Consider the following 115343-nt stretch of genomic DNA (forward strand, 5'->3'; position numbering starts at 1 on the left):
GCCGCTAAGTTTATCAGGAGCAAGCTCCCGATAAACTCCGCTCGACTTGCATGTATTAGGCACGCCGCCAGCGTTCGTCCTGAGCCAGGATCAAACTCTCCAATAAAGTAGTGTTTGACTTGCTCATTTCAAAACTGACGATTCATATCGTCTAATTAAAAATTGACGTGTTCCATTTGTTCAGTTTTCAAAGAACTTGCTTACTGTCCCAATCACCAATCACAAGAATCAGTTTTTGTCGAACAGTTATTTATTATACTCATTTGATCGAATCATGTCAACTTCTTTTTTCGACAGCTCATAATGATTTTCTACAGCATGTCGTTCGAAGCGACAAGTAATAATTTATCACGTTGGCAACCTTTTTGCAATATGAATTTTATCCCATCTGTTATCAGGCAATTCTCATCAACAATCCTATATCATTCGTACAATCAATAATAGAAGAGAAACCTCTTTTTGCAAGGTCTCCCCTCTGCAGAAATCTGTGAATTTAACTGACGAATTGCTTTAAATGCTCGAATCACTCTCCCCAAAGGATTTGGTCGTTCCTGCGGCGCTCGTTTCAGTTTTTGCGGAATCACTCGTTCCACTTTTCTCGGCCTCTTCCTTCAATAACATATCGAGAACAACCTGACTTTCCTTCTGGACCGTTTGCAAAGCTTCCTCGATCGACTTCTTATTCGCTTGGACAAGCTGCAGCTCCCGGTTAAGAATCGGTTGGTATTGGGGATAAAAACTTTTAGGGATCATATCCCAGACTCGACGAGTTTCCCGATCAAGCTTCGGCTTAAGTTTGTAGAACGGCTCCATATCGATTCCTTTATACTCCTCGGAATACCCCATACGGCTCAGCAAACTTCGACTTATCGATTTAGACTTAACTTTTGCGCATTCCTCTCCATTAACATACTTAATGAAATCCCAAGCTGCATCTGCATTTGGGGAATTGGCCCGGATAGCGAAGATGTCATTGAAGAAGATCCCCCGCGATGACTCGGGATCAGCAGGATCCACCGGTCCTGCCGCAACACCGAGCTGAAACGGTTTATAGTCTTCGAGCGAGTCCTGCGCTTGCTTCAGATTACGAAGCGTACTGAAATTCTCAACAGTCATCGCGACACGCCCCTTCACAAAGGGCTGGTTCTGATAATACTCTCGCACTGTTCCAAAACTGTCCCCTTCGGAATCTCGCTTGTAGATAGCGTTGGAATCCAATGCATCCTTTGCCAGCTTATAAGCTTGCACCCATGAATCAGAATTTAACGTCAATTTCATCGTGCTTGGAGACAACATCTGCAGCCCTTGATACCCAGCGATCTCAGTGGCTAAGCTTTCCAATGAATCGCCGTATAACATTCCAAAACCGTAGACACGTGTATCTTTATCACCTTCTGTTGGAAACCGACGCGCTAGATCAAGAATCTCCTTCCAGGTCATTCCATCGTGCGGCACCTCAATACCATATTTCGCAAACAAATCCGCATTGTAGAGAACAGCACTTGGCGAAAAAGTCGGAGATAACCCGTATAACTTGCCGTCCCCTTCCTCCTTGAGAACATCGAGCATACCAGAATAGAACGTATCAAGATCATATTTATCCCGTTGGATTAGACTGTCCAACTCCAACAATTTTCCGTCTTCGACGAACTTTTGGTAATCCCCATTCGATGAACTTAGAAGCACAATATCAGGCATTTCCTTGTCAACGAAATCTGAGAAAGCCTTCGCGTGATCAAAATTTTCAGTATCGGAATAATTAATAAGACTATTCATACTAACCACTTCGATTTCGACATCAGGATGCGAAATGGCATACAAATCCCCATACTCCTGATAAAAATAGCTTTCATCAGAAAACATGATTTTGAACCTAGACTTTTGTCCCTGCTCCTGCGCAGTTCCGCTTGTACAGCCCGCCATAAGTGCGCAACCCAATAATACTAGCAGCCCTTTATGTAACCAGTTTCTCCTCATCACTACCTCCAAAATATATATTTTAATTATCTATGCGAAACAGACGTTCAAGAAAAGGAGATAGTTTCAAGTTTTGGCAAAAGGACCGAAAATTTGTTGAGAGAATTTTTTTATTTTCGTTACAACGAGAACTCGCATCTTAAAAAGGTTGTTATGTTAGGAATAAATGTAACGCAAGTAATGTAACCCTAATAGGTAGTAGATCCCCGCCCCCTCCGCCGTCGATTCCCCCAAACTCCCAGGATGCTGCAAGACACCAGTAAGAAGCCTGCAGCCAAGCGAAGCGCAAGATCATAATCCCCCGTAAATGCACTGAGACCTGAAGATCCTCCTACAACTCCTATGGAGAAGAAAGCATAGAACATTCCAAATGCTTTGCCCTTATGTACAGGATCGACGTTGTTGACGAGCAGTGAATTGAGAGTTGGGAACAGCAGAGCAAATCCTAATCCGTAAAACCCCATGATGGCAAACATACCAAGTTGATGATCTGTCATCGACAGTACACACAACGATACGAGAACCGTCGCTCCGCCCGCCACACTTAATCGGAGTGGAGAAACTGTATCAAACCACCGATTACTCGGCAACACAAAGAAGCTGATGGCCACAACCCCAAATACACTAAGCATCATACCGGCGGCCTGATCAGGCAGACCAAGCGCCTCCGCTTTTAAAGGAAGGCTAAACGTCAACGCTCCCATGGCAAACATTAATGCAAATGCGCCGTAATAAGCGGTTGCAACCGATTCATTGCGCAAGGATGCTCCAAATGCGTTCCAAACATTGTCGTTCGATGCATCCTTATCGCGCGCTTCGGTTCCTCCAGCATGAAGCCTAACCATCAGAACAAGAACCCCTCCCAGCAGCAATATCACCGATGTAGCCATAAATAAACGATTCACTCCAACACTAGCCTTCATCATTCCTGCAAAGGCCGGCCCAAGAATGGCGGCAATCCCAACAGCCGCTCCAGAATGAGCCATGGAACGACCTTGATCTCGGTCAGAAGAGACATAAGAAACTAAAGTGAATGCGCTAGGCACCAGCAGCCCGCCGGCAAGACCATGCAGCATGCGAACCGTCAAAAGCGCTGAAGGCTGTCGAACCGTGGTGTACAGCAACAGAATTCCGGCTGTCGTAACCAAACCCGCGAGCAGCACTTTTTTGCCTCCGTATCGGTCGATCCAGAACCCTGCCAGCATATTCCCGATCATATTGGTCAGGGAGTACATGCCCACGGCAAGCCCGATTTGAAACGAACTCGCTCCAAGGCTCAGCGCCAGCGGTCCCATAACCGGAAGCTGGATAAACAAATCCATAAAGCTGATGAAAACCAGAAAATTTATGATCCATTTCGTTTTTGGCATATTTAGCATAGTTGGCTTATTTGGCATGACGTTCTCCTCAACCGGTTTCTTTTTTGAAAATTATACGATATAACGCTGGCGCAAACCCCTAAGGAATCGACCGGAATGATGGCAATCTTTTGAAAGTTCGGGTTACACAAAAAAGAGGGTTGCTCCCTGCTTCCGCAAGGAACCCCCCCTCAAAGATGGATTGGGTCACCCATCAATTATTGCCCCGAGTCCTCGAACATCTCCACTGCATCCGTAGTTACACCGGACGCACCGGATTCCGCGTTGCCTTCAGAGCCCTTCTTGGCCGCTTCATCCTTCAACGCCTTGTCCAACAACGCTTGAGCCTCATCCTGCACTGTTTGCAAAGCTTCATCAATCGATTTCTTCTTCTCCTGAGCTAGCTTCATCTCTCGCTCCAGAATCGGCTGGTATTGCATATAGAAATCGTCTGGTATTTTCGCGTAGTCGCGGCTAGAACTCGAATCAAACTTCGGTTTCAGTTTATAGAAGGATTCCAGGTTGACCCCGTTAAATTCAGTAGAAATCCCCATCCGGGACAGCAATCCGTTGTTGAGCGATCGCGATTTAACTTTAGCGAATTCTTCACCATTGATAAACTTGATAAACTCCCATGCTGCATCCGCATTTGGCGAATTTGCCCGGATCGCGAAGATATCGTTAAAGTACACGGACCGTGTCGTTTGAGGATCGGCAGGATCCACCGGCCCAGCAGCAACTCCCAGCTGGAAAGGCTTGTAATCTGTGATCACCTCTTGAGCTTGCTTCAGGTCTTGCAACATGTAGGTGCTTTCCACAGACATGGCCACCCTCCCCATCAAGAAAGGCCGGCTCTTATAGTACTCTTCCATCGTCCCGCCTTGGAAGCCATTTTCGTCGGGAATATAAATCGCTTTGGAGTCGATTGCATCCATCGCCAGCTTATAAGTTTGTTTCCAGGAATCCGTATTGATCGTGATCTTCATCGTGTCCGGATTCAAGAACTGCAATCCCTGAGCGGAGGCGATGTACGAAGCTAAATTCTCCATGGACATGCCGTACTGCACTCCAAACCCATAGACGCGAGTATCCTTATCCCCTTCGGTTGGGAAGCGACGCGCCAAGTCGAGAATTTCCTGCCAGGTCATCCCGTCATGTGGAAGTTCGACGCCATATTTCGCAAACAAATCGGCATTATAAAAAATCGCGTTGCCGCTAAAGGTCGGGGCCAATCCGTATAATTTGCCGCCGCCCTGCTCCTTCAGCATTTCGATGAGCGCCGGATAGATGCTCTCCGTATCATATTTATCCCGCGCGATGAACGTATCTAATTCCATGAGCTTCCCGTCGTTCACGAACTTCTCGTAGTTGCTGGAATCCAAGAGGATGACATCCGGTTGTTCCTTATCGACGAAATCCGAGAAAGCTTTCTCATAATCGATCGGCTCGCCATTTGAACTGTTGTAGATGCTGTTCGTGTTGACCACTTCGATATTCACGTTTGGGTGTTTAATTGCAAACAAATCACCATACTGCTGAAAAAAGTACTGCTCATCCCAATACATGATTTTAAAGCTGGACGTCTGCTCCTTCTCCTGTGCAGGGCGGCTGGTACAACCTGCGAACAGCATGCAGGCCAATACAATCAGCAGTCCCTTCATGAACTTCTCCCTCTTCATTACGACCTCCAAATGAATGTTTTTTAATGATGACTCTACCATAATAACGTATGCAAGTATCGATAGTTTCATATTCTGGTAAAAAAACCGATTCTCTTAGCAGTTTTTGCTTAGAGAATCGGTCTATTGATGAGCAAGATATGATTAGCTCAGGTTCCCCGGAACGGATTTGGAGAGTCGTCCGGTTTTAATGTGTGCGGGCTGAGCCGCGGAACGGATGATCTTCATGCCTATCACCTCCTTGCTAGGGTGTACAGGAACTCTAGTAAAACTAGGCTTCAGAAGCAGAAGCCATCACTTCCCGCTGCGCCTGCAGCCAGATTGTGCGCAAGGTCTTCTTGATCTGACGCTTCTCATAAGAGCAGGGGCGGTTCCCCGTCCGCATCCGATACAACGGACAATGGTTCCCTTGGCAAGCCGGCCGGAAGAAGCAAGCCTGGCATTTCTCATCCGTCTCCTCGCCGGATGTTGTCCACAGCGCCAGCTTGTCATAATCGAGATCCAGCGTACCGTCCTCGTGAATCCGGCCCAGGCGGTTATTATCCTGCTCCAGTGCAACCGAGCATTTATACAACATGCCGTCCGAACCAACGATTAGAGAGTTGGGCTTCGCTGCATAACAAACCGCCCCCGTCGGCAGCAAAATATCCGAGATAAACGAACTGACCGTAAGCCCTTCAGCGATCGCTTGCTCGTTGAAAGCCCAAATGCTGCGATCTTTCGTCCGCTCGTCGCATACCGGCAAATTAAGGTCGTTCTCCCCGCCCATACAACCCACGGGACGGAAATAAACTTTAAATCGCGGGTCATCCCCAAATAAATCGCGCAGCACCGGAATGAATCGAGAAACTTCCTCTAAATTGCTGTTATCGAAGTTCACACGCAAATTGATTTCAAACGGACGGTCCACTTTTTTTAATGACATTAAATTATTGACGATGGTTTGATAGGTATCCCCGCCTCCGTTTAAGCCGCGGCGGGCATTGTGCGTCTCCCCTTCACCATCCAAGGTCACCATAAACCGCTCGACATGCAGATCCAGCATCTGCTCAAATCGATCACGCGTCAAATAATATCCATTGGTCGACATTTCCGCGCCATATCTCGCCCCGCTCACCTCACAGGCGGCCATGAACGAACGGGATAATCGTTCAATGACATGCGGGACCAACAGCGGCTCTCCGCCGTGCCAGCTGATCGTCAGCTGCTTCAGCGTACGGGCGCGCACCCCCATGTAGGCCTCCAGCCCCCGGATCACCTCCTCGCGCATCGTCGCCCGAGGAAACGATTCATAACAATACGTGCAACGGAAATTGCACGCCTCCGTCACCAGTAATACCAGATGCATCGCATCCTGCGCATGCATGGATTGATGCAGGAACAAGGCGCGCCGCATTTCGTCCGTATCGCCGGGGACAAGGAACCCCTGTTCAATCAGCGATTCGTACAGCGGAGGCGCAGGTTCAGGAACGGGCGCGGCCGGGGTCAGCCACTCCAGAACCTGATTCCGTTCGGCAGGCGAACAGGCGGCAATCGCCCCGGTGTAGCTGTTGTACAGCATCAGTCCGCCGTCATCGGTTTCGCTGTGCGCATTAAAGCGCGAAGGCTTCCACTGTAACGCATCGTGATTCATGTGTTCTCCATCCTTTTTATGATGATATTTAACTATCGAACCCTCCGGTCCACCGCCCTATGATGAAGAAAACGCCGCTGGTTTGCCATGATTCTCGTCACTTTTGTGATCGCTGGCCGCAAAAAAATCCCCGAACCCACCCGCGGATGTCCGCAGATGTGCTCAGGGATAGGAAAAGGAATTGGTGTAAGCTCTCTATGCGTTCTGATTTCTATTCGCTTTCGTTTAACAGCCGGATCAACTCGTTCTCGTCTTCGATGACCGGGATGCCCAGCTCCTGGGCTTTCGCCAGCTTGCTGCCGGCCTTCTCGCCGGCGATGACCAGATCGGTCTTCTTCGATACACTGCCGGTCACCTTGGCGCCCAGCGCCTCAAGCCGTTCGGACGCTTCGTCCCGGCTCATCTGATGCAGCGTACCCGTCAGCACGACCGTTTTCCCGGAGAAGAAGGAGTCCGTCACCGGCGCGGCGGCTTTGACCGGGGCCTTCGGCGATACTCCCAGCTCCAGCATTTTGCGGATGCCCGCCTGATAGAACGGATCGGCGAAGAAGTTCACAATGCTGTCTGCAACGATCCCGCCGATGTCCGGCAGCGCCGTCAGCTCTTCTGTAGTAGCGGACATCACCGCTTCCAGGCTGCCAAAATGATCGGCCAGCACCTTGGTCGTCGATTTGCCGGTGTTCGGAATACCCAGCGCGAACAAGAAGGAAGCCAAATCGCGCCCTTTGCTCACTTCGATCGCCTGGAGGAGTTTGTTGGCTTTCTTTTCGCCAAAACGCTCCAGCTTGATTAAATCATCAAACGTCAACGTATACAGATCAGCCGGCTCGCGGAGGTTCAGCTCATCGTGCAGCTGCTCGGCTGTTTTCTCGCTGAACGTCTCGATATCCATGGCGTCGCGGGAAGCAAAATGCGTAATTCGCGCCACAATTTGCGGTTTGCAGCCCAAGCGGTTGTTGCAGAACAAATGCGCACCCCGCTGCTCCAGCGGCGTACCGCAGGCCGGGCAAACCTCAGGGTAGATGATCTCCCCGCCTTCCGGTTCATCCGGCACTTTGCCGAGTATTTCCGGAATGACATCGTTGGACCGACGGATGAATACGCGGGTGCCCAGAGCATACTTCAAGTTTTTGCGTTCGATATCGCCGATGTTGTTGAGCGTACAGTTTTGAACGGTGACGCCGGCCAGTTCCACGGGTTCAACCTTCGCCAGCGGTGTGATTTTCCCGGTACGCCCAACGTTCCAGGACACAGACTCCAGAATCGTTGTCGTCTCTTCCGCCTCAAATTTGAAAGCCACCGCCCAGCGCGGGAATTTGTCCGTATATCCCAGCACTTCGCGCGTGCGCATATCGGTGATTTTGATGACGGCTCCGTCGATGAGGTAATCGAGGGTTGGGCGCTTTTCCACGATTTCATGAAGCGCTTCGATCACTTTGTCAAAGCTGTCATGGTAGGTGACATAAGGGTTCACCTTAAATCGGTTGTCTTTAAGGAAAGCCATCATTTCCCGATGATCCTGGAAGTTCAGGTTGTCTGAATACCCCACATTGTAGAAAAACGCGTTGAGCTTCCGCTCCGCCGTCGTCCGCGGGTTCAGGTTGCGCAAGGCACCGGCAGCGGCATTCCGGGCGTTCTTCAGCGGCTCCGCTGCCGTCTCGTTATATTTGGCGAGCACCGACAGATTCATGATGCCCTCGCCTTGCACCTCGATCGTCCCTTCGCGGTAAGGAATCGTCAGCGGCACGGATTTGATCGTTTTGACTTGGGGCAAGATCCCCTCGCCCACAACACCGTTCCCCCGGGTCGCCGCCTGAACAAGCCGTCCATCCGTATAGGTGAGATTGAGCGTCAACCCGTCAAATTTCAGCTCGACCACGTAAGTCGGGTCCGGCAATGGCGTGGTTGGGTTTTTACCATTGTAGTCGGCGATCAGCTTGAGAACCCGGTTGTTCCAGTTCAGAAGCTGCTCTTCGTTTTGCGCTTTGTCCAAGCTCCACAGCGGAGCCAGATGACGGTGCGGCTTGAAGCCCTCCAGCAGTTCGCCGCCTACGCGCCCCGTCGGCGAATCAGGCAGGGTGATCCCCGTCTCCGCCTCCAGCGCGGTCAGTTCATCATACAACTGGTCGTATTCTTTGTCGCTGATGATCGGCTCGTCCAAGGTGTAGTAATGATAGTTGTAGCGGTTCAGCTGCTCAACGAGCTGCTCCATCCTTTGCATCGCATCCATGCAGGGACAACCCTCCTTCAGTCAGGTATGTTTATGTATCAACACGGAGGAACCCGGTTGGGTTCGCTCCGTAAGTGAGTCAATGGATTGAGGCGATGACATGATCACCTGAGCGGGCATAAGGGTAATTTTTACCGCTATTTACCGGAAAGGCGCTAGTCCGCGGGAAATAAGGGAAAAATATGGCGCTATCTCCATCCAATTCTAGCAAATGTGGGCCATCAGGGCAAAATAAGAACCTAAAATGGCCCTATTTCTTGGGGAAGGCCAGGCTCGATAATGATAAGGCCATTCTTTACCCTTATTTTCTGCGAATGGCGCCAGCCTTCCCCGGACTGAGGCAAATCTATACACGGTAATTTGCCATCGGTCACTCGCCGTCGGTCACCTTCGTGATCGGAGCGAATCCGGCCAGCAGCCGCTTGACCCCCACTGGTGCGGGGAAAGCGATCTGCAGCTCCGTGTCGTTGCCGGTGCCTTTGATGGCAACGACCGTGCCCACGCCCCACTTGGCGTGGGCGACCTTGTCCCCGGCGCTGAAATCGCCGGGGGCGGTCTTGGCGGCGCCACTGGACGCGCCGCCGCCGGTCACGGTCACGCCGCTCCGCATGGGAGCGGCGGTGCCGCGCCCGGCCGGTCCGCTAGGCGCAGCCGTGGACCGGCCCCATGAGCCGCCGGCCGCGGCCGTGGCCGGGCGGCCGAAGTTGCCGCCGCCGGCGCTGCTGAAGCCGCGGCCGCTGTAGGCGCCGCCCACGCCGGCGCCTCGGCCGTAGCGGTCGCGCGGCACGCGACCGCCGTCCTCCTTCAGTTCCTCGGGGATTTCATCGAGGAACCGGGACGGCGGATTCGCCGTCGTGCGGCCGAACAGCGTGCGCATCTGCGCGCACGAGAGGAACAGCTTCTCCTCGGCACGGGTGATGCCCACGTACGCCAGACGCCGCTCTTCCTCCAGTTCCTCGTCGTCGAGGAACGCCCGGCTATGCGGGAAGACGCCTTCCTCCATGCCGATGATGAACACGACCGGGAACTCCAAGCCCTTCGCACTGTGCATCGTCATCAGCACCACCGCGTCGTCGTTAGGTTTCTCCGCATCGTTGTTATCGTTCATGCTGTCGATATCGGCGATCAGCGCCAGATCGGTCAGGAAGGAAACCAGGGACTTGTCTTCATTATTGTTCTCGAATTCCATCGTCACGGACAGGAACTCGTCGATATTCTCCAGCCGTGAGCGGGCTTCGAGCGTATTTTCATTTTGCAGCTCCAGCCGGTATTGGGTGACTTCCAGCAGCTTCTCCGTCAGCTCCGTAACCGACAGGTAAGGAACCATCTGGTGCAACCCATGAATCATGTCAAAAAACTCAACCAACGCATTCCGCGTCCGCCCGGCAAAGCCCAGATCGTCCACCACTTCCAGCACGCGGTAGATCGAAGTTCCTCGCTGCGCTGCAGCATCTGCCAGCTTCGCTACGGTTGTGTCGCCAATGCCCCGTTTAGGTACATTGATGATCCGCGTCAAGCTAATGTCATCATCCGGATTAGACAGCACGCGCAGGTAGGCAAGCAAGTCCTTAATCTCTTTGCGATCATAGAACTTAATGCCGCCCACGATCTGATACGGGATATCCGATTTGATCAGAATTTCCTCGATCACCCGGGACTGCGCGTTCGTCCGGTACAAAATCGCATGATCGCGGTAGTTCCGCCCGCTTTTGACGCTGTTATGAATTTCCGTTGTAACAAAATACCCCTCGTCATGCTCCGAATCCGCGCGGTAAACCTTGATTTTGTCGCCGTCGCCCTTGTCGGTCCACAGCTTCTTTGGCTTGCGCCCGGTGTTATTTCCAATGACTTCGTTGGCCGCATTCAGAATCGTTGAGGTGGAACGATAGTTCTGCTCCAGCAGAATCGTCTTGGCTTCAGGATAATCCTTCTCGAAGTTCAGGATATTGCTGATATCCGCCCCGCGCCAACGATAGATCGATTGGTCGCTGTCGCCGACGACGCAGATGCGGTGATGCTTGTCTGCCAGCATCCGGCACAGCATATACTGCGCACGGTTCGTATCCTGGTATTCGTCGACGTGGATGTATTGGAATTTTTTCTGATAAAAATCAAGCACATCCGGAGCCGCTTTAAACAGTTCGATGGTCTTCATAATGAGGTCGTCGAAGTCCAGCGAGTTGTTTTGGCGCAGCTGCTTCTGGTATTGGGTATAGATCTTCGCTACAATACCTTCAAAATAATCGCCGATCTTCTGCTCATACTGCTGCGGCGTGATCAGTTCGTTCTTCGCTGCGCTGATGGCCGCTTGAACCGCCTTCGGCTCAAATTTCTTCGTGTCGATGTTCTGTTCTTTCATGCAGTTACGAATCACCGACAGTTGGTCCGTAGAATCCAGGATGGAGAAGTTGGAGGTGAACCCGATCCGCTCAATATCCCGCCGCAAAATGCGCACGCACATCGAGTGGAACGTCGACACCCAAATGTCCCGTCCCTCCGGACCGCCTACCAACCGAGATACCCGATCCTGCATTTCACGGGCCGCTTTGTTCGTAAACGTAATCGCAAGAATCGCCCATGGCGGCGCTTTGCGCGTTGCGATCAGGTAGGCGATGCGGTGCGTCAGCACACGCGTCTTGCCGCTGCCCGCGCCGGCCATAATCAGCAGCGGCCCTTCGGTCGCCTCGACGGCTTGTCTTTGCTGCGGATTCAGGCGGCTTACCGCCTCTTGTATGTTCACAGGTTGCATCAAACTTGCTCCTTCCATAGAAAACATCTTCTTATCTTCATTGTGCACCACTATTTGCTAACGGTATCCTTTACCGCCGCTACCGTTTCCAGCGCCCGCTCCAGATTATCGTACACCGCGTTGCCGACAACCACCGTATCGCTCACGGCAGCTGCGCGGCACGCCGTTTCCGCATCCACGATCCCGCCGCCATAGAATAGATGGGCTTGATCCAGTGTCCGCCTTACGTCCGCTACTAACTCAAAATCTCCGATCTGCCCGCTATATTCCAAATAGACAATCGGAAGCTGAAGCAAACGATCCGCCACTTGGGCGTATGACCGGACTGACACCGGCTCCAATAGGGCTTGCGCCTTCGTTACCTTAGCGACCGTCGCCTCTGGATTGAGCACGAGATAGCCTTCCGGCACGAGCATTTCCCAAGGAATCAGGTGCCCGTACTGCTCGATTGCCTTGGCATGATGCCCGATGATCCAATCTTGATGTCCTGCATTCAGCACGATCGGAATCATATAAAGGTCGAATCCAGGTACGACCGCCTCAAGATTGGAAATCTCCAACACGCAAGGAACCTCAAAACGACGCACGCGAGACAGCAGGTCCACCGTATTGTCATAGGTCACCCCGCTCGATCCGCCGATCATCACAGCATCTGTCCCCGACAGACACACCGCTTCCAGTGACCGATCGTCCAGCTGACGGTCCGGATCCAGCTTAAACACATGCCGCCAGCCAGATATCATCTGCTTCAATTTCCATTCCTCCAACGATAAATTCAGCAGAAGGACCGCGAAAAACGGGGCTTTTCGCTCCGCCCCGCTCTCTCATCCATCTGATATATGACTACTGTTCATGACTAGATTTCCAGTTCTGTTTCTAGTCTATGTTACCGGGGATACCCTGTCAATGTTCGCGTCCGATGCGAACACAAAAAAATGCCGCAGTTCTTGCGGCTCTTAGATCTATGATGGCCCTTATCACTTTCTGGCATCTCTTTGCGGGATTATCCCTTTTGTTCAGGGAGGGGTCATTGGATCGTTGGTGTGATCTTCGAGGAATTCTAGTCGATGAGGCTCCTTCTCCACTCCCTGATGTAAAGGGATAATCGCGAGAATGAGAGCCGGACGACCTGCAACCTCTATGAGATCCCCTTCATGATACGTTTTTTACCACGCAAATCCGTTTACTAAGGACAGCATTCCCGTGTTTTTTGCCAAATCTGCCTCCGTCAAAAAGTCAGTGTAGAACCCGTAAGCCCCCATCCTTTTGAACTTGGCCATGGTCTTCAGGTCGTTAATCGTATGGATGTAAGAAGGCACGCCAATCCGGTTGAGCTCCTCGATCAGCTGTGCGTTCGCCCTCGTATCCGACATGGTGACGGCTGCGAGATGCTTGTCCTTCGCAAAAGCCACTACTTCCTCGTCAGTATCATGCGTTTGATATAACGTAAAAATCACCGAAGCAAACGGATAAATCGCCTGAACCGGTTCCCACATTTCGCGGTTATAGATTTGCGGCACCACCCGCTTCAAGAGCTCTGGGTCCTTCGCCTTGGCCTGATCAACGATCTGGGTAAAAATCTGTTGAATTTCTTCCGGGCTGGACTGCTTGGTATCCGTGATGATATACACATCCGGGTACTGCTCCATCAATTCCAGCACATCGTCCCAATCCAAGGGCTCGTAGACGCCTTGAATTTTTGCCGCCTTAAACTCGGCGTGGCTCATTACCTTACTTTGTTGGTCCTCCGTCAGCTCATCCTGTTCTCCCAATGATTGAGTAAACTTCTGGCTCCACTCATGGCGCCCCACCAGCTTCCCGTCGCTGCTAAGCAGGAGGTCGACTTCAAACACGCGGAACCCTTGATCATAGTTTGTGAGAAAAGCATCAGAAGTGTTCGTATACGTCAAACCTTCAATCCCACCCATGGCGTGGGCCACCATCCGATGGGCTCGAAAGTCGCCCTTCCCTGTCTTCGGTGTCTCCGGGAGCCAACTGAGCACCAACAGCACAATACCCAAGATCAGAAGGAGGTTGTTGAGAAGTTTGTTTTTCATGAGAATGTGATCCTATCTACGTTTCTAGTTTATGGACATTATAGCATATCTCACAATCTCTCAAGTGATAGAGTTCCCGGTAGATTCAGGAATACGGTTGACGAATGCACACATTTTCTTTATGGTCGTTCTATGTCAAACCCCAATGGAGGACATTATGGAGAGAAAAGCAAAACTGGAGGAGATTGAAGCCCTTCGCGGGATTGCCTTCCTGGCGGTCGTGCTGCAGCATGCTATCGCCGGATTGTTCGTTCAACCCGACATATCGCCGTTATCCGTCAGCTTGGGGACAACCTTTCTGGGATTGATTCGGTTCGCTGTCCCGCTCTTTGTGTTTATCACCGGCGTAGTGTTGTTTTATAATTACGACCGATCCTTTCAATTTGGACGCTTCTTAAAAAGAAGAGGGCAACAGGTCGTCCTCCCTTATCTGTTTTGGACGTTCTTCTACTATATCTGGGTGAGTCTTCGCAGCGGAGATGCTATTTTCAGCAGCTGGAAGGATCTCCTGCATATGCTGGAGCTGGCTCTGACGGGAAAAGCCTCGTATCACTTGTGGTTCATGGTCATGATTATCCCGTTTTATCTGCTGTTTCCTATTTTCCGCCTGCTCTTGTCAGGCAAACGACCAGCTAAGGTAAATTTGTTTGTCACTCTAGCGTTTCTGACTGCCAACTTGCTTTTGCTGGAAGCACTGAGGAAGGGTGTCTTTCAATCGGATCAACCTATCTTGCACACGCTCTATCGCTATCTAGACCGTAATTTTCTATTCTGGACGTTTTATTTTGTACTGGGTGGATTGGTCGGCTTGTATTATGAACGCTGGAAAAAGGCCGTACGCTCCCTCTGGGGCATCAGCTTGGTGCTTACTGTACTTTTCCTGATCGATATCGGCACCAAAATAGCCGCCATCAACCAAGGCGCGGCAGCTGGCGACTATTTGACTAGCGCCAACGTTACAGGGCCGCTGAAGCCGCTGATGCTGTGGGCCACGCTTGCAATGCTTCCGTTTCTTTTTTATGGGGTACAACGCCTGCTCACCCGGCCCACCAAGGTGGGACTTGTATTAAACCTCATTGGCAAATATTCCTTTGGCGCCTATCTGGTGCATGCCTTTATTTTGCGATATACAAATCTACTAGCTTTGAATTATCTCGGCGGCCTTGGCGTATACGCCCAAACTCTGATTTCATTTATCCTGTGCGCCTGTGTCAGCATAAGCTTGTGCATCGGTTACCGCAAAATGAGGGGGCGTTGGCGGAAGGCTCCTGTTGGCACGGATCGAGGAATGGCAGGGTGAGGAGATGGAAGGATCTAAAAGCAAAACGGCCTCTTCGAAATGAAGAGACCGTTTCTTTGTGATGGGATAGCCCGTTAGTATGCGTTTTTGTTGACGAAACCATTTACGACGGTTTTCAGTACGATTTTGATATCTAATAAAATTGACCAGTTCTCAATATAGAAAATATCGTACTTAATCCGTTCCTCAATCGACGTGTCTCCGCGAAGCCCATGGGTTTGCGCCCAACCGGTGATCCCCGGCCTCACATGGTGCTTCACCATGTATTTGGGGATTTCCTCTTTAAACTGATCCACGTAATAAGGTCGTTCCGGACGCGGTCCCACCACGCTCATATGCCCCGCCAATACATTAAAGAACTGCGGCAGCTCATCAAGGCTCGTCTTCCGAATAAACGCCCCGAACTTGGTGCGACGCGGATCGTTTTGGGTCGTCCAGCCCGTGTCCTCAATTCCTTCGGGCAATACCCGCATGGAACGGAACTTGTACATTTGGAACGTCCGACGATTCAGCCCTACCCGCTCCTGCTTAAAGATGATCGGGCCTTTGGAGGTCAGCTTGACCCCAATCGCAACCATCAACATGATCGGTGAAGTGATGATGATCGCCAGCAGCGAGAAGACGATATCAAATATCCGCTTGGCGACGCGGTTACCGGCCAAATCCAGCGGAATATCTCGAACGTTAATCATCGGCATGCCCGCAAAATTGTCAAAGTAAGGCCGGGCCGGCAAATAATCAAAGTAGTCCGGGATGATTAACGTTCTTACGCCGGCTTTTTCACATACGGCTATGATCTGAGCATATCGATGATGTGCCTCCAGCGGGAGTGCCAGAACCACTTCGTCAATCAACTTCTGTTCCAGGACACGCTCCAACTCATCAATTTTTCCAAGGATCGGCTTATAGCGAGCTGCCTCGCCTCTCTCCCAAACCTTCTGATCATCCAAAAATCCAACGATCTCATAGCCAAGTTCAGGATATTGCCGCAAATTATCATGGAAGCGTTGGCCCAACGATCCCGCTCCAAGAATCAGGACAAACTGTTTGTTGTAACCCTTCCTCCGCAGCTGCTTGAGGGCGTTTTTCAAAAAATACCGATAGAACATAATCAAGAGCAAATTGAACGTCACGTATAACGCCAAATAGTGACGGGAGATGTCCACTTGCCGGAAGAAGAACATCAAGCTCAGCAACAGGAACAGGCTTGCAACATGAACCTGCAGGATCTTCCAGGCTTCATCGGCGAAGCGCTTTTTGCGTTTTGGAGTGTACAAGGAAATTAAGATCCCCACAAACACCGCAATCGCACCATAGACAACGCTCCAGAAGGCGTAAATTTCTACGGGAAGCGGCCGCTCGTACTGAATCCAACCGCTTTCGAACTTCACCCACCAAGCAAGCAGGAAGGCAATTTGGATAAAAACAAAATCCGTGAGAATATACAATTGAGTTAAGAACCGTTGGTTCTTACGGATCATGATTTCACCTCCGCTTTGACTTCCGCCAACTCCGGCTGGCTTGCCCCTGATGGAGATTTCATGCCTACCGGGAGTAGTTTGTTTTTTGCTAGAGATAAGAGGAACTTTAATGCGATCCCACAATACACAGCTGCATTCGTTACCCAAGAATAGTTGCGAACGTAGTGCTTCCTATGAAAAACCCACATCGCGCGGTGAAATTCATAGATAATCTTAAAAGGCTTACGCCGGCTGCTAGCTCCTTTATAGTGAACAATGTATGTGGCGGGATGGTAATGTATCCCATAGCCCGCTTGCTTGATGCGATAGCACCAATCCACATCTTCTCCGTACATAAAAAAGGTTTCGTCTAAACCGCCAACCTGGCGAATCGTTTCCTGTCTCACGAGCATAAAGGCACCAACCAGACAGTCGACCGGATATGTCTCATTCGGATCCAAAAAACCGAGCTGATACTGATTAAACCGCGGATGGTTTGGAAAGAGCTTCGAGAGTCCGAAAGCATAGTAAAAGGACGCGGACGGTGTAGGAAATCCTCTTCTACACGCTTTATCCAGCGAGCCGTCCGGCAGGATAACTTTGCATCCTGATGCCCCGAGCTCTGGGTGTTCATCCATATAGGAAACCATAATTTGAAAAGTATCGGGCTGCACTACGGTGTCTGAATTCAAGAGAAGAACATAGCGTCCCTTGGCGATCGCCATCCCTTGATTGTTCGCTTTGGCAAATCCCGTGTTTTCCTGGTTCGCAATCAGCACCACTTCCGGATACTCAGCTCGAATTGCCTCCACCGAACCATCCCTTGAAGCATTGTCCACGACAATGACTTCATACGAATAGACCGTCTCGGAGTCGTATACCGACCGCAGACAGTCCAACGTCAGCTGGCGTGTATTATAATTGACGATCAATATACTTAAATCCATGATATGTGCGCTCCGAATCTACAAATAAATTAATCTATCGACATTATAGCACATCATGGCATGAGGGAGGTGAAAGAGGGAGAAAGCGGAAGAAAAGGTGAACATTGCAGCTATTCCATTAATCTTCTGCGCTGGATCTCCCGCCGTTTCTTCTTCAATTCTGGCATTTTATCAAAAAAGTCCTTCCAGGCCCCTAGCACCTTAGGTTCTCTTAATAGCATATATCCATTGCTCGCCAGCTCATAAGCCAGCAGCTTCGGCAAATGCTTCATCCATCGTGCTCCCGATAGATTCTTATAAATCATTTTATATCGGTTGATGTAAGAATACCGGCGAATGAACAAAGGCTGCGTATGACGGCTCCCCTTCTTCCACCCTCTCTCATGAGTGGCTACGGCTTCCGCACAATAATAGGCTTTCCAGCCAAGCAAGTTAGCTCGCCAAGCGACATCAACATCCTCTTTGTAAGCAAAAAAATCCGCATCAAAAAACTCGCCATCCACCGATAGCTCATCGATCATCTTGCGTCTGTACATGGCCGCGGCGCCCGATACGCCAAATACTCCGCCGGATGCGCTCCATCGACTCGCCGGTTCCCCTGCCCCACGATCAAAAGCACGCCATATCCCATTCATCAGCAAACCGGTACTGTCCACGATATCCGGGGACGACTTTAGGATGAGCAACCCCGTGGCACTTCCCACCTCCGGACGTTGTTCCATCACCCTCACAAGCCGCTCAACATATTCAGTTCCAAGCTGTACGTCCGGATTCAACACCAACACATAATCGCTTTGCGTCATGCGAATCCCCTGATTGTGGGCTGGAGCAAAGCCGGTGTTTGTTGAATTAGCTACCAAGTGGATGTTGTTCGCATGGGTCTGCTCAACATAGGCTCGTACCCGCTCCACCGTACCATCTGTGGACGCATTATCGATAACGATAATCTCCTGAATTGGATAGGTTTGTTGTCGAACGGCGTTCAGGCATTCCTCGATGTCCTTCGCGCTGTTATAGGTAACGATTTGGATGCTGACGGTTGGATTCATGGGGTGAGGTTCCTTTGCTATGGTTTCTTGTAGGTATTATATCAAACCCTCTATGTATCGTGGTAATTCAGAAGTTAAAAGCAAAAGCTAACCAGAATTTATATCTCCTGGTTAGCTTTTAGTTCAATCAGAAATGCTTTAAGCGCCTCTCTCCATGGCCGTATATCCTGAAAGCCATTTGTGCGAATGGATAGATGATCCATAACCGAGTTTCGAGGCCTTGGAGCTGGGCGCGGAAAATCTTCGGTTGTACATGGCTCTACACGTACCGAATAACCTTGCCCAAACACGCTAGATGCTTCTTCAAAAATGGCCTGTGCAAATTCAAACCATGTGCATTCCCCAGTATTTGAAGCATGATAGATCCCATATTTCTCGGTCTGAATCAATTCCAGCAGAAATGCAGCCAGATCTACCGTGTAAGTAGGGGAACCCTTTTGATCGTTTACAACATTAAGTAATGGCTTTTCCTGACCAAGCTTCAGCATCGTCTTCACGAAATTTTGTCCATGCAAACCAAATACCCAGGATGTCCGAACAATAAAAAACGCGGAAGACAGGCTTTGAACCAATGTTTCCCCAGCTCGCTTCGACTTCCCATATACACTCTGGGGATTGGTATTATCGTATTCCTGATAAGGTGAAACAGCAGTTCCATCGAAAACATAATCCGTACTGATGTAGCAGAACTTCGCCTTCACTCGCTCTGCCGCTAACACCATGTTACGCGTTCCTACAGCATTCACGGCATATGCGGCATCAACATCGGTTTCCGCCTGATCGACCGCCGTATATGCTGCACAATGGATAATCGCATCCGGCTTAAACTGTTGTACACTTTCGAGACACATCGTCTCATCAGTGATGTCCAACGAGTCCCGATCACATCCCAGCACAAGATGCCCTGCACTCCCAAAAAGCTCCACAACATCATGGCCCAGCTGACCATTCGCTCCGGTTACAAGCACTCTCATGATGGATCACCCAAACGATGACCGTACTGTTTGGCATAATACTCTTGATAGGCCCCCGTTTGAATCCGGGTCCACCATTCCTTATTGTCCAAATACCAACGAATGGTTTCCTTTATCCCCGTTTCAAACGTGTGCTTTGGTTTCCAGCCAAGCTCCTTCATGATTTTAGTAGGATCAATTCCATAGCGGCGATCATGCCCTGGACGATCCTGCACATGCTTGATCAACGATTCCGGCTTACCCAGATGTTCAAGAATCGTACGTACAATATGCAAATTGGTCCGCTCGTTATTTCCACCGATATTGTAAACTTCGCCATCACGTCCTTGATGAATGACGAGGTCAATCGCACTGCAATGATCCTCTACATAAAGCCAGTCGCGAATATTGAGACCATCCCCATACACAGGCAACGCTTCATCCCCAAGGGCTCTGGATATCATTAATGGGATTAACTTCTCCGGGAATTGATAAGGGCCGTAGTTATTGGAACAGCGCGTGATATTTACAGGAAGTCCGAAGGTCTCATGATAAGCACGAACGAGCAAATCCCCGCCAGCTTTACTTGCCGAATAAGGACTGTTCGGAGCAAGCGGCGTCTCTTCCGTGAATAATCCCGTTTCTCCCAACGTTCCATAAACCTCATCGGTAGAGACTTGAACGAACTTTTTGACCCCGTGCTTTTTCGCCGCATCAAGCAAAACTTGCGTCCCCAGTACATTCGTTTTCACAAAAATATCCGGTTCCAAGATACTGCGATCCACGTGCGACTCTGCCGCAAAATTAACGACAACATCAACGTCTTGGCTAATTAACCCATCCATTGCTTTAGCGTCCGTTATATCCGCCTTCACAAACGTATGATTAGGATTACCTTCCACCGACTTCAAATTCTCGAGGTTCCCGGCATAAGTCAGTGCATCTACATTTATAATTTGGTAATTGGGATGCTGTTTCAGCATATATAAAACAAAGTTGCTGCCGATAAATCCAGCACCGCCTGTAACGAGAAGTTTCATGAAAGGAATCCTCCTAATCAAAATTCATTTCCGCTTCCGCAAATGTCGGATGCCTCCGGTCTTTGTCCGAAAGCAACGGCTCACTAACAGGCCAATCGATGTTCAAAGCCGGATCATTCCATAATATGCCGCGATCATGTTCCGGCGAGTAGTATTCGTCCACTTTATAGAAAACTTGGGTATTTGGCACCAAGGTGCAGAACCCGTGCGCAAAGCCTTTCGGTACTAAAAGTTGACGCTTATTGTGCTCACTCAAAATAACGCCAACCCATTGACCATAAGTCGGTGAGCTCCGACGAATATCCAAGATGACATCATAGATCGCCCCTGTTAATACCCGGATCAATTTCGTCTGAGCTTTGGGATTCAACTGATAGTGCAAACCACGGAGGACTCCCGGTTCAGCTGACAGAGATTGATTGTCTTGAATAAAGTCAAAATTCACGCCAAGTTCACGAATAACGGAATCATTGTAACTTTCCATAAAAAAACCCCGGTGATCTCCATGCACCACCGGTTCTAGCAAGGCCGCGCCTTCCAACTTAAGCGAGGTGAGCTTCATCGTTTAAAAACCTTCCTTTCTATTGCTTAAGTTTCCCAAACTCTTCCCCAAACTCTAGATCTTTGGCAAGTTCATTAGCTCGTGCTAATGAGGCATGCGTTCCAGCATCTGTCCACCAACCCTGCAGCACATCGAAGGTTAGTTCTCCACGTTCAATATATGCATTATTCACATCGGTGATTTCCAATTCACCACGGGCAGACGGTTTTAGCGTCTTAATTATCTCAAAGACTTTATGGTCATACATATAAATGCCTGTCACTGCATAATTCGACTTAGGGTTCTGCGGTTTTTCTTCAATCGATACAATCCGATCACCTTGTATTTCAGGAACCCCAAATCGTTTTGGATCATGTACCTCTTGAATTAAGATTTTTGCGCCTGTTTTCTGCTTTTTGAAGTTGTCCACAAATTGAAAGATGTCATCGGCAAAAACATTGTCTCCGAGAATCACGACCATCTGATCATCACCGACAAAGTGCTCAGCTAAGCCTAAAGCCTGGGCGATTCCCCCAGCCTCGTCTTGAACCTTATAAGTGAAGGATACGCCAATTTCGCTCCCGCTACCAAGAAGACTTACAACATCTCCCATATGCTCCTTACCAGTTACTACAAGAATATCAGTAATATTGGCTTGCTTCAGTTTTCTGACGGCGTGAAAAACCATTGGATATTTGCCAACAGGTAGTAAGTGTTTGTTTGTGACCTTCGTTAGTGGATACAATCGTGATCCTGTACCACCTGCTAATATAATTCCCTTCATCGTTCCTCCTTAAATAATCTTCGATAATTTTATTTGTCATTCATTTTGATGGACAAATTCAATCAATAAGCTGATTAAAGCTGTAGATCAGCTCTTTTTCTACATCTCAACAATTCAAATTTCTCAGTCTGTAATAGATTATATTTAATGCATACAAGAATAGGATAGAAAATCTAATACTTTTCTATCCTAATAAAAAACTATCCAATGAATATTTTTTTGCTATATTGCTATGCTCTTATCTCTAATGAATGCAAAACGTACTCTCCAGGAGTGTTACCAATATCTAATCTCAAACTTTTAATAATAGCATCTGCTTCAATAGCCAAATAGATCTCATTTTTACCTTCGTAAATAATGTTAGAAACTTTTCGTGATTCACTGTACGGATATTGTGACTCCCCATTTTCCTCTTCATAAAAAATCTCGAGTACAGTATTTGCTGGTGCAGTTAATTGAATTTTTACATAAACCTTCGTTTTATCATAATTCACAAAATTAGGGAGAATAACCATTGGATCTGTACCGACAACTTTGATATGAAGTCCATCAATCTCAAGTGTATATCGATCCACACAAGGTCCCTGATTTAAAGCAGCAATGTTTTCTAATGGACATCTATACAGTATCTGACTTGTAGCAAAAACTTCTGATATATAAGAATCCATAATTGATAATGATTTTATGCTTTCAGTTGTTAATTGAGCTTCATTTTGCAAATCACTATTGATAATTAGTTCATCAATATCTAAAACTCCGTTATTTTTTAAAAACTCCAAAAAGCTCTTAAATTTAGTCGGATATTCCAAGTTAAATTTACTATAATCCATCTCATTATAAAGCCGTTCCAAATTAAGATCTCCAACTAAATTGTTGGCAGTAATATAAGGAATGTTACAAAATTCAGCAAGTTCTTTTGTTCTTGAGTCATGTGTCACCAGTAATGATGGAATACTATTTTGAACGGCTATCATGTTACCATGGAATCTTGTGCCAAATACAAAATTGTACTTTTTTATCTGCTGAATCCACTGATCAATATCATAATATTGATCAAAATGGTTCCTCATAAACTCTTTAACTTCGTTAATGTCCCTCTTTAGTATTTTAGTATATAGTTTTTCTTTATCTTTAGTCTTTTTGCATAATTTTTCATCTGAAAAATTATATGGAAGACTTCTTTTCCAATACTCCTCTACATATTCAGTTTGTCCAATAATATCAATATCGTTTTCATAAGCAAACTTCAATATCTTTTCGTCACATCTTTGTGAGATATTTGTATAATTTAAAGCTATCTTGAGTTCATTAAAGTTACGTTCGCTTTTATAAATTTTATAATTTATATTTTTGTTAATATAATAAGTTGGACATCCAATAATCTGAAAATTTCTAATCCCCATTTTTTCCAACAGTTCAGCTGTATATTCTCCCCTAACTCCAATTAAATTGGAATATTCACTAATACTATTTAGAAAACGCTCTGTTCCTTTAGTTAGAGGGATCTTTTTTATTGTTTCATTTGGAGCCTGAGCGCCAATTCCAAGAACTATTATTGGTAATTTCAATTTATTTAAATTATCAGCAGGTACCCCAAAGTCTGTACTACTATTAATAAAATTAGAAGCACCCATAACAATGATATCAAAGTTGCTTTTGATCTCATTTACTTCTTGTTCCGTTAGAGGAGCCCATAAATTAAACATTTTACGTGTATTGAACAAAGTGTGTACTGCATAACCAATATATAGATTGCCGGTATTTAAACCCGTTGAAACATAATTCTCATATGGATCACGAGACGGAGAAATCCTATATTCCGCTCCGCATTGGATATATCTCAGCTTAGCCATCTTAACTCCTCCAAAGTTTTAATACTTTCTATAATAATATCATTTTACCGGCATTAAATTCCTTTATGACTTCTGCTATAAGACTTTCCCACTTTGGAATGATATACTGAGGAGAATACTCGTTATAAAACTGAATAACTTGTTCTTTGGAAAAAAAACGCTTTCCTTCAATCAATTCTCGGAGAGTCATTTCTAACGATAACGGAGTCATTTCATCAACACGAACCATAATGTCATTAACTCCAAAAGTTTCTCCGTAAGGTGTGCAATCCTTAAAAACAACAACAGGCTTACCAAAAGACGATGCTTCAATCGGAGCTAGACTAAAACCTTCAAATTTTGATGATAATACGAACATCTCGCAATTCTTGTAATAGTCTCCAATATTATCAACTTGACCTATTAAAATGACTCTATTGGACAAACCATATTTTTTAATCTTCGATTCAAGTTTTGTACGAAGATGCCCCTCTCCAGCAATAACCAAATCCCAATCTTTATAATCGGAAGCTAGATTAGCAAATGCATCAATCAATAGTTCTTGTTGTTTTTGCTCAACAAGCCTTCCCGCATTAAAAATATACTTACGGTTCGGGATCCCATTAAACTTTCCATCGACTTCAGGTTGACATACAAAGTTTGGTATAACTTCGATTTTAGTACGAATTCCCTTATTAACATAATGTTCTTTAAAAGAAGGCAATAATGTAACGACAGCATCCGAAAGTTCCAAAGCTTTAGTATGCTCTTTCAAACCAGGCGATTTATCAAAAAATGCGGGCTGGTTATGCATTGAGAGAATAGTTGGAACCCCAACTTCATGACACTTTTGAATTATTTGCGAATCTGGGTGTCCTATGGAGAAAATAATAATAACATTAGGTTTATCATTGTATAAATGATTAATTATATCCGTATCCTTGTTAATTTTAATAACTTCAATGTTACTATTAAGTTTGTAAGGAAGCGGATTATCAACGGTTGTCTTGTTATATATTCTTACCTCGTACCCTTTAGAAAATAAGAAGTTTGCCTTTTCAATTAGAATTTTTTCAGCTCCACCCTTACCGAAATTTAAACCGTGCTGATATAATGCAACTTTAATTTTGAATGGAGCATTAATGATGTCATTAAAATTATACAATTCATTCAATGGGGTTGTAATACTTCCTCTTTCAAAATATATGTTGTACTCTTTTTGCACAAAATTAATCATAGAATTTCGGATTTTCATGGATGTAGGAAATACATTGACGAAATGCTTGTGAATCTCAAAAATTTCAACAATTCCCTTTTTGTCACCTTCTTTTGACGTAACCGTTCCATCATGCCTTCTATGATAATTCAGGGCTTGTGCACAATAAGAAACCTTACCTTGCATTACAACATGTGCATAGAATATCCAGTCACCGGCTTTTTTATATTTAAACGAATACTGCAACGCTGTTTCAGCGACATTTTTCCTAAAAACAACACCCGAGACATTCGGTATTGTACACTTGATAGCTAAAGCCTCTTGGAATTCCTTATAGCCGCTTATAACATAATCACTTTTCCATTTATTTTCATTCAAATCAGTCAGCCAAGCTGCATTGTCATAGGTGTTATAATGTTGACCTTTTGAACCAATAATATTTGAATTTGAGTACGACAAAACAACTTCTGGATCATTAAAAGCACATAAAACATTCTCTAAAAAATCATTCTCACAATAATCATCACTTTCTGCTATCCAAACTAGCTCACCGTTTGATGCACTAATACCATTCATCCATTGAGTAAACACATTACCTGAGTTTTTGCTGTTGTATAATTTAGTTGTGATCTCTGAATATTTATTCGCATAATCATCTAAAATAGCTCTGCTATCGTCAGAACTAACATCGTCCATTAAAATTACTTCAATATCTTGGAAACTTTGATTATATATACTCTGCAATCTCTCATGAAGATACTGTGCATGATTGTAGTTTGGCACAATAATAGAAACAAGAGGTTGCATACCTAGTTTTTTATCAATAATTTTTTTTATTTTCTGAACAGAGTTACTTATCGTGTGTCTAGCTAGCACCTTTTCTCGGGCATTCTTTCCAAGTAATTTTTGTGAATTGTCATCTTCTATAAGTGTAATTGCCGCTTGTGCCATGGCATTGTAATCTTTATAAGGCACTACTACACCAGCATCCTTTTCAACAAACAACGGCATTCCGCCAGCCTCATCAAAACATAAGATCGGTAGCCCACATTCAGCTGCCTCAAGACAAGCCAAAGGAAAAGGATCCTCAATGGAAGTTAACATAAATATATCCCCAGCAGAGAAATAATCACGTGGGTTATCTACAGGACCAATAAACTTAATATCCTTTTCTAATTTCTTTTTGATAACAATACTTTTACAATCAGATAGCTCCTCACCTTCACCAATCCATATAAATTCACACTTGTGCTCAGTGTTTTTTATAATCTTTTCTGCCACATCAATAAAACCCTTAGGGTTTTTTCTCCAGTAGACACTGCCACAACCAAATACTATTTTTTTATTAATAGGTAGATTAAGCGTCGTTCTTTTATCTATTTTATACTTTTCATCTAAATTAAGGTGCTGTGGATTAATAAAGGCAAATACTGTGGTAACCTCTTCACTATTAAAGCCGTGATTTTTCACCAAATTATCTGTAACAGCACTGGAGGCAGAAATGATAGTCTGCACGTTTTGTTTGAGGGCGATAGTTTCATCTGGAAATAATCTTAAAGTTTTTTCTAACTCATGTATAAATGCAACTTTCGGATACTTGTCAGCATTAATAAAATCAAATATACGGGCTGATGCTACAGTGTTTAAAAAAAGCATGCAATTCTCAGTATTAATAAACTGATCGATTTGATTTTTAATATCGTTTTTATTTTTTAGATTATTTAACACCAATGTTTCGGCAACATCTTTATATCGATCTATTAACTTTCCACCACGTAATAGAATGACCTTGACTTTATAAGAAGTATGGCGATCAAACCATTCTATTACATCCAAAAGAATTATTGGGGCACCAGTCGCTTCTGCCTCATGTCCTATAAAAACGATAGTCTGGTCCCTCTTGACCAATTGGTTTACTCTGGAAAATTTAAATCCCGATTCATTTCCACAAAGAATATAATGATAAAGCGGATTTACTACTTCACCGTATAATTCAGACATTTTTTTTAAATAATTTTTTGTATTAAATGAACTATTTGGATTCCTTTCTTCTTTCCATCCATACTTACAGAAATGTTCGATAGGATCAATCTGAGCATTTCTAACGTCAATGTTCATCGTCAGATAATAATCCTCATCAAACAACCCACTTTCTTTAATAATTCTAATTTGGTCACTTAACAGGTGTGAATTCCCTTCAAAATCACCCCAAATAGATTTTGCCTTTCTTCCCTCATCAATTCCATAAGTAATATAATGGAGAAATGGATTTATATTCTCTGATGCAACATCGTGGTTATTTTCTACATAATATCTCGTATCGAAAGAGACAGATGGGTTTCTACCTTCATACACACCATGCCAAACGTAATGGCGTATAGGATGATTAACAGCCTTGCCTATTAGTCTAAAGATTTTTATTTTGCTTATTGATAAACGATAAAAAAATCCGCTAGTCAATTCTTGAGAAACATCAGGATAGGCTCTCAAATAATAATTTGCATCAAAAAAGCCACTTTTAAAAATCAGATATGACTCTTTCCATTTTTTTATATAACTAACCATCCCTGTTTTTTTGCGATGCGCCTTCCATTCTTCGTACAAGATTACTAACTCCTTTTCGTAAAATATGACAATCAACATTAAACGCTACTAATTTCATTCATATATTCAATATAGTCACAACAAACTTTTTCAGGAGTACCTATTTGCTTTATTTTTCCTTCATGTAACCACAAGACCCTATCACATAAGGTTTTTACTTGTCCAATACCATGGGAAACCATAATGACAGTTTTCCCATCATTAATCATTTCGAGCATTTTAGACGTACTTTTTTTTCTGAATGCTTGATCACCTACACCTAATACTTCATCCAGTATCAAGATATCAGGGTTTATACTTGTAGCAATTGAAAATCCCAACTTTGCTCTCATACCAGACGAATAGTTTCTTATCGGAACGTTAATAAACTCGCCTAAGTTAGCAAATTCTATGATGTCATTATACGCAGAATCAATTTCCTCTTTGCTTTTTCCTAGCAAAGCTCCATTTAAATAGATATTTTCATGTCCAGTAAAATCACCATCGAAGCCAGTTCCCAACTCCAGTAATGGTGCAATGCTACCAATTCTAGTCACTTTACCTGTAGTTGGTTTCATAACCCCCGCAATAATTTTTAAAAGTGTACTTTTCCCAGCACCATTATGGCCAATAATCCCTAATCGTTCACCTTTAAAAACTTCAAAGTTAATAGATTCTAGTGCAGTAAATTCAGAATATTGAAGCCCGCCCTTTAAAATATTAATACAATATTCTTTCAAACTATCAGTTTTATTTCTATTCATTCTAAATTTCATTGTCACTTGCTCAACCCTAATTACAGGAGTTCTCATAGTCACTTCACCTTATTAAATATACAAGATAAATTTATCTTGATTTTTCTCAAATACAAGAACGCCTATGAACAAACTTATAATTGCTAACAAAAAGCATATTAACAAGTTCATCAAATCAGGCGGAGCTCCTAAATATACAGCTTGCCTAAATCCACTAATATAATGAAATACAGGGTTTATCAATAAAATAAATTGAAACTTTTCTGGAATAATCGAAGACGGATAAAAAATAGCCGATGTATAAACCAAAATATGAGTAATTACTTGATATATATATACTAAATCACGAAAAAAGATAGTTATTGTTGATAAAACTAAACTAAGCCCACACACAAACACAAATAAAAGCAATAAAAATACAGGCGCATATAATATATAAAAATTTACTTCAGCACCAGTAGCAATCATTACAAACATTAAAGCGATTAGCGATATTAGAAACGTAATAAAGTTTGATGTAACACCAGATAGAGTCATAAGATATTTTGGTACGTAAACCTTCTTTAGCAAAGATGATGAATTTATAATTGATTTTAGTGACGCGGAAGTAGCCCCTTCAAAAAAACTATAGAGCAACCTACCACTTAGCAGATAAACTGGAAAATTATCGATACTATTCTTAAATATAGTAGAAAAAACTATCGTTAACACAATCATATTCAACAAAGGGTTAATCAAACTCCAAAGTATCCCCAATACTGAACCTTTGTATTTTTTCTTGATATCTCTATTAACAAGAATAGTAAATAAATAATAAAATTTTTTAAAAGTCATGAAATGTATAAGATACTTATTCATAGCAACACTCCTACAAATTAACACATCTTCACTATCCTTGTTTTGATTACATAAGCTTTATATTATATTTTATGCTAAAATAATACCCGTATCTATTCGCAAAGGAGATAAACACGTGTCGAAACCAGTATACGGGAAAATGGCCGCAGCGTCGAGAAATCGGGAAAAGTTACCTGCGGCGTTGTTGGTGTTGATGATTGGGTTGATTTTGTTCCTGGTTTGGGCGCCGTTCCAAGCAGGGTTATTTAACGGGCTTGTCCTAGACTTCGAGAAACCCATCTATTGGGCGGTGCTTGTTGGAAGTCTACTCATGCTAGGGTGGGTTGCCACCTTTTTTAAAAGCCTTAAGCTGGAAGACCAGCGGGATTGGACGGCATTGCTCGTTCTGCTTATTCCCATAACTTACATTATCGCACTTATTTCGGCAGCAAGCCAGTACTTTGCTTCCAATATGGTGCTGATTCAGTCGCTTTATGCCTTTATGTTTGTCATTTCATTGTATTTGCTGCAAAACCGCAAGTCGAACCTTGTCATGGAGACGACGGTAATTACCGTTGGATATATCATTGTGCTTTTCGGCCTGTTCAACTGGTTGGGACAAGGAAAAACTGTGTCCGCCATCGTTGGCTGGTTTACAGGTACGGTAGTTAACGGGCAATATACCCAAGCGATTTGGGTGGATGCGAACGGTCCGCGACTTGCCTCGGTGTTCCAGTATCCAAATACGTATGCAGCGTTTTTGATGGCGTTTTTCTTTGTAGCGGTCTTTGCCATTACACGATCAAAAAAATGGTATAGCCAAGCTATCCATGCATTCATGCTTGTCCCGATGGCCCTCTCGATTCTATTAACATTATCCCGTGGCGGCTTGGTGTTCTTACCGATCGTTTTTATCATCTTATTGTTGTTCCTGAAGCCGGCCAAACAAATCCTCTGGATCATCTACTGCTTGATCGCCGGAATCGGTACGCTGGTCATTGCTAAGCCTGTCACAGAGCTGGGCCAGCAATTCCATCTGGGACAGATCAGTGATCCAGCCAAGGGCTGGCTTTACGTACTAGCAGCTTCAATCGTGTTGGCCGTCATCGCTTGTCTGATTCAACGCTTTGTCGCTCCTCGATTGGAGAACGGAACTAACAAATGGGCAAGCAAGAAGCTTGCCAGCTTGTGGTTGCCTTTGGTTTCGGTTCTTGCGGTAGCTGTGGTAGCTGCCTTGTTCCTCGGAACGAACCTGAAGCATATTTTGCCTGGGAACATCGGGGAACGTTTGGAGAACCTTAACCTGCAACAACACAGTTTCTTGGAACGGATGACTTTTTATAAGGATGCAGCGAAAGTTGTCAAAGATTATCCGATTATTGGAGCTGGCGGCGGCGCTTGGGCATCTATTTATGAGAAATACCAGAATAACCCATATACTAGCCGTCAAGCGCACAGCTTTGTGATGCAGTATCTGGTTGAGGTAGGTCTCTTAGGTTTCCTTGTACTGATTGCATTTTTGGCTTTTATTTTCTATAAGTATATTCGCGGATATATTCAAGCAGATGAGCAGAAACAAGAATCCTATTTCGTCTACTTTATCATTGTCCTCTCGATCCTGATGCATAGCTTGATGGACTTTAACATGAGTTATGTTTTCCTGGGCATCTTAGTTTTCCTTGGACTTGCTGGGATGGCAACAGCGATGGACAACCAACCGGTCAAAAAATTCACCGTTAACCCGGGAACAATGCGCGGGTTATACAGCACGATTATGGTGGTTGCTTCCCTGATTTTGATCTTTGTATCGATCCGGAATATTCAAGCCGTCAGCGCGGCAGCCAAGGGCAAAGAATTGATCACAACCAGTCAGGATTTCCAGGAGATCAAGGCTCCTTTGGATCAAGCGCTTAAGAAACGTGCTGGTCAACCTGATGCAGTGCTGTACTTAAGTTCTCTGCTGCAGGCTGGATTTGATCAAACGAAAGACGACGCATTCTACAACCAGGAGCAAACTCTCCTTGTGAATGCGCTGAAAAAAGAGCCTTTCAACAAGGACATGTACAAACAATTGATTAAGCTGTACCAATCCAAAGGCGAATACGAAAAGGCTTATGAGGTATACCGCGATAATGCGGACCGTTATGCATATGATATGGACTGGTATGAAAACCTGATCGTTCAATCCTATGAGCTCGGATATCAAAAGCTGGGTGAGCAGGATGTCGCTCAGAAGGAGCAATATTTCCAAACCGGATTAGCCGCCTATCAACATGTTGTGGATGGGGTAGAGCACCTGAAGACATTGCCTAAGGGGCAAATGCAGGGGAATCCATTTGAGATTACGCAGCCGATGGTCCTAAATGCTGGTAAAATGCAATTTATGATGAATGAACCGGCGAAGGCAGCTGAAATCTTCAAAGTTGGAATTAAGGATGATTTGTCCGATAGTACAAACCGCGAAATTGCCCGTTGGTATCTCGCCGCATTGCAGAAGACTGGGGCAACCGACCAGGCAGTATACGACCGATTGATGCAGGTTGATCCATCCGAGAAGGCATCGATTGAGCAGTTAGCAAGTTTAACATTCTAAATATGTACAGTAAAAAAAACGGTCTCTCCCTTGGAACTGACCCCATAGTGTGAGACAAATTAAAAACACCTTCAAGAGAATGCAACCATGTCGTATGATATGGGAGACAACCTTGGAGGTGTTTTTTCGTTGGCAACCCGAGTAAGCTACCCAAAAGAGATTAAGATGAAGGCTATTGAAATGAGAATGGCTGGTATCCCAGTGAAAGAAGTTATGGAGCAATTGAACATACGACATGATTCTCAAGTGAGAACATGGATGCGATGGTATCGTAACGGAGAAATACATCGGTTTGAGCAGCCTGTAGGTAAACAATATAGCTACGGCAAAGGACCGGAATATACGTCAGAATTAGAGAAAGTAAAGGCAGAGAATAGGTTTTTGAAACAGCAGCTAGATCTCCTAAAAAAGTACAACGAGATGGAAAGGGGGTATCCTCAAAGATTGTAGTGGAATGGATCAAATCGATCCAAGGAGAAGTTAGCGTGGCACAAGCCTGTGCCTGGGCGGGACTCTCTCGTGCTACCTACTATCGCTGGAAGGATAAGTATGGAAGCAGGGATGCCGATCCTGTGGTAGAGAAAATCCGCGAACTCTGTTTGCAGCATAAATTTCGTTATGGATACCGTAAAATCACCGCTCTACTTCGGAAAGAACAAGCGATTAACCATAAACGAGTGCAACGGATTATGCAGCGTGAAGAGCTGCAATGCCGTGTCAAAGTCAAGAAACGCAAACCTACAGGGCAGCCAGCCTATATAGCAGAACACTTGCTAAAACGCCAATTTGAGGCCGATCAACCTATGCAAAAACTCGTTACGGATATTACGTATTTACCGTTTGGAGGAAGAATGTTGTATCTATCAAGTATCCTAGACTTGTTTAACGGAGAAGTTGTGGCATACAGTATAGCTGACAAGCAGGACACTGCGTTCGTACTGGACACACTCCGTCAGCTGCCCAATCTACCAGGTACGATACTTCACAGCGATCAGGGGAGTGTCTACACTTCCCAGGCGTATCAGGAAGCTGTAAAGGAAAAGGGCATTACCATGAGCATGTCCCGCAAGGGAACGCCCGCTGATAATGCCCCCATCGAATCGTTTCATTCCACGCTAAAGTCTGAAACGTTCTATCTCGAAGGTTTAACGAGTACAACGACAGCAATCGTTGAACAGGTCGTTCGAGACTACATTACTTACTATAACTCAATTCGCATTCAAACAAAACTAAACAACCAGTCACCGATTGATTATCGACAACTGGCTGCTTAACTTGCAAGGTGTTTTTGATCCCTGTCTCACAAACGGGGGTCAGTTCCCTTAAGGAGAGGCCGTTTTTTAAATTAATATAAGCTGTCCAACACAAGCTCTGACATATATTTAATCAATTCATCGCGAAGCTCCGGATTTTCGAGAGCATAGTGGATCGAAGTCTTGATGAAGCCGAGCTTCTCACCGACATCGTGGCGGGTGCCCTCAAAGTGATAGGCCAGTACCTGTTCGGTTTCTCTGAGCCGTGAAATAGCGTCGGTTAATTGAATTTCTCCATTGACGCCTACCCTTTGTTCTTCAAGGATACTAAAAATTGCTGGTGTTAAAATGTATCTTCCCATAATTGCCAGGTTAGAGGGGGCATTTTGGGGTTTTGGCTTTTCTACCAGTTGGTTCGCAAGATATACTCTGTCTTTTATCCTTGTAGGATCTACAATCCCATAACGTGAAACTTCTTCCCAATCGACAGGCTGGACTCCTACAATGGACGCTTTATGTTCATTATATACATCGATCATTTGCTTTAGGCAAGGCACTTCCGACTCCACAATATCATCGCCGAGCAATACCGCAAACGGCTCATCACCAACGAATTTTCTTGCACACCAAATGGCATGGCCTAGACCTTTAGGTTCCTTCTGACGAATGTAATGAATATCGGCCATCTCCGATGATTTGCGGACTTCTTCAAGTAATTGGTACTTGCCCTTCTCATTCAGGTTATACTCTAGTTCAAATGAAGCATCAAAGTGGTCCTCAATTGCCCGTTTCCCTTTACCAGTTACAATAATAATGTCCTCAATCCCCGAAGCCACGGCTTCCTCCACGATATATTGAATCGTCGGCTTGTCGACGATTGGCAGCATTTCTTTGGGCATGGCTTTCGTGGCAGGTAAGAATCGCGTTCCCAGCCCGGCTGCGGGAATGATGGCTTTGCGGATTTTCATAAAATGATGGCTCCCTCGTACATAAATGATTTAACTAGTGTCATTATACCATATCCCAAATAGACCGTTAGCAAAAAGGACCCAGGGATTCCCCCGAGTCCAACTTAAGTTATACGAATATTGATTGTTGCAGATTTTAGTATGGAATTATTGGATCCAAAATTTCCGCCATGTGAAGCGCTGAGGAAGTTGTTCCTCGTTGCGGATGCGATTGCCCGGCTCCGGGGTGTGCAGGAGACGTTCGGTGCCGAACTCGATTTTGCGGTATTCGTGTTCGCCGTCGATTTCCAATTGTCCGTGTACACGAGTCACGACAGACTGCATCTCGAGGAAACCTTCAAACATCACTTTCACCCTCCTAAAAGTTTGTGAGCGAAGATTGGAAAACGAGGTGCTGCGCAGTTCCTTAACCTCTATCAACCCCGTGCTGCACCTCATTTGTTCACGCTTTCATTATAGCATATCAGCGATTTTTTGATCATTGATAAAGATCGGTTATCACCCCTTTGGCGGGCGAGTTCACAAACCTTCCACAAGTTGTATTTGATAGGAAAACAGGTGTCTTTGCAGGGTGTTTTTCTTCAATATTCTGGAATTTTCTGTTTGACTTTTAGGGGTGCAAAAAGTAGTATTAATTTGTGGAGTACGGAAAGTGAGGTGAGCATTCTGAGTCCACGAACAGGACGGCCAAAGAAGGACAATCCCAAGAATGTCAGTATCAAGGTGCGCTTTGAGGAAGACATGAACAACGCTTTGATTGCATATTGCGACAAGCATAATGTCACTAAAGCAGAAGCAATTCGGCGGGGATTGAAACTGCTTTTGTCCGAACAAAAGTAAAAGGAAGCGGCGCCCATCCCACAAAGAACGACGCCACTTCCCCCCAGAGGCAACCCTCCAAAGGAAGGCCGCATAAATATGCTACCATGTGCTGCCCTCCCTTTCAAGGCGCTGCCTCTCTATCAATAAGGAGGATGCGTATGAGTAGTCTGATTGAAGAGCTTTATACCGGGCATATTTTGCCGGACGAAATGATTGTCTCCCGAGATCCGAAGTATCGTCCTCTATGCCGGCAAATCTCGGAGCTTACGGAATCATGGCGTAAGAAGCTGACCGAAGAAGAATTTAGCGAACTGGAATACCTGATGGATCTGCAGGCACAAGCTAACGACATGCATTCGATGGCAGTGTTTAAATACGGTTTCAGGCTTGGCGCCTCCCTCCTCACGGAAGTACTCACCGGTACAGATGAGCTTGTCCGGCATCCTTCCACCCCTTAAATCTCGCAAACCTTGGAAGATAGGAGCGAATCGGATGAGTACGAGTAATGTTGGGCTCCTCTGCAAAAAAGTTCGCAAACGTGTATATTTTGTATCGATTGTGATACAATGAAAGTAATTATTTAGGAGCCGTGCTTACAGGGCACGGCTCCGGGCAATAGCCGCTTTTAAGGGCGGCAGGCTGTGTAGGATCTCAGTACAAATAGACCGATTCCTTTGCCGAGGGCGGTCTATTTGTGTTTATGGAAGGAAAGTATCAGGACCATTAATGTCGCGAATGAGATCATTAGCGTTAATGCTTGATAAACTTCCATTTGGCATCCCTCCCTTCCTAGAGAATGAGAGGTAGCCGACCGCCCTTGCAAGCCTATTCTATTGCTTATCTAATATTATACCATACTTGTTAAGTAATGGTATTTTCTCGTGTTACAGCAAAAAGGGAGCCCCCCACGGTATAACTACCGCGAACTACGGGGACTCCCTTCGTTTTTTATTTTACCAACTGTCCGCGCGTGACACCAAGCTGGTTGGTCGCTTTGAGGGTTTTCCATACCTGGGTGCCGCTGATTTCTCCACGCAACGCTTTGTTGTAGAGGTCGATGACCTCATGCACCTGCTCCGGCGTTTCTTCGAGGAACTCCACGCGGTATTTGGACACGCCCAGCTCAAGGAAATGGTTCAGATACTCTGCGCCCGACTGTTCGATGGCGTTGTACACCGTGTTGCGGCAGCCTTCGTCCACGCGGACAGGGTGGGACATGCCGATCCGGTCCTGCAGGGAAGCGCGGTGCTTTTCACACGGGCGCCCGCAGTTGGTGTAGTCCGTACCTTCGCTGAGGAAGGTACAGTACACGCAGTGCTCCGTATGGAACATCGGCAGATGCTGATGGATCACGATCTCCATGTCGGCCGTCGGGCTGACCCGGAGCAGGTCGACCATCTGCTGGATGTTCAGGTCGTAGGACGGCGTGACCACGTCGCAGCCGACCTCCAGGAACAGCTCGGCCGTCAGGTGGTTGGCGATGTTCAGCGAAAAATCGCCGATCAACCGCGGATGCACGGCCGACGGGTTCTCTTGCCGGTGGCGCAGGTAGTAATACAGCGCCCCGGTGTTGCGCACCAACACCGCGTCGGGTTGGAGACGCAGGATGTTGTTGTGGTAGCCGTTTTCGCCCGGCATGTGGATGCGCGGCGTCGCCAGCGCAATCTGAGCGCCGGCTGCGCGAACGGCTTCAACGGCTGCCGGGAATTGCTTGATAAACTCGAAGTCGGCGTAGATAAATGATACGCCGGCTTCCAAGGCAGCCTGCACCTGCGGCAGGCTGCGACACAGCGCGGCGAGCTGCGCTTCGCCGTGCTTCACCGGCGCCGCGGGCCCGCGGCCCTGCGCCTGCTGCGGTTGCCCCGCAACCGCAGCGGCTGCCGCCGCCGGCGCCAGCGGCGCCATCGACGCCCCGCCCACATCTGGGGCGTCCAACACCCCCGCCGCCCGTGTGCGCGTCCACACGGGCGGCTTCGGCCGCTCGGCGGCGAGCAGCTCCACCGCCCGCCGGCGGATGCTGTTCAGCTCTCGGATCGGCAGGATGACGTCGCCATACAGCTCCGCATCCAGCTTCTCGAGCTGAAACACCGTGCCGCCGAGACGCCCGAACTGCTCTTCGAGCAGGGCGGCGTCCATCGGCCGTTTTTGCGCGACCTCGAGCTCCAGCTCCGAGTCGACTTGCACCGTCGTTCCCTTCTGGACATCCGTCCAGAAGGTGTTCAGCAGCCCGCCGGCGTGGCCCACGGCCCGCACATGCACCGGGAAGACGCGGTACGGCTTCTCGGTCTCGTACGTCTGGCGCAGCCGCTTGTCGAGCGCCGGGTCGTTCGTCTTCCAGATGCGATCCCCGACGTGCACGCGGCGCAAATCCACGTCATTACGTCCCGGCACGATATCGACGATCCAGCCTTCCCCGGCTTCGCCTTCCTGCTTCACACCTTGACGGCGCAGGTCGTAGACGCGGCCGCCTTCTTCTTTTTGCGTCGGATCTCCGGCATCAAACACAATGCCGTCCCCGCGTTTCAGCGGCGCTTCCAGCTTGCAGACAACGCCGTCGCGCAGCACTTTCTCTACGCGGCCGAGGTACACGCCCCGACTTTTCGGGAACGTCCCGTCGACCAGCTTCTTATTGTTCGTCCCCTCCAGGAAGCCATGCGTAAAGCCGCGCGAAAAGCTCTGCTGCAGCTCACGAATCTCCTCCTTCGACGGACGTGTATCATCCCCGTCAAAATAACGGTCAATCGCCTTCCGATACTTGCTGACCACGTTGGCAACGTACTCTGGACTTTTCAGCCGCCCTTCAATTTTAAAAGACGTCACACCTGCCTCAATCAACTCCGGCATGATGTCGATCGCCGCCAAATCCTTTGGCGACAAGAGGTAAGCCACATCGCCCATCGGCTTCTGTTCCCCGTCGACGATCAGGTCGTACGGCAGCCGGCACGCTTGCGCGCATTCGCCGCGATTCGCCGAGCGTCCGCCCCACATTTCCGACGTCAAGCATTGACCGGAGTAGGACACGCACAGCGCCCCGTGCACGAATACCTCCATCGGCAGCTTGGCTTGCTCCCCGATGACTTTGATTTGCTTGAGGTTGTTTTCCCGGCCCAGCACCACGCGCTCCAGATTCCACGGCTTCACGAACTCCACCGCTTCCGGCGACGTAATCGTCATCTGCGTCGAGCCATGAATCGGGAAATCCGGTGACAACTCGCGGATCAGCTTCACCAACCCGAGGTCCTGCACGATAACCGCATCCACCCCCGCGTTGATGCACGCCTCAACCAACTCCTGCGCATCCCGCAGCTCATCCTCGAACACAAGAATATTGAAGGTCAGGAAGCCCTTCACCCCATAGCTATGCAAAAAAGCCATAATCTCCGGCAGCTCGTCCATCCGGAAATTGTTCGCCCGCGCCCGGGCATTAAACTTCTCCACGCCAAAAAAGATCGCGTCCGCCCCGTTCGCCACCGCCGCCCGCATGCAATCCCAATCGCCGGCCGGCGCCAGCAGCTCTACATCCTGCCGCGTTAACGTCGTCTTGCTCATATATGTCCTCCCAATCCGGCCGCAGCCGGCCTCTATTCTACTTGATTGCAGAAATTCAAAATTTAAGCGAATTATCAACTTATATATTCTAGCAGACATTGCCCGCGCACTCTAGCTTTTCCATCCATTCGCAAGGAAAAACCTGGTGCCCACCTCAGTACCCTTATGCCCCTTCTTAGGCCCCTTTTACGCCATTATCCCTTTCGTTCAGAAAGAGGGATATCAGGAGAGGGAGCAACTTGAGGAGCCTGATACGTAAGCTATTCCTTTATCGCAAGCATTCTCTGTCCCCAAGCTCTGACGCAACGGGATAATCATCAAAAAGCCCCCCAAACGCACCTCTCCTGTCCGAAGCCAAGCCCACCCTTGTCTCATCAAAAAAAAGAAGCCAACTGAAGCCTTAGCTCCCATTGACCTCTTGCTATATTTAACCGTTTCGCTTCGCCCGCGACGCATGAATGATTTCTGCCGCTTGGCGGATAATTTCGTCCAACGACGCTTCATCTGTGGCATCGTACTCATCGATATTCAGCCGCAGCACCGGGCAGGCATCAAACTCCTCGATCCACTTCGCATACCGTTCATGCATATGCTCCCAGTAGGAGACGTCTGTCTGAATCTCCATTTCTCGGCCCCGCAACTGGATCCGCTTCAGAATGGAGGACAGATTCCCTTCCAGATAAATGAGCACGTCCGGATGCGGAAAATATGGCGTCATCACCATCGCCTCAAACAAGCTGGTGTACGTTTCGTAATCCGTTTTAGACATGGTGCCTTGATCAGCATGCATTTTGGCAAAAATCCCGGTGTCCTCGTAAATCGAACGGTCCTGAACGAACCCGCCGCCCGCTTCAACGATCGCCTTCTGCTCTTTAAACCGCTCCGCTAGAAAATAAATTTGCAAATGAAAGCTCCATCGCTCGAAATCTTGATAGAACTTCTCCAGATACGGGTTATTATCAACCTTCTCCATCGAAGTGCGAAAGCCAAGCCGTGCAGCCAACGCAGTCGTCAACGTGGATTTGCCAACGCCAACGGTACCCGCTACCGTGATTAAGGCGTCTTTGGGGATGTACAATTCATGACTCATTTTTTATAAGTGCTCCTTTATCTTCGCAACGATCTGCTCAAAATGCTCCGGATGCTCCACAAAATCCAGCGTATTGCCATCAATCGTAATCACGACCGTCTCCGGTTCACGCGCTTTAATCTGCGCAATCGCCGTTTCATAATCCTCGATCAGCCGCTCCAGGTAGCCGGGATCGATGTCCTGCTCAAAGCTGCGGCCGCGTTTTTCGATTCTTTTTAACAAGGTCGCCAGTTCCGCTCGGATATACACAATCACATTCGGTTTCGGCAGATCGTCGGTCAGCAGATGATAAATCTGCCGGTACTTCTCCCGTTTGTCCCCTTGCAGCGTCCGCTGGGCAAAAATCCAGTTTTTATAAATATGATAGTCCGACACGACCGGCATCCCTCGGGACACGTAGTTTTTTACCGTATCCTCCAATTGCTTGTACCGGTTGCACAAAAAGAACATTTCCAGCTGAAACGCCCATTCCTCGATATTTTGATAAAACTTGTCCAGGAACGGATTCTCCTCCACGATCTCCTTCAACAGCGGAAAGTCAAACCGCTCAGCGAGCATCGTGGCCAGCGTGGTTTTTCCGGCTCCGATGGCGCCTTCCACGGCGATAAACGGGCATGGCTTCTTCACTTGATGGTCCTCCCACATCTCACTTGCCTCAAAAATAGACTAGAATATTGTATCATAGATTGCACAAAATCGTGGGCAGAACTTGACGAAAAAAAGGGAACCGTGAAGCTCTGCATCGAAAAACCCGTTCGATCCCAGAGCAACCCGGCTCCCTAACTCATTATCCCTTCAGCTAATGCGTCACCAATGGTCTGAAATCATCCCGACTCGACAGGTCCGCATGGTAAAACGCCACATCCCCATCCTTCAACGTGAAGCGCCGACCGTAAGGGTCTACCACACTCCGCGCAAAACCTTCCATGCCAGTCCACTGGTTCATCAGCGGCGCTTGGATGTATTGAAGATACGGCTTCCCCAGCTCCCCGTTTCGCACCGTCTCGATGTTGAAGTTCACCACGATGTAGCCTTTTTTCAAAAAGATCTCCGATCGATCCGTCAACCCGCTATGCGTCCGTCCATACTCCGCTACGTTCGTCCCCGCCGGGACCGCGTACAACTCGGCTGGCAGGCTGTACTCGCCGTACCATCGTTGTACTGCGGCATTCACCCGAGCAGGGTCAACGCCTGCAGGAATTCCTGACTTCGGGCCGATCAGCGTGCGAACGCCTTCCGGTAACCGCAGCAGGCTCAGGCTGCCGACAGGAGTTTTTTGCATCGATTGCTTCTGGATGAACCGCTGCACGAACTGGCTTCGTCCGATGCCGGCCACCTGATCAAAGGTGTAGTCGTGATCGTATTTATAGAGCGCGGTATCCGTGAGCTCCTCGATCGGCACATTCCGCAGGCGTTCGTTAAGAATCACATAGCGCTGCACCTGGTCCAAGGGGGATCCGATCCGAACATAACTCCGGTTGCCGGTATGGTAATACAGATCGACGGGCTGGCGCTTTCCGCTTTCGGCATCGATGAAATCAAACGTGGGGGTGATCACGATTTGATCTAAGGGCCCAAACATATTCCCTTTGGTTTTTAGATCAAATTTGAAGTGATAACCTGTTTTGATGACTGCGTTTTTGTAAAGCGGATGACTGCCAGGTCGGATGGGCAGCGTATACTGTGGCGTATTGCCTCTTGGGGCTCCATCAATCCCGTTGAGTCCAACCCAGTAAGCAGCCCCGGTGGGCACCGGGCTTCCCGGAGCCGTCCGAAACACACCTTCCCAGTTGTAATCGGCAATATCCGTCACTTTGAAATCGAACACCCGCCCAATCACATCAACCGGCACGGTGCCGTAAGCGATATGATGCGTGAGGTTCAAGTTGGCATTCGTCTGCTCCGTCGCTCCGGCTGGCGCATTATGTGCAATGGTGCGGAACTCCACGGTATAAAACCCTTCATCCACCCAAACAGGCAGATAGAAGTCAAACTGCTCCCGGGTCTTGTCCACTTCGATCCAGGTATTTTTCGGATAAAATCTCGCTTTGGCTCCCTCATAAACATCAAACGGGAAGCGAACTTGCTTGCTGCCGACATACTTCAAATAGTCCCTGTTTCCATATCCCAAGTAGTTGGTATGTTGGCCACTGTTAGGCATGGTGACGGTAAACGGCCGATCCAAAATCACCGCCGACCGCCCCGCCGCCGGCGTCGTCTTCTGATTATGCGCCTTATCGTCGGAGACACCGGGGTATATCACTACGGGCGTATGTACAGTTACACTGTTGATCCCGTTAATAGGGAAGCTTTTGTCCGCGCCGCCATTGATGTTGCCGCTCATCAGCCCGTAATAGATCGTGCCGGTACTAGGCTGGTTCGCCTTATTCGTCTTGCTAGTCGGGATCACATGACCTGGACTATACAGCACATTTTCGTTGATTTGCGGTGCTGAGGGAATCTGGCCGGGCCGCGCCCCCGATCGACTCGTTTCAGCGCCATTCATAATGGTACTTCCGTTAAAGATCAAGGTATCATTCTTGACCTTCACTTCTTCCACGGCACTCTCAGCAAAAGACTTCAAGTCCTCCCCGCTCACATCCGGTCTTTCCGTTCCCCCAGATTTACTTCCGGGAGACGCTTCTACCGGATTCTCTGGATTCGGCGGCGCGAACCCGTGCGTTAAACTCGTCGAGTAGGACGGGGGAGTATACCCTGTAGGCTGTATTCGAATGCCATTGCCTTCAAACGCGTAATTCTGCAAAGCTGCCTCATTAATTTTGTACACCTCGAGGTTATCAATAACCCAATAGGAATATTGGCGTTCGATGGTGTATGTTTTCGTCAGGGTTTCCGTATCCGTTTGGGGATCCGGCTCCTTATGAGTTGTGCCATCCGGCCCTTCCACCTCTTTGCCAGGGTCCCACGTTAACGTATACTCCCGGTTTACCGTAATCTCAAAAGTACACTTCCCGGCCATCTCCACGAATCGATTCTTTGACAAGTAGCTTTTGGCTATAACGTTCCCGTACAGGCTTTCCGAAGTCGGAATCCCATTCAGCACGTTAAACCGTTCTGCCCCACGGCTATCCGCCTTAATGACCGCACTCACGGCAGGGTCATTCAAGGGAACATCGATGACATTGCCGCTGGGGGCGGGTTGTGTGCATTGAGGTGGTGTCGGGTCTGTGGGAATGCCCGGACCTCCCCCGCCGGTTCCTACAGTTATGGTAGCTGACCCGTATAACCAGTATGGTCCCTTTTTCCATTGGGCAGTGATAATGGCGGTTCCTTGTGATTTCGCTGTCACTTTTCCGTTCCCATCAACTGTTACCACACTAGTGTTACTAGAAGACCAAGAGGTCTCGCTAGCTGAAGTAACATCAAACCATTTATCGCCCCAGTCGGACATGTTGTACTCTAAGGTATTAACTTGAGCCTTCAAGTCCTTGGTTTGGCCTACCTGCAATGTGGCATTTTCTAAAACTCTCATCCGTTTCTTTTCCACTACATATCCCTTGTAATTCACAAGCATGGGGATGTAGTACTCCGCCATAAATTTATCTGCCCCATCTGCTCGAGTTGCGTATTTATATTTGTTAGAATATTCTAATGGGTATCCTGTAGAAACTTTAATTGTAGCGGTCGTACTTCCAGCATGGAAAATAGGTTTAGAGTCGACCGGTTCGTAACTTAGCTCCCTTAACCACACCATATTAGCGATTTCCAACTCTTTCACATAACTCTTTGAGAACGAGTTTCCAAGAGTATCTTTCATAGTATCAGGAGCGTAATTGCTCATATCCAACTCAAAATCAATTCGCTTTTTTAAAGGTACTGCACTTGCTCCCTGACCATGTGTGCCTGTTTCTACATTGAATTTATCAAATGAAGCTACCCAAACATCTGTATCACTCTGGACCCAAATTATTTTTGGTCTAGCTGTATCTTGGCCTTCAACCTGAACTTTTACTGATTGCATTTGAGCAGGTCCACTTGGGGTAACTTCAATACCTGTTGAAGGATAACCATTCGAAAACGATGCATTGGCATAGGATGGATCAATTACAACAATCAAGAGAGTTAATGCTAGAATTACGGCTAAGTTTTTTTTCAAATATAGCCACTCCCACTACTTGTTACTGATAGAAGCGAACGACCCATCATCCGTTGTGATTTGTGAACCAACTGTATTAGAATCTAAAAAAACCTGAAGCCACATTGTAATCCCATTAGGGTTGTTGTGCTCTTTAAAATATTTCTTTGACTCGATATGAGGTAAAGTTTGATACCCGTATTTATCCATAATACTTTGATTAAGAATTCTGCTCCCAGCGACAATACCATCTCGAACACCGTTCATGTAATGCCCCACGCTAAAATCTTGGGCTTTCGGATAAATAGTGATATGAATGAAAGCTCGGTATACACCTGGTTCGTCTAGTCTACTATTATAATCCGATTCATCCACAAACATAGGCGCATAAATACTGTCAATGTTCTTGAAGTCTTCCGTATCAACAACGATATAATGATGCAGTTTCAAACTACCCGCATTATTTCGAAATGTGAGCGTTTTTTCTACAACATCGTTTAACGAAGTATTGCCGGTTGTGAAGGGGCTAATCGTCTCCAGATTGGTATGTTCTGTACCTACTTGTCTCAATTCCTGCAGCCCCAAAAAACTCCCCGCTTCTCTACTACTCACCTGCTCATAATTCTGCAGAATGATGGCGGTCTCCGCGCGGGTTGCTTTCTTATCCAATCCAAAGGTACCGTCCGGATACCCGCTCATCAGCTTTGTCCCTAAGGCAACGGCAACATAGGAAGACTTCGACTCAGGGATCCCCGGTTTAAAATATTCTCTTACCGGGATTACCGTTGTTTTAGTGTCCTCCAACGCCTGTTTAAAGTCATCGCTGTTGGCTGCCAGGCCTGATGTCATCCACTTGGCCATTTCAAAGCGGGTGATCGGCGTATTCGGCTGAAACCCATTTGGATAGTCGCTAGGCTGAATAAAACCAAGGGCTACTGCACGTTCGACCTCAGGTTCGCTCCAATGCCCCGCTAAATCTGAAAACGAGTGCCCTGACGCCTCTGATTCCTCCGATTCCTTTGCTTTAGCTACCCGTGCTAATAAGGCAGCAAACTCAGCTCGAGTTACGGTTCCATTTGGTTTAAAGGTTCCATCTGCATAGCCTTTAAAATAACCTTTAGCTACAGCCGACTCAATCGCCGCTTTAGCCCAGTGCCCTTCCTTAACATCTGGGAACCCTCCGGAAGCGGCATGAAGATGAGGCTTACCCGGAATCAAGCTGACCAACATCAATCCAACCAGCCCTATCACCAGCATCTTTTTCACATTCATCACTCCCACACCTAGTCTTCAACTTTCCCTCAAAGGAAAAATATGTATCTTCACATATTCGCTTCCACTCCCCAAAAACCTCCTTTCTTCTTGCTTTTCTGATAAATTCATCCATTTGTTGCAAATAAAAAACACACCTCGCCATCCAAAAGATGTCAAGGTGTGCTTCACCTGGCTCTTATTATAATCCAGATCCTGTAAATTGAAAAGACACCTTATTCCTTTATCAAGAATAAAGTGCCTTGGCTTATTTCACATAAGGAAATATGTATCGCTTGCTTTGCTTAACTAAACCAGGTCTTAATCATAATTGCATCCGATGCCAAAAAGACCAGCAAGCTAATGATCCCGAAAGCGATCGCGAACAGGTTCTTCTTCGGACGCTCTCTCAACAGACGGATCACGCCAATAAAAATCACGATCGTAAACAAAATCATAAAAATATCGAACCCGTTAAAATTCGTTGTTTTTGCTGTTTCTTCCGCTGCTTGGAGCAACATCGCGAAACCTCCTCTTGAAATCCACGAAATCACAACTCTTCTTCTATGTTATCTTCCCTCCGGTTCGGATGCAAGAGGAAAGACAAGATTTTGTCAAAGTTTTCGCTGAATTTACGTGTTTGCTGCCAGATTTAAGCCTTATTTTATGCAGGATATCATTGACAAATACATTATCACCAGATCTTTAGTTGTTCATAAGGAAGTCTTATGCCAAAAAATCCCTTTCTTTGTTTACGCTCTTAGGCTTCTATGGTACCATGAAAAATAACCTTATTCAGAGTTTTATTGTCGGAATTAATAAACGGGATCCATTGAGGATTCTTTACCCAAACGTAACATAGGGAGGTTATCGCATGGCTTATGAACCGATATGGACCAAAGAGCCGGAGAAATTAAACAAATTCGAGTTCGTTAAACTGGAAAAAGACGGGCTGGACGTCATCCGCACGATTATTGAGGAATACGCGGTGAAAGGCTACGACTCGATTCCTGCTGACGATATGGATCGCTTCAAATGGGCCGGCGTATATCAACAAAAGCCAAAAGACGGTCACTTCATGATGCGCGTGCGCATCAACACCGGGATCATGACCACGAAGCAAGCACGTGCGCTGGCGGAAATTTCTCGCTTGTATGGCCGTGACCTGGTGGACGTAACTACACGGCAAGCCATCCAGTTCCATTGGCTGCGGGTGGAGAACTTGCCGGATATTTTCGAGCGTCTAGATCAGGTGGGGCTGTATTCGTTCGAAGCCTGCGGTGACTGCCCGCGTACCATTGTAGGGAATCCGCTGGCCGGAATCGACAAGGACGAATTAATCGATACGACGGAGATCGTGGAGGAAGTGAACCGATTCTTCCTGCTGAACCGTGACTTCTCCAACCTGCCGCGAAAATATAAAATGTCGATCTCCGCAAACATTTACAATAATGCGCAAGCGGAAATCAATGACTTGGCCTTTACCCCCGCGGTCAAGGTGATTGACGGAAAAGAGACCATCGGGTTTCATGTCATGGTCGGCGGTGGTTTATCCGCAAAGCCACATTTGGCGAAGCCGCTCGACATTTTCGTTAGACCTGAGGAAGTGCTGAAAGTGGCCATTGGGGTCACCACGATATTCCGTGATTATGGCTATCGGGAGAAACGCCACCACGCTCGCTTGAAATTTCTTGTCGCAGACTGGGGGCCGGAGAAATTTAAAGAGAAATTAATCGAGCTGGTAGGTGAGCTGGAGTCGCGCGGGGAAGACAAGACCGTCGGCTGGCAAGCCGCCTATTTCGACGGAGTGCATCCGCAAAAGCAAGAAGGGCTGAACTATATTGGCCTTAACGTACCCGTGGGTCGTTTGAACGCCGATGAGCTGGAACAGCTGGCCGATGTGGCTGACCAATACGGCGAGGGCAAAATCCGTACTACGATGTCGCAAAATATTTTGATCAGCGGAATTCCGGACGACAAAGTGGAAGAAGCGCTCCAAGCGCCGGTTCTTCAGCGGTTAACGCCGTTTCCGAAGCATTTTATGAGCCGGACCGTTTCCTGCACAGGCAATGAATTTTGCAACTTGGCCATCGTCGAAACCAAACGGCGCGCAGCTGAAGTTGCAGAATATCTGGATGAACATGTTGAACTGGACGAAAAGGTTCGCATCCACTTTATCGGCTGCCCGAATGCTTGCGGCCAAAAACATATCGCCGATATCGGCTTGCAGGGTTCGCTGATCAAGACGCCGGAAGGTATGGTTGACGCATTTGATATTGCTGTAGGCGGGACATTAGGCGGTGGAGCTAACGGGCCGCAAGCCCAGTTTAACCAAGCGCTTAAAGGTCGCGTCAAAGGCGACCAGGTCGCCTATGTCCTAGAGCAGTTGCTATTATTCTACAAAACGAATCGCAATGCTTCCGAATCGTTCCATGATTTCGTTCGACGCGTCGGAGTTCCGGCGTTCCAAGAACAGCTGAACCAAATTCTAGCTGCGGGAATCGCCTCGTAAGCGGAGGGACATTAACAGCTTCATTCGATATCATTGAAAAAAAATGCCGGTCCCCTATGGGGCCGGCCTTCTTTTTATCTTTGTGGCCTCTTTTCCACAATTATCCCTTTCGTTCAGAGATCGTTCCCATCTGATGCAACGGGATAATCCTCAAAAAGAGGGGCAAAAAGAGGCTCCGGCCGCACCAAAAAAAAAGAGCAACCTCTCAATAGAGGCTGCTCTTTTCTCTACTATACGACTTCCCGATCTTTCTCTTCGACTTGATTAAGTTCCGCGGTGCGTTTCGTATCCCGCTTGAGGATCGGCGCCAGGTATCGGCCGGTATAGGATTTATCCACCTTCACGATGTCCTCCGGCGTGCCGGTGGCGATCACTGTACCTCCCCCGCTGCCGCCTTCCGGCCCCAAGTCGATCAAATAGTCGGCCGTCTTGATGACGTCCAGGTTGTGCTCAATTACAAGCACCGTCTCGCCGGAATCAACCAGGCGATGGAGCACCTTAAGCAACCGGTCGATATCGTCGACGTGTAAGCCCGTGGTAGGTTCGTCGAGAATGTAAATCGTTTTGCCGGTGCTGCGGCGATACAATTCCGATGCCAACTTCACGCGTTGGGCTTCCCCGCCGGACAACGTCGTTGCCGGTTGCCCCAGGGTCACATACCCCAATCCCACATCCATCAACGTTTGCAGCTTGCGATGAATTTTCGGAATGTTTTGGAAGAACTCCGTAGCATTCTCGATCGTCATCTCCAGCACATCGGCAATGCTCTTGTTTTTATATTTGACTTCCAGCGTCTCGCGGTTGTATCGTTTGCCTTTGCAAACTTCGCAAGGAACATAAACATCCGGCAGGAAGTGCATTTCAATTTTGATGATCCCGTCACCTTTGCAGGCTTCGCAGCGACCGCCTTTAATGTTGAAGCTGAAACGGCCTTTCTTGTAGCCGCGTACCTTCGCTTCGTTCGTCTGCGAGAACAGATCACGAATATCGTCAAACACTCCGGTGTACGTTGCCGGATTGGACCGCGGTGTGCGGCCGATTGGAGACTGGTCGATATCAACGACTTTCTCCACGTGCTCGAGGCCTTTGATCTCCTTGTATTGGCCTGGACGCACTCTCGCTCGGTTCAAGTCGCGAGCTAACGTTTTATACAAAATCTCGTTGACTAGGGTCGACTTACCGGAGCCGGATACTCCCGTCACCGCCGTAAATACCCCGATCGGGACTTTAACGTTGATGTTCTTCAGGTTGTTTTCCTTGGCCCCTTTGATCTCCAACCAGCGACCATCCGGCTTCCGTCGAGACAAAGGTACCGGGATAAACTTCTTCCCGCTCAAATATTGCCCCGTTAGGGAGCGCGGATCGTTCATGATTTCCTGAGGAGTCCCTTGTGAGATCACTTGCCCCCCGTGAATCCCTGCCCCAGGCCCGATATCGATGATATGGTCTGCAGCAAGCATCGTATCCTCGTCATGCTCCACGACGATTAACGTATTGCCAAGATCGCGCATGTGAGTCAACGCTGAAATCAGCTTATCGTTATCCCGTTGATGCAGCCCGATACTAGGCTCGTCCAGGATGTACAGGACGCCCATCAGGCTCGAACCGATTTGTGTCGCCAGCCGAATGCGCTGCGCCTCGCCGCCAGACAAGGTACCAGCCGCACGACTAAGCGTCAGATAATCCAAGCCGACGTTCACCAGGAACCCAAGTCGGTTATTGATCTCTTTCAGAATCAGGTTGGCAATGGATTTTTCCTTATCCGTCAGCTCCAGGCTCCCAAAGAATTCTTGGGCTTCGCCGATCGACAAAGACGTCACATGGGCGATGTTCTGATCATTTACCGTTACGGCCAGAACCTCTTTCTTCAAACGGTGACCATGACAGGTACCACAAGGCTTGGATCCCATAAACTGCTCGATGAACTCGCGGATCCCCTCCGAAGCCGTTTCCCGGTAACGCCGTTCCAAGTTAGGGATAATCCCTTCAAACGTGACATAGGCATCCCGGGTCATGCCAAAATCGTTCTCATAGCGGAACCTTACCTTCACATCACCTGTGCCATAGAGCAACTTGTCCATCTGATCTTCCGTTAATTCGGAAACCGGTACATTTTGCGGGATATTAAAATGCTCACATACCGATCTCAAAAACTGTGGATAGTAGTTGGAGGTGCCGCCCGCCCAAGCCTCAAATGCGCCTTCCTCAATCGATTTGGAAGGATCCGTGATGAGCAAGTCCTTGTCGATGATCATTTTCACGCCAAGTCCGTCGCACTCTGGGCAAGCCCCGTACGGACTGTTAAAAGAGAACATCCGCGGCGACAGCTCTTCGATGCTGAATCCGCAAATTGGACAAGCATAGTTCGAGCTAAAGCGAAGCTCCTCTTGGCCAATAATATCCACGAGGATTTGCCCGCCGGACATTTTCAGCGCTGTTTCGATGGAATCGGCCAGCCGGCTGCGCGCATCTTCCTTCACCACGATCCGGTCGACAATCACTTCGATAGTGTGCTTCTTGTTCTTCTCCAGTTCAATATTTTCCGACAAATCGCGCTGCTCTCCATCCACCCGAACCCGGACGAAGCCTTGCTTGGCGATTTCACTGAGCAAGCTTTTGTGCTCGCCTTTTTTGCCGGAAATGACAGGAGCTAAGATCTGCAATCTCGTCCGCTCCGGATACTGCATAATGCGGTCCACCATCTGCTCAACGGTCTGAGACGTGATCTCAATGCCGTGATCCGGACAATGCGGATGCCCGATCCGGGCGTATAGCAGACGAAGATAGTCATAGATTTCCGTAACGGTCCCTACCGTCGAACGCGGGTTGCGGCTCGTCGTCTTCTGGTCGATGGAGATGGCTGGGGACAATCCTTCGATCGAATCCACATCCGGCTTATCCATTTGCCCCAAAAACTGCCGGGCATACGCAGACAACGACTCCACGTAACGGCGTTGCCCTTCGGCATAAATCGTATCGAAGGCAAGCGATGACTTGCCGGAGCCGCTTAACCCCGTAAGCACGACAAACTTGTCGCGCGGTATCGTGACATCTATGTTTTTCAGATTGTGCGCTCTGGCGCCTTTGATGACAATGTTCTCGCGACCCAACAACTTCATCTCCCTTATTTATAGGTTGTTTAAAAATCGGCTTCCCATCACGATGCTATTCACTGGAGTATTTCGACATCGAATCTTGAATTCAGTCGGTCGCTCCGTTGCTCACGTAGCCCCACCTACGCTCCGCTACTCACTCCCTCCTTCATCCAACCTTCTCGGTGCTGAAAACCCGATTTTTAAACTTGATTTAACTTTTCTTCTCCAAAAATCAGCTTCCCATCACGATGCTATGAAGCCTCCACTCCCAGGGCTCCTGGATTCTAACGGAACACAGCGACGTTATTCGTCGATTTCCCGGATATTTCCCGTCCTAACGGAACCCAGAGACCTTAATCCCCAGAAATCACGACGCTAAGTGCAAAATCCGGCCAAATAGCGTCTCCTCGTTCCGTTAGAACGAGAACCCCTGCTCCACGGAGCAAATAAGGTCTCCCCGTTCCGTTACAGCAACTTACAACCTAAGAGTCCCATATGAGCCGCCCCAAACCAGGGCCATAGGTCAGCAATCTTGTTTGACTAACCTATGGCTGGCTCATATTGCTAAACGGCGCCAGCTCGCCTACGCTTATGCCTCCGCCCGCAGTTCGAGGATCGCATCACGCAGCTCGGCCGCACGCTCGAATTGCAGGTTCTTGGCCGCTTCTTTCATCTCGGCCTCGAGACGAGCGATCATCGCTTCGCGGTCGCGCTTGGACATCTTGCCTTTGGCATCGGCCAGATAATCCGCTTTGCTCTCTGCGACCTTGGTTGCCTCGATCACATCGCGGACTTTCTTGCGAATCGTCTGCGGCGTGATGCCGTGCTTCTCGTTGTACGCGATCTGGATGCTGCGCCGCCGCTCGGTTTCCTTGATCGCCTTATCCATCGACTCCGTGATCGTGTCAGCGTACATCAGCACGCGGCCATCCGCATTCCGCGCAGCCCGGCCAATCGTCTGAATCAGCGAGCGCTCTGAACGGAGGAAGCCTTCCTTGTCGGCATCCAAAATCGCCACCAGCGAAACCTCTGGCAAATCCAGACCTTCCCGCAGCAGGTTGATCCCGATCAGAACATGGAACGTTCCCAACCGCAGGTCGCGCAATATACTCATCCGCTCCAGCGTTTTAATATCGGAGTGAAGATACCTTACCTTGATACCAACTTCCTTGAGGTAATCGGTCAAGTCCTCGGCCATCTTCTTCGTTAACGTCGTTACCAGCACGCGTTCGTCTTTAGCGATGCGGTCACGGATTTCTCCGATCAGATCATCGATTTGCCCCTGAGTTGGCCGCACCTCGATGACCGGATCCAGCAGGCCTGTCGGACGAATAATCTGCTCGACCATCGTATCGCAGTGCTCCAACTCGTAAGGGCCTGGCGTCGCCGAGACATAAATCAGCTGCGTCGCTTTCTCCTCGAACTCCTCGAATCTTAGCGGCCGGTTATCCAGCGCCGACGGCAAGCGGAATCCGTGTTCAACCAGCACATTTTTACGCGCTTGGTCACCATTGTACATTGCCCGGATCTGCGGCAGTGTGACGTGAGACTCATCGATGACAATCAACATATCGTCCGGAAAATAATCCAGCAACGTATACGGCGTCGCCCCCCGCTCACGGAATGTTAACGGACCGGAGTAGTTCTCGATCCCGGAGCAGAAGCCGACCTCTCTCATCATCTCGATGTCGTACCGCGTCCGCTGCTCCAGCCGCTGCGCCTCCAGCAACTTGCCTTGCGCGCGGAGTTCCGCCAACCGCTCTTCCAGCTCACGTTCGATGTTCTGGAGGGCAATCTTCATCGTTTCCTCCTGGGTCACGAAGTGAGACGCCGGGAAAATCGCCACATGCTCCCGCTCCCCAACCAATTCGCCGGTCAGCACGTCGATCTCCGTAATCCGCTCAATCTCATCGCCAAAAAACTCCACGCGGATCGCCTTCTCCCCATGGGAAGCCGGGAAGATCTCGAGCACATCGCCGCGCACCCGAAACGTACCGCGTACGAAATTGATATCGTTCCGTTGATATTGGATATCCACCAGCCGGCTTAAAATTTGATTACGCGGCTTCTCCATCCCTACCCGCAGAGACAGTACCAAATTACGGTACTCCATCGGCGAACCGAGACCGTAAATACACGACACACTCGCCACAATGATGACATCCCGCCGCTCGAACAGCGCGCTGGTCGCCGAGTGCCGCAGTTTATCGATTTCTTCATTAATACTGGAATCTTTCTCAATGTAGGTGTCGGAGGAAGGAATGTAGGCTTCCGGTTGGTAGTAGTCGTAGTAACTGACGAAGTAATCAACAGAGTTTTTGGGGAAAAATTCACGAAATTCGCTGGCCAGCTGCGCTGCCAACGTCTTGTTGTGCGCAATGACGAGGGTGGGTCGTCCGAGCTTCGCTATCGTATTCGCGATCGTAAACGTTTTACCCGTCCCCGTGGCCCCGAGCAGTGTTTGGTGCTTTTTCCCAGCCAGCACGCCTTCCACCAATTGACGCACCGCCTCCGGCTGGTCGCCTTGCAGCGTATATTCGGAGATCAGCTCGAATTTATTGTCGCTAACCACGATTTCACTCATTGTCCAACATCACCCTATCGTCTAAAATGGAATACTAGAGGCGTCATTTGACATTTTTTTATCTATGACATGAGTTTGGTTACTCAAGAAGTTTGTTTCTACATATAAACTAGGATCGTCATCCTTCCGATGAATAAACCAAGCTTAACGCCTGCGCCCTTCCTAAATTTATCAAAATAGGAATAGGTGTTCCCATGTATTATACCTTTTTCATCCTATAGATGCAAACGGTAAGTTGAAGATAGGAGTTGTTCATATTTCATGGATATTGCAACGTTGGTAGGCATCATTGTTGGTCTCGCCGCCCTTGTTGGCGGATTTACGCTCGAAGGCGGTCAGCTAGGCGGTCTGTTGCAGGTTACAGCCGCTTTAATTGTGTTTGGCGGCACCTTTGCTGCCGTGTTGATCAGCTTCCCGGTTGCCAAGCTGCGAACGGTGCCGAAGGCACTGGCACTGGCGTTCATGAGCAAATCCCCGGCACAGGACGACGTGATCGAGGATATCGTGGACATGTCCTCCACTTCCCGCCGCGAAGGCGTATTGGCTTTGGAGAAGAAGGCGGCGGAGCATCGGGATCCTTTTTTGCGCGAGGGGATTCAACTGGTGGTGGATGGAACAGATCGGTCAATGGTACGGCAAATCATGGAGCTGGAAATCGATGCGGTATCAAAAAAATATGACGGCTACGCCAAAATCTTCGAATCGGCCGGCGGATACGCCCCAACAATGGGGATCATCGGTACGGTGATGGGGCTTATCCACGTCCTTGGCAGCTTATCCGAACCAACCGCATTGGGGCCTTCGATTGCGCTTGCTTTTACGGCAACGTTGTATGGGGTAGCTAGTGCCAACCTGATCTTTCTACCGATCGCCTCCAAAATTAAAGCGCGCGGCGATGACGAAATCGACCGGATGGAAATGATGCTGGAAGGAATCTTGTCGATCCAAAACGGCGACCATCCACTGCTTGTCCGGCGGAAGCTGGAATCCTATACTGCGGAAACCGCGCGTCTTCTGTCGGATGACGGTCCGGCAGAGAAATCGGCTAGCTTCGGAAGCAGCTCTCGCATTCAAGCCTCCGAGGAGAATGAATTATGAGATTTTCCAGTAAATCGGAAAAAATGAACGAGCCGGACGTTTCGACGCGTGAATCTCGCCGACGTGCACGCCGCTCAGTGCGGAGCGATGCGAAGGACCGCTGGATGATCACCTATGCGGATTTGATTACGCTGTTGTTGATTTTTTTCGTGATGATGTACGCCATGAGCCGGTTAGACGTGGAAAAATATGAGGTCGTGACCTCCTCCCTCCAGCACACGTTCAAAGGCGGTGATTCCATTTTGGAGTTAGGCAGTGGAATTACAGGGACGGCCGACCGGTACACTCACAAAAATCCGCCAGCTTCGGCCGTTAACGGCAGCAAGCAAGGAGAAGGACAAGCGGACAGCAGCGGACAGGCTCCGTTGACGGAACGGGAGCTTGCTTTTCGCAAGCAGGAGGAAGATCTCGCCAATTTGATGATGCTCATTGAGAGTTACATCAAAGACAATTCGCTGGAGGATCAAATCCATGTGGCTGACCTGCCCCAAGGCATCTCGATCACATTAAACGACCGGTTTCTGTTCGACACCGGTAAGGCTGATCTCAAAAGCGGCTCCACCAAAACACTCGCCAAGCTCGCCAGCTTGTTCCGACAGCTTGACACGGTCATCAGCATTGAAGGCCATACGGACAATCTCCCGATTGTGTACGCCTCGAAGTACAAGGACAACTGGGAGCTGTCAGGAGCCAGAGCGCTGTCGGTGCTGAGGTTTTTCGTGGACAAAGAGAAGTTAGATCCGCAGCATTTCCAATACGCCGGTTACGCCGACACCCGCCCCGCCGCCGACAACGACACACCCGAAGGCCGCTCAAAAAATCGCCGGGTGGAAATCACAGTATTGCGGCAGTTGCAGGAGTAGAGTGTCTCTTGTTGTACGCTGGCTCTAACGGACCACCAAGACGCTATTTGCTATTTCCCGGACGATTTCCCGGGCTAACGGACCACAGAGCCCTTATTGGTTGGTTTCTCATCGGTTATGTCCGATTTTGCATCAAATAACGTCACTTGTGTCCGTTAAAATTTATCGAGTAAGACTATGGATGAAGTAAGGTCCTCTCGGTCCGTTAGAAGGATCATGCGCCAGAGACCTCATAGAGAAACCATTGCTTGAATGTGATTAACACGATAAACTATTCTCAAATCGGACGTGAAGCACACGCCGTCTTGATACCTCGACCCGAATTGGGCAGGGAGGTATCGGGACGGCGTTTTTATTTTTCATTAAATGGAGGAAGGGGTAATTGGGATGAAATTTGACCAAGCGTTTGATGCGTGGATGACACAACAAATGGAGGAAGAGAAGAATCCTAGACGATTGGAGCTCCTCAAAAAGGGGTTAGGGCACGGCACTATGGAGTTTTTGAGGTTCGTTTGGTTCCCGGCCATTGGGCAATTTGATCATTTGTATCCGGAATGGGAGGTGCGTGACTTTAACAACGGTTATCGATACTTGGACCTCGCTTATCTTCCAGGGGCAGGCATAGCTAAGGGGGCGATTGAGATCCAAGGATACGGCCCTCATGCCAGAGATTTAGACGTCCGGCGTTTTAAGGATTTGTGTTGGCGTCACAGTTTATTGGCCTTGGATGGCTGGACGTTACTCCCTGTCGCTTACTTGTCAATCGTAGAGGAACCCAAGCAATGCCAACAGCTGGTCCTGTCTTTTGTCGGCAAATTCATAACCCTAGCGGTACAACCAAATTTAGATTGGCTGGAGGCAGAAACAGTACGTTTTGCGAGACGACTGTTGCGACCCTTTAGTCCAATGGAACTGTCAGAGCATTTGCGGATCTCAGACCGACACGCTAGACGTGTTTTGCACAAATTAGTTCAAAAACAGCATCTATTGGTTGCCAGTGGAAGGGAACGTTATCGGACCTACTGTCTAGTGCGTTGAAAAAAGCGGAGTTGGGACAACTACCAGCAGCTGGTTTGCCCTGTGATGGCTCGAACCCTGCGTATAAAAGGCGTGCCCTGCTGCCCCGCTCCCTACTCCGTACACTGTGCACCGTGCTCCCTGCTCTGCTCCTTTCCGCAGAGTTCTAACGGACCCAAAAGACCTTATTCTCGATTTCCCGCGTCATTTCCCGTTCTAACGGACTGAAAAGCCCTTATTTGATGTTAAGGAGGATTGTTCTCTCAACTTTCCATCAAATAAGAGCATCTGAGTCCGTTACATTCACATGACTGCTGATCACACGCAAATAGCGGCATCTAGGTCCGTTAGCGGACGCAAAAAAACGCCTGAGGGAAGCCTTGCCTCCCCCAGGCGGGTTCGTCGTCGCACCGCGCGGGCAACTTGCCTCGCGGTGCAGCCCTTGCCGCCGGCAGCGCACGCATCCGCGCTGCCGGCAAGAACATGGCGCCGCGGCGCCCCGGGTGCACAGCACCCCGCGGCCCGCGCGCCGCCTACGCCTCGGCGGCCGGCCCATCGGCCGCCGCCGGCGTGCCGCCGCCCGCCCGCGCTTCGCGCTGCGGTGCGGGCGTGGCGCCCCGAGCGCCCCGCGCCGCGCGGGCGCTCGCGCGCGGGCGCAGCAGCTGCAGCAGCGAGAGCGGCTGCAGCCTTACCGCCGCCGGCGCCAGTTCGTCCGGCGCGAGAATCGCGCCGAGCTGATGGTGGTCGCCGGCGTAGATGGCGCGCTGGAGGAATTTACTCTCGCCCGCGAGATTCCGTACCTCCAGCTTGCAGAAAGCCGGGTTGATCCGCAGCGCCGCATGCAGATCTTCCTTCGTGGGCACCGGCACGCCGTTGACCTTCACGATCGACTCGCCGGCCCGGATGCCCAGCTCTTCCGCCGGACTGCCCGGCAGCACCGCGAGCACCTTCAGTCCCCCTTGCGGATGGACAAACATCGGGCTGCGTTGCTGCTCCTCATAACGGCTCAGCCAAATCAACGCTTCGTGCAGCCCAAACGCCGCGAGGGCGGCCACCAGCATCAGCGGACTCCACCACGCCGCGAGCAACGCCAGCACGGTGATCACCGCGCCATACCCCAGCAGGCGGCTGGACGAAACGCGCGCTTTATCCTGAGGCAGCATCCCCAGCGTCATCTCCGAGAATCCAAGCACGATCGGCAGCCCGATCAAGCTGAAGCCGTCTTGCCAAGCATCTCCGCCAAACAACGGCGTCCACGGCAGAACCCCGCCTAACGTCTGCGCCGGGACGAGCAAGAACAGCGGCACCGGCCACAAGCTTTGCATTTGATACCCGCCGATCAGCTTGCCTCTTTTTCCTTCAAAAAACAACGGCCCCGCAAACGAAGCCCCCTGCCAACGAACCAACAATCCTTCGGCCAAATGCAGCAAGCCGACCAGACAAAGCAATGCCGGAATATCCAACTCCCGGACGACACGAACAACATCGCTTAGAACCGGGGCCTCTGCAGGATCCGGGATCCAATGGAATACAAATTGGAGGACCCCCAGCACACCCACAGCGTAAGCGAGACATAAATAGCGGATGCGGAACAGCATCAGCACCAGCGTAACCACCCAAAGGCAGAGCATTCCCTCCATCGTCAGATTCATTCCAAGGAAGACGAAGACGACGGAAACCACCAGCCCCGCCAACAGCCCGCCAAGAGCGGTTCGCCAAGTCTGCAAGCCCCAGCTGTGCAGGCGGACATGAAACAGACGGCGTTCCAGCACAACCTGTCTGCGATAGAGCAGCAGGATGACGATAATCGAGATATAGTAGAACGGCTGCAGCAACAGCTGCGCCCCCGCTTCTGCCAGACTCCACAATCCTTCCAGAATGAGATCCAAGAGGTATTCACGCTCCTTTTTTGGTGTTCAAGTTCAAGCTTGTCCTCTATCTTTAGGAGTAATGATCAGTTCACCGATGTACTCCAACGAAAATCAGAAAAAAAGAGGGCCGCATTTCAGCCCTCTTAGGGATTCGACATTCACTTCGCAATTTCCTTCCGCATAATCTCGAGTGCACGATTTAACTGCAAGTCGTTTTTCGGATCGCGGATTTGTTGGATGATGCTAGCTTCCAAAGCCCCTGCGGTTTTCTCGTCCAGCACACCGTTTGCCGTAAGCTTCTGGTCCGCCTGGAACTTTTTCAGCGCCTTCTCGGTGTTTTTATCGAAATATCCGTCTTTCCGAACCGGATTGTAGCCGAGTCCGTCCAGCATCGTTTGAGCGCTTTTGATATCCTCACCGAGCATATCGTATTTGTACGTTTTTTCCTTATTGATGGGTGCTACCATAAAATAATCCGGCTGGGACACCTCAACATCCGGCTTGATCCCTTTCTTATGAATCCATTCGCCGTTTGGTGTCAGCCACTTGGCGATCGTAATCTTCAGCAAGCTGCCGTCGCCCATTTCCTGACTGTAGCTGGATTGCACCGTTCCTTTGCCGTAAGTTGTCTCACCGACCAGCTTCGCTCCTGCAGATTCCTGAAGCGCCCCGGCCAGAATTTCCGAGGCGCTCGCGCTGCCCTTGTTGGTCAACACGGCGACCGGGTAGGACTTCCCGCTTCCTTTGGAAACCGATTGCTGCCGGCGTTTATATTTATCCTCGATTTGGACGATGGCTTTCCCAGCCGGCACGAACTGTTCGGACATCGCCTCGACGACGTCCAGCACCCCGCCCGGGTTGTTGCGCACATCGATGATCAGGCCTTTCATGCCTTGTTTCTCGAGGTTTTCCAGCTCCTTCTTGAAACGATCCGCCGTATTCAGCGAAAACTCGGTCACCGTAATAACCCCGATTTTGCCATCCTTCATCTCGGCATAGACCGTTTCCAGCGCAATGTCATCGCGGACAATCTCAAATTCCAGCGTATTGGCGACGCCAGCGCGTTTGACCTTCACCTTCGCAACGGTGCCTTTCGGGCCGCGAATTTTGGCCACTGCCTCATTTAAGCTTAGCCCCTCGAACGACTCTCCGTTCACCGACAACAGGATATCCTTCGGTTGAATGCCAGCTTTTTCAGCAGGAGAGCCCTTGATCGGGGAAACGACCACGACATTGCCGTTCTCCATGGACACCTCTGCTCCAATTCCGGTAAAAGAACCCTCAATCTGCTCCGAGAATTGCTGCGCCGTATCCGGGGCCATGTAGGAGGAGAAAGGATCCTCCAGCGCATTCATCATTCCGTCGATCGCACCATCAATTAACTTGTTCGTATCCACGTCCTCGACGTAGTTTTTTTGGACGAGCTGCAGCGCCGTCTCGATTTTTTTGATATTTTGCTTCGAGCCGGTGCCGGCCGTGTCGGCATAACTTCCGCTGCGCAGCGGTCCCGTTCCGGCAAAGCTCCATTCCCCCGTCAGCGTTAACGTCAACAAGCTGCTGACCAGCATGGCTGCGACAACGAGCAGGGCTACCGTACGACCTTTAAACATCCTTGATCACCGCCTCCGAAAAATGAACATCACCGGGCGGCGTGCCCGGCACGTCCGAATTGAACGTCACATAGTATATGTTCCACCCATGAGAAATATTTACAATTTAAGGTGGTTTTAAAATTGGCTTCTTATCACGTGGCACTCTCAAGTAGCCTAGTCGACGTCGAATCTTGAATTCAGCCGAGCCTTCCGTTGCTCACGTAGGTTCTGCCTACGCTCCGCTACTCAGTCTCTAGCTTCATCCAACCTTCTCGGTGCTAATAACCCAATCTAACGGTGAAAACGGACCCTGCCCCAAAGAGGCGGTATCCGTTTTCGCTCGAACACTATAGTTATTTTATTACAAATAAGGCATTGGGTCTACCGGGTTGCCGTTGATCCGGACTTCGAAGTGGCAGTGAGGACCGGTGGAGTTGCCTGTGCTTCCAACTTCGGCAATTTTCTCGCCTTTCTTCACTTTCTGGCCTTTCTCCACTTTGATGCCGCCGTTGCGGATATGACCGTAAAGCGTCCAGACGTTATCTCCGTGGTCGATGATGACCGTGTTGCCGTAACCGCTCCACCATTCTGCGACGATAACAACGCCGTCCTCGGCGGCATGGATGTCCGTGCCTTGCGGAGCAGCTAAATCGATGCCGGTATGGGTCTTCTTCACGCCGGTAATCGGATGGATACGCGTACCGTAACCGGAAGAGAGGCGGGCGCCATCCACCGGCAATCCAAACGAGCCGCCGTTGCCCTTAAATCCGCCGGACCCGGACGAACTCTTATTGTATTTGTATACTTGGGCAGCCTTCAGCTTGTTCTTCTCTTGTTCCAGCGCCGACCGCTTCTTGGCCAGCTCAACCAAGAGCGCTTCTTGCTCCGCGCTGATATCTTCGGATTCCTCAATCTCTGCGTTGTATTTCGCGATCAGCTGCTGCTTCTCGTTCTCTTTCGCTTCGAGATCACTCTTCCGCGACTCGGCATCCGCATAAAGCTGCTTCACTTTGGCATAATCCTGCTCCAGTTGCTGCTTCTGTTGCTCAATCAGTTCCTTATCCCGTTTATGCTCGTCCAACAGGATATGGTCTTGATTGGCAATCGCTTGGAGGGAGTCCGCGCGCTCAAGAAAATCGGTGAAGCTGGTAGAGGACAGCAGCACATCTAAATAGGAAACGACGCCATCCGTATACATCAACCGAACGCGAGTGTCGAGCAGGTGGGATCGCTCTTCAATTCGTGCTTGGGTCTCGTCCAATTTTTGCGCGGTTTCACGCAGATCCTCTTCCGTTTCCTCAATTTCGAGGGAGATTTTCGTTAACTCGTTGCTGACAACCTCAATCTGACTCATTAATTGCTTCAGATAGTTGGTGTTTTTATTGACGTAATGCTGCGCTTCCTGCTTCTGACTCTCGGCTTTCTCCTGCTGCGCTTTGGCTTGCTTAGCCTGCTCCTGAAGCTGCTTCAGCTCTTTGTCGATCTGGCTGATGGTTTTAGTCTTGGCGAAGCCTTCAGTAGGTTGGAAAATCAAAGCGGCTAATGCGACAACGGTGAGTGTGGTTATCCATTTCTTCAACTTCGTTTCCCCATCCTTCTTGTATAAGGTAGTTAAAAGTTCGACTTTTGTAGATCTAAGAATGAATAACTATGTAACCTCAGCTTCCTTATATCGCAAGAATAAACTTCCGCTAAACGCGGTCTTGCTACTTAGAGATTACGTCGATTAAGGTTTCTCTTATCGTGATGTAATTCTCCGAAGCATCTCGACGTCGCGCTACACCTTCAAGAACTTCCGAATCGACATCGTACTTCCCCAAATGCCAATCAAAAGTCCTAAGCCAACCAGCAATCCGCCTAGTTCCAGACCGATATCTTGCAGCGGCACCAGTTGAATAGCCAGCGTCACGTCGGATTTGACCGAGGTCACCAGCTCGTTATAACTAAAGAACAGCACGCCTACGGTGATCAAAGAACCGATCAAACCTATGAGTGCGCCTTCTACGAAGAACGGCCAGCGTATAAAGGTATTCGTCGCGCCCACCAGCTTCATGATGCCAATCTCCCGGCGACGGGCTAAGATCGTAACCCGGATCGTATTGGAGATGAGGAACATCGCCATCAGGGCAAGACCCGCTACAAAGGCAAATCCGATATTGCGGATCGCCCGGGTGATTTTGAATAACTTTTCCACCGTACCTTGTCCGTAGTTAACCTTATAGATTGGCTTCTCTTCGTATTTATCGTTCAGGGCATTAATCTTGCTGGCTACGTAAGGCACCGTAGTAGGTTCAATGACCTGAACCTCAAACGTATCAGGAATCGGGTTCGTCGTCTCGTCGTACCCTTCCAGCAGATCCTTGCCTTCCTCGCCGAGCTTCTCCCGGAAATCCTTGAGGCCTTCGGCTTTAGGAATCAGTTTCACTTTGCTGACTTCTTCCATGGAGCCGATATCGTTATAGATCTGGTCGCGTACGGCTTCGGTCACATCTGAGTTGAGGTATGCTTTGATCTGTACCTGGCTGTCCGCCTCATCGGCAAACGCATTGACGTTCAGCACTAGCAAGGTGAACACGCCTAAGATCAGCAACGATACGATGATCGAGGTGATGGACGCCACCGACATCCAACCGTTGCGGAACACGCTCTTTGCGCCTTCCCGCAAATGCCGCAAGAAGGTGCTAATAGTCATAACCATATTCCCCTCTCAGCTGGTCTCGCACGATATTGCCGTGTTCAATCGCGATAACGCGCTTGCGCATCGTATTGACAATCTCTTTGTTGTGGGTAGCCATAACGATTGTGGTGCCGCGGAAGTTGATTTCGTCCAGCAGTTGCATGATCCCCCAGGAGGTCTCAGGATCGAGGTTCCCTGTAGGCTCGTCCGCAATAATGACAGATGGATTATTGACGATCGCCCGAGCGATCGCCACCCGCTGTTGCTCACCGCCGGATAGTTGGGATGGATCGCGGTTTGCTTTATTTTTCAGCCCGACCAGGTCGAGCACTTCCATCACGCGTTTCTTAATAATCTTCTTCGGGGCTTCGATAACCTCCAAAGCAAAAGCCACATTCTCGTAAGCCGTCAGCTTCGGAAGCAGACGAAAGTCCTGGAAAATCACCCCGATATTTCGGCGTACATAGGGAATTTTGCGAGGTTTTAGCTTGCCAATGTTAAAGCCATTCACAGAAATCTGCCCCTTGGTAGGCACTTCTTCCCGGTAAATCAGCTTCATAAAAGTCGATTTCCCTGCGCCGGAGGGACCAACCAGATACACGAATTCATTACGGTCGATCTTGACCGAAACGCCTTTAAGGGCGTGGGTACCGTTCGGATATGTCTTCCAGACATCCTGCATTTCTATCACTTGATCACGTCCTAAATCTATGATTCCGTTTCTATAGGTGGCCCTATCTTACATTCGACATGTTCCAGCCAAATCCTTTAAAAGTTGAGGAAATTCCTTGAAGTCCGATATTTATTGTAACAAAGATGTTACCACTTGAGTACCCGAAAGTTTCCAGCTGTTTGATCATACATATAGTTGTACAAGGTTCTTTTCTATGAATCTCAAGGGCTGCGGCCTAAAGGAGACGGCGATGAAAAAGAAACATTTGGCAGCTATATTTCTCTGCATTGGGCTTCTCGGCGCTGCAAGTTGGGGAGCGCTCGCACTTTATGTCTCACAGGACACCTTGCCTGCGGGCACCGTTGTGGCCGGACTGGATCTGGGCCGGCGCCAGCGTGATGAAGCGCTGCGGCTCCTTGACCAGGAGATCGCCGCATTAAACCGGAAGCAAGCTGTGTTTGCGGTCGACGGCACTACCAAAGCCCTAACTTGGGAGGATGCCGGGATTACGTTTGACGCAGAAGCTTTTCATGATGAGGTACAGCGACTGGAAGAAGGCTCCTTATGGGAACGGGGAATGGCGAGAAGAAGTTTTCCTCGGCAGCAGACGCTCAGCATCACCTTCGATCCGAAGAAGCTGCAGACGATGTTTTCCCCGGAGTGGGAAAAGAATCGATTTGGCTCCCCAGTGAACGCCGTGCGAACGATTACGCCACAGGACCAAATTCGTTATTTGCCGGGTACGGCCGTGCAACGCATCGACTGGGAACGCTTATTGGAAATGGTGCCGAAGCAGCTTGGTGAAGAAGTACGTCGTTTGGAAAAAAATTCATGGCATGAACCAACCCCAAACGCATTATCGAAACAGCTTCCTACGTTGCAGTTTACCGTGCCGCTCAAAACTGTAGAGCCCGAAATCACCGTAGAACGGCTCCAAAAAGAAGGCATCCGCCGCAAAATCGTCCAGTTCTCCACAAGCCTGATGTCCAGCGGGACCGGGCGGGTGCATAACGTGGACGCGGCAGCCCGCAGCATCGACGGGATGGTATTGGCTCCAGACGAAGTTTTCGATTACAACGAAGTGATTGAGTATGCCGAGAAAACGTACGGCTTCCGGGAGGCGCCGGTTATTTTTGGCGGGCGGCTGACCCCTGGGGTTGGAGGCGGGATTTGCCAGGTGTCGAGCACGCTCTACAATGCGGCGGTTCGCGCCGGGCTGACCATCGTGGAGCGGCGCAACCACTCCCTTCCGGTCAAATACTTGCCCAAAGGTCAGGACGCCACGTTCGCCAAAGGCTACATCAATTTCCGCTTCCAAAACACCTCCGGCCACCATCTCCTCATCCGCGCCGAGGTGAAAAACGGTCAACTAACTGTTAAGCTTTTTGGCGATATGCCGGAGAACGTGAGTTACACGCTGGAGTCGCGTACAACCGAAGTCATTTCCCCGCCCAACAAGTATGTGATCAACCGCTCCTTGCCTGCGGGCAGCCAGCAAGTGCTCGTGCGCGGGAAGCAGGGATATGTCGTGGAGACGTACCGCATCAAAAAAGTAGACGGCAAGACGGTCGAACGCACTCTGCTCTCCAAAGACACGTACCCCGCGCAACCTAATGTCATCGCAGTGCGTGAAGTCAAGGCGGGGTCCACCGGGAGCAGCAATGGCGAAGATGCAGGCAGTGGCAATCGCGAGAACAATCGGAGCGGAAATGGCGGCAGCAAAGGTAGCGGCACGGGCGGTTCAGGAACCGGCGGTCAAGGCGGCTCGGGCAGCTCGGGTGGCAACTCCAGCGGCGGCAACTCCTCTGATAGCTTACCTAAGCAGATTTTGGAGGACGGCGTCACCGGGCCGAATTTTCGGTAAGAATCACGGGGAGGCGGCATCGCCCCTCCTCCCTCCCTTCTAACCCCGAGGATAACGGTAAAAATAGGCCTTATTTCGTCAATTTCACGCCGCTTCACTGAAATAAGGGAAAATTGTGGCGTTATTTTACGATATGAAACCTAAACCCGCCCTTATTGCGACGTTTCCTTAAGGATAAGGACATTTTTTACCGTTATTTCCCCGGAAATTGTCTGGGGGAGTCAAATAAGACCACAAAAGGGCGTTATTCCCTCTTGGTCTACAAAAGAAGACGCTCGGCGTCGAGCGAAAGTCGATAAGAACGGATCCGTACGCTGCCGCTGGCCGGCTGGATCCACCGCTTCTCCAACAACTGCCGCAGCCATTTGCGCGCAGTTTTATTTTCCACGCCCATCGTTTGGCAGATATCCGCCGGTGTTAACGGTCTTCCCGCACGAAGAAACTGACGAAGCAGCTCCCTCTCCTGGTAGTTGATCTGCCTCAAATTATCCGCCTCCCCCAACCACCGTCCCATAAACTGCTGCAGAGTTTGCTGACAGTAACGCGGGTTCTCGCAGACATCATCGTAAGTAAATCGCAGCACCTTCCAGCCATCTAGGATCAGGTCGTTTTGCCGGCGGCATTGGTCCGAGAAGCGATCCCGGCTGATCCCGCGCAGATGCGGGCCGTATCCGTCAATTTCAATCGCTAGTTTTAGTCCGGAACGAAGATAAGCAAAGTCAAGATAGCGGTACCCATCCTTAAAATCCGTTACCTCGTATTCGGGATGAAGCTGCCGAAAATGCCCGAAAGCCGGCCACCACACTTTTTCGACAAAAGCTTTTTCCGCGTGCCCATGCCCCTCCCTCAACCTTCGTTCTCTCTCCCCTTGCCGACGTTCCAAATGCTCGCTGATCCACTGCGCATGCATCTGCTGAAATCCCATCCAACACCAACCTCCTCAATTTATGAAAAAAATAAAACGCCTTTCATCGACAGACGAGACAAACGGCATCGTCCGACAACAAAAGGCGTGTGCTTCACGACTCTATATTTTTCGGTTACACATGATTTTACCACATGCTCGTCAGATTCTTCCATATCCCTCTGGAACAAGTCATCTAATCCACAATTTGCCACCCGATGTAAACTTGAAGTATACTGAACTGCATCTAAAACCTGCAACAACCGTTTCATCATAAATTTACTGCATAAAATAATTGACAGCTTCTCCAAACTAGGGTATCCAACTTTAAGCGAATCCATCGTTGTTGCTGAAATTGTTGTCGATGTCAGAAGGAGGCTTCCTTATAGATGAATAAAACGATCGCGGCCGCCTCTAACCCAGACTTAGATCAAACGCGCCGCACCTCAGTATGGCTACTGGTCACTGCCGTGCTTCTGACCGCCGCTGCCCTGCGGTCGCCCATCACCGGCGTAGGTGCCCTCATTGGCGAAATCGAGGCGGCCACGGGCTTGTCGCACGCGATGTCGGGCATGCTGACGACACTGCCGCTGATCGCCTTCGCGGTGTTTGCGCTGGCTGCGCCGGGCTTGTCCGCAAAGCTGGGGATCGAGCGGACGTTGTTCTTCAGCATGGTCCTGATGACCGGCGGCATCCTAGTCCGCTCCCTGCCGTCCGTTGCTGCGCTATTCGCCGGCACCGCGTTGATCGGCATCGCGATTGCGGTTTGTAACGTGCTGCTGCCCGGGCTGATCAAACGCGACTTCCCGCAGCAAGTCGGTCTGATGACTAGCCTGTTCACCACGTGCTTAACCTTCTGGGCGGCGATTTCCTCCGGGATCAGCGTGCCGTTGTCCCAAGGCCCGCTGGGGTGGCGCGGTGCGTTAACGATTTGGGTGGTGTTGACGGCGATTGCCAGCTTGGCCTGGCTGCCGCTCCTGCCCAAACGCACCGAAGCTGGCCAGAACCAGAACAATGCAGCCGTTGCGGGCCGTTCCGTCGCCCCGAAGGAGGGGGAAGCAATCAGCACTTCCTCACGCCCCCAGTCCGATCAGCTTGATCTAAGCCCTGCTTCTGCTCCACGGCTCCGCAATATTTGGCGTTCCAAGGTTGCCTGGCTGGTGACGATGTTTATGAGCTTCCAGTCGATCCTGTTTTACGTCAGCATTTCGTGGCTGCCGGACATCCTGCAGGAGCGCGGGATGAATGCCGAACAAGCCGGTTGGATGTTATCGCTGATGCAATTAGTCAGTATGGCCGGCTCCTTCTTAATGCCGCTGTTCGCCGCGCGATCGGACAACCAGAAGTGGCTGACCGCCGCCTCCGCTGCGTTATGCGTGATAGGCTTTGGCGGCATCTGGGCCGGATCGGTCTCGTTAGCTCCACTCTTCATCCTTCTGCTTGGGGTTGGTTCCGGCTCCACCTTTGGTCTGGCGATCGTGTTCTTCTCGCTGCGCTCGCGCACAACGGAACAGGCCAGTGCTCTATCTGGCATGGCTCAATCGATTGGTTATATCTTGGCTGCTTTTGGGCCAACGCTGTTTGGCTATCTCCACGATCTTAGCGGCAACTGGGACACCCCGCTTGCTGTGATCACCGGTGTTTCGATCATAACCGCCCTCTTTGGCTATGCCGCCGGGCGCAAGGGATATGTTGATGCACGCTAAAGGAGATGCAAGCCCCCAAGCCACAACTCAAAAAAGCTGTCCCCGAGGCCCGCAAATAGGCCCCAAAGGGACAGCTTTTCTCACTACTGCCAACCTCAGCTCGTTGGCTGACCTTCCAGATGCGGCTGCGGCTGTGGCTGCATCGCCGGCTTGTGCTTGAAGATCGGGACTAGGATCATCGCGCCCAGCAGCATGATGGTGCCGGATACCGCGTAAATGCCAACAAGCGGGAAGAACGTCTTCAACACGCCGGACACCGACATCATGATGACCATCATGCCCATAAACATCGGGCTAAGTACGCCATTGACGCGGCCGACATAGGATTGCTCCGTCCATTGCAGGATCATCGTGTTGATTCCGATCTGGATGCAAGGGAATGTCAATCCGTTCAGGAACTGCAATGCCAACGTCAACGGAACGCTGGTCGACAGCCCCATGCCCGCGATACAGACAGCGCTGACCGCCATCCCGAAGGCTAACAGCATTTGAGGCGGGATTTTTTTGGCTAAGCCCATAATTACACCGCCGCCAATCAACATCGCTACCCCGTTCACCGCCAGCAAAAATTGCAGGAATTCCTTAGGTTGCCCCAAACGTTCGGTGACGACAAACAGCCCCAGCGTCTGAATAATCCCAACCGAGAAGCCAGCGATGGCAAACGTGGCGCCCAATACCTTCAGTACCGGACTACGCCATACATAGCGGAAGCCGTCCGCCAGTTCCTTGCGAATATCAGAGGTTTTCTCCTGTTTCTCCTCTGGCTCCGCATCCGCCGGCAGCCGGAACAGCACCAAAGCGGAGAGCAGGAAAGCCACGCCCATCACGCCAATCGAGATGTAAATCCCAAATTGATGATAGGAGTAAATCCCCAGCGACGGCCCAATCACCATGAAAATAGCGACCAACGACTGGAACAACGCCATCCCTTGCTGCACTTTATCCGGATGGACATGCTGCTTAAACAGTTTCATAACTGACGGCTGCGAGAACTGCGACAAAATGGCCGAGATAAAGGTGGCAAAATAAACCGCTTCCCACGAACCGTACAGCAACGTCAGCAGCACGGCGAAGACCGACACCGCGGACAGGAAGTCGCACCAGATCATCGTCCGCTTCGGCTTCCAGCGATCCGCAAATGCCCCTCCGATGAATGAGAACACGAAGATCGGCGCAAACTCCACGACGGAAATGAGCGAAATCGCCAGCGGATCGTTATTGGTCTGGTCGGTGACAAACATCAGAATCGCAAAGTTACGGACCCAGATCCCAATCTGCAAGAACAGGTTAGAGATCAGGATCGTCTGGTAGAACCTGTTCCGGAACAAGCTCCCGGAAGGCAAAGCCTGTGACTCATTACTTTTCACGTAAACACCTCATTATTGCTCAGGATAAACTATAGATTATCCATATGAACTGTAGGGATGTCAATTGTTTCTTTGATTCCCTTGAATCTGGATATATCTCACTCCGAAACCACCGGCTTCTTTTCAGTACGACTCGCCGCATTAGGCCCAAACCCGCTCATTTTGGCATGGCCCATAAAACATACCGTGATCAAAGCCAGTACAGCTGGCACCAGCGTCCACCAAAACATCGTGGTAATCGACTTCGACAGATCCGTTACAATCTGCTCCAGGACCGGTGCCGGAATGGCTTTACGTGCTTCCGAAGCCAGGAGCGTCCGAGGATCATCCAGGGATGGAAGCCCTTCGGCTCCGCCGCCCATGCCGGATAACGATTCACTTAACCGATTGGCGAACAAGTTGCGTTGCACGATCCCAAAAATCGTAATCCCCACCGTCATCCCCAGCGAGCGAATGAACGACATCGTCGAGCTGGCAGCTCCCCGCTGCGAAGGTCCAAAATCTTGAATGGCCGACATTCCCAATACAGAGAAGGAGAAACCCACGCCAAAACCTGCGATGGCCATATAAATCGACAGCATCAACTTGGTCGTGTCCGGCGTAATTGTGGCCAGCAAAGCGATCCCCAAGATAAAAATAACCGCCGATAAGATCATCACATTACGAAAGCTGGTACGCTGCACGAGAAAGCCCCCAACTTGGGAAGCAACTACAGAGCTCAGCGTCATCGGCAACAGGATCAAGCCCGAGTTGGTCGCCGTACCGCCCGTGACCCCTTGCACGAACAACGGAATATACACCGAAGCTGCAATAAATGCGGCACCGTAAAACAACCCGGCGAGGTTGCTGCTCGCAAACAGCCGTTTGCGGAACATCGCGAAGGAGATGATCGGCTCCTCCGCCTTACGTTCTACCAGCAGAAAAATCGTAAACAGCACGGCAAACGCCGCAAACAGGCCAAGGATCTGTCCGGAATCCCAGGCGTACAACTGCCCGCCCAGTTCCAAGGCAAACATCAGGGCAACCACTGCACCAATCAAGGTTACTGCCCCCCACCAATCGATGCGTTGTTTGGAGTGAACGGCCGATTCCCGGTAAAAAGCCAAGATCAGGAACAAAGCGACGATCCCCAGCGGGATATTGATGTAGAAATTCCAGCGCCAGTTCAGATGGTCGGTAATAAATGCCCCAAGCAACGGGCCGGCCAGGCTGGAGATCCCGAAGACGGCGCCAAACAAACCGCCCATGGCACCGCGTTTCTCCACCGGGAACACATCAAACACGATGGCAAAAGCGATGGGCATCAATGCCCCGCCCCCAATCCCTTGGATCGCACGGTAGATGCTGAGTTGTACAATGGTGTCAGCCGTACCACAGAGAATAGACCCTAACAAGAACAATGCTATGCCAAAAACAAAGAAACGTTTCCGCCCATACATATCGGACAGCTTACCGAAGATCGGCATCGCCGCCATTTCCGCGACCATGTATGCGGAGGTCACCCATACGTATTTATCCAGTCCGCCGAGCTCGGACACGATCGTGGCCATTGCCGTAGACACGATCGTATTGTCCATGGCGGACATTAATATGCCGAGCAGCAGACCGGCAACCACGAAGCCGAGACGGCTGCTTTTTTGTGTGTTCATCTTATTCATTCCTCCAAACGTTCAAGTGCTCCCCCACCTCGCTGTGCGGGTCTTGATGATAATGCTTTGTATATTCCACGAGTCGGAGCCGACAGCCCGGACCAATATGGACATCCCCGCCGCGCACGACATCGGCTACGGTATTTTCCAGGCGAATGACATCCCCTTCAATCACCCTTGCCTGCAACGCCGGTGTGCCCCAAGGCTTAAACAGCGATACCCACTTCCAGGTCGGGTGCGGAGCGATGCGGATTTGCCCGCCGACGATTTCTCCCGCTTCGCTGCGGCCAAACATCCCAATCTCCACCCGCTCGGCATTGATCGTGCCTTGGGTTTGTACTGACCCCTTAAGTCGCAACCGTTCGGCCTGACAGTCACCATTCAACTCGCAGCTTCCAAACAGCCCGATCTCCTCTCCTGCGATGCCGCCATCAATGCGAAGCTCCCCATTCAGCTTGGCTCGGCCAGCTTGAAGCCCGCCGCGGACGTTAAGGGTGCCGGTGAGATGCAGCTCTTCTCCGCGCATCGGCCCGGTAACCTCAATCGTGCCAGTCGCCTTGACGATCTCGGCACGTAAGCCTCCGTCCACCTCCAGCGTTCCGGTACAATTCAAGCTGCGGCAATCCACATCTCCATTGATTTCGCCTTCGCCGACAATTTTCACTTTATTAAAAACCCCGCCGTTTGATGTCCCGTTGCCAACAATCTTCAAATCGGCGCTGCGGTCTTGCATAACTTGTTCAGCCATCCTCAATCCCTCCTGAATGATGAGTCGTTATTTCTGTTCCGCGCGCCCAACCGAAGCCTGCGGTGAAACCTCATAGTGTTCCTTATACTCCACGCGGCCAATTTCGCAGCCCGGTCCAATCACAACCGAGTTACCGCGCACCACTTCCGCCTTCGTCCCCTCCAGCCGAATGTCATCTCCTTCGATTAGATCGACCGTCAACCGCGAAGCCCACATGGGAGAGATGTAATCCAACAGACGTTTGCCTTTGTGCTGGCGAACCACAATTACTTCCCCGCCGATTTCCTTCGCATGGCAAGGACCCTCCAAATCCAGCTTCAGATTTCCCGCATTCAGCATCCCGCCAACCTGAAGCTGACCGTCCACCTCCGCGGTTTCAAATTCGGCATTCCCGTCCAGCTTCAAAGCGCCGTCCACCTTCGCCGTCTCACCAATCACAGAGCCTTTGGATTGGAGCATTCCCCGGACATGCAGCGAGGTGAATCGCACATCTTGGTGGACCTTCAACATTCCGTCCAGCTCGATTTTGCCGCCCTGCAGCAACCCCTCCGAGGAACCAGTGCCGTTGAAGCTCATTTGGCCTGCTTGGATCGTTCCTTTGATTTTCAGCGTTCCGTTGGCTTCCAAGGACTCGCAGGTAATGTCTCCGTTCAAAGTGGCAATGCCCTCCGTCTGGATTTCACGGTACGCGCCGCCGGACGCCTGACCTACACCGTTAATTTTCAAATCCTTAACGCTTCGTTCCGCCATTATCCTTCACTCCCGCTCACCAATAGTTTTAATTCCTCTGTGCAGCGTGCCAGCGATAACCGAACAATCGTCCGGACACTGCGGTCAACAAAAATGTCCCCATCCTCCGGCACCAGAATAAAGGCGGCCACCCCCATTTTACGGATGAGATGTACGCCGCATTCCTTCCCAGCCAAGCCTGGTAAATGGTCCTCAAGCGCCTGAACCAATAAACGCCCTTCCTCGAGGGAAATTTCCCCGCTTTGCAACAGCTTATCGAGCACGTAGACGATTAACATCTGATCGAAGCCAAAGTTCGGCTGCGCCTCTTTCTTCTCTGTAGTCTCCATATATAAGTTCAATGATGTCGATGTAACAATGTTTCGTTCCAGAAGTTCATCAGCGCTTAAACGGATATCCTTCGGACTCCCTGAGAAGACATCCGCCAGCGCATCCAGCGATAAATCGTCCTTCATGCCCAGAATGCGGTCAATGCGCTGCAGGATTTTTTCCCTTGGAAAATACGTTTCTTGCCCGGTAAAAGACGATTTACGGATAAACCACTGTTCCGGGATCAGGTTCTTGCGCTTCCAGCGATACAACTGTCCATACGAAATGCCTGTCAGATCCAGCAATTCCTTCTTGGAAATCAAATCCTCACTCATTGTCATGCTCCTTTCATTGCACAAACAGCGTAACATAACATTGTTACGTTGTAAAGCAGGCGTGAATGGAGATCGATCCAAGTCGTTGCTGCTATTCATCTTAATCGACCCTCGGATCTTCTCCATCCGTCTCGGGGCGGATTTATGCGCCCGGCTCAAGGTGGAAATCTCAAACGAAAAAAGCCCCTCGCCACGAACTGTGACTAGGGGCATGAACGGCATAGATTCTATTTTGACCTCTTATAGCTTAAACCGATCGATCTGCGCATGCATATCTGCGGCCATCCGAGCCAAGCCTTCTGAGGCGGAGGAGATCTCCTCCATGGACGCCAGCTGTTCCTGGGTTGCCGCCGTCACCTCTTGCAGGCCCTCCATGCTGCTGGCCGAGGTTGCCGCGATTTGTTCGACTGCGTGAGCAATTTGATCGGCACTCGCCGACATTTGCTGCGTGATGGCCGACACTTCATGAATTTGCTCCGATATCCGCTGCGTAGACCGCTCGATTGCTTGGAAGGCTGTTTGCGCTTCCTCGGTTACAGCTCTTCCCCGCTCGACATTCGTATTCACCTTATGATTCATAACTTCGTAGGCTTTGCTCGTAAGTTCGGTCATCTGCCCGATGGTCCGTTGAATCATTTCCGCTGTCGCTCCAGACTGCTCCGCCAGTTTTCGCACTTCGCCCGCTACCACCGCGAAGCCGCGACCTTCCTCGCCAGCCCGCGCCGCTTCGATCGCCGCATTAAGCGCCAACAGATTGGTTTGGTTGGCAATCTCCGTAATTGCACTGCTCATTCCGGCAACCTGTCCGCTGAGCTCATTCATCTGTTGCAGGATGTCCGCCGATTCCAGCGTCGACCGGCGAATCTCATCCATTTGCAAACCGACCAGATTCACCTTCCCGCTGCCCTCCCGGACATCCTCTACCGTTTGCAACGACGACTCAACGATGAGACCGGACGCGTCCGCGATTTTCCGGATGCCTTGGGACATTTCATCCATCGTCTTGGCGCTGTCTAATGAAGCGGCCGCTTGTTTCTCCGCATGATCCGAAGCGACCGAGGCTAGCTGGGCGACATGCTCCACTGCCTTGGCATTCTGCTCTGTTCCTGCAGTAAATTCTTCGCTTGAAGCTGCTAGTTGGCTGGCCGTTTCGGACATCTCCCGCACCATTCCCCGCAGGGAAGCCAACATGCCGTTGTAGTTCGCAGCCAACTCCCCAATCTCATCCTTGCGCTTCGTGATGACATCCTCGTTCAGGTAACCTTCACTCACCCGTTTAGCCGAGCGATTGAGCTGCTCGATCGGACGCGTGATGCTCAAGATCGTTAGGATGAGCAGGACGCCCGCAATGATCATGGAGACACCTAGAACCATAAGGGAGGTCCACATGATCGGCTTCGAGGCGTCGCGGAATTCCTGCACATCCAGAACCCCAACAATTTTAAATCCGGTGAGCGGGTTGGTCGTAAAAAACGCACTCTCTGCCTTCCCCGTTTCAGGATCGTTGTAATTTAAGTAACCTGATTCTGTCTCATGGATTTTCGCCAGATGTTCACCTGAAGCCTCTTCGCCAATCGTGTTGGTCGGATGTGAGACGTACTTGTTCGTACGGTCCAGGATATACACATAACCGTGTTCTTGTTATTACTATATTTCGACAAAAAACGACGAATTCTTTAGGGTTTTCTGAAATTTTCATGTAATTTCCATAAAATTCAAAATGTACAGAAGACGCCCTCTGCACGTGCTGTTGAGTTGGTTCTGGTTCTGCGAAAGTTGAGAAATTCAGAATTAATTGATAGATTTCCTGGTTTAGATTATCCAGGCCGCAAAGAGAGAGTTTGCAAAATATTGTCCAAGAAATACTGAGGGCAAATTTGTTGGCGAGTGCGCAGATGTCCTTATTCAAAAGATTGCTGAACTGGAAGAAGAATTATCTCCGCCTTGAAGAAGAATGGGACCCCAAATCCATGAGAAAAGTGAGAAGTACCTCAAGCTGTCGCTATGATCATCGAGGAATAATTGCCTAGATCGCAGGCTGGAACATCTCGATTTTGAATGAAGTCTATTTGAATAATACGTAAGGTGCTGAACGATCGGGGATGATCCAGACGAGTCCGGCGCGGACCTGGGAGGATGGCCACGGCCCCCGGTTCGGATGCTCGATATTCTGGAGGGAAAAACAGCTTTGGATCCGCTGGAACACACCGGCAGCTGTTGGCTGTATGATGGGTGCAAGAGAGTTTACGTCTGTCCGGCACTTCTTCTGTTGAATACAGTCAACTTTAGGTTTACAATAAATATACCTAAAGAATTGGCTACTTCTAAGTAATCAATTCGTTTCAGCATACATGAACAAAAAAGAGTCCTTTGTAATGCCCCCCCATTGTCAAGACACAATTTCGAAAAAAATAATTTATGTCCTCCTTCGATTGTAATGGGGCTCAGACGCGATTTAAGCGACCCGCGCATGGCCTTCTTCTGGCGTAGCACACCCCAACGCCTGATGTGGGCGTTCGGTGTGATAAAATCTTAGATAGGCCGTGATTGCTCTACGAAGCGCCCGTGGATTCTCGTATTCATTCAGGTAGATCAACTCGTATTTGAGCGAGCGAAAGAAGCGTTCCGTACGGCTGTTGTCCCGCGCTCGGTGATCTCAGGCTGACAGCGCTCCAGCGCCCGTTTCAGGCACGTCAGGACGAAGGCCTTCTCCAACGTACTGGAAAGCTCGTAATCGATGATTTTGCGGCTGTACCAGTCGATAATCACAAAGAGATACATAACCCCCTTGCCCATCCGCAGATACGTGATATCGACTCCCCACACCTGATTCGGGCGATCAATGTTGAGGCCGCGCAGCAGGAAGGGCCGTATGTACTGGGCATGGTACCGCTTGCTTAGATTCGGCCCCGGGTAGATCGCTTCGATCCCCATCACGCGCATCAGCCGTCGGACCCGTTTGCGGTTCACGTCCCATCCCTGTTCCTGCAGTTTGCTTGTCATCCGCCGATAACCGAAATAGGGATACTTCGTGTACAATTTGTCTATCTCATGCATCAACTGCACATTCTCCAGCGCTTCCTGCCGCGGCTCTCGCTGCCGGTACACGTTCGTACGGTGAATCCCCAAAAGCTCCGCCTGGCGCTTGATGATGATCTCCGGGTGATCCCTCTCTACCATAGCTTGCCGTTTTCTTGCGGATGTCTTAGAGGCCAGATTTTTTTGAGCCAGTTGACTTCCAGCGTCAGTTGGCCGACCAGCTTCTCCAATTGTTCCTGCTTCTCCTCATAGCTCCTTTTCATCGTATGATTGGGTAAAGATAGTTAATAAACCCGATTGAAAGCAGATTCCCGGCTACGTTTGCCTACATGGATTAGGAGTGTACATATGGTAGAACCGCCAAGTAACTAGCCATAAGTATGACCGTTATGTTGGAAGAGCTCCTTTCTCTCGGGCTTACTTGCCTCTAAAGGCTGGGGCCACTTCTAGTCGTCAATTCTAAAAATGGTAAGAAGTAGCCTAACTGAGTAGTAAGCTGCTTGTGACAGCTTTGCAATGATCGTTGACCATCGCATCAGCATCCGTACATTCTTCTTTCTCTTCTGCATCTTTGAACAATGAGATGTAGGAGCACAACCCATAACGCTCATAATATTCAAGCATGTTTTGCCCTTACTCCTGCTGTAAACACCAGCTTGTTTTTCTCCAAACTCCCCGGAAAATCACCAGTTCTATTGGTCGGTTTGCGCCATTTGGGCATTATGAAAGACTTCAAGTAACGAAAGTTTACATCGTACCAGGACTAGTGGTGCAATTTCATTGTTTATTCGATACAATTATACTTAATAAATGTTGATTTAGTAAATTATGTTTTTTATTTTACTCCTCATGTGGTTTCTAAGTTCATTGTCATTAAAAGGAGGCTTTTAGAATGTTCAAATACATTCATTGGTTAGGTCAAGCATTGATGGGATTTTCTATTTTGTTTCCTATTCTTAAATTGATGAGCATAGGTGAAGCGATAGTTACCTTTGTTGCCGGTCTTGTTATATTCATATTTGGTAAAATTATCAAAAAAAATACTAGATAAATGGTAGATTTTTATATATAATAAATGTAAATACTTTCATGAGTAGGAATATAATGAAAAAGATATTGTCACTATTTTTAGTACTGTCTCTTTTTGCAGGGATTTTTGGAGCATCCGGGGCTTCAGCAGCACCAGTAAAATCTGAATCCCCAGTAAAATCGGCAGCACCGATATCATCTATAACCATTCCAGCAGAACCATTAGACCCAGTGGATCAAATGATTCGAGCTTTAATTCCTAAAGATGTAGCAATTCCAGCGGATTTATTTGATGTACCGATTCAAAATGATTCGATTGGTACCTTTGCAAATGACGACGTACCCCTTAAGGGAGGCTATTCATATGCTCATTATTATGCTGCTGGTGGGCGAGTTGATGTTGAAGTACATCAGCTTTATTTAAACCCTACAGATGCTAGAACTTATGCAAGAAATAGCGAAACATCAATTTGGGATGGTGTTGCATGGTTTGCAGCCTCTTTTATTCCAGGTGCTGGTCCTTACCTCGCCACATTAGGATTATTACAAACGATAAGTGATTCCTTGTTTGTAAGTAGTATTAGACAATATGCGGATTATGATCAGAGTGTTGTAATTAATATAGCCAAAGATAATTGGTACGGTACTACCTCTAGAAGTGCGACTTACTGGAATGGCATGAGAAGTTCTGTGAAAGCAGACAGCTCACTTAACCCTGCGTAATTAATCGATTCTTATGTGTCTTATAAATACAACTAAGGTAATTCTTATTTGAGTTTTGAATATCCTTAGCACACTCTCTACAAAAAACGACCAAGCAACCCGGAAAATTGAAGTGCTCCCTGTCACAGACTAAAAAACAAAATCATCAGTATTCAATATCCCCTCGTTTATCAAGACTGAGGGGATTATCTTCTTAGTTAGTTACCTCTGAAACAATCAAGAGCAATAAGACAAAAAGAAAAGGAATTCAAGGCCTCACGATGGAAATTGTTATTGTCGAGACAACAATCCAAAACGAGGGGCTGAATTCCGTACGTATTGAATTCTTCATGCCCCTTAAAAATCCTTTTTTTGAGGTGGTCCATATGTTAAAAACACATAACAATCAACTTACCCTCTGGGATGCGCTGCTCCTCGAACCGCTACGCATCTTGCCAGAAGAGCTTGCAGCGATTGATGAACTGTTAGACAATCCTGCGTTTCTCAAACCATTTGTCGATGCACATCCGTCACGCCGTGGCAGGCCAACCGTGGCTGCTGAAACTTATTTGCGCCTCATGTATCTGAAACATCGGTACAACCTTGGTTATGAGACGCTTGTGCAAGAGGTTAGCGACAGCCTTACATGGCGGCGCTTTTGCCGGATTGATCTGGATGCGAAAGTGCCGGATTCCACTACACTCATTAAAGCTCGCAAACGGTATGGTGAAACGATGACTGAAGAGCTGAATGAGTCGCTTCTTCATGCCTTGAAAGAGAAACAGGTCCTGAGAACGCGCAAACTTCGCACAGATACCACGGTCATTGAATCAGACATCCACCATCCGACGGATGCAACCCTGTTGCAAGATGGCGTCCGTGTCATGAACCGACTCATGAAGCAAGTCCAGAAAGTCGCTTCCCACGCCGCACAAGGTTTCGAGGATAAAAGCCGGGAAGTCAAAACCAAGATTCTCTCCATTGCGAAGCTGCTTCGTCGTCGTACCCAGCAATCCTGGGAAGAGACAATGCCATCACCGATTCGGTAACACGAATAACGGAAGATGTTTGCGCACAAGTTGAACAGGCAGCTGAGACCATTCGGGACAAAGGGAAGACGGCCGTCACCTCACTTAAATCCAAGCTTATTGCTGCCGCTGCCTTGACTCGGAAGCTTGTTAGGCAAGCCCAAGAAGTCGTATCCGGTAATCGTAACATTCCAAATCGGATCGTCAGTTTCTTTGATCCGGAAGCCAGACCGATCAAGAAAGGCAAGCTCGGGAAAACCGCTGAGTTTGGCTATAAGGTTCGGATTGACGAAACCGAGAGCGGATTCGTAACAGGCTATGAACTCTATCAAGGCAATCCAGCAGACGATGATTTACTTTTGCCTGCGGTTCAGCAGCATATCCAACGATTCGGCGCCATTCCGCATGCCGTGGCAACGGATCGAGGCTTTGCCAGTTTGGCGAACGAAAAACTCGTCGAAGCACTTGGTGTCAAGCGGGTCAGTACGCCGACCCGGGGAAAAAGAGTATGAAACGCACCAAACATGAACAGCAACCTTGGTTTAAGGACCTGCAGCGTTTTCGCGCTGCCGGCGAAGCCAAAATCAGTTTGTTGAAACGAAAGTACGGTTTGAGTCGAAGCCGGTACAGGGGCCTTGTCGGCTCAAAAACCTGGGTCGGGTTAAGCTCGAAAAATACACATCGGGGCAGCCCTGCATGAAATTTCACAGATCTAGCCGAACTGCCCCTGAACGAAAACGAATTTTTCAGGGGTAACTAGTTAAGCTGCTCGTCGATATTCGTTAGGGGATAAGCCGTTTAGTCGTTCGGTGTATCGAAAATTATTGTAATAATGGATATAAGTTCTTACACTACGAAGGAGACTGTTATATGTATCGTACTTTTCCAGATAAAAGCTTTCTGCTTTAAAAGTACCCCAGAATCGTTCAATGGGTTGGTTGTCCAAACATCGACTTACACGGGACATACTTGTTGTAAACTTGTATCTCTTTTGAAGTTGTTTGTATTCCGGCGAAGTATATTGAAAATGCCGCGATCACTGTGCAAGAGCGGCATAGCATTCGGGTTTCTTTTAAAAGCTTTCTTTACCGTATTCATAACAAGCTTATTGTTATTGGAATGGCTGAGCACCCATGAAACAACAGAGTTGTCATATCCGTCAACAATGGCACTCAAATAGGCCTTCCGGCCATTTCCGTACTTTAACTCTGTTACATTGGTGCACCACTTTTGGTACTCCCATCATGGTAGAAGTAGTTTTGTTTTTTCTACTGTCTACTATGATGGGAGCATATCATATCGACGAAGGCTGTTTCCGAGCTCTGCCTGCGAATTGGCTAATCGCTTATTTACTTTTTTCCAGATACTCTTGCGTCCATTGGCGGCCCGCTTCCAGCTTGCTCTCTGCACGTTCAATGGCGGCCGTCACTTGAGCGGTCGCTGTCCCGCCATACACGTTGCGGGCATTCACGACAGTCTCCGGCTGCAGCACGTCATAAATGGTTTCGTCAAACAATTGCGAAAACTGCTTGAACTCGTCTAACGTCAGATCCAGCAGGTATTTGCCATTTTGGATGCAGTATAGGACGGTTTTGCCGATAACTTCGTGCGCCTGACGGAACGGCAGACCCTTGCTTGCCAGGAAGTCGGCAATGTCGGTGGCGTTGGAGAAGTCCTGGTTGACCGCTTCGCGCATCCGCTCCTTGTTCACCTTCATCGTGGCGATCATCGGCGCGAACAGCTGCAGCGCTCCTTGCAATGTGGCGACGGTGTCGAACATGCCTTCCTTGTCCTCCTGCATGTCCTTGTTGTAAGCCAGCGGCAGCGACTTCAGTACGGTTAACAGGCCCATCAGGTTGCCGTAGACTCGGCCGGTTTTGCCGCGGACCAGTTCCGGAACGTCCGGATTTTTCTTCTGCGGCATAATGCTGCTGCCTGTACAGAACGCATCATCCAGTTCGATGAAGCGGAATTCGGTGCTGCTCCACAGCACGAGCTCCTCGCTGAGACGCGAGAGGTGCATCATCAGAATGGAGGCGTTGGCAAGGAACTCGACGATAAAGTCGCGGTCGCTCACGGCATCCAGACTATTTTCATATACCCCGTCAAAATGCAGCTGCTCGGCTACAAAATGACGGTCGATCGGGAACGTCGTGCCAGCCAGCGCCCCTGCACCCAGCGGCAGCACATTAATCCGCTTATAGCTGTCCTGCAGACGCTCGATGTCGCGTTGGAACATGGACACGTATGCCAGCAAATGATGGGCAAACAGGATCGGCTGCGCCCGCTGCAGATGGGTATAGCCCGGCACAATCGTGTCGAGGTTCGCCTTGGCTTGTCCCAGCAGCGCCTCCTGCAGCTCCTGCAGCAGGCCCACGAACTCGACCACTCGCTTGCGCAGGTAAAGGTGCATGTCCGTCGCTACTTGGTCGTTGCGGCTGCGCCCAGTGTGCAGCTTCCCGCCAACCGGCCCCACCTCGTCGATCAACTGCTTCTCTATGTTCATATGGATGTCTTCGTCCGACACGGAATATTCCATCTCGCCGCGGCGGATCTTCAGCAGAACATGATGCAGACCTTCCTTGATCTTCTCGACATCCTCTTCCGGCAAGATCCCGCATTTGCCCAGCATGGTCACATGCGCGAGACTCCCTTGCACATCCTCCTCCGCCAACGCCTTGTCAAACCCGATGGAAGCGGTATACTCCTCAACTAAACGGTTGGTCTGCTTCGTAAAGCGGCCACCCCACAGCTTGCTCACCTGACCCACTCCTTAACTTTGAAACTTGATTGTTATTCCAATCAATCAGAACAGAAACAGAAGGAAATGTATTCGAAATTTCGACTACATTTCCTCGCGAACCATCGAAATTGCAGATTCTATTCGAAAAATCATACACATTCCCGCCTCATCCCCGCAAAATGCTCAATTATATACGAAATTTCATACACATTGGGGTCTAATCGCTGAAAATCGGCGAATTGTATTCGATTTTTCGAATAGATTTTGGGCACACCCTTTACTTGCCGCTGTTTTGCGCCACACCCGCGCCGACTTTCAGCCGCAGCGCGTTCAGATGGATAAAGCCAGTTGCGTCGCCTTGGTCGTACGCTTGCGTAGGATCGGCCTCCATCGTGGCGATGTCTGGGTTGTACAAGCTGACCGGACTTTTCACGCCGGCAGCGATGATGTTACCTTTGTACAGCTTCACGCGCACGGTGCCCGTCACGTTCTTCTGGCTCTCCGTCACCAGTGCCTGCAGCGCCAGACGTTCCGGCGCAAACCAGAAGCCGTTGTAAACAAGCGTGCTGTAGCGGGTGATCAGGCTGTCGCGCAGGTTCATGACCTCGCGGTCCATCGTCAGCGACTCCATTTTGCGATGGGCCGTGAACAGGATCGTTCCGCCCGGCGTCTCATAGACCCCGCGGCTCTTCATGCCAACGAAGCGGTTCTCCACCATGTCGACACGGCCGATGCCATGCTTGCCGCCCAGCTCGTTCAGCTTCTCCATGACTCCGAGCGGGCTTAACCGTTCGCCGTTCAGCGCCACGCAGTTGCCTTGCTCGAACTCCAGCTCCAGATACTCCGGCTGATCCGGCGCATCCTCCGGCGATACGCTGAGCAGGTACATGTCTTTGTTTTCCGGCGCAGATGCATCGAACCACGGATCCTCCAACACGCCGCTTTCATAGCTGATGTGCAGCAGGTTGCGGTCCATCGAATACGGCTTGGCCGCCGAGGCCGTTACCGGAATGCCGTTTGCTTCCGCATACGCGATCATTTCGGCGCGCCCCGGGAAGCGATCGCGGAACTCGCTCAGCCGCCAAGGGGCGATCACGCGAATTTCCGGCGCCAAAGCCGCTGCTGCCAGCTCAAAGCGCACTTGGTCGTTGCCTTTGCCCGTGGCGCCGTGGGCGATCGCCGTTGCGCCTTCTGCGCGGGCGATTTCCACCATGCGCTTGGCGATCAACGGACGGGCGATGCTGGTGCCGAGCAGATATTGCCCTTCGTACAAAGCACCCGCCTGGAACATCGGATAGATGAAGTCCTTGGCGAACTCGTCGCGCAGGTCGTCGATGTATACTTTAGAAGCGCCTGTAGCCAAAGCCTTCGCTTCCAGCCCGTCCAATTCTTCCTTCTGACCGATATCAGCCGTAAACGCGATAATTTCTGCATCGTACGTTTCTTTTAACCACTTGAGAATGACCGACGTATCCAGGCCCCCGGAGTATGCCAGTACGATTTTTTCCTTTGCCATGATTCCTAGTCCTCCCGAAAAAAATTTATCCCATCAATGCGGCCATCAGCGCTTTCTGCGCATGCAACCGGTTCTCTGCCTGATCAAAAATAATCGAATGCGGTCCATCGATCACGCCTTCGCTGACTTCCTCGCCCCGGTGGGCCGGCAGGCAATGCATAAAGACGTAATCCGGCTTCGCATACCGCGCCAGCTGCTCGTCGACCTGGTAATTGCGGAAGGCCTCTTCGCGGATCTTCTGCTCTTCTTCAAAGCCCATGCTCGCCCACACGTCGGTGTAAATAGCGTCCGCTTCTTGTACCGCCGCCTTCGGATCGCGCACCACTTCGATAACCGCGCCCGTCGCTTTGGCAATTTTCTGCGCATCCGCAACAATTTGCGGGTCCGGTTCGTACCCTTCCGGGCTGGCCACGGATACATGAACGCCCAGCTTCGCCCCGCCGATCATCAGCGAGTGCGCCATGTTGTTGCCATCGCCCACGTAGGCCAGTTTAAGGCCTTGCAGCTTGCCCTTATGCTCGTAAAGCGTCTGATAGTCGGCCAGCACCTGGCACGGATGAGCCAAGTCACTCAGTCCGTTAATGACTGGCACGGTAGCATAGCGGGCCAGATCGACCACCTTATCATGACCGAAGGTCCGGATCATGATCCCGTCCAGGTAGCGCGACATGACTCCCGCCGTATCAGCGATCGTTTCGCCACGACCGAGTTGGATATCATTTTTGCTGAGAAAGAGCGCATGGCCTCCCAACTGATACGTCCCCACTTCAAAGGACACCCGCGTCCGCGTTGACGATTTTTCAAAAATCAATCCGACGGTTTTCCCCAGCAGCGGCTGGTACACCTCGCCGTTCTTCTGCTTGCGCTTGAGCTCAATCGCCAAATCGATCAAATAGTGGATCTCATCGGTCGAATAATCTGTCAGCTCGATAAAATCGCGGCCGTTCAAATTCATGCTGCTGCGTTTGGATGGTTCCAGCAAAGTCATAGTTTAGTTCCCCTCCTTGGAAGTATAAGCGGCGATGACGTCTGCCAAAATCGCTACGGCCTGGTCAATCTCTTCCTTCGACACCTTGAGGTTCGGCAGTAAACGAATGACCTCCGGGCCGGCGGTAACGAACAGCAGTCTATGTTGTTGTCCAAGCAGTACGATGTCGCCTACCGGTCCGGCGCATTGGATTCCGATCAGCAAGCCTTTGCCGCGCACTTCTTGGACGAACGGCTCGTCCTTAAACGTCTCCTTCAGGAGCTCCGTCAAGTACTCGCCCATCTCTGCGACATGCTCCGGAATGCGCTCCTCCTGCATCGTCTCCAGTGTGGCAATGATCGCTGTCGTCACGATCGGATTGCCGCCAAATGTAGACGCATGGCTGCCCGGAGGGAACGCTTCGCGCAAATACGCTTTCGCCAGCATCGCCCCGGCCGGCAAGCCGCTGGCAATCCCTTTGGCCGATGTAAAAATATCCGGCTCGATCCCGTAATGCTGATGGGCAAACCATTTGCCCGTACGTCCCATGCCGGTTTGGACCTCGTCGATGATGAGCAGCAGTCCCTCTTCCTTGCACAGCTCGGACAGCTCTTGCACGAACGCCGGATCCACCGGGTACACGCCGCCTTCGGCTTGCACCATTTCCAGCATCACTGCCGCCGTTTGTGGGCCAATCGCTGCCTTCAGGGCTGGCAGGTCATGCAAGGGTACAGACTTGAAGCCTTCCGGAAGCGGCAGGAAGCCGTCCTTCACCTTCTGCTGACCGGTCGCGGTCAGCGTAGCCAACGTCCGCCCATGGAAGGATTGATTGAACGTAATAATCTCGAAGCGGTTGGTTCCCTTCACCTTTTGATGGTAGCGCCGCGCCAGCTTGATCGCCGCTTCATTCGCCTCGGCCCCGCTGTTGCAGAAGAAAACGACGTCCGCGCAGCTAATCTCCGTCAGCTTCCGCGCTGCAACTTCCTGCTGTGGAATATGGAACAGGTTGCTCACATGCCAAAGCTCATCCAGCTGAGCTTTCACTTTGTCCGCCACCTTCTCCGGGGCATGCCCCAGGTTGGCGACCGCAAGACCGCTCATGAAATCAAGGTAGCGGTTGCCCTTATCGTCCCACAGCCAGCTGCCCTTCCCTTTCACCAAATGGATCGGGTACCGAGCATAACTTGGGAACAACGCGCTGGGGCTGCTCCCTTCCGCCGCAGCTGCAGCGGCATTCGCTCCGGTGGCCGGAGCCGTAGTAGCTTCTTTCAGATCACTTTGCGCCATCGTTTTTTCCACTCCCATCTTCTTAATTACTAATATAACCTTCCGTCAGCCGCTGCGCTACGCCATCCGCACGATTCGGGTGCCGATGCGTCCCCCGGCCAGCACTTTGCCAAGCACACCCGGCTCGTTGCCGCCTACAATCACCGCTTCCTTCACGCTGCCGCTGATGCAAGCTACAGCAGCTCGCACCTTCGGAATCATCCCGCCGTAAATTTCCCCGGTCGAGATCATATCCTCAATTTGCTGTACCGTAATGGAATCGAGCACTTTTCTTTCGGTACCCGTCATTTTCAAAATCCCAGGCACATCGGTAACAACAATCATGCGCGAAACCCCAAGTGCCGATGCAACCGCTCCTGCAGCCGTGTCCGCGTTGATGTTATAACGTTGCGCTCCGTCTGCACCAATACCTACGGGAGCAATGACTGGAATGTAGCCGAGGTCCAGTACGCCGCGGATCAAATCCGCATTCACATCCGTCACTTCCCCGACGAATCCAACTTCCTTGCTGTTCGCCACCGGCTTCGCCTGCAGCAAGCTGCCATCCGCGCCGGACAAGCCCAACGCTTTCCCGCCGTTCTGAGCGATGCGGCGTACGATCAATTTGTTAATGCTGCCGGCCAGCACCATTTCCACGACGTCCAGGACTTCATTCGTCGTGTAACGCAGCCCGTCCACGAACTTGCTCTCAATTCCGAGCTTGCCAAGGTTTTCCGAAATGGCTGGCCCGCCGCCGTGTACGATCACCGGGTTGGCCCCTTCTTTTTGCAACTTCACCAAGTCAGCAAAAAAAGAATTCGGCAGCTCCGCGAGCGTGCTGCCGCCACATTTCATCACAAACATTAATCTTTCTGCTCCTTTCCGGAGTTAATCTCATCTGATAAATGATTTAGGATATAAATTCATATTAAGTGCGATAAGCCGCATTAATCCGGACGTAGTCATAGGTCAAATCGCAGCCCCAAGCGGTGGCTTCGCCTTGACCGTTATGCAGGTCCACGGAGATATTGACCGTGTCGCCCTTCAGGTAAGCAAGCGCCGCATCCTCATCGAAAGGAACCGGACGCGAGCCCTCCAGCACAACGATGTCACCCAGCTTGATGTCCACCGTCTCCGGGTTGACCGGCTCTCCTGCACGGCCGACCGCAGCAATGATGCGGCCCCAGTTGGCATCGGCCCCAAACACCGCCGACTTCACAAGGCTCGAGCCGACGATTGTCTTTGCGATCGCCCGAGCCGAGTTATCGCTTACGGCGCCTTGGACCGTCACCTCAACGAGACGGGTTGCGCCTTCCCCGTCGCGGGCAATCGCCTTGGCCAACGTCTCGCACACGTGGCGGAACGTCGCAGCGAACGCGTCCCAATCGGCGTGTCCGGGGGACAGCTCCCGATTGCCGGCCAACCCGCTCGCCATCGCTAACAGCATGTCGTTCGTGCTCGTGTCGCCGTCGACGGTGATCATGTTAAACGTCACGTCGGTCGTTTGCCCGAGCAGGCTTTGCAGCGCCTGTGGCTCAATCGCGGCGTCGGTCGTGACGAACGCCAGCATCGTGGCCATGTTCGGATGGATCATGCCCGAGCCCTTGGCAGCCCCCGCGATCGTCACCTCGCGGCCGTCCACGTCAAGCTTCACGCACACCTCTTTCTTCACGAGGTCCGTGGTCAAAATCGCCTGGCAGAACTGCTCGGCCCCCTCGCCGTTCGCTGCCACCGCCGCCGGCAATCCAGCGATGCCGGCGCGGACGCGGTCCATCGGCAATAGCTCGCCGATGACGCCGGTGGAGGCTACGGCGACTTCGTGTTCGCCGAGCCCAAACGCCTCCGCCGCCGCAGCGCGCATCGCGTACGCGTCGGCTTCGCCTTGCACGCCGGTGCACGCGTTGGCGTTGCCGCTGTTGACGACGACGGCCCGCAGCCGCTGCCCGCTGGACGCGACGCTCTCACGCGTCACTTTCAGCGGCGCCGCCTGGAAGACGTTCGTCGTATAAACTGCCGCGGCGACCGCCGGCACCTCGCAGAGGATCGCGCCGAGATCGTTGCGGGTCGTCTTCTTCAGACCGCAATGCAGGCCGCCGGCCTGAAAGCCTTTTGGCGTGGTGATGCTCCCCTCCGGCGCTGCACGAAATAAACTAACCACTCCCATGACTGACTCCTTTCATAAGCCCAAATAAGTTGAGATCTACCTACGGATAAACAGGTGTAAACTTCAAGCCGGTCGTTTCTTCCCAGCCCATCATCAGGTTCAAATTCTGAATGGCTTGCCCCGCTGCCCCTTTAACCAAATTATCAATGACGGACACGATCGTCAGCCGACCTGTACGCGCATCCGCTGCAAAACCGATATCGCAAAAGTTCGAGCCAAACACTTCCTTGGTTGCCGGCCACTTGCCTTTGTCCCGAATGCGGACGAACGAACGTCCTTCGTAATATTGACGGTACAGCTGAATCAAATCTTCCTCGGTGTAAGCCCCCTTCAATGTGGCGTACATCGTGCACATAATCCCCCGCGTCATCGGCGTCAGGTGTGTCGTGAACGTCACCGTAACCGGTTCCCCGGTGATTTGCCCCAAGGTTTGCTCGATTTCAGGGATATGCTGGTGCTTGTTGACCTTATACACTTTCATATTTTCATTGATTTCCGCGTAATGGTTCGTCAGGTTCATCCCACGGCCCGCGCCGGATACCCCCGATTTCGCATCGATGATGATGCTGCCCGGATCAATCCAACCTGCACTTAACGCTGGGATTAGGCCAAGCAGCGTAGCGGTCGGATAGCAGCCCGGGTTGGAGACGAACTCCTTGCCTTTCACTTCATCGCCGTAAATCTCTGCCAAGCCGTACACCGCCTGCTCAAGCAATGCGGCTTCCGGAGCCTCATGTTTATACCAAGCCTCGTATTCCCGGCCGTCTTTAAGCCGAAAATCACCAGACAAATCAATAACCTTCAGTCCAACCTCCAGCAGCTGCGGCACCAGCTTCGTGCTGACCCCGGATGGCGTTGCAGTAAATACCACATCCACCTTCGTCGCAAGCTCCTCTGGATTCAAGCCATCCAGTGGCTGAACGATGATCTCGGATAAATGCGGGAACCCGTTCGTTATAGGCTCTCCTGCGCTAGAAACGGAAATCACCGAAGCAATCTCGACATGCGGATGTCCCCATAAAAAACGAATCAGCTCCACGCCCCCATATCCCGTGGAACCGACGATGGCTACTTTTATTTTCTCCCCGTTCACAATGCTAACCTCGCTTCCTCTCCCGTTGGATCAAACCTATGAAATCAACAATATGCATCATTCCGTTGTAAATATGTATTATTATACGGCTGAACTTATATAAATACAACAACTCTCACAAAAAATTTCCCCTCGCATGTCAGGGCCCCTCTTTTGGCCGCCAAACTTTTATGTAGGGGCTGAATCAGGTATATTTAAAAGGTGCTCATGAACCGTATCAAAGGAGGAGAAGCACCATGTCGAACGAAAAAACAATCGCATTCGTATACGCTCATCCCGATGATGAAACATTTGGATGTTCTTATTTAATCCGACAAATCGCGGATGAAGGAGGCAAGGCGGTGCTGCTTACGGCTACCCGGGGAGACGCGGGCAAAACCGGCCGCTTAGGGGAGATGACCCGCGAACAGTTAGCGGCCCGCAGGGATCAGGAGCTGGCCAAAGCCGCTGAGATCCTCGGCATCTCCGTCGTCGAGCAACTGGGGCTGCCGGACGGTAAGCTGAAGGAGGCGGATCCTGTAATGCTGCGGGAGAAGATCGCCGACTTCTTGCAGCGCCATCAGGCACAGGTGGTCGTCACGTTCCCGGAAGACGGCCTATCCGGACACCCGGATCATATCGTCATCCATCACGCCGTAAACGATGTCGTCTTTGGGGGCCAAGCGCCAACCGTGCAGAAGTTGTATTATAACCAATTGGGATCGTATACTTCCGATCATTCCAGCGTGCTGCGCGTAGCAGCCGGCGACCGTTGGGAAGCCAAACGCCAAGCCCTGGCCGCCCATGAATCGCAAATTTGGAGCGTCGAGCGGGTATTTGGCGTATTGGGACCGCAAGTACCGCCCCGTCACCAATTCGAATCGTTTGAGCTGATTTGGGAGCGCGGCGAACGATTCCCGCAAAAAAATGAGCAGTCTATCTATGATGGATTGATTTAAATGCTGCACAAATCAAAAAAACCGTCCGAATCATTTCGGACGGTTTTTTTTTTGCATGGGGATGCTATTTTGGGGGCCTGCGTCTTCCTGGATGTATCAGATGCTGCTACAGCCTTCTTTTTACACCATTATCCCGTTCAATCAGAGCGTCCATACAGCTACTTGATCAATGATCCGCACAGGTCAGTCATCCCTGCCCAACTCTCATCCCTCCTGAAGGAAAGGGATAATGGTGCAAAGAAGCCCTGCGGCCCCTCCCCCTGCCAAGCGTATCCCTTTGGGTCAGTCAGCCGCAGAGGAAGCAACTGGTATCCAGCTTAGGTACCCAGCAACCGAAAGTCACTGTTCTCCCTGCACTCTTTTAAACCCTTCCCCTAACACTTCATGCGCATTGGTGATAATCACAAACGCATTGGGATCCAGCGTCTGCACCAAGGTCTTGAGCCGTGTAACTTCGCTCTGCCCGACGACGACCATCAGCACGGTCCGCGCATCGCCGGTGTACCCGCCGTGGCCGTCCAGCTTGGTCAGCCCTCGATCGAGATGAGTAAGGACCGCTTGCGCGATCTCTTCCGTTCGGTCGGCGATGATATAAGCAACCTTCGTATAGTTGAAGCCCAGCTCGATGGCATCGATAATTTTACCGGTGATGTACAGTCCGATCAGGGCATAGAGCGCTTTTTCCGGGGTCAGCAAAAATAACGCCAACACAATCACAATCCCGTCCATCATCACAACGCAAACGGAGAGGCTGAGGCCGCTGTATTTTTGAATAATTTGCGCCAAGGTGGACAGCCCGCCGGTGGATCCCCGGCCTCGGAACACAATACCGAGTCCTATCCCCACCCCGATGCCTCCATATAACGAAGCCAGCAACGGATCTGTCGTTGGTACGGGAATGTCTCGTGTCAAAAAGACGAAGAACGGCAGCACCACCGTGCCCAGCAGAGAACGGATGGAGTAGTCCCGCCCAAGCAACACGTAGCCGGCAATGAATAGCGGGATATTCAGGGCCCATTGCGTGTAGGCAGGTTCGATCCCAAATTGCGATTGAATGATGATCGATAATCCCGAAACACCGCCTGAGGCGATATGACTGGGAACCAGAAACAAATTAAACGCCAAGGCCGTGATCAGAGAGCCTACGATAATCATCAGCGTATCTAACGTATGGCGTACCGGACCGGCGACCGGGATATAGTCTTGAAGATGGCGTTTGCGAACTTTCGGCGGCATTGCTGCCCCTCCTTACTGGCATTTCATGAAATTGGTACAACGAAAAACCCACCCGTACCAAGCGTGGCCAAGGTGGGTCATATTTAGCAGCGGCTCGGGCGGAATGGTCACACCAAGGCGCTCCGCCCTGCCGATTAGTTCTCCGTGTTCGTTCTAATCTGGCTGCGCAGATAACCGTCGATAAACGCGTCCAGATCCCCGTCCATCACCGCGCCGACATTCCCTGTCTCCACGTTCGTCCGGTGATCCTTCACCATGCTGTACGGATGGAACACGTACGAGCGGATTTGGCTGCCCCAGGCGATATCGGACTGCTCGCCGCGGATCTCATCCAACTCGCGTTGTTGCTCCTCGATCTTGCGTTCGTACAGCTTGGAGCGAAGCATCGTCATCGCCCGTTCACGGTTCTTGATCTGCGAGCGCTCGTTCTGGCAGGTTACCACGATCCCGGTCGGGATGTGGGTAATCCGCACGGCCGAGTCGGTCGTGTTGATGTGCTGACCGCCGGCACCGCTGGCGCGGTACGTATCGATTTTCAGATCCTCGTTACGGATTTCGATCTCCACGTCATCGCTGATCTCCGGCACGACGTCACAGGAGACGAAGGACGTATGCCGGCGTCCGGAAGCGTCAAACGGCGAGATCCGCACCAGCCGGTGAACGCCCTTCTCCGCCTTCAGGTAGCCGTAGGCGTTGTAGCCCTTGATCAACAGTGTAACGCTCTTGATCCCGGCTTCATCGCCCGGCAGATAATCCAGCGTCTCGACTTTGAAGCCGCGTTTCTCCGCCCAGCGGGTATACATCCGCAACAGCATTTGGCCCCAGTCCTGGGATTCGGTGCCGCCGGCGCCGGGATGCAGTTCGAGAATCGCGTTCATTTTGTCGTATGGCTGGTTCAATAGCAGCTGGAGTTCGAATTCCTCCAACTTCTTCACGAGCTTCTCTACGGAGTCCGCAACCTCCGCAGCCAGCGATTCATCGCCTTCTTCCTCCGCGAGCTCCGCCATCATTTCCAGCTCATCGTATTCGTTCTGCAGCGCCGTATATTGGTCGACCGAGGATTTGACCGCATTCATCTCGGCGATAATCCCTTGAGCTTTCTCATTGTCGTCCCAGAAATCCGGTGCCGCCATTTTCTCCTCATAGTTGGCGATCATCTCTTGCTTCAGATCTAAGTCAAAGAGACCCCCTAAGGTTAGTTAATTTCTTTGCGATTTCGCGCATGTCTTGTTTCACGTTCGCGTCGATCATACGTTGAATCACCTTTCTTCTATTGTATTCGGCTCTGTCTTCATCATGGGCCCAACGGGCAAAAACGGGCGTACCCGGGGATTCCCAGGTCACCCGCTAATGCTTGGTGCGAACCGTAACGGTCCGCGTATCCGTGGTTTATGCGTTTTGGCCGTGGCAGTGTTTGTACTTCTTGCCGCTGCCGCATGGGCACAAGTCGTTGCGGCCGATCGTCTCGCCGCGTTTGACCGGGCGTTTCTCAGCCGGCTCGCCGCTTGTGGTGATTTTGTTCTCATCCACGACCGCTTGGCGTTCCTGGTTCGTTTCGATCTGCGCCTTCATGATGTACGTCGCGACTTCCTCCTGAATGCTGGCGATCATCGCGTTGAACATCTCATAGCCTTCAAATTGGTATTCGCGCAGCGGATCGGTACCGCCGTATGCACGAAGATGAATGCCTTGACGCAGCTGATCCATCGCGTCGATATGGTCCATCCATTTGCTGTCGACCGCACGGAGAGCGATAACCTTCTCGAACTCCCGTACCATTTCCGGACCAATCGCTTCTTCGCGAGCGTTGTATTTCGTCAGGACGCGTTCAAAAATATACTCGACCATCTCATTCGGCTCTTTGCCCCACAGATCGTCTTTCGTAATGGCGCCTTCGTCCAGCAGCTTGCTGTTGACGTAATCGGCAACCTCTTGCAGTTCCCAGTTCTCCGGTATCTCGTCAGCGGTATGGGCTTCAACCACCCGTTCGATGACCGGCTTAATCATATCGAGAACGATTTGCTTAATGTTCTCCGATTCCAGCAGCTCCCGGCGTTGTTTATAGATAATTTCGCGCTGTTGGTTCATGACATCGTCATATTGCAGGACGACTTTGCGCACGTCGAAGTTGTTGCCTTCTACGCGTTTTTGCGCTGACTCAATCGCGCGGGTGATCATCTTGCTCTCGATCGGTTGGTCTTCCTCAAAGCCAAGGCGTTCCATCATGTTCAGCACGTTATCCGCACCAAACCGCTTCATCAACTCGTCACCCAGCGACAGGTAGAACTGCGTGGAGCCTGGGTCACCTTGACGACCGGCACGACCGCGCAACTGGTTATCGATCCGGCGCGATTCGTGGCGTTCGGTACCTATGATATGCAGGCCACCCAATTCGGCCACGCCTTCACCCAGCAAGATGTCGGTACCGCGACCCGCCATGTTGGTAGCGATCGTCACGGAACCCGGTTCCCCTGCGTGGGAAATAATTTCCGCTTCCTCCGCATGGTATTTCGCGTTCAGCACCTTGTGCGGGATTCCTTTGCGCTTCAGCATCTCGGATACGCGTTCGGAGTTCTCGATCGAGACCGTACCAACGAGCACCGGTTGTTTTTTCTTATGACGTTCCACGATTTCTTCGACAACGGCTTTAAACTTGCCGTCAACGCTCTTATAAACAACGTCCGGCAAGTCAATCCGACGGTTCGGCCGGTTGGTCGGCACCTGGAGCACTTCAAGGCCGTAAATTTTCTTGAATTCTTCTTCCTCGGTCTTCGCCGTACCGGTCATCCCGGCCAGCTTGCGGTACATCCGGAAGTAGTTCTGGAACGTAATCGTCGCCAGCGTCATGCTTTCGTTCTGTACCTCGATGCCTTCTTTGGCTTCGATTGCCTGGTGCAGCCCGTCGCTGTAGCGGCGGCCCTGCATGATCCGACCGGTAAATTCATCGACGATCAGCACCTCGTCATCGGTCACGACGTAATCGACGTCGCGGCGCATGATGACGTTCGCTTTGAGCGCCTGCACCACGTGGTGGTTCAGCGTAACATGTTTATGATCGTACAAGTTATCAATGCCAAAAACGCGTTCCGCTTTAGCAACCCCTTTTTCGGTCAGCGAAACAGCCTTTACTTTAATATCTACCGTATAATCTTCCTCCGGCGTCAGCGTCTTCACGAAACGATCGGCTGCATAATACAGCTCGGTGGATTTCTGAGCTTGGCCGGAAATAATCAGCGGCGTCCGCGCTTCATCGATCAAGATGGAGTCCACTTCGTCAATAATGCAATAATACAGCGGCCGCTGAACCATCTGTTCTTTGTAGAGCACCATGTTGTCGCGCAGGTAGTCAAATCCAAACTCGTTGTTCGTGCCGTACGTGATGTCGCAAGCGTAAGCTTCTTGTTTCTGCTCATGCTCCATGCCGTTGAGGTTCACCCCAACCGTCATGCCGAGGAAGTTGTAAATCTGCCCCATCTGCTGGCTATCGCGTTGTGCCAAATAGTCGTTGACGGTAACGACATGCACACCTTTCCCCAGGAGCGCATTCAAATAAACCGGCAGGGTTCCGACCAGCGTCTTCCCTTCACCGGTTTTCATCTCCGCAATCTTGCCTTCGTGAAGCGCCATGCCGCCGATCAGCTGCACATCAAAATGACGCATCCCGAGCGTGCGTTTCGAAGCTTCCCGTACTGTGGCAAAAGCCTCCGGCAACAAATCATCCAGCGTCTCGCCTTTCTCGATCCGTTCCCGGAATTCAGCGGTTTTCCCTTTCAATTGCTCGTCCGAAAGCGCCTCAAATTGCGGTTCTAATGAATTAATATAATCTACCGTCTTCATCAGACGTTTGACATCACGTTCATTCGTGTCGCCAAATATCTTTTTTACTAATCCCAGCATGATTTACCCCTTTCACGCATAAACAGATGATTTGCCTAAATTGTAACAGTTTGTAAGGCACGCCGCAACACGCCCCGTCACGTCTGCATTGCGGTAAAGCGCCTTTGTATACGAATAAAGAGCCCTATCCGCGGGCGGATAAGGCTCGTTTCCTTTGCGTAAGTATCACAGGAATTACCACCTAGTTTGAAGCAAGTTGCCATGATTGCACGGAGTGCAAGGGGTTAATCCTGTTCAATCAAACCGTATTTGCCGTCATTGCGCTTGTAGACGACGTTCACTTCTTTAGTGTCGATGTTCGAGAAAACGAAGAAGTTGTGTCCTACCATATTCATTTGCAAAATCGCTTCCTCTACGTCCATCGGCTTCAAGGTAAAGCGTTTCGTACGAACCACTTCCAGCTCTTCCTCGCCTTCATCCAGCGCAACGGAGCCTGCGGTCGTGCCCTCTACAAAGAGGCTGTTCTTCACGCCTTTCTGGCGCAGTTTACGGTTGATTTTCGTTTTGTGCTTGCGGATTTGACGTTCAAGCTTGTCCACAACCGCATCAATGGATGCGTACATGTCATCGCTGCGATCTTCCGCACGGAGCACAACGCCGGTCAAAGGAATCGTTACCTCGACCGCGTGCAAGCCTCGTACCACACTTAACGTGACAGTACCGTCTGAGGTAGGGGGTGCATCAAAGTACTTGTCTAGCCGGCTGAGCTTCTTGTCTACGTAGTCACGCAAGGCCTCAGTCACTTCAATCTGCTGTCCTCGAATACTAAAATTCATAGGGCACTCCTCCTTTGCTTTGCACCTTTATTATACCATGACGTTAAGGCAAAGTAAAAAGTGTTAAAGGTCTGTAAACCACCGCGATATCCGTAAAAAAAGACGGGCAGATCGGCAAATCCCCCGCGCTTTCAAGCCCGGCGATCCTTCCGGTTTCCCCACCAGGATTTCAACAAAATCGTGAACGCCGCCCCACACGCGGCCCCGATCGTATCCAGCAACACGTCCTGCACCATCGCCGTCCGCCCCGGCGTAAAGCTCTGATGCAGCTCATCCGTACAGGCATAGAGGAATGCGATCAAAATCGCAAAGAGCAGACATCGCCGATTGGATCGTCCCCGACCACCTAAAGCGTAAACCAGGAACGCTGCCAGTAAAGCATAACTGCCGAAATGCGCCGCTTTGCGAATAAAAAACTCGATGAAGCTCGCCCCGCCCACACTGTCCACACTGATTTCATAGTCACCATAGCTGAACCGGATCCCGCCGAATCGATTCTCAATCCACTGGTCCGAGGTGCTCTTCTCAATTTCCGGCACCAGCGACTGCTCCTCATAAGACTGCGAAGAAAACCCAAAAAGAATCGCCATCATCGCGATCGCCGGCAGCCAGCGCAGCCAAGGTCGAAGGTTGTGCAAAGGAGGTCACCTCATTCGATTACGAACTCATTCACTTTAGAAAAGTATAGCATAATAAAAATAAGAAAACCCCGGGTTCCCCCGGGGAGTTGCTAGCGAATCTTTAATTGTTAACCATCGTACCGTTCATATGTAGGTCGGCTGTGCCGGGATGATTACAGTTTGATTACGTTAGCGGCTTGTGGACCACGTGCGCCTTCAACGATTTCGAACTCGACGGATTGGCCTTCTTCCAGCGTTTTGAAGCCTTCAGCTTGGATCGCGGAGAAGTGTACGAATACGTCGCCGCCTTCTTCAGTTTCGATGAAACCGTAGCCTTTTTCTGCGTTGAACCATTTTACTTTACCTTGCATGCACTAACATTCCCTTCATTATCAAATAAGAGTGTGATCCTTGTAACCAAGCCCCACATGTCTGACTATACCACCCAAGCTTATCCAGTGTCAATTGCCAAGGAAAAGGTTTTACTGTAAATAATTTGTAGATTTTTGTCAGAGTGGTAAACGAATGGACTTCATTTTCATGATCTTAAATTAATTACCCGGCAGAATGTAAAACGAAACGGATAGTTCTTTAAGTGGTCATGAAATAATCTGTACATAAGGATTCTGGTTCAGACTATTTACGTATACTTTCATTTCATATCCTAGTATAATTCAACTAATTGAAATTCAGTAAATGTCGAATAGATGTCGAAATAAATATTATCTTCTATTTCTAAAATCGTGAAATGGGTCTACTCCAGGAGGAAATACACTCCTCAGATGGAATACTTAAATTTCAGGAATAGCTTAACGGGAGGATATATGAACAACTTGATTTCACTCTGCATGATCGTAAAAGATGAGGAAAAGGTGATTTCCCGATGTTTAGATAGCGTGCAAGGGCTTGTTGATGAAATTATCATTATCGATACCGGTTCGGTTGATAATACAAAAACAATCGCTCGAAGATATACAAAGCACGTCTATGATTTCAAATGGGGCAACGATTTCTCTGCTGCCAGAAATGAATCATTACGTTATGCTACTGCAAAATGGATACTGGTACTAGATGCAGACGAGTATATTAACTCATCCGATATCGAGGGATTAAGAAACGCGCTACGATTAACCACGACTGACAAGGATTCGCTAAAATCATTCATGTTACCTATACACAATTTTACCGGGCGAACCGTCGATCCCTCTAGAATAATGATCTCGCAAGGTGCTCGTATTTTCGAAAATCATAAAGGGATGTACTATAGTAGTCCTATTCATGAGCAACTCACCTCAGATCACTACAAAATCACATTCCAGAACCTCCCTTATCCAGTCTATCATGACGGCTATACCGAAATACGGGTCAAGGGTCATAACAAGTCTGAGCGCAACTTGTCGATTCTAGAATCTATGAAAACCGAAGAAAAACTACAGGATCCTTACTTTTGTTTTATTTTGGGGAATGCCTATATCAGCGACAATCAACTCGAAAAAGCCGGCCAACTATATCGAGCATGTTTAGCATCCAGCACGCCAAATCATTCGTGGTATATCCATCTTCTAGATAACTTGATATCAACTGAATTAAAATTAGAAAATTATGTTGAAGCATACCAATTAATTCAGCAGGCTATACAACAATATCCAGGAATTTCCGACTATTATTGTCATCTTGGCCTTCTTTACGATCAATTCGGAATGTTCCAACAAGCGATCGGTTATTTTGAACAAGCTTTAAAGTGTGCTGAAACGGCTGTCCGTCAAAATCGTCCCTACTGGAATGTTCAACCGTCCTATGGCTCTACGGTACCGTTACAAATGTTGCTCAAGCTGCATAATCAATTGGGCCATAAGACCGATGCTGTTCGATATGGGGTTCAATTGCTTCAAATTCAGCCGAGAAACTACACTGTTCTACAACAAGTATGGGAACTGCTCATTCAGGCAGAGCAAGACAACGAGGCCATTATCCGATTGTTTCAAACGGTTTATCCGAATGCTTCAGCCATTGAATACATCGCCTTATTTCTCGTTGCCTTACGAACTGGCTCTAGATCACTGAGTTCATATTACTATCAGAAACTAACAATACAGGTTTCTCCTAGTGATGCTCTAACCTATCATTTATTGCAACATGAAGAGAAGCCGTTCAAACTATCGATAGATATGGAGCTAGATGCCTCTCCCGCTTTAATCGCTGCTGTTGTGTATAATGATCCAAATTATTTATCAGCTATAACCGATACTGAAGGCTGTGAGTCTGCTCGGGAACTCTGGACCTATCACTGCGATCTCCAAGCAAATCCGAATAGTTCCCCTCAATTAACGGACAGTGCATCGGATTTACTTGCTAAGACACTTCTCATTTTATTAAGTTATTCGTATAACGACATTTATCTTCACTGGCTTCAGTCGATGGCAACCGCAGATACAATTAATAAACTTGCTGATTTAATGTACGAACATGGATACTACGAACCTGCAATTGAATTATACGCGATTCTATTAGACAACGGAGTATTATCACCAAAAAGTATGATTAATATAGGGCAATGGCAGTTAGTAGGTAATAATGCGGATGATGGCTATTTATTCATTGATACTGCATTTGATCATGAAAAAGATTTATCCGTGATTGGGTGGGTCTTTAACTATTGTTCCAAAAAGCAATATGAGCAGTTTCTTGAGCGTTATCTAGATGCTTTCCCTCACCTAATTGAACTTCCATTCTTGACACAACCAACAAATAAATTATAACGACTAACAAAAGAAGATCGGATTGAGATTTAAATCTCAGTCCGATCTTCTTTATGTTGCTCGTAATTAATTATAAGTATAGGTTACTGTATTACTTTCTTGCATGTCTGGATTTACAACCTTCACTAAAACCTCACCAGTGTTGCCTGCTGGGACTGTGACTCGGAGTGTAGTCGTATTGGTGTATACAACAGTAGTCGCTTCTACAGATCCAAAATAAACTTTGGGTTTATTCTTGAAGTCTGTTCCATAAATATATATAGTACTACCTGCTTTACCTGATACAGAAGATAATCTTGTAATGACTGGAGCAGCTGCAACCGGAAGATCCGTATAAGTAAATGTAAAGCTAGCGGTCTGTCCATTTGACAAGGTTACAACCAATGGTACCTCTCCAACCGTTGAGCTAGCTGGTACTGTCACTCTTAGACTAGTTGCATTTACATAAGTAGTTGGAGCATCAACGCCATCAATACTTACGGTTGCCGACTTATCAAAGTTATTGCCGTTAACATAGATTGTCGCCCCACCTGCACGGCTTGCACTCGCAGGGGAAATGCTAGTGATCTCTGGTAGAATTGGCAAGTACTCAAATCCGCCTACCAAAGTTTCCGTTCCGCCATCTTTATTCGTAACCGTAACATCAACAAACCCTGTTGAGGTTGATGCTGGAACAACTATTCTAAGCTGATTCGAATTAATATAGGTTACACCAGCATTTACACCGCCTAGTGTTACTGTGACACCACCACTAAAGTTCTCCCCGTCGATATACGCGAAATATCCACCTTTGATAGAACCTTGATTTGGGGTAATAGCCGTAATGTTAGGGTCAGAGATAATCGGCATTGTATATTCATAGGCTTCTGGTAACACTGCAGTTTGTTGTTTATTCGCAACAATAACATCCACCTTACCTGCCGTTTCCACAGCTGGTACAGTTACGCGAAGTGTAGTTGAATTCACATAAATCGCATTGACACTATTTGCACCAAACGTAACTTTCGTCACGCCATTTACGAAATTGGTACCGTAAATATATACCGTATTTCCACCTGTTATCAAACCTGTGTTTGGTGTTACTGATGTGACCGTAGGCGTTGGATATACGACTTCGTTATAAGTATAGCTTTGTGGTAATGTGTATAGTTCCCCATCTGCAGTGCGAACAGAAACATCTACGGTACCTGGTTCATCAACTTCTGGAACCGTTGCTCTTAATTGAGTTGAAGATATATAAGTGGTCGTTGCATCTTTAGCACCAATAACCACTTTCATACCACTTTTAAAATTCTTACCGTTCACATAAATGGTATTTCCGCCTGTTACCAAGCCATTGTCAGGGGAAATCGATACAATTTCTGGATCTGTTGATGGAGGAGCATCGTAGGTGAATCCTTCCGGAACAGTTACAGTAGTCCCATCTGGATTCGTAAGCGTAACATCAACTGGACCTGCCTCATCGCCAATCGGTGATTTGACTGAGATTTGATCGCTCCCAGAATAATAGAAGAGTGGAGCCGCTTTGTCGCCGAACTTCACTGTCACACCCTTCATGAAATACTCTCCCTTAATCGAAACAATCGTTCCACCGGCAAGCGGACCATTAGCAGGAGTTATAGAAGTAACAATCGGATCAACCTTATATTGATATTGAGCTTTCGCTACTTGATTATCCGGGTTTGTTACACTTACCTCAACCATCCCTTGTTTTCCTGGAGGCACAGTTGCTGTAATTTCAGTACTGCTAACAAATGTTACATCCGTAGCAGCAGTTAAACCAAATTTAACTTTTGCTCCAGGCACGAAATTTTGGCCTGTAATTGTGACTGTCTCACCGCCGTCTGGATGTCCGAAGGGTTCTGTTATAGCGGTTATTACTGGAGCTGGCAATTTTACTGTAATATTGACACTTGGAATACTTTTTGTCCGATTAGCTCCTGCATAATCTTTGTAAGTGATGCTAGATGTACTTAGCGAAGCCGGGAAATTACCTGCTTTCGTTTTATCAACGGGACGAATTTTGTATTTGAAGGTTAGTGCACTATTTTTCAATTCGTTGAATTTCCATGTCAATGTGTTACCTGTAACTGTAGGTTTAGGAATATTATCCTCGTAAGATCCTGGTACAATCTCAAAATCGTTACCAACCGTGTCTGTCACAGTAACATCATAGGCGCTTGCCATACCAATTTCTTTAACGATGGCCGCATAAATTTGATCAAGACCCTGCGAACCAAGTACAAAGTAGTGATGCGTTGCAGTTGTAGCCATGTTTTTCATAAGGATGTTCGGAGCACTGGTTTCAGGATCTTCATTCGGATTCAGAAGAGCAATTGTATAGAATATAACACCTGCATCCTTTGCAGCTTGTGCTTTCTGTAGCGCATAGTCAAACGGATCCGTATTCGACGGCGACTCTGTTGCCGCTCCATCTGTCAACAATACAATTACCGGCTGAGCTTCTTCGCGGTGATCAGCCAGCAAGGCGGTCGCTGCATCAATCGCAGAACCTGTAGCGGTTCCTCCATTTGCATTAATTTTATCTATGTAGGATTTCACAGCATCTTTATCCACCGTGAAAGGGAACGAACTTGCGGTAGAAGCGAAATCAACAACCGCAACTCTATGTTTCGTCATATCCATGAGGTCAACGAACCCTTTAGCCGCTTCTTTCGCATTCTTCATTTTGTCTTCCCCATTATTAGGGCCATACGTTGGAGCCATGCTGCCTGATTTGTCAATAATCAGCACAACATCATTAGGCATGACCACATTCACAGGCGGAGTTCCTGTAATATTAAGCAAAATTTCCGTTTCCTCTTCTGTTGTAATCGTTTTTGGATTTGCTGTTTTGGTCACCGTGACATAGTCATTGACCGCTGCCTCCAGCTGTTGCGGAGCGGCGATGAATCCGTAAACCGCAAACCACACAGCGAAGATGCTTAAAAAGCATTTTTTTACCTTCCCCATAAGCCTTTCCTCCTCTTTATAAAAAAATAATAGCAACAGGTTGCTATTGTTGAAAAACCAAAGGTCATGTTTTCTTTATTGATGACTATCGATAAAGTACCCTACATGCTGCGTATATTCACCAAGGTAGGTATTTTTCGACTTTCGGCTCTCATTGATTCTCTTTAGCTCCATACTTGCTTCCTGTAATTTCTGCGCAAAAGCCTCATTATTCTTCATCTCTAAGTCAATGCATTCCTGTAGAATACTTCTATCTGACTCCGTATATGAGAAGTCTTTCACTTGAGATAATTGATCAATACGTTCCCTTAGCAGAGCTTGATTGTATTGAAGAGAAAGAAGCGTTTCGTAGTCCGCTTCATTCTCTAGATCCAAAGCACTAATCGCTCGAATTAAGTCCCTTAATTCCAGCAATAAATTTGTCACAGAGCTCGATGTCATTGGACTTTGACCTTCTCTCCATTCGAAGTTAACTTCAGTGCTTCAGCCCAAGTATCTCGAAGCTCGGTAAGTAGTTGGATGCTTTCCTCTGCTGCGTTCACGTCAAGCTTGACATTCGCTTCGAATAGTTTCTCATTGATATAGGTGTATAAGCTGTACAACTGCATCGATAGTTCATACTCCATATTCAGAGTCGCTTGAAGCTCATCAATGATGTTTTGGGCTTTAACAAAATTCAAATGTTTACCTTCCATATCATGACGTTCCATACTCTGAACAGCTAGCTTGATAAATTTAATACAACCGTTATAGAGCATTAATGTAAGTTGACCCGGCGACGAAGTTTGAATTTTCGTATGCAAATAGTTATTTTGTGCTTGTAAGTTAATTTTCATCACCTTTTTTCATCAATGATTGCCCCAACTGAAAGTTCCTTCAATTTCTCAACAAGGTCGATAAACTTCTCAGAAGGTATTTCGTGGATGACCTCTTTGTGCTTGTCCATAATTTGGACAATTAACTGATGAGTGCTGTCATGTATTTTGAGTTGAAATGAATGTTCGGTACCTTGAGCAGCCCGGTTTGCTTTCTCAATCGCATTTAATAGGGCTTGCTCACTAACCGACAAGATGGCGTTCTTGCTCTTTAACTTCAACTCTTGATATTCTCCACTAACCCGAATAATTGGTGCAGATTCTTTTCCCGTAGATGACTGAACCGGCTGCGTATGAGTTGTTATCTCCATTGCCTCACAGCCCTTCCTTTTATGCAAATTGTTGTGCTAACCAACTTGACATCGCATTGCTTTCTGTTAGCGCTTTTTCCATTGCAGCGAACATTTGATAGTAACGATCCTCACGCTTATTAAGCTGTTCGTTTTTGATTGCGACTTGTTTATCAATTTGGTTCATCTGAGAAACCAAGCCCAAGTTAGTTACATTACCACCGCTGATCTTTCTAGTTACCGAAGTGATCGCAGTGTTCATCGCATCATATGCACGTTGAAGTATACCCTTCCCCTGAGGATCAGAACCTTGCGCCGAGAAAAGCGAAATAACCGCTTCCGGATTCTTCTCTACCGCTTCCCGCAGTTTGTTTTCATCCAGGATTAGCTTACCATTCGTTGCTGCTGATGCACCAACAATGTATTTAGGTGTGGTTATTCCGATTTCACTCAATGTATCAAATTCAGGGTCAACACCGGATACGACCGCCGAAGTCAAACCTCTCAAATCATTTAACGCACTTTTCAAAACATCATCATTACGCAGGATACCGCTCTTTGCTTTGGTCTCCCAGTTTTTAATATCTGTTTCGCTTAATGCCGCCTTCTCATCCGAAGTAAGCGGTTGATAGTCCCGGTACACTTCCTCATTTAATGCTCCGCTGATGGAAGTCATCGTTTCATTATATTTGTTTACAAAATCTTTGACCTTGGCAATGATCTCATCCGTACTTAAACGTACCGTATTGCCATTTCCATCAGTCTTATTCCAACCACCAGAAAACCGTAATGTAGATAACGATTCGCGCAGGTTTGAGAACTGTAAATTCAAACTAGTGTATCTCTCAACCTTCCACTCCATCGTCTGCTTCTTCTGCAACAATTTGTCTACAGGAATTCGTTCAGCCTTCATGAGTTCTTTAATCATGGCGTCGGTATCAAGTCCCGATGCTATTCCAGTAAGGCGTATTGGCATTAGAATACCCCCCTCTTGTACAATGATTTGTCCTCTAACTGTATATATCGAATGTATATACTATAAAATTTAGATTAGCAAAAAAATATATCTGTCGTATGGGTTCAGCATTATAGAAAAAGAGGTCCACAATTCTCGTGGACCTCTTCTGGCTTCAAGCAAAATCTTAACGAAGCAATTGCAATACACCTTGCGGTGCTTGGTTTGCTTGTGCCAGCATTGCCGTGGAAGCTTGTTGCAGGATGTTGAATTTTGTAAACTTCATCATTTCTGCAGCCATATCCGTATCACGGATACGCGATTCAGCAGCTTGCAGGTTTTCGGCATTAACGCTTGTGTTGTTGTAAGCATGCTCCAGACGGTTTTGGTAAGCACCCAGCGTGGAACGAGCTGTGTTAACAGAAGTGATTGCAGCGTCAACTACACCACGCTCAGTTGCAGCAGTTGCTTGGTCGGTAATGTCACCAAACGCAAGTGCTGTAAGATCGATACCAGACAAATCAAGAACGATTGCGTCTGCGTCGCCGCCAGCGCTTTGGATCGTTACATTACCAGCAGAACCGTCAAGCAGCGTAATTCCGTTGAACGAGAAGTTCGTAGCAATACGGCTGATCTCATCGGACAATGCTTTGTACTCAAGTTGAATAGCTGCGATATCGTCGTCACTGTAAGTTCCGTTGGACGCTTGAGTCGTAAGTTCTTTCATACGAGTCAGCATGTCGGAAACTTCGTTCATCGCACCCTCAGCTGCTTGAACCATGGAGATACCGTCTTGCGTATTACGCATACCTTGATTCATGCCTTTGATTTGCGCACGCATTTTTTCGGAAATCGAAAGACCTGCAGCATCGTCAGCAGCACGGTTGATACGATAACCGGAAGACAATTTCTCAGAAGACTTCCCTTGTTGGATGTTGTTAAACGACAGGTTGCGGTGCGCGTTCATTGCGTTAAGATTGTGGTTGATAATCATTTGATTCTTCCTCCTTGAGTTTTAAAATTTCACATCCTTGTGAATTAGGCTTCGCGCCTCTATTTTTATATATCGGTTGTTTAATACGAGAGTTTATACCGAAATTAATATTTTTTGATTTTTTTAATAAGACTTAAGTCCTTATGTCCTCCACTAATTGCCTCTCTATTACTTGCTTGGACTTCCTCCAACAGTTCCTTTCTCATAATGGTAACATCGGCAGGGGCACTTATGCCTAATTTCACGCTGTCTCCATCGATGGAAACTACATAGATTTCGATGTCATTATTAATTTGGATGGTTTGTCCCCGTTTCCGCGTCAGCACAAGCATTTAATCACCCTGGCTTTCTTTATTGGTGTTCTTCATCAAAGGATGGTTCGTTCGATATAACGTTTGTTCATGAAAGACATATTGTATTCCACTTTGATGTTTAATGTTAATCAATAAGGGGGCCAATAAGTTAATTGTAGATAACTCCAAGTCCTCTTTAAGTGTGACAATATTAAGTACAAGTACATCTTCTTCTCTTTCGAGTTCTAATTTTCTCTTCGCTTGTTGATCCAGTGTCAACGTATATTCCTTATACCAGTGAAAAGGAGTTGTTGTTAGGAAAGAAATTTCTGGATTTTCGATACTATTCAAATAAGCAAATGGAGTATCATTAATGCTCTCTAATTGGAAGATGTCCAGATCTTCAAAGCCCAATATGTTCCCTTGAAAAGAAATTTGCATGTTGTTAAACTGAGTTAACATTTTAATTGCCCGCCTCCTATAAAAAAAACTACAGCTTTCAAAGCTATAGTTCTTATCTACGCATAAATATCGTAATTGCTGACCCACATCTGAATGGTGTTTTTGTTTTTTAAATAGATATTAACTGCACCAGGCTCTACCGAGATCTCCGGCTTATTAGGCGTATACTCAATATTCGGATGATGCGTGCTCCATTCCACATTCATTTGATCAGGTTCAAACTGAAGCCTCACATTATCGGCAGATGCCTCGCCCACATACTTGATCATCGTTTTTTCTTGCGTTCGATTAAGCATCATCTCGGCAATCGTATTTCTTTTAAATTTAGCTAATCGATTGCCTTCTTCAACGATATTCGACAAGTTCTCAAGAAACTGTCCTTGCATTTGATCTGTAACCATCTTGTACCATTCCAAGTGATTACCACTCCCTAAGGCGAGCCAAGCTTTGGAACTGTCGATTTTCAAGCCCCCGCGCGATTTGTGAATCTCCATTTCTGCGGGTGTGCTCTCGATTTGCAGGTCGCCAGGAGGAGACTCCATGAGTTGCTTGGCTTGACGTGTCTCAATTCCAATCGTCGCATAGGTTTGACGGATGGATAATCTTTGTAAATTCATCTCCTCCCCGACCTCCTCACCGAAATAATTAATAAGTTTATCTCAGATAATCCAAAAGACTTGTTTGCATAATTTTGGCACTCGTTGCCAAAGACGCCTGGTACACACTTTCATCTTGTTTTAATTTCATGATGACTTCTGCATAATCCGCGTCTTCTACCTTGGTTTGCATACTGGTCAGATTGATTTCCAAGTCATCCAACCGGTTGTTTATAAGTTCAACTCGATTAGACTTAGCGCCCACTTCGGAACGGGCTTCGCTAATTTTGGCCAATCTGTTCGAGAAGTTATCTAACTCCGCTTGTGCAGCAGCTTTGTCATTCGTAGTTAGAGCTGCTTGTACCCTTTTCAGAATGCCGAACAAGTTGTCTGGATCCGTGGGCTCTCCAAAAACAGCCTGGCCGGTGACATTAATATTTAAAGTAGCCACTTCGGAAAATTTGTAAGTAATCCCTGCAGGGTCTGTACCTTGTGTTTCCGCTATTGCCGCATCATAAGGTGCTTGGTCTGTTAATTGACCATTAAAAATATACTTATCATTAAACTTACTATTCCCTAGCGAAATCAATTGATCATAGATCTGCTTCAGTTCCACATTTACTGCGTCCAACGCTTCCTGAGGATTCGTACCATTTACTGCCTGCACTAATAACTCGTTAGCTCGAGCTGAGATATCATTAATTTGTCCAAGAACCGTATCGGTATAATCCAACCAAGATAATGCCGCATCCGCATTTTTTTGATATTGCTCATTAATCGAGAGCTCACTACGATACCGTAAGGAGTATGTAATTCCAACCGGATCATCAGAGGGTCGATTCAACTTCATACCTGTTGAGAGTATATTCTGACTTTTATCCATCCGCTGCAAATTGGAGTTAATATTTCTCATCATTTGCAGATTCATCATTCCGGGCGTCACACGTAATGCCATTGTTTAATCCCCCCTCTATCTACCTACAATCCCCATACTATTAATAACTTTATCCAGATTTTGGTCGATGGTCGTCATAAAACGAGAAGCTGCGCCATAGGCATGCTGTAGCTTAATAAGATTGGACATTTCTTCATCTAAGGACACCCCACTGACGGAAAGGCGTCTGGAATCAACTTGATCAACCAACAACTGGTTATTCTCCTGTTGTCTTAATGCTTCACGACTTTGCACACCTAACTGTCCAATCATCGCGCGGTAATAATCATCAACGGTCCCTTGAGTGATCCCGTTATTACTTGGAATAGGCTGAAAAGTAAACGGACGGTCTTTGAGTTGGGACATTAATAGCGCTAATGTATTGTTCCCTTTAACCACGGTATCTCCGGCCGCTCCAATTTCCACACGTAAAGATGAAGCGATTTTATTCGGGTCATCCGCGATGGCCTTATTCAAACTGAAGGATGCAGCAGTAATAGGTCCTCCGTCACTCGAACTAAAGAATTCTCCAGCTGTTTGTGCAGGAGTAGTGAATAGATATCCTAATTTATGAAGACCATTTATCCCCATTACCGTTACAGTAGTATCTGCAGTAAGAGTCCTACTCGCACCTGTATACAAAACTCCGTTTAGAATAGTGCCCTCAGGCAATACAGAGCCTGCCGGAATGGTAATACTAACCTCACCATTAGCCAAAGTATTGGCCATTTCATTTAGCTGATCGAGGTAATCCCGAACCAGGCTGTCTCTGGACTTGATGATGCCAAACATGGCACCGCTGTTTAGTGTATTGCCGGCATATGCAGTTTCTAGCGTTGCACCAGTAATTTCAACATTGTTATTTCCATTTACAAGTTCAAGTCCGCCAAATGTCACACTATAATAACCATTTTCATCTTCATTTACGGTAACGTTACCTAACTTAGACAACTCGTCAATCAATAAGTCTCGTTGGTCACGCAAATCATTGGCATTGTCTTTCAAACCTTCAATGCGCATGATCTCATAGTTAAGCTGTGCGACCTGGGCTGTAAGCGTGTTGATATGCTCAGCATTTACATTTAAGCTCCGAGTCAAGTCTTCCTGCATATCAGTTAGTTTCTTGCTGGTTTCGTTAAAAGCATCCGCTAAAGCTAATGCGTTTTCTCGAACGATTTTTCGGGAAGTCACATTTTCAGGATCTTTACTAAATTCAGACCAAGCTTTCCAAAAGTTATCGATAACCGTAGTTAGGCCAGATTCAGAAGGTTCATTAAATATTGTTTCCAATTTAGCCAATGTCTCAGCTTGAATCTCCCAATCCCCTAGTGATCGATTGGCATTCCAGTATTGCTCATCCAAGAATCGATCCCGAACCCGTTTAATATAACTAACTTCTACACCCGTACCGAGTTGCCCAGGCGCAACCGATTTAAACAACCCTGGCATTTCTAAAGGTCTAGAAGCAACCATACCTACAACTTGACGGGAATATCCTTGAGTGCTGGCATTCGCAATATTGTGACCGGCTGTATTCATACCAGCCATTTGAGTAAACAAGCTACGTTTTGCAGTTTCTATTCCATGAAAAGTAGATGGCATGTTTCCCCTCCTCGTTTAAAGCGTACCTAACCTATATAAATTTAAGCCTTTGCGTCGAAAAAATTATTCTTCGTGGGCTTAAGAGGTGCATTAGTTGGGTTCTGATATATTAAGTCGTCATCCACACCGACTAGTAAATTTAATGAAAAGTCTATAAAACTTAGAGATTGCTCAAGCAATTGTTGAGTGATTTGATTTTGTGTTTTTAATTCAGAGGCATTGTTTAACAATTGATCACGTATTTCCAGCAATTCAGCCTTCTCATCCGGATCAAAGACTAAGCGTGAAAGCTCAGAAACCGTTAGATTTAACTGAGATTTTATCCCTTTTTCTTTCAGATAGGCATTCATTGCTTCAACTCTTTGGTCCTCAGCCTCGTTTATCTGATTTAATACTCGCGTTTCCTCTGACATGCACTTTACTAATTCACTAGTGTTGTTATCAATAATTGCGCGCTGTTTATCTCTGCATACCGAAAGCATTCTCAGATATAAGTCATTCATTTTTTTTAGGGCAGAAATAATTCGTTTTACGCTCACCGTTATTCTCCTGACTTAAGATAGGATTTAAAATACGGCAATAACTTCTCGACAATCTTCTCGTTTTCCACATGATAATTGCCTGTCGAGACCGCTTCTTTTAATTTTTCAATCCGTTCAGCCCGCGCAGGGTCATTTACACGATTTTGTGCATCCAGCATCTCTTTGGCTTCGGTAGAAATTGAAATCTGATCTTGGGATTGCTTCTTTTTATTCAAATGAAGATCACGTAGTTCCTGATTACGCTGATAAGGATTTATCCCAACTACACGTCCAATATCATTTACTTTCATCTTGATTCACCATCCTTGTCAATAAACCATCGTTAATGACCATCAAAAAAGCCGATAATCTTTACTAAGTTTATCGGCGTTGGTTTAGGCTTTTTTAATAGCGAACGATTGGAGCTTAAAGAATATTATGCCAAAGAATCAGGGTTTTAGTCATTAAGGACTACGGAATTTGTCGATTGCATTGTAAGCCCCACTGCCGCGCTTATCGCCAAATTCCTGGCCATTCTGAGAGTCCTCTCTAGCTGCTGCAGCAAAACCACGTACAAGACGAGTGCGGCAAGAATCACACATATTTCCATCCCGAATTAATACACCACATACTTCGCAGGGATACATCATGTTCGGGTTATTTGCAACGGAAATGCGACCTTCTTTTATGAATTTAGTAATTTGACGAATAGAAACACCAGTTGCTTCATGAACTTCCTGGATTGTGGCCATTTTCTCTTCACGCAAATATTTCAGGCATTTTTCGTACTCTTCTTCAATTTCCTTGATACAAGAAGGACAAATATCTCTGAAATTATTGGCAAACAATCTCCCGCAGCGCGGACAATTCTCTAGATTGATCCCCATATGCTTCGACGTCCTTTCAAGAATCGCTTCGTTTGATGCTAGATTACCTCATTTATGGGGGGTTCGTCTATACATTTGATGAGAAGAATTAGGAAGTTTACATTTTCTAGGATCGAGCCCAAGTCAAACAATAAACTTCGGCGCGGCGACCTATGCGTCCACAAAGCTCATGAAGTACGCGGGAGCAAGCCTCAAGCGTGCTTCCTGTTGTATAGACGTCATCGACCAATAATATACGTACCGGCTCGGGCGACCGATCCGAAAGGATTTGGAAAAAAGGATCTGGCTTTGTATCATCATAAAAATGGGGTTTCCTCATGGAGACCTGCGGGTTGGCACACACGTCCCCTCCAATCACCCAACCCTGAGGCGCCGCCCAATAGGGGGATTTGGTGCGATTCAACTTCACTTCGTTTATCGCTGTTAATAGTTTGTCTGCGGCAAGCGCAGACGGGCGGAAAACATCATGCAGATCATGGAGACGCTCCCAGCGGGTTTTGAAGCTTTGTTTCTCAGTATGGCGGGAACGTTCCAGCAAATGCAGTAGAGGAATTCGGCCAGCAGTCGCAGCACCATAGGCCAGACGGGCGGCTTGATTGAATCCCCGTTCCTGCATGCGTTCGCTGCTGACTGGAACGGCGGTGACTGCATGGAAACGAAAAGAAGTTTCGCCGATTTTATTTTTGCTGATGACACCTGTTTCTTCTAGCTCCTTCACCATTTGCCGATAAGCCACCCCCGTCATCCGAGCTAGAATCGTGCCATAGGTTTCATTTCCACGGTATTTATATTGAGCAAGCCACTCGCGCATCATCGGGTTATAGGTAACAGCACTTCGATTCATCACGAAGCTACGGGGAGCTTGCCCCTTCCGGGTGCAATCCGGGCACCCCATCGACCGACCACAAATTTGGCAGCGCGGGCTTTTGATCCAAGGGATCGAGAGATAGCAGGATAAGCATATTTCCGGATAGCCCCGCACTCGCTCGGATATTGTCTTGCCGCACGTTAAGCAAGGAATGGAGGGAGGTGCCAACAATTGATGTAAAGGTGTTAATAACCCATTCCAGGAAAAGCTTTTCTCCTCACTAAAGCAATAAGTGCTGGAGGACACAGGGTTTGACAAGAAATCATCCGCAGAACAGATCTCGGTTGCCGCTTGTGCTCCTATTCCCGCTGAAGCAGACCGCCCAGACCTAATTCGAGCATAGGTATTCTCGTCGAAATGCCCTGAAAACAATCTGCCGACGGATTGTCCTTGGGAATTTGGCTTAGGATATCGGAACTTGACCGCCCCACGCCGATTTCGGTTTCGCGTGCTTGAACCGTCATTCGCAACACTCTGGGATGACTTCATCATATTATTGAACCTCCTTTACCTTTATAAAGCCGTTTTTGTAAGCAGCCGCGTTCATCATTCGGATTTGCCGAATCGCATCACGTTGTGACTTGGTCCACGCCGGTGCGGCAAACACAACCTTTCCTTTCGGATCGTCCTTGGAGCGGCCAGCTCTCCCTGCCATTTGGACCAAAGAGGCTTCATCAAACAAATCGCTGTCCGCATCCACTATGTATACATCGCTTTTGGGTACGGTAACGCCACGCTCTAGTATCGTAGTCGTCACCAGCATGCGAATTCGTCCTTCCCGAAAAGCGAGCACTTTCTCATTCCGGTCTGGATCTATAGAAGAAGTCCCTTCAATAGGGAGTCCCGGAAAATAAGTGCGTAAAAGCTCGGTAAAAGCCGCAATTTGACGAATTCGGGTTACAAAGAGAAAAATTTGTGCCCCACGTTGAACGGAATGGCGCAGTAAGTGAAATAAAGCAGGGGGCAAAACGCGGCGGCGGAGACAAGCCTCCACGCTCGCCATAGTAATTCTCTCAGGAACCGGTAACGGATAGCCGTGATATCTTGCCGGCACTTTAGCATGCGGCAGCCGGCCCGCCCGAATCTCTCTTCGCATTCGCGCAGGCGGTGTCGCGGACAACAAAATAAAACGGCCCCCCGGTTTGCAAGCAGCCTCCGCTGCATAGTTCAACATCGGATCATTGTGATAGGGAAAAGCATCCAGCTCGTCAATCACGACCAAATCAAACGCCTGGTAAAACCGCATCAGTTGATGGGTTGTAGCCAGTATTAACCGCGCTTCTTCCCATCGCTGCGGGCTTCCTCCATATAAGACCGCCATCGGCTCCTCGGGAAAAGCCTTCGCCACCCGTGGGGCCAACTCCAGCACGACATCACGGCGTGGCGTCGCCACCAGCACCCGGCCGCCGCTATCCAATGCATAGCGCAGCAGCGGGAAAATCATTTCGGTTTTGCCGGCGCCGGTTACGGCCCAGAGTAGGAAGCGTGGCGGACGGGACCTGGTTTCCGTCCGGCGCAAGGGGGAACGCCGCGAGGCCAGAAGAAGAGCCGGCCTTCCGTGAGCCGTTGCTGCCACTTGCCGCTGCGCAGCAGCTTCCTGCGCTTGCGCCAGGAAGCGCAGCGCCTGCCCCGCCGCGCTGCGCTGGGCGGGGCTCAGCCCCCACCGGTCCAGCAAGGACCCGGTGGGGGCCAGGCCCGCGGCCGTGCCGCCTCCGGCACGCGGCGGCACGACGCCCGCGCTGCTGCCGCGCAGCAGCAGCGCGCAGGAGCGGCTGCGCCCGAGCGCGAGGCACGCCTCGCAGTAGGCGCAGCCGCGAGAGCCGCACGACCCGCAGGGCGTGCGGCGATGCACCCCGCTGCCGCAGCGCCGGCAGCGGGAGGTTCGGGCCCGGCGCCAGCGCGGGCCCGGGTTTGGGCGGGCGGAGGCCACGCCCGCCGTGAGCTGCACGCGCCCTTGCAGGTGCGCGTGCTGGAGGGCGGAACGCCAGACCGGGGCAAGGCCCGGCAGGCGTTCCGCCAGCAGCTGCTGGAGCTCGGCTTCCAGCAGCGAGCGGCCCGCCAGCGCAGCCGCCAGGCGCTGCGCCGCTTCGGCGAGCTCAGCCAGCTCGCCGCCCATGTCCTCTCGCTGTTGCTTTTCCAGCCCCGCGCCGCTCAGGTCCGCTGACAGTTCCTTCCCCTGTCTCACGCCGCCCCGATCCATCAACCTTAGTTCCGTCCTAAGATCCTCATGATTCTCGTCATTCCCGAGATGGTAAAACATTCGTCCCCATGCCGTGATTTGGCCCGCCTTCATCAGCCATCCCCGATGCCGCCCTATCCAAGCAGCTTTATCTAGCCGCTCAGCCGGATGAATGAGCTTCGCCTCCGCTTTAATCTCTTCCTGCAAAACCTGCAGCAAAAAAAGATCCCATTCCTGCTCTGTCCACCGATCCATCTCACGGAATGCCTTGAAGGAATCTCTAGCCTCAACCGCCCAACCGAACGGTAATCCTTCGGATAATAAATAGATTGCGTGCGCCTCTCGATCGAGCCACCACAACAAGTCAACGTGCAAATCTAAGCTAACACGAAGCTGCCATCCAGATTTAGTGCGTACGGCATACAGACTCCCTCTCACAATTTCCACCGTCCTCCTAATTTCTAACATCTTTATCCATATTTCAACAGTTTTCGGATAATTCCTCTTTTTCAGATCTTAGTTTTTTCAATTTCAAAATATCTCCGATACTTCGACTTCTTTCACCAAAATCCTCACACCTTCTGTCGCATCTTGGGCCCTATCAAGTTCCCCTATTGAGTTGTCCTGATGACCCGGAGATCCCTTTTCATTCGTAACGGAACTGAGCGACCTTATTTGCCTATTTCCCCGCTATTTCCCGGGCTAACGGAACCAGCAGACCTTATCCGACCAAAAAGAGAACAAAACTCCCATGTATAGTGCAAATAAGGTCTCCTCGTTCCGTTAAAATCCCCCGTCTTGTAATTCCAGGCTAATAACGCCCCTGTGTTCCGTTAGAACGGCTGTCCGCCTCACGCCAGGTGCTCTTTGCCCTTTCCCCACTACAAATTGCTCATGAATTCCACCGAATGGTGCCTAACATCATCCAGCAATCATGCTCACTCCCTGCCCCATCCGCTTCACACCACTGATCACCCCCTATCACTTCCAATGTCACTTCTTGATGCTCCTTCTCCTGCGCACCCAATCCAACTCCATGCACCATCGCCCCCATCTCACCCGTAAAAATGCAAAAAAGCACACTCCTCGGCTTCTCGCCATAAAAGAGTGTGCTTCACACTTTAATCTGCGCATAGCTATGCGCCTGCTTAGTCATATGTTGTTTACACATGGACATATGGAATTTTGTCCGCCTCCCGCGGTACGCGAAGGTCGATGCAGATCGGCGCATCCTCTGCCACCGTGGCCGCATACGCTTCCACATCCTCTTGCCGCACCACAGCCAAATCGATAACGGTGAGTTCCATTCCGCCTTGCTTTTGGAGCTTCCGCAAGATTGCCAGCGTATCGTCCTGCGAGCTTTCGTCCAATACCGTCACACGTAGATCTAAACTGCGCAGCCGCGCATACCACGAGAGCGCTCGCAAATACCATTCCATTTGGTTCTCATGATTGCTCGTCACCAAAATATAATGAACCCTGCGATTTCTCCGTTTTCCTTGCTGAACTATTCCATGCAAAACATGGACCAACGCCGCGGCTAAGCCGTAACTGAGAAGGATCCAGCCAATATAAGAAACCACCGTACCACCTCCCTTATAGCGACAATATATGCCGCCGCCAGGAGGTCGGTTACTGGGCTCGCACGGAAGGAGCCTCCACGCAAAGTATATCAACAAAATCCGTTGGCTTTCCACCAACTATGTATATTGGCCGGTGTCGTCGCTGGGAGAGGCGTTAAAAATGCAACCGGGACACCAGATGCATTTCCAGACATCGGATGTTACGGCAACTTCGCCTCACTTTTCAAGATCATGAATAAAATGGTAACCCCGGCCGCAAAAAGCCTCTCGTCCGTTCCCGTCAAGCTCGCCAAAGTGCAGCTTCGGAACGGTAAGCACAAATTCGATTGACCCCTGCAGTCTTACAGGGTGACCCAACCAAACTTAATCGCATTAATAACTGCTTGGGTACGATCGTCGACGTCCATTTTTTGCAAAATGCTGCTGACATGATTCTTAACCGTCTTCTCACTAATAAACAAATGCTCGCCAATCATCTTGTTGCTGCGGCCCTCCGCCATCAAGCGAAGCACTTCGGCCTCCCGACGTGTCAGCGGGTTGTCGTCACCAGCTACGAATTTCACGCCCGCTTCGCGGATCGCTGTATCCTCGGCAATCGCTCCCGTCTCGCTCAGGTATTCCATCCGGCGCAGCTGCTGAATCAATTTGCCCGTTACCTTCGGATGAATGAACGCATTGCCCTCCGCGACCGTACGAATCGCATTGATCAGGGACTCCGCCTCCATATCCTTGAGCAGGTAACCTGTCGCACCTTTGCGCAACGTTTCAAAAACATAGCTCTCATCGTCATGAATCGACAGAATGATGACCTTTACGTCCGGCAGCGCCTCGCGCAACTCGGCCGTAGCGTCCACGCCGTTCAGCAATGGCATGTTAATGTCCATCAGTACGATTTCCGGCTGAAGCTGCAAGCAGCTTTCCAGCACCTGGGCGCCGTCGCCGCATTCGCCAACGACTTCGATGTCTTCCTCCATATTCAAAATCCGCTTCAGACCCTCACGAAATAACTGGTGATCGTCCGCCAGGAGAACTTTAATCACTTGTCTGGTTCCACTAGTAAGACTATCCATCCTGGTACTCCTTTCTCTTATCTGAGTTGGTTGGGATATGAATGATGATTTTCGTGCCCAAGTTGGCCGCCGATTCAATTTCCATCCGGCCTTCGAGCAGCTCCACTCTCTCCCGCATGCCTATTAATCCAAAGTGTGTATGCTCTTTCGTCTTCTGTTCCAGCTGATCCACTTTGAAGCCTAACCCGTTGTCGGTTACCACAATACGGATCATTTGTGCCTGGTACGTGATTTCAACGCCTACATAAGTTGGAAAAGCATGCTTCGCCGCA

At 49.1% G+C, this 115343-nt stretch carries 94 protein-coding genes, 1 rRNA gene and 2 pseudogenes (1 of these 97 running past the window's edge); 15 read left to right on the top strand and 82 right to left on the bottom strand.

Translation table 11 applies throughout. The features are described from left to right. The 9 genes from C812_RS17880 to C812_RS17920 form a co-directional block, all read right to left on the bottom strand. Window positions 1–106, bottom strand: a 16S ribosomal RNA gene (locus C812_RS17880); the annotation flags it as partial. 404 nt (window positions 107–510) lie between these two features. After that, entirely contained in the window at window positions 511–1863 is a 1353-nt protein-coding gene (locus C812_RS17885; RefSeq protein ID WP_051135017.1) for an extracellular solute-binding protein, read from the bottom strand. Between the two features lie 302 nt (window positions 1864–2165). Beyond that, entirely contained in the window at window positions 2166–3347 is a 1182-nt protein-coding gene (locus tag C812_RS17890; protein WP_244268357.1) for an MFS transporter, read from the bottom strand. A 206-nt stretch (window positions 3348–3553) separates the two neighbouring features. Continuing rightward, window positions 3554–4996: an ABC transporter substrate-binding protein gene (locus C812_RS17895; protein WP_244268358.1), complete on the bottom strand. Its 1443-nt coding sequence runs from the start codon at window positions 4994–4996 to the stop codon at window positions 3554–3556. 289 nt (window positions 4997–5285) lie between these two features. Further along, window positions 5286–6647 (bottom strand): radical SAM/SPASM domain-containing protein, encoded by a 1362-nt coding sequence (locus C812_RS17900; protein WP_016314062.1) that lies wholly within the window; start codon window positions 6645–6647, stop codon window positions 5286–5288. Between the two features lie 211 nt (window positions 6648–6858). Further along, complete coding sequence (ligA, locus tag C812_RS17905; RefSeq protein WP_016314063.1) at window positions 6859–8877, bottom strand: NAD-dependent DNA ligase LigA; 2019 nt, start codon at window positions 8875–8877, stop codon at window positions 6859–6861. Window positions 8878–9247: 370 nt separating this feature from the next. Next, a complete protein-coding gene (pcrA, locus tag C812_RS17910) occupies window positions 9248–11626 on the bottom strand; it encodes a DNA helicase PcrA (RefSeq protein WP_016314064.1) in 2379 nt (792 codons plus the stop codon). A 50-nt stretch (window positions 11627–11676) separates the two neighbouring features. Beyond that, entirely contained in the window at window positions 11677–12378 is a 702-nt protein-coding gene (pcrB, locus tag C812_RS17915) for a heptaprenylglyceryl phosphate synthase (RefSeq protein ID WP_016314065.1), read from the bottom strand. 414 nt (window positions 12379–12792) lie between these two features. Then, window positions 12793–13683 carry a phosphatidylinositol-specific phospholipase C/glycerophosphodiester phosphodiesterase family protein gene (locus C812_RS17920; RefSeq protein WP_016314066.1) on the bottom strand — a complete coding sequence of 297 codons (891 nt, stop codon included), beginning with the start codon at window positions 13681–13683 and terminating at the stop codon, window positions 12793–12795. Between the two features lie 157 nt (window positions 13684–13840). On the opposite strand from C812_RS17920, the gene C812_RS17925 reads away from it, so the two are divergent. After that, complete coding sequence (locus C812_RS17925) at window positions 13841–14983, top strand: acyltransferase (RefSeq protein WP_016314067.1); 1143 nt, start codon at window positions 13841–13843, stop codon at window positions 14981–14983. 74 nt (window positions 14984–15057) lie between these two features. Here the strand turns inward: C812_RS17925 and C812_RS17930 are convergent, their stop codons facing one another. The 11 genes from C812_RS17930 to C812_RS17980 all read right to left on the bottom strand — a co-directional run bounded on the left by C812_RS17930 (window position 15058) and on the right by C812_RS17980 (window position 29001). Further along, on the bottom strand, window positions 15058–16464 hold the full coding sequence (locus C812_RS17930) for an undecaprenyl-phosphate glucose phosphotransferase (RefSeq protein ID WP_016314068.1): 1407 nt from the start codon (window positions 16462–16464) through the stop codon (window positions 15058–15060). Then, complete coding sequence (locus tag C812_RS17935; RefSeq protein WP_016314069.1) at window positions 16461–17390, bottom strand: glycosyltransferase family 2 protein; 930 nt, start codon at window positions 17388–17390, stop codon at window positions 16461–16463. The genes C812_RS17930 and C812_RS17935 overlap by 4 nt, the downstream gene beginning before the upstream one ends. A 110-nt stretch (window positions 17391–17500) precedes the next feature. Continuing rightward, complete coding sequence (locus C812_RS17940) at window positions 17501–18439, bottom strand: glycosyltransferase family 2 protein (protein WP_016314070.1); 939 nt, start codon at window positions 18437–18439, stop codon at window positions 17501–17503. A 98-nt stretch (window positions 18440–18537) separates the two neighbouring features. Then, window positions 18538–19413, bottom strand: coding sequence for a dTDP-4-dehydrorhamnose reductase (gene rfbD / locus C812_RS17945; protein ID WP_016314071.1), 876 nt, complete (start codon window positions 19411–19413; stop codon window positions 18538–18540). Beyond that, a complete protein-coding gene (rfbB, locus tag C812_RS17950) occupies window positions 19410–20432 on the bottom strand; it encodes a dTDP-glucose 4,6-dehydratase (protein ID WP_016314072.1) in 1023 nt (340 codons plus the stop codon). Before rfbB ends, rfbD begins: the two co-directional genes overlap by 4 nt. A gap of 13 nt (window positions 20433–20445) precedes the next feature. After that, the gene (gene rfbC / locus C812_RS17955; protein ID WP_016314073.1) at window positions 20446–20994 is read right to left on the bottom strand and encodes a dTDP-4-dehydrorhamnose 3,5-epimerase; all 549 of its coding nucleotides are present in this window, start codon (window positions 20992–20994) and stop codon (window positions 20446–20448) included. A gap of 19 nt (window positions 20995–21013) precedes the next feature. Then, complete coding sequence (locus C812_RS17960; protein ID WP_016314074.1) at window positions 21014–21757, bottom strand: sugar phosphate nucleotidyltransferase; 744 nt, start codon at window positions 21755–21757, stop codon at window positions 21014–21016. 230 nt (window positions 21758–21987) lie between these two features. Then, complete coding sequence (locus C812_RS17965; RefSeq protein ID WP_016314075.1) at window positions 21988–23610, bottom strand: polysaccharide pyruvyl transferase family protein; 1623 nt, start codon at window positions 23608–23610, stop codon at window positions 21988–21990. Between the two features lie 28 nt (window positions 23611–23638). Continuing rightward, on the bottom strand, window positions 23639–27409 hold the full coding sequence (locus C812_RS17970; RefSeq protein WP_036625943.1) for a glycosyltransferase: 3771 nt from the start codon (window positions 27407–27409) through the stop codon (window positions 23639–23641). A gap of 38 nt (window positions 27410–27447) precedes the next feature. Further along, window positions 27448–28200 (bottom strand): ABC transporter ATP-binding protein, encoded by a 753-nt coding sequence (locus C812_RS17975; RefSeq protein ID WP_016314077.1) that lies wholly within the window; start codon window positions 28198–28200, stop codon window positions 27448–27450. Window positions 28201–28215: 15 nt separating this feature from the next. After that, window positions 28216–29001 (bottom strand): ABC transporter permease, encoded by a 786-nt coding sequence (locus C812_RS17980; protein WP_016314078.1) that lies wholly within the window; start codon window positions 28999–29001, stop codon window positions 28216–28218. 115 nt (window positions 29002–29116) lie between these two features. On the opposite strand from C812_RS17980, the gene C812_RS17985 reads away from it, so the two are divergent. Both C812_RS17985 and C812_RS17995 read left to right on the top strand, forming a co-directional pair. Then, complete coding sequence (locus C812_RS17985) at window positions 29117–31573, top strand: O-antigen ligase family protein (protein WP_016314079.1); 2457 nt, start codon at window positions 29117–29119, stop codon at window positions 31571–31573. Window positions 31574–31702: 129 nt separating this feature from the next. After that, window positions 31703–32847 (top strand): IS3 family transposase gene (locus C812_RS17995; protein ID WP_157274712.1). Its coding sequence is split into 2 segments (ribosomal slippage): window positions 31703–31976 and window positions 31976–32847, totalling 1146 coding nucleotides; the frame shifts between segments, so codons are not numbered across the junction. Window positions 32848–32918: 71 nt separating this feature from the next. Here C812_RS17995 and galU read toward each other — a convergent pair. Both galU and C812_RS18005 read right to left on the bottom strand, forming a co-directional pair. Next, window positions 32919–33794 carry a UTP--glucose-1-phosphate uridylyltransferase GalU gene (galU, locus tag C812_RS18000; protein WP_016314080.1) on the bottom strand — a complete coding sequence of 292 codons (876 nt, stop codon included), beginning with the start codon at window positions 33792–33794 and terminating at the stop codon, window positions 32919–32921. Between the two features lie 147 nt (window positions 33795–33941). Then, on the bottom strand, window positions 33942–34139 hold the full coding sequence (locus tag C812_RS18005; protein ID WP_016314081.1) for a hypothetical protein: 198 nt from the start codon (window positions 34137–34139) through the stop codon (window positions 33942–33944). Between the two features lie 635 nt (window positions 34140–34774). On the opposite strand from C812_RS18005, the gene C812_RS18015 reads away from it, so the two are divergent. Further along, window positions 34775–35074 (top strand): DUF6809 family protein, encoded by a 300-nt coding sequence (locus C812_RS18015; RefSeq protein ID WP_016314083.1) that lies wholly within the window; start codon window positions 34775–34777, stop codon window positions 35072–35074. A gap of 230 nt (window positions 35075–35304) precedes the next feature. On the opposite strand, the gene C812_RS23090 is transcribed toward C812_RS18015, so the two are convergent. The 7 genes from C812_RS23090 to C812_RS18045 form a co-directional block, all read right to left on the bottom strand. Further along, the gene (locus tag C812_RS23090; RefSeq protein WP_368017499.1) at window positions 35305–35388 is read right to left on the bottom strand and encodes a putative holin-like toxin; all 84 of its coding nucleotides are present in this window, start codon (window positions 35386–35388) and stop codon (window positions 35305–35307) included. Window positions 35389–35564: 176 nt separating this feature from the next. Continuing rightward, the gene (locus tag C812_RS18020; protein WP_016314084.1) at window positions 35565–38165 is read right to left on the bottom strand and encodes a U32 family peptidase; all 2601 of its coding nucleotides are present in this window, start codon (window positions 38163–38165) and stop codon (window positions 35565–35567) included. A 427-nt stretch (window positions 38166–38592) separates the two neighbouring features. Then, the gene (locus tag C812_RS18025) at window positions 38593–39255 is read right to left on the bottom strand and encodes a deoxynucleoside kinase (RefSeq protein ID WP_016314085.1); all 663 of its coding nucleotides are present in this window, start codon (window positions 39253–39255) and stop codon (window positions 38593–38595) included. 3 nt (window positions 39256–39258) lie between these two features. Further along, window positions 39259–39882, bottom strand: a complete 624-nt coding sequence (locus tag C812_RS18030) for a deoxynucleoside kinase (RefSeq protein WP_425270098.1) — start codon at window positions 39880–39882, stop codon at window positions 39259–39261. A 172-nt stretch (window positions 39883–40054) separates the two neighbouring features. After that, the gene (locus C812_RS18035) at window positions 40055–42748 is read right to left on the bottom strand and encodes a DUF5704 domain-containing protein (RefSeq protein ID WP_244268359.1); all 2694 of its coding nucleotides are present in this window, start codon (window positions 42746–42748) and stop codon (window positions 40055–40057) included. Window positions 42749–43387: 639 nt separating this feature from the next. Then, window positions 43388–44608 carry an S-layer homology domain-containing protein gene (locus tag C812_RS18040; RefSeq protein ID WP_244268372.1) on the bottom strand — a complete coding sequence of 407 codons (1221 nt, stop codon included), beginning with the start codon at window positions 44606–44608 and terminating at the stop codon, window positions 43388–43390. A gap of 299 nt (window positions 44609–44907) precedes the next feature. Continuing rightward, the gene (locus C812_RS18045; protein WP_016314089.1) at window positions 44908–45123 is read right to left on the bottom strand and encodes a DUF2759 family protein; all 216 of its coding nucleotides are present in this window, start codon (window positions 45121–45123) and stop codon (window positions 44908–44910) included. Between the two features lie 353 nt (window positions 45124–45476). On the opposite strand from C812_RS18045, the gene C812_RS18050 reads away from it, so the two are divergent. Then, complete coding sequence (locus tag C812_RS18050; protein WP_016314090.1) at window positions 45477–47114, top strand: nitrite/sulfite reductase; 1638 nt, start codon at window positions 45477–45479, stop codon at window positions 47112–47114. Window positions 47115–47344: 230 nt separating this feature from the next. Here the strand turns inward: C812_RS18050 and uvrA are convergent, their stop codons facing one another. Then, window positions 47345–50233 carry an excinuclease ABC subunit UvrA gene (uvrA, locus tag C812_RS18055; RefSeq protein WP_036625950.1) on the bottom strand — a complete coding sequence of 963 codons (2889 nt, stop codon included), beginning with the start codon at window positions 50231–50233 and terminating at the stop codon, window positions 47345–47347. 565 nt (window positions 50234–50798) lie between these two features. Then, window positions 50799–52793 carry an excinuclease ABC subunit UvrB gene (gene uvrB / locus C812_RS18060; protein WP_036625953.1) on the bottom strand — a complete coding sequence of 665 codons (1995 nt, stop codon included), beginning with the start codon at window positions 52791–52793 and terminating at the stop codon, window positions 50799–50801. Between the two features lie 261 nt (window positions 52794–53054). On the opposite strand from uvrB, the gene C812_RS18065 reads away from it, so the two are divergent. The 3 genes from C812_RS18065 (at window position 53055) to C812_RS18075 (ending at window position 55792) form a co-directional block, all read left to right on the top strand. Next, window positions 53055–53891, top strand: a complete 837-nt coding sequence (locus C812_RS18065) for a flagellar motor protein (RefSeq protein WP_016314093.1) — start codon at window positions 53055–53057, stop codon at window positions 53889–53891. Continuing rightward, entirely contained in the window at window positions 53888–54754 is an 867-nt protein-coding gene (locus tag C812_RS18070) for an OmpA/MotB family protein (RefSeq protein WP_016314094.1), read from the top strand. The genes C812_RS18065 and C812_RS18070 overlap by 4 nt, the downstream gene beginning before the upstream one ends. Before the next feature lie 387 nt (window positions 54755–55141). Next, entirely contained in the window at window positions 55142–55792 is a 651-nt protein-coding gene (locus C812_RS18075; protein WP_016314095.1) for a hypothetical protein, read from the top strand. 512 nt (window positions 55793–56304) lie between these two features. Here C812_RS18075 and C812_RS18080 read toward each other — a convergent pair. The 5 genes from C812_RS18080 to ftsE all read right to left on the bottom strand — a co-directional run bounded on the left by C812_RS18080 (window position 56305) and on the right by ftsE (window position 62602). Then, window positions 56305–57660, bottom strand: coding sequence for a PDZ domain-containing protein (locus tag C812_RS18080; protein WP_016314096.1), 1356 nt, complete (start codon window positions 57658–57660; stop codon window positions 56305–56307). Between the two features lie 140 nt (window positions 57661–57800). Beyond that, window positions 57801–59252: a S41 family peptidase gene (locus tag C812_RS18085; protein WP_016314097.1), complete on the bottom strand. Its 1452-nt coding sequence runs from the start codon at window positions 59250–59252 to the stop codon at window positions 57801–57803. Window positions 59253–59595: 343 nt separating this feature from the next. Further along, the gene (locus C812_RS18090) at window positions 59596–60813 is read right to left on the bottom strand and encodes a murein hydrolase activator EnvC family protein (RefSeq protein ID WP_009225389.1); all 1218 of its coding nucleotides are present in this window, start codon (window positions 60811–60813) and stop codon (window positions 59596–59598) included. A 198-nt stretch (window positions 60814–61011) separates the two neighbouring features. Next, window positions 61012–61926, bottom strand: a complete 915-nt coding sequence (ftsX, locus tag C812_RS18095; RefSeq protein ID WP_036625958.1) for a permease-like cell division protein FtsX — start codon at window positions 61924–61926, stop codon at window positions 61012–61014. Continuing rightward, the gene (ftsE, locus tag C812_RS18100) at window positions 61916–62602 is read right to left on the bottom strand and encodes a cell division ATP-binding protein FtsE (protein WP_009225387.1); all 687 of its coding nucleotides are present in this window, start codon (window positions 62600–62602) and stop codon (window positions 61916–61918) included. The genes ftsX and ftsE overlap by 11 nt, the downstream gene beginning before the upstream one ends. 232 nt (window positions 62603–62834) lie before the next feature. On the opposite strand from ftsE, the gene C812_RS18105 reads away from it, so the two are divergent. After that, the gene (locus C812_RS18105; RefSeq protein ID WP_244268360.1) at window positions 62835–64448 is read left to right on the top strand and encodes a VanW family protein; all 1614 of its coding nucleotides are present in this window, start codon (window positions 62835–62837) and stop codon (window positions 64446–64448) included. 259 nt (window positions 64449–64707) lie between these two features. Here C812_RS18105 and C812_RS18110 read toward each other — a convergent pair whose 3' ends face one another. Together C812_RS18110 and C812_RS22710 are read right to left on the bottom strand one after the other, a co-directional pair. Then, complete coding sequence (locus C812_RS18110) at window positions 64708–65373, bottom strand: PDDEXK family nuclease (protein WP_016314100.1); 666 nt, start codon at window positions 65371–65373, stop codon at window positions 64708–64710. A 20-nt stretch (window positions 65374–65393) separates the two neighbouring features. Further along, window positions 65394–65624 carry a hypothetical protein gene (locus C812_RS22710; RefSeq protein WP_208855770.1) on the bottom strand — a complete coding sequence of 77 codons (231 nt, stop codon included), beginning with the start codon at window positions 65622–65624 and terminating at the stop codon, window positions 65394–65396. Window positions 65625–65741: 117 nt separating this feature from the next. Here C812_RS22710 and C812_RS18115 point away from each other — a divergent pair, with 117 nt between their 5' ends. Continuing rightward, complete coding sequence (locus tag C812_RS18115) at window positions 65742–67058, top strand: CynX/NimT family MFS transporter (protein ID WP_016314101.1); 1317 nt, start codon at window positions 65742–65744, stop codon at window positions 67056–67058. 95 nt (window positions 67059–67153) lie between these two features. On the opposite strand, the gene C812_RS18120 is transcribed toward C812_RS18115, so the two are convergent. The 9 genes from C812_RS18120 to C812_RS23005 all read right to left on the bottom strand — a co-directional run bounded on the left by C812_RS18120 (window position 67154) and on the right by C812_RS23005 (window position 75518). Further along, on the bottom strand, window positions 67154–68425 hold the full coding sequence (locus tag C812_RS18120; RefSeq protein WP_016314102.1) for an MFS transporter: 1272 nt from the start codon (window positions 68423–68425) through the stop codon (window positions 67154–67156). A gap of 98 nt (window positions 68426–68523) precedes the next feature. Beyond that, window positions 68524–70074 carry an MDR family MFS transporter gene (locus C812_RS18125; RefSeq protein WP_016314103.1) on the bottom strand — a complete coding sequence of 517 codons (1551 nt, stop codon included), beginning with the start codon at window positions 70072–70074 and terminating at the stop codon, window positions 68524–68526. Window position 70075: 1 nt separating this feature from the next. Continuing rightward, entirely contained in the window at window positions 70076–70822 is a 747-nt protein-coding gene (locus C812_RS18130; RefSeq protein ID WP_016314104.1) for a bactofilin family protein, read from the bottom strand. 27 nt (window positions 70823–70849) lie between these two features. After that, window positions 70850–71572: a hypothetical protein gene (locus tag C812_RS18135; RefSeq protein ID WP_016314105.1), complete on the bottom strand. Its 723-nt coding sequence runs from the start codon at window positions 71570–71572 to the stop codon at window positions 70850–70852. Further along, window positions 71572–72216, bottom strand: a complete 645-nt coding sequence (locus C812_RS18140) for a YhbD family protein (RefSeq protein ID WP_016314106.1) — start codon at window positions 72214–72216, stop codon at window positions 71572–71574. The genes C812_RS18135 and C812_RS18140 overlap by 1 nt, the downstream gene beginning before the upstream one ends. A gap of 240 nt (window positions 72217–72456) precedes the next feature. Further along, entirely contained in the window at window positions 72457–73842 is a 1386-nt protein-coding gene (locus C812_RS18145) for a methyl-accepting chemotaxis protein (protein WP_016314107.1), read from the bottom strand. Window positions 73843–74671: 829 nt separating this feature from the next. Further along, window positions 74672–74812 (bottom strand): integrase core domain-containing protein, encoded by a 141-nt coding sequence (locus C812_RS23095; protein ID WP_084770861.1) that lies wholly within the window; start codon window positions 74810–74812, stop codon window positions 74672–74674. Further along, the gene (locus C812_RS18150; RefSeq protein ID WP_016314108.1) at window positions 74809–75396 is read right to left on the bottom strand and encodes an IS3 family transposase; all 588 of its coding nucleotides are present in this window, start codon (window positions 75394–75396) and stop codon (window positions 74809–74811) included. Before C812_RS18150 ends, C812_RS23095 begins: the two co-directional genes overlap by 4 nt. Continuing rightward, complete coding sequence (locus tag C812_RS23005) at window positions 75390–75518, bottom strand: hypothetical protein (RefSeq protein ID WP_341860325.1); 129 nt, start codon at window positions 75516–75518, stop codon at window positions 75390–75392. The genes C812_RS18150 and C812_RS23005 overlap by 7 nt, the downstream gene beginning before the upstream one ends. Before the next feature lie 629 nt (window positions 75519–76147). On the opposite strand from C812_RS23005, the gene C812_RS22405 reads away from it, so the two are divergent. From C812_RS22405 to C812_RS21640, 3 genes and pseudogenes are all read left to right on the top strand, one after another. Then, the gene (locus C812_RS22405) at window positions 76148–76306 is read left to right on the top strand and encodes a hypothetical protein (RefSeq protein WP_016314110.1); all 159 of its coding nucleotides are present in this window, start codon (window positions 76148–76150) and stop codon (window positions 76304–76306) included. A gap of 53 nt (window positions 76307–76359) precedes the next feature. Continuing rightward, complete coding sequence (locus C812_RS22410) at window positions 76360–77007, top strand: hypothetical protein (protein WP_016314111.1); 648 nt, start codon at window positions 76360–76362, stop codon at window positions 77005–77007. A gap of 365 nt (window positions 77008–77372) precedes the next feature. Then, window positions 77373–78714 (top strand): annotated as a pseudogene (locus C812_RS21640) (ISNCY family transposase). 60 nt (window positions 78715–78774) lie between these two features. Here the strand turns inward: C812_RS21640 and C812_RS23100 are convergent. The 9 genes and pseudogenes from C812_RS23100 to argC form a co-directional block, all read right to left on the bottom strand. Further along, window positions 78775–78981, bottom strand: a complete 207-nt coding sequence (locus C812_RS23100; protein WP_083791499.1) for an IS3 family transposase — start codon at window positions 78979–78981, stop codon at window positions 78775–78777. After that, window positions 78969–79238, bottom strand: a pseudogene (locus C812_RS23105) (DDE-type integrase/transposase/recombinase); the annotation flags it as partial. The gene C812_RS23100 and the pseudogene C812_RS23105, both read right to left, overlap by 13 nt. Before the next feature lie 121 nt (window positions 79239–79359). Further along, on the bottom strand, window positions 79360–80775 hold the full coding sequence (gene argH / locus C812_RS18170) for an argininosuccinate lyase (RefSeq protein ID WP_016314113.1): 1416 nt from the start codon (window positions 80773–80775) through the stop codon (window positions 79360–79362). A 259-nt stretch (window positions 80776–81034) separates the two neighbouring features. Then, entirely contained in the window at window positions 81035–82273 is a 1239-nt protein-coding gene (locus tag C812_RS18175) for an argininosuccinate synthase (protein ID WP_009225376.1), read from the bottom strand. A gap of 25 nt (window positions 82274–82298) precedes the next feature. Beyond that, window positions 82299–83261 carry an ornithine carbamoyltransferase gene (gene argF / locus C812_RS18180; RefSeq protein ID WP_016314114.1) on the bottom strand — a complete coding sequence of 321 codons (963 nt, stop codon included), beginning with the start codon at window positions 83259–83261 and terminating at the stop codon, window positions 82299–82301. Window positions 83262–83264: 3 nt separating this feature from the next. Then, entirely contained in the window at window positions 83265–84527 is a 1263-nt protein-coding gene (locus C812_RS18185) for an acetylornithine transaminase (RefSeq protein ID WP_016314115.1), read from the bottom strand. 57 nt (window positions 84528–84584) lie between these two features. Then, entirely contained in the window at window positions 84585–85370 is a 786-nt protein-coding gene (gene argB / locus C812_RS18190; protein WP_016314116.1) for an acetylglutamate kinase, read from the bottom strand. Between the two features lie 64 nt (window positions 85371–85434). Continuing rightward, the gene (argJ, locus tag C812_RS18195) at window positions 85435–86670 is read right to left on the bottom strand and encodes a bifunctional glutamate N-acetyltransferase/amino-acid acetyltransferase ArgJ (protein ID WP_016314117.1); all 1236 of its coding nucleotides are present in this window, start codon (window positions 86668–86670) and stop codon (window positions 85435–85437) included. A gap of 40 nt (window positions 86671–86710) precedes the next feature. Further along, the gene (gene argC, locus C812_RS18200) at window positions 86711–87763 is read right to left on the bottom strand and encodes an N-acetyl-gamma-glutamyl-phosphate reductase (RefSeq protein WP_016314118.1); all 1053 of its coding nucleotides are present in this window, start codon (window positions 87761–87763) and stop codon (window positions 86711–86713) included. Between the two features lie 236 nt (window positions 87764–87999). On the opposite strand from argC, the gene C812_RS18205 reads away from it, so the two are divergent. Then, entirely contained in the window at window positions 88000–88701 is a 702-nt protein-coding gene (locus C812_RS18205) for a PIG-L deacetylase family protein (RefSeq protein WP_016314119.1), read from the top strand. A gap of 339 nt (window positions 88702–89040) precedes the next feature. Here C812_RS18205 and C812_RS18210 read toward each other — a convergent pair whose 3' ends face one another. From C812_RS18210 to C812_RS18235, 6 genes are all read right to left on the bottom strand, one after another. Beyond that, the gene (locus C812_RS18210) at window positions 89041–89937 is read right to left on the bottom strand and encodes a YitT family protein (RefSeq protein WP_016314120.1); all 897 of its coding nucleotides are present in this window, start codon (window positions 89935–89937) and stop codon (window positions 89041–89043) included. A gap of 134 nt (window positions 89938–90071) precedes the next feature. Continuing rightward, a protein-coding gene (gene prfB / locus C812_RS18215; RefSeq protein ID WP_139817461.1) for a peptide chain release factor 2 occupies window positions 90072–91188 on the bottom strand; the annotation gives its coding sequence in 2 pieces (ribosomal slippage) (window positions 90072–91115 and window positions 91117–91188; 1116 coding nt in all). A gap of 138 nt (window positions 91189–91326) precedes the next feature. Next, window positions 91327–93834, bottom strand: a complete 2508-nt coding sequence (gene secA, locus C812_RS18220; RefSeq protein WP_016314122.1) for a preprotein translocase subunit SecA — start codon at window positions 93832–93834, stop codon at window positions 91327–91329. Window positions 93835–94058: 224 nt separating this feature from the next. Beyond that, the gene (hpf, locus tag C812_RS18225; protein ID WP_016314123.1) at window positions 94059–94610 is read right to left on the bottom strand and encodes a ribosome hibernation-promoting factor, HPF/YfiA family; all 552 of its coding nucleotides are present in this window, start codon (window positions 94608–94610) and stop codon (window positions 94059–94061) included. A 131-nt stretch (window positions 94611–94741) separates the two neighbouring features. Then, window positions 94742–95248: a VanZ family protein gene (locus C812_RS18230; protein ID WP_016314124.1), complete on the bottom strand. Its 507-nt coding sequence runs from the start codon at window positions 95246–95248 to the stop codon at window positions 94742–94744. A 155-nt stretch (window positions 95249–95403) separates the two neighbouring features. Further along, the gene (locus C812_RS18235; RefSeq protein ID WP_009225364.1) at window positions 95404–95601 is read right to left on the bottom strand and encodes a cold-shock protein; all 198 of its coding nucleotides are present in this window, start codon (window positions 95599–95601) and stop codon (window positions 95404–95406) included. Window positions 95602–96054: 453 nt separating this feature from the next. On the opposite strand from C812_RS18235, the gene C812_RS21645 reads away from it, so the two are divergent. Further along, complete coding sequence (locus C812_RS21645; protein ID WP_016314125.1) at window positions 96055–97989, top strand: tetratricopeptide repeat-containing glycosyltransferase family 2 protein; 1935 nt, start codon at window positions 96055–96057, stop codon at window positions 97987–97989. A 66-nt stretch (window positions 97990–98055) separates the two neighbouring features. Here the strand turns inward: C812_RS21645 and C812_RS18245 are convergent, their stop codons facing one another. The 20 genes from C812_RS18245 to C812_RS18340 form a co-directional block, all read right to left on the bottom strand. Then, the gene (locus C812_RS18245) at window positions 98056–100962 is read right to left on the bottom strand and encodes an IPT/TIG domain-containing protein (RefSeq protein WP_016314126.1); all 2907 of its coding nucleotides are present in this window, start codon (window positions 100960–100962) and stop codon (window positions 98056–98058) included. 75 nt (window positions 100963–101037) lie between these two features. Next, window positions 101038–101388, bottom strand: coding sequence for a hypothetical protein (locus C812_RS18250; RefSeq protein ID WP_167669339.1), 351 nt, complete (start codon window positions 101386–101388; stop codon window positions 101038–101040). A gap of 11 nt (window positions 101389–101399) precedes the next feature. Next, a complete protein-coding gene (fliS, locus tag C812_RS18255) occupies window positions 101400–101798 on the bottom strand; it encodes a flagellar export chaperone FliS (RefSeq protein WP_016314128.1) in 399 nt (132 codons plus the stop codon). Then, the gene (locus tag C812_RS18260) at window positions 101798–102148 is read right to left on the bottom strand and encodes a flagellar protein FlaG (RefSeq protein WP_016314129.1); all 351 of its coding nucleotides are present in this window, start codon (window positions 102146–102148) and stop codon (window positions 101798–101800) included. Before C812_RS18260 ends, fliS begins: the two co-directional genes overlap by 1 nt. Before the next feature lie 19 nt (window positions 102149–102167). Beyond that, on the bottom strand, window positions 102168–103103 hold the full coding sequence (gene fliD, locus C812_RS18265; protein ID WP_016314130.1) for a flagellar filament capping protein FliD: 936 nt from the start codon (window positions 103101–103103) through the stop codon (window positions 102168–102170). Window positions 103104–103269: 166 nt separating this feature from the next. After that, a complete protein-coding gene (locus C812_RS18270) occupies window positions 103270–104076 on the bottom strand; it encodes a flagellin N-terminal helical domain-containing protein (protein WP_016314131.1) in 807 nt (268 codons plus the stop codon). Window positions 104077–104180: 104 nt separating this feature from the next. Beyond that, window positions 104181–104408 carry a carbon storage regulator CsrA gene (gene csrA / locus C812_RS18275; protein WP_016314132.1) on the bottom strand — a complete coding sequence of 76 codons (228 nt, stop codon included), beginning with the start codon at window positions 104406–104408 and terminating at the stop codon, window positions 104181–104183. Further along, the gene (fliW, locus tag C812_RS18280) at window positions 104409–104831 is read right to left on the bottom strand and encodes a flagellar assembly protein FliW (protein WP_016314133.1); all 423 of its coding nucleotides are present in this window, start codon (window positions 104829–104831) and stop codon (window positions 104409–104411) included. It lies immediately after the preceding gene. A 56-nt stretch (window positions 104832–104887) separates the two neighbouring features. Further along, window positions 104888–105448 (bottom strand): DUF6470 family protein, encoded by a 561-nt coding sequence (locus C812_RS18285; protein WP_016314134.1) that lies wholly within the window; start codon window positions 105446–105448, stop codon window positions 104888–104890. 37 nt (window positions 105449–105485) lie between these two features. Further along, complete coding sequence (gene flgL, locus C812_RS18290; protein ID WP_016314135.1) at window positions 105486–106382, bottom strand: flagellar hook-associated protein FlgL; 897 nt, start codon at window positions 106380–106382, stop codon at window positions 105486–105488. A gap of 15 nt (window positions 106383–106397) precedes the next feature. Further along, a complete protein-coding gene (gene flgK / locus C812_RS18295; RefSeq protein WP_016314136.1) occupies window positions 106398–107963 on the bottom strand; it encodes a flagellar hook-associated protein FlgK in 1566 nt (521 codons plus the stop codon). Window positions 107964–108004: 41 nt separating this feature from the next. Continuing rightward, window positions 108005–108502, bottom strand: coding sequence for a flagellar protein FlgN (locus C812_RS18300; protein ID WP_016314137.1), 498 nt, complete (start codon window positions 108500–108502; stop codon window positions 108005–108007). A 2-nt stretch (window positions 108503–108504) separates the two neighbouring features. Beyond that, complete coding sequence (gene flgM, locus C812_RS18305) at window positions 108505–108795, bottom strand: flagellar biosynthesis anti-sigma factor FlgM (protein ID WP_016314138.1); 291 nt, start codon at window positions 108793–108795, stop codon at window positions 108505–108507. A 153-nt stretch (window positions 108796–108948) separates the two neighbouring features. Then, window positions 108949–109365 carry a TIGR03826 family flagellar region protein gene (locus tag C812_RS18310; RefSeq protein WP_036626084.1) on the bottom strand — a complete coding sequence of 139 codons (417 nt, stop codon included), beginning with the start codon at window positions 109363–109365 and terminating at the stop codon, window positions 108949–108951. 112 nt (window positions 109366–109477) lie between these two features. Continuing rightward, the gene (locus C812_RS22615) at window positions 109478–110215 is read right to left on the bottom strand and encodes a ComF family protein (RefSeq protein WP_051135020.1); all 738 of its coding nucleotides are present in this window, start codon (window positions 110213–110215) and stop codon (window positions 109478–109480) included. A 323-nt stretch (window positions 110216–110538) separates the two neighbouring features. Further along, on the bottom strand, window positions 110539–110703 hold the full coding sequence (locus C812_RS22620) for a hypothetical protein (RefSeq protein ID WP_167669340.1): 165 nt from the start codon (window positions 110701–110703) through the stop codon (window positions 110539–110541). Window positions 110704–110732: 29 nt separating this feature from the next. Further along, window positions 110733–112856 (bottom strand): ATP-dependent helicase ComFA, encoded by a 2124-nt coding sequence (locus C812_RS22625; RefSeq protein WP_016314141.1) that lies wholly within the window; start codon window positions 112854–112856, stop codon window positions 110733–110735. A gap of 725 nt (window positions 112857–113581) precedes the next feature. Further along, window positions 113582–114001, bottom strand: coding sequence for a hypothetical protein (locus tag C812_RS18325; protein ID WP_016314142.1), 420 nt, complete (start codon window positions 113999–114001; stop codon window positions 113582–113584). A gap of 341 nt (window positions 114002–114342) precedes the next feature. Further along, entirely contained in the window at window positions 114343–115071 is a 729-nt protein-coding gene (locus C812_RS18335; RefSeq protein ID WP_009225330.1) for a response regulator, read from the bottom strand. Beyond that, window positions 115064–115343 carry the 3' portion of a sensor histidine kinase gene (locus C812_RS18340; protein WP_009225329.1) on the bottom strand. It continues 893 nt past the right edge of the window, so 280 of the gene's 1173 nt are visible here — the last part of the coding sequence; its start codon lies off the right edge, out of view; it ends in the stop codon at window positions 115064–115066. Before C812_RS18340 ends, C812_RS18335 begins: the two co-directional genes overlap by 8 nt.

The organism is Paenibacillus barengoltzii G22, assembly GCF_000403375.2.
Lineage (GTDB): Bacteria > Bacillota > Bacilli > Paenibacillales > Paenibacillaceae > Fontibacillus > Fontibacillus barengoltzii.

What these genes read in the sequence shown, in the direction of transcription:
- C812_RS17885 (WP_051135017.1), bottom strand. Translation starts at nt 1,863, where the DNA reads ATGTTTTCTGATGAAAGCTATTTTTATCAGGAGTATGGGGATTTGTAT.
- C812_RS17890 (WP_244268357.1), bottom strand. Translation starts at nt 3,347, where the DNA reads ATGCCAAAAACGAAATGGATCATAAATTTTCTGGTTTTCATCAGCTTT.
- C812_RS17895 (WP_244268358.1), bottom strand. Translation starts at nt 4,996, where the DNA reads ATGAAGGGACTGCTGATTGTATTGGCCTGCATGCTGTTCGCAGGTTGT.
- C812_RS17900 (WP_016314062.1), bottom strand. Translation starts at nt 6,647, where the DNA reads ATGAATCACGATGCGTTACAGTGGAAGCCTTCGCGCTTTAATGCGCAC.
- ligA (WP_016314063.1), bottom strand. Translation starts at nt 8,877, where the DNA reads ATGGATGCGATGCAAAGGATGGAGCAGCTCGTTGAGCAGCTGAACCGC.
- pcrA (WP_016314064.1), bottom strand. Translation starts at nt 11,626, where the DNA reads ATGCAACCTGTGAACATACAAGAGGCGGTAAGCCGCCTGAATCCGCAG.
- C812_RS17920 (WP_016314066.1), bottom strand. Translation starts at nt 13,683, where the DNA reads ATGAAAAACAAACTTCTCAACAACCTCCTTCTGATCTTGGGTATTGTG.
- C812_RS17925 (WP_016314067.1), top strand. Translation starts at nt 13,841, where the DNA reads ATGGAGAGAAAAGCAAAACTGGAGGAGATTGAAGCCCTTCGCGGGATT.
- C812_RS17930 (WP_016314068.1), bottom strand. Translation starts at nt 16,464, where the DNA reads ATGATCCGTAAGAACCAACGGTTCTTAACTCAATTGTATATTCTCACG.
- C812_RS17935 (WP_016314069.1), bottom strand. Translation starts at nt 17,390, where the DNA reads ATGGATTTAAGTATATTGATCGTCAATTATAATACACGCCAGCTGACG.
- C812_RS17940 (WP_016314070.1), bottom strand. Translation starts at nt 18,439, where the DNA reads ATGAATCCAACCGTCAGCATCCAAATCGTTACCTATAACAGCGCGAAG.
- rfbD (WP_016314071.1), bottom strand. Translation starts at nt 19,413, where the DNA reads ATGAGAGTGCTTGTAACCGGAGCGAATGGTCAGCTGGGCCATGATGTT.
- rfbB (WP_016314072.1), bottom strand. Translation starts at nt 20,432, where the DNA reads ATGAAACTTCTCGTTACAGGCGGTGCTGGATTTATCGGCAGCAACTTT.
- rfbC (WP_016314073.1), bottom strand. Translation starts at nt 20,994, where the DNA reads ATGAAGCTCACCTCGCTTAAGTTGGAAGGCGCGGCCTTGCTAGAACCG.
- C812_RS17960 (WP_016314074.1), bottom strand. Translation starts at nt 21,757, where the DNA reads ATGAAGGGAATTATATTAGCAGGTGGTACAGGATCACGATTGTATCCA.
- C812_RS17965 (WP_016314075.1), bottom strand. Translation starts at nt 23,610, where the DNA reads ATGGCTAAGCTGAGATATATCCAATGCGGAGCGGAATATAGGATTTCT.
- C812_RS17975 (WP_016314077.1), bottom strand. Translation starts at nt 28,200, where the DNA reads ATGAGAACTCCTGTAATTAGGGTTGAGCAAGTGACAATGAAATTTAGA.
- C812_RS17980 (WP_016314078.1), bottom strand. Translation starts at nt 29,001, where the DNA reads ATGAATAAGTATCTTATACATTTCATGACTTTTAAAAAATTTTATTAT.
- galU (WP_016314080.1), bottom strand. Translation starts at nt 33,794, where the DNA reads ATGAAAATCCGCAAAGCCATCATTCCCGCAGCCGGGCTGGGAACGCGA.
- C812_RS18005 (WP_016314081.1), bottom strand. Translation starts at nt 34,139, where the DNA reads ATGTTTGAAGGTTTCCTCGAGATGCAGTCTGTCGTGACTCGTGTACAC.
- C812_RS18015 (WP_016314083.1), top strand. Translation starts at nt 34,775, where the DNA reads ATGAGTAGTCTGATTGAAGAGCTTTATACCGGGCATATTTTGCCGGAC.
- C812_RS23090 (WP_368017499.1), bottom strand. Translation starts at nt 35,388, where the DNA reads ATGGAAGTTTATCAAGCATTAACGCTAATGATCTCATTCGCGACATTA.
- C812_RS18020 (WP_016314084.1), bottom strand. Translation starts at nt 38,165, where the DNA reads ATGAGCAAGACGACGTTAACGCGGCAGGATGTAGAGCTGCTGGCGCCG.
- C812_RS18025 (WP_016314085.1), bottom strand. Translation starts at nt 39,255, where the DNA reads ATGAGTCATGAATTGTACATCCCCAAAGACGCCTTAATCACGGTAGCG.
- C812_RS18035 (WP_244268359.1), bottom strand. Translation starts at nt 42,748, where the DNA reads ATGAGAGTTTTAGAAAATGCCACATTGCAGGTAGGCCAAACCAAGGAC.
- C812_RS18040 (WP_244268372.1), bottom strand. Translation starts at nt 44,608, where the DNA reads ATGCTGGTGATAGGGCTGGTTGGATTGATGTTGGTCAGCTTGATTCCG.
- C812_RS18045 (WP_016314089.1), bottom strand. Translation starts at nt 45,123, where the DNA reads ATGTTGCTCCAAGCAGCGGAAGAAACAGCAAAAACAACGAATTTTAAC.
- C812_RS18050 (WP_016314090.1), top strand. Translation starts at nt 45,477, where the DNA reads ATGGCTTATGAACCGATATGGACCAAAGAGCCGGAGAAATTAAACAAA.
- uvrA (WP_036625950.1), bottom strand. Translation starts at nt 50,233, where the DNA reads ATGAAGTTGTTGGGTCGCGAGAACATTGTCATCAAAGGCGCCAGAGCG.
- uvrB (WP_036625953.1), bottom strand. Translation starts at nt 52,793, where the DNA reads ATGAGTGAAATCGTGGTTAGCGACAATAAATTCGAGCTGATCTCCGAA.
- C812_RS18065 (WP_016314093.1), top strand. Translation starts at nt 53,055, where the DNA reads ATGGATATTGCAACGTTGGTAGGCATCATTGTTGGTCTCGCCGCCCTT.
- C812_RS18070 (WP_016314094.1), top strand. Translation starts at nt 53,888, where the DNA reads ATGAGATTTTCCAGTAAATCGGAAAAAATGAACGAGCCGGACGTTTCG.
- C812_RS18075 (WP_016314095.1), top strand. Translation starts at nt 55,142, where the DNA reads ATGAAATTTGACCAAGCGTTTGATGCGTGGATGACACAACAAATGGAG.
- C812_RS18085 (WP_016314097.1), bottom strand. Translation starts at nt 59,252, where the DNA reads ATGTTTAAAGGTCGTACGGTAGCCCTGCTCGTTGTCGCAGCCATGCTG.
- ftsX (WP_036625958.1), bottom strand. Translation starts at nt 61,926, where the DNA reads ATGACTATTAGCACCTTCTTGCGGCATTTGCGGGAAGGCGCAAAGAGC.
- C812_RS18105 (WP_244268360.1), top strand. Translation starts at nt 62,835, where the DNA reads ATGAAAAAGAAACATTTGGCAGCTATATTTCTCTGCATTGGGCTTCTC.
- C812_RS18110 (WP_016314100.1), bottom strand. Translation starts at nt 65,373, where the DNA reads ATGGGATTTCAGCAGATGCATGCGCAGTGGATCAGCGAGCATTTGGAA.
- C812_RS22710 (WP_208855770.1), bottom strand. Translation starts at nt 65,624, where the DNA reads ATGAAACGGTTGTTGCAGGTTTTAGATGCAGTTCAGTATACTTCAAGT.
- C812_RS18115 (WP_016314101.1), top strand. Translation starts at nt 65,742, where the DNA reads ATGAATAAAACGATCGCGGCCGCCTCTAACCCAGACTTAGATCAAACG.
- C812_RS18125 (WP_016314103.1), bottom strand. Translation starts at nt 70,074, where the DNA reads ATGAACACACAAAAAAGCAGCCGTCTCGGCTTCGTGGTTGCCGGTCTG.
- C812_RS18130 (WP_016314104.1), bottom strand. Translation starts at nt 70,822, where the DNA reads ATGGCTGAACAAGTTATGCAAGACCGCAGCGCCGATTTGAAGATTGTT.
- C812_RS18135 (WP_016314105.1), bottom strand. Translation starts at nt 71,572, where the DNA reads ATGGCGGAACGAAGCGTTAAGGATTTGAAAATTAACGGTGTAGGTCAG.
- C812_RS18140 (WP_016314106.1), bottom strand. Translation starts at nt 72,216, where the DNA reads ATGAGTGAGGATTTGATTTCCAAGAAGGAATTGCTGGATCTGACAGGC.
- C812_RS18150 (WP_016314108.1), bottom strand. Translation starts at nt 75,396, where the DNA reads ATGGTAGAGAGGGATCACCCGGAGATCATCATCAAGCGCCAGGCGGAG.
- C812_RS23005 (WP_341860325.1), bottom strand. Translation starts at nt 75,518, where the DNA reads ATGAAAAGGAGCTATGAGGAGAAGCAGGAACAATTGGAGAAGCTGGTC.
- C812_RS22405 (WP_016314110.1), top strand. Translation starts at nt 76,148, where the DNA reads ATGTTCAAATACATTCATTGGTTAGGTCAAGCATTGATGGGATTTTCT.
- C812_RS22410 (WP_016314111.1), top strand. Translation starts at nt 76,360, where the DNA reads ATGAAAAAGATATTGTCACTATTTTTAGTACTGTCTCTTTTTGCAGGG.
- C812_RS23100 (WP_083791499.1), bottom strand. Translation starts at nt 78,981, where the DNA reads ATGTCCCGTGTAAGTCGATGTTTGGACAACCAACCCATTGAACGATTC.
- C812_RS18175 (WP_009225376.1), bottom strand. Translation starts at nt 82,273, where the DNA reads ATGGCAAAGGAAAAAATCGTACTGGCATACTCCGGGGGCCTGGATACG.
- argF (WP_016314114.1), bottom strand. Translation starts at nt 83,261, where the DNA reads ATGACTTTGCTGGAACCATCCAAACGCAGCAGCATGAATTTGAACGGC.
- C812_RS18185 (WP_016314115.1), bottom strand. Translation starts at nt 84,527, where the DNA reads ATGGCGCAAAGTGATCTGAAAGAAGCTACTACGGCTCCGGCCACCGGA.
- argB (WP_016314116.1), bottom strand. Translation starts at nt 85,370, where the DNA reads ATGTTTGTGATGAAATGTGGCGGCAGCACGCTCGCGGAGCTGCCGAAT.
- argJ (WP_016314117.1), bottom strand. Translation starts at nt 86,670, where the DNA reads ATGGGAGTGGTTAGTTTATTTCGTGCAGCGCCGGAGGGGAGCATCACC.
- C812_RS18205 (WP_016314119.1), top strand. Translation starts at nt 88,000, where the DNA reads ATGTCGAACGAAAAAACAATCGCATTCGTATACGCTCATCCCGATGAT.
- C812_RS18210 (WP_016314120.1), bottom strand. Translation starts at nt 89,937, where the DNA reads ATGCCGCCGAAAGTTCGCAAACGCCATCTTCAAGACTATATCCCGGTC.
- secA (WP_016314122.1), bottom strand. Translation starts at nt 93,834, where the DNA reads ATGCTGGGATTAGTAAAAAAGATATTTGGCGACACGAATGAACGTGAT.
- hpf (WP_016314123.1), bottom strand. Translation starts at nt 94,610, where the DNA reads ATGAATTTTAGTATTCGAGGACAGCAGATTGAAGTGACTGAGGCCTTG.
- C812_RS18235 (WP_009225364.1), bottom strand. Translation starts at nt 95,601, where the DNA reads ATGCAAGGTAAAGTAAAATGGTTCAACGCAGAAAAAGGCTACGGTTTC.
- C812_RS21645 (WP_016314125.1), top strand. Translation starts at nt 96,055, where the DNA reads ATGAACAACTTGATTTCACTCTGCATGATCGTAAAAGATGAGGAAAAG.
- C812_RS18245 (WP_016314126.1), bottom strand. Translation starts at nt 100,962, where the DNA reads ATGGGGAAGGTAAAAAAATGCTTTTTAAGCATCTTCGCTGTGTGGTTT.
- fliS (WP_016314128.1), bottom strand. Translation starts at nt 101,798, where the DNA reads ATGAAAATTAACTTACAAGCACAAAATAACTATTTGCATACGAAAATT.
- C812_RS18260 (WP_016314129.1), bottom strand. Translation starts at nt 102,148, where the DNA reads ATGGAGATAACAACTCATACGCAGCCGGTTCAGTCATCTACGGGAAAA.
- fliD (WP_016314130.1), bottom strand. Translation starts at nt 103,103, where the DNA reads ATGCCAATACGCCTTACTGGAATAGCATCGGGACTTGATACCGACGCC.
- C812_RS18270 (WP_016314131.1), bottom strand. Translation starts at nt 104,076, where the DNA reads ATGATTATCAACCACAATCTTAACGCAATGAACGCGCACCGCAACCTG.
- csrA (WP_016314132.1), bottom strand. Translation starts at nt 104,408, where the DNA reads ATGCTTGTGCTGACGCGGAAACGGGGACAAACCATCCAAATTAATAAT.
- fliW (WP_016314133.1), bottom strand. Translation starts at nt 104,831, where the DNA reads ATGTTAACTCAGTTTAACAACATGCAAATTTCTTTTCAAGGGAACATA.
- C812_RS18285 (WP_016314134.1), bottom strand. Translation starts at nt 105,448, where the DNA reads ATGAATTTACAAAGATTATCCATCCGTCAAACCTATGCGACGATTGGA.
- flgL (WP_016314135.1), bottom strand. Translation starts at nt 106,382, where the DNA reads ATGGCATTACGTGTGACGCCCGGAATGATGAATCTGCAAATGATGAGA.
- flgK (WP_016314136.1), bottom strand. Translation starts at nt 107,963, where the DNA reads ATGCCATCTACTTTTCATGGAATAGAAACTGCAAAACGTAGCTTGTTT.
- flgM (WP_016314138.1), bottom strand. Translation starts at nt 108,795, where the DNA reads ATGAAAGTAAATGATATTGGACGTGTAGTTGGGATAAATCCTTATCAG.
- C812_RS22615 (WP_051135020.1), bottom strand. Translation starts at nt 110,215, where the DNA reads ATGAATCGAAGTGCTGTTACCTATAACCCGATGATGCGCGAGTGGCTT.
- C812_RS22620 (WP_167669340.1), bottom strand. Translation starts at nt 110,703, where the DNA reads ATGACGGTTCAAGCACGCGAAACCGAAATCGGCGTGGGGCGGTCAAGT.
- C812_RS18335 (WP_009225330.1), bottom strand. Translation starts at nt 115,071, where the DNA reads ATGGATAGTCTTACTAGTGGAACCAGACAAGTGATTAAAGTTCTCCTG.